Origin of the sequence: Micromonospora sp. NPDC048843, assembly GCF_040649965.1 — a bacterium.
Classification (GTDB): Bacteria; Actinomycetota; Actinomycetes; order Mycobacteriales; family Micromonosporaceae; genus Micromonospora; species Micromonospora hortensis.
Map to the genome: position 1 here is coordinate 1 of NZ_JBEZGJ010000005.1, position 105,638 is coordinate 105,638.

The 105,638-nt window shown below is 71.9% G+C and carries 96 protein-coding genes, 1 pseudogene and 1 riboswitch; of the genes and pseudogenes, 48 read left to right on the plus strand and 49 right to left on the minus strand.

The window, feature by feature from the left end; all coding sequences use genetic code 11:
• Window positions 1–291: 291 nt before the first annotated feature.
• Window positions 292–954, minus strand: a complete 663-nt coding sequence (locus tag AB0C20_RS02200; RefSeq protein ID WP_357186329.1) for a DUF305 domain-containing protein — start codon at window positions 952–954, stop codon at window positions 292–294.
• A 14-nt stretch (window positions 955–968) separates the two neighbouring features.
• Window positions 969–2,852: a sigma-70 family RNA polymerase sigma factor gene (locus tag AB0C20_RS02205; protein WP_357186332.1), complete on the minus strand. Its 1,884-nt coding sequence runs from the start codon at window positions 2,850–2,852 to the stop codon at window positions 969–971.
• Between the two features lie 322 nt (window positions 2,853–3,174).
• Between AB0C20_RS02205 and AB0C20_RS02210 the strand changes: the two genes are divergently transcribed.
• Window positions 3,175–3,360: a hypothetical protein gene (locus AB0C20_RS02210; protein ID WP_357186335.1), complete on the plus strand. Its 186-nt coding sequence runs from the start codon at window positions 3,175–3,177 to the stop codon at window positions 3,358–3,360.
• A 229-nt stretch (window positions 3,361–3,589) separates the two neighbouring features.
• The gene (locus AB0C20_RS02215) at window positions 3,590–4,390 is read left to right on the plus strand and encodes a SigB/SigF/SigG family RNA polymerase sigma factor (RefSeq protein WP_357186338.1); all 801 of its coding nucleotides are present in this window, start codon (window positions 3,590–3,592) and stop codon (window positions 4,388–4,390) included.
• Window positions 4,391–4,396: 6 nt separating this feature from the next.
• On the opposite strand, the gene AB0C20_RS02220 is transcribed toward AB0C20_RS02215, so the two are convergent.
• The 9 genes from AB0C20_RS02220 to AB0C20_RS02260 form a co-directional block, all read right to left on the minus strand.
• Window positions 4,397–5,464, minus strand: a complete 1,068-nt coding sequence (locus tag AB0C20_RS02220) for a DUF2855 family protein (protein WP_357186341.1) — start codon at window positions 5,462–5,464, stop codon at window positions 4,397–4,399.
• Window positions 5,465–5,533: 69 nt separating this feature from the next.
• Window positions 5,534–6,748, minus strand: coding sequence for a PP2C family protein-serine/threonine phosphatase (locus AB0C20_RS02225; RefSeq protein WP_357186344.1), 1,215 nt, complete (start codon window positions 6,746–6,748; stop codon window positions 5,534–5,536).
• A gap of 55 nt (window positions 6,749–6,803) precedes the next feature.
• Complete coding sequence (locus AB0C20_RS02230; protein ID WP_357186347.1) at window positions 6,804–8,294, minus strand: glycoside hydrolase family 130 protein; 1,491 nt, start codon at window positions 8,292–8,294, stop codon at window positions 6,804–6,806.
• On the minus strand, window positions 8,291–9,343 hold the full coding sequence (locus tag AB0C20_RS02235; protein ID WP_357567041.1) for a glycosyltransferase: 1,053 nt from the start codon (window positions 9,341–9,343) through the stop codon (window positions 8,291–8,293). The genes AB0C20_RS02230 and AB0C20_RS02235 overlap by 4 nt, the downstream gene beginning before the upstream one ends.
• Window positions 9,340–10,476 carry a glycosyltransferase gene (locus tag AB0C20_RS02240; RefSeq protein WP_357186353.1) on the minus strand — a complete coding sequence of 379 codons (1,137 nt, stop codon included), beginning with the start codon at window positions 10,474–10,476 and terminating at the stop codon, window positions 9,340–9,342. The genes AB0C20_RS02235 and AB0C20_RS02240 overlap by 4 nt, the downstream gene beginning before the upstream one ends.
• Before the next feature lie 115 nt (window positions 10,477–10,591).
• Complete coding sequence (locus AB0C20_RS02245; protein ID WP_357186356.1) at window positions 10,592–11,596, minus strand: glycosyltransferase family 4 protein; 1,005 nt, start codon at window positions 11,594–11,596, stop codon at window positions 10,592–10,594.
• Complete coding sequence (locus tag AB0C20_RS02250; protein WP_238661919.1) at window positions 11,593–11,766, minus strand: hypothetical protein; 174 nt, start codon at window positions 11,764–11,766, stop codon at window positions 11,593–11,595. Before AB0C20_RS02250 ends, AB0C20_RS02245 begins: the two co-directional genes overlap by 4 nt.
• A 291-nt stretch (window positions 11,767–12,057) precedes the next feature.
• Window positions 12,058–13,089, minus strand: a complete 1,032-nt coding sequence (locus AB0C20_RS02255; protein ID WP_357186360.1) for a medium chain dehydrogenase/reductase family protein — start codon at window positions 13,087–13,089, stop codon at window positions 12,058–12,060.
• Window positions 13,090–13,176: 87 nt separating this feature from the next.
• Window positions 13,177–13,719, minus strand: coding sequence for a TetR/AcrR family transcriptional regulator (locus tag AB0C20_RS02260; RefSeq protein ID WP_357567042.1), 543 nt, complete (start codon window positions 13,717–13,719; stop codon window positions 13,177–13,179).
• Between AB0C20_RS02260 and AB0C20_RS02265 the strand changes: the two genes are divergently transcribed.
• Entirely contained in the window at window positions 13,718–13,891 is a 174-nt protein-coding gene (locus tag AB0C20_RS02265; protein WP_357567043.1) for a hypothetical protein, read from the plus strand. The genes AB0C20_RS02260 and AB0C20_RS02265 overlap by 2 nt on opposite strands.
• Window positions 13,892–13,896: 5 nt before the next feature.
• On the opposite strand, the gene AB0C20_RS02270 is transcribed toward AB0C20_RS02265, so the two are convergent.
• Window positions 13,897–14,778, minus strand: coding sequence for a helix-turn-helix transcriptional regulator (locus AB0C20_RS02270; protein WP_357186369.1), 882 nt, complete (start codon window positions 14,776–14,778; stop codon window positions 13,897–13,899).
• A gap of 155 nt (window positions 14,779–14,933) precedes the next feature.
• On the opposite strand from AB0C20_RS02270, the gene AB0C20_RS02275 reads away from it, so the two are divergent.
• Entirely contained in the window at window positions 14,934–15,800 is an 867-nt protein-coding gene (locus AB0C20_RS02275) for an oxidoreductase (RefSeq protein ID WP_357567044.1), read from the plus strand.
• Here AB0C20_RS02275 and AB0C20_RS02280 read toward each other — a convergent pair whose 3' ends face one another.
• A complete protein-coding gene (locus AB0C20_RS02280; RefSeq protein ID WP_357567045.1) occupies window positions 15,801–17,378 on the minus strand; it encodes an MFS transporter in 1,578 nt (525 codons plus the stop codon).
• 103 nt (window positions 17,379–17,481) lie between these two features.
• Here AB0C20_RS02280 and AB0C20_RS02285 point away from each other — a divergent pair, with 103 nt between their 5' ends.
• A complete protein-coding gene (locus AB0C20_RS02285; RefSeq protein ID WP_357186378.1) occupies window positions 17,482–17,961 on the plus strand; it encodes a helix-turn-helix domain-containing protein in 480 nt (159 codons plus the stop codon).
• A gap of 250 nt (window positions 17,962–18,211) precedes the next feature.
• Window positions 18,212–19,462, plus strand: a pseudogene (locus tag AB0C20_RS02290) (DUF222 domain-containing protein).
• A gap of 214 nt (window positions 19,463–19,676) precedes the next feature.
• Here AB0C20_RS02290 and AB0C20_RS02295 read toward each other — a convergent pair.
• The gene (locus tag AB0C20_RS02295; RefSeq protein WP_357186381.1) at window positions 19,677–20,135 is read right to left on the minus strand and encodes a hypothetical protein; all 459 of its coding nucleotides are present in this window, start codon (window positions 20,133–20,135) and stop codon (window positions 19,677–19,679) included.
• Between the two features lie 293 nt (window positions 20,136–20,428).
• Here AB0C20_RS02295 and AB0C20_RS02300 point away from each other — a divergent pair, with 293 nt between their 5' ends.
• Together AB0C20_RS02300 and AB0C20_RS02305 are read left to right on the plus strand one after the other, a co-directional pair.
• Complete coding sequence (locus AB0C20_RS02300; protein ID WP_357567046.1) at window positions 20,429–23,455, plus strand: S8 family serine peptidase; 3,027 nt, start codon at window positions 20,429–20,431, stop codon at window positions 23,453–23,455.
• A gap of 97 nt (window positions 23,456–23,552) precedes the next feature.
• Window positions 23,553–25,991 (plus strand): AAA family ATPase, encoded by a 2,439-nt coding sequence (locus tag AB0C20_RS02305; protein ID WP_357567047.1) that lies wholly within the window; start codon window positions 23,553–23,555, stop codon window positions 25,989–25,991.
• Between the two features lie 51 nt (window positions 25,992–26,042).
• Here the strand turns inward: AB0C20_RS02305 and AB0C20_RS02310 are convergent, their stop codons facing one another.
• From AB0C20_RS02310 to AB0C20_RS02330, 5 genes are read right to left on the minus strand one after another with little or no spacing between them, the layout of a single operon-like run.
• Window positions 26,043–28,256 (minus strand): glycoside hydrolase family 27 protein, encoded by a 2,214-nt coding sequence (locus AB0C20_RS02310; protein ID WP_357567048.1) that lies wholly within the window; start codon window positions 28,254–28,256, stop codon window positions 26,043–26,045.
• A gap of 46 nt (window positions 28,257–28,302) precedes the next feature.
• Entirely contained in the window at window positions 28,303–30,390 is a 2,088-nt protein-coding gene (locus AB0C20_RS02315) for an alpha-galactosidase (RefSeq protein ID WP_357567049.1), read from the minus strand.
• Window positions 30,387–31,208 (minus strand): carbohydrate ABC transporter permease, encoded by an 822-nt coding sequence (locus AB0C20_RS02320; protein ID WP_196920834.1) that lies wholly within the window; start codon window positions 31,206–31,208, stop codon window positions 30,387–30,389. The genes AB0C20_RS02315 and AB0C20_RS02320 overlap by 4 nt, the downstream gene beginning before the upstream one ends.
• Window positions 31,205–32,125 (minus strand): sugar ABC transporter permease, encoded by a 921-nt coding sequence (locus AB0C20_RS02325; RefSeq protein ID WP_357186397.1) that lies wholly within the window; start codon window positions 32,123–32,125, stop codon window positions 31,205–31,207. Before AB0C20_RS02325 ends, AB0C20_RS02320 begins: the two co-directional genes overlap by 4 nt.
• Window position 32,126: 1 nt before the next feature.
• On the minus strand, window positions 32,127–33,422 hold the full coding sequence (locus AB0C20_RS02330; RefSeq protein ID WP_357567050.1) for an extracellular solute-binding protein: 1,296 nt from the start codon (window positions 33,420–33,422) through the stop codon (window positions 32,127–32,129).
• Window positions 33,423–33,581: 159 nt separating this feature from the next.
• On the opposite strand from AB0C20_RS02330, the gene AB0C20_RS02335 reads away from it, so the two are divergent.
• The 8 genes from AB0C20_RS02335 (at window position 33,582) to AB0C20_RS02370 (ending at window position 40,724) form a co-directional block, all read left to right on the plus strand.
• Window positions 33,582–34,328, plus strand: a complete 747-nt coding sequence (locus AB0C20_RS02335; protein ID WP_357186403.1) for an SDR family oxidoreductase — start codon at window positions 33,582–33,584, stop codon at window positions 34,326–34,328.
• A 35-nt stretch (window positions 34,329–34,363) separates the two neighbouring features.
• Complete coding sequence (locus tag AB0C20_RS02340; RefSeq protein ID WP_357567052.1) at window positions 34,364–35,074, plus strand: FCD domain-containing protein; 711 nt, start codon at window positions 34,364–34,366, stop codon at window positions 35,072–35,074.
• On the plus strand, window positions 35,071–36,216 hold the full coding sequence (gene dgoD / locus AB0C20_RS02345) for a galactonate dehydratase (protein WP_357186409.1): 1,146 nt from the start codon (window positions 35,071–35,073) through the stop codon (window positions 36,214–36,216). The genes AB0C20_RS02340 and dgoD overlap by 4 nt, the downstream gene beginning before the upstream one ends.
• 5 nt (window positions 36,217–36,221) lie before the next feature.
• A complete protein-coding gene (locus tag AB0C20_RS02350; protein WP_357567053.1) occupies window positions 36,222–37,049 on the plus strand; it encodes a hypothetical protein in 828 nt (275 codons plus the stop codon).
• Between the two features lie 10 nt (window positions 37,050–37,059).
• A complete protein-coding gene (locus tag AB0C20_RS02355; protein ID WP_357186416.1) occupies window positions 37,060–37,680 on the plus strand; it encodes a bifunctional 4-hydroxy-2-oxoglutarate aldolase/2-dehydro-3-deoxy-phosphogluconate aldolase in 621 nt (206 codons plus the stop codon).
• Window positions 37,677–38,618 (plus strand): sugar kinase, encoded by a 942-nt coding sequence (locus tag AB0C20_RS02360; RefSeq protein ID WP_357567054.1) that lies wholly within the window; start codon window positions 37,677–37,679, stop codon window positions 38,616–38,618. The genes AB0C20_RS02355 and AB0C20_RS02360 overlap by 4 nt, the downstream gene beginning before the upstream one ends.
• Window positions 38,619–38,638: 20 nt before the next feature.
• The gene (locus AB0C20_RS02365; RefSeq protein ID WP_357186422.1) at window positions 38,639–39,520 is read left to right on the plus strand and encodes an SMP-30/gluconolactonase/LRE family protein; all 882 of its coding nucleotides are present in this window, start codon (window positions 38,639–38,641) and stop codon (window positions 39,518–39,520) included.
• A 100-nt stretch (window positions 39,521–39,620) separates the two neighbouring features.
• Window positions 39,621–40,724, plus strand: a complete 1,104-nt coding sequence (locus tag AB0C20_RS02370; RefSeq protein ID WP_357567055.1) for an L-dopachrome tautomerase-related protein — start codon at window positions 39,621–39,623, stop codon at window positions 40,722–40,724.
• A 123-nt stretch (window positions 40,725–40,847) separates the two neighbouring features.
• Here the strand turns inward: AB0C20_RS02370 and AB0C20_RS02375 are convergent, their stop codons facing one another.
• Window positions 40,848–41,603: a dienelactone hydrolase family protein gene (locus tag AB0C20_RS02375; protein WP_357567057.1), complete on the minus strand. Its 756-nt coding sequence runs from the start codon at window positions 41,601–41,603 to the stop codon at window positions 40,848–40,850.
• 152 nt (window positions 41,604–41,755) lie between these two features.
• On the opposite strand from AB0C20_RS02375, the gene AB0C20_RS02380 reads away from it, so the two are divergent.
• The 4 genes from AB0C20_RS02380 (at window position 41,756) to AB0C20_RS02395 (ending at window position 44,182) form a co-directional block, all read left to right on the plus strand.
• Entirely contained in the window at window positions 41,756–42,718 is a 963-nt protein-coding gene (locus AB0C20_RS02380) for an SDR family oxidoreductase (protein ID WP_238683742.1), read from the plus strand.
• A gap of 101 nt (window positions 42,719–42,819) precedes the next feature.
• On the plus strand, window positions 42,820–43,230 hold the full coding sequence (locus AB0C20_RS02385) for a hypothetical protein (protein WP_357567058.1): 411 nt from the start codon (window positions 42,820–42,822) through the stop codon (window positions 43,228–43,230).
• Window positions 43,227–43,730: a universal stress protein gene (locus AB0C20_RS02390; protein WP_357567060.1), complete on the plus strand. Its 504-nt coding sequence runs from the start codon at window positions 43,227–43,229 to the stop codon at window positions 43,728–43,730. Before AB0C20_RS02385 ends, AB0C20_RS02390 begins: the two co-directional genes overlap by 4 nt.
• Window positions 43,727–44,182 (plus strand): SAV_915 family protein, encoded by a 456-nt coding sequence (locus tag AB0C20_RS02395; RefSeq protein WP_357567061.1) that lies wholly within the window; start codon window positions 43,727–43,729, stop codon window positions 44,180–44,182. The genes AB0C20_RS02390 and AB0C20_RS02395 overlap by 4 nt, the downstream gene beginning before the upstream one ends.
• Here the strand turns inward: AB0C20_RS02395 and AB0C20_RS02400 are convergent.
• The 8 genes from AB0C20_RS02400 to AB0C20_RS02435 form a co-directional block, all read right to left on the minus strand.
• A complete protein-coding gene (locus AB0C20_RS02400; RefSeq protein WP_357567062.1) occupies window positions 44,083–46,104 on the minus strand; it encodes an FAD-dependent oxidoreductase in 2,022 nt (673 codons plus the stop codon). The genes AB0C20_RS02395 and AB0C20_RS02400 overlap by 100 nt on opposite strands.
• A 102-nt stretch (window positions 46,105–46,206) precedes the next feature.
• Window positions 46,207–46,887 carry a response regulator gene (locus AB0C20_RS02405; protein ID WP_238683747.1) on the minus strand — a complete coding sequence of 227 codons (681 nt, stop codon included), beginning with the start codon at window positions 46,885–46,887 and terminating at the stop codon, window positions 46,207–46,209.
• Complete coding sequence (locus AB0C20_RS02410; protein ID WP_357186442.1) at window positions 46,884–49,433, minus strand: DUF4118 domain-containing protein; 2,550 nt, start codon at window positions 49,431–49,433, stop codon at window positions 46,884–46,886. The genes AB0C20_RS02405 and AB0C20_RS02410 overlap by 4 nt, the downstream gene beginning before the upstream one ends.
• Before the next feature lie 72 nt (window positions 49,434–49,505).
• A complete protein-coding gene (locus tag AB0C20_RS02415; protein ID WP_357567064.1) occupies window positions 49,506–50,387 on the minus strand; it encodes a potassium-transporting ATPase subunit C in 882 nt (293 codons plus the stop codon).
• Entirely contained in the window at window positions 50,387–52,582 is a 2,196-nt protein-coding gene (gene kdpB, locus AB0C20_RS02420; RefSeq protein WP_357567065.1) for a potassium-transporting ATPase subunit KdpB, read from the minus strand. The genes AB0C20_RS02415 and kdpB overlap by 1 nt, the downstream gene beginning before the upstream one ends.
• A gap of 20 nt (window positions 52,583–52,602) precedes the next feature.
• Window positions 52,603–54,258: a potassium-transporting ATPase subunit KdpA gene (kdpA, locus tag AB0C20_RS02425; protein ID WP_357567066.1), complete on the minus strand. Its 1,656-nt coding sequence runs from the start codon at window positions 54,256–54,258 to the stop codon at window positions 52,603–52,605.
• A complete protein-coding gene (gene kdpF / locus AB0C20_RS02430) occupies window positions 54,258–54,347 on the minus strand; it encodes a K(+)-transporting ATPase subunit F (protein WP_036410889.1) in 90 nt (29 codons plus the stop codon). Before kdpF ends, kdpA begins: the two co-directional genes overlap by 1 nt.
• A gap of 443 nt (window positions 54,348–54,790) precedes the next feature.
• Window positions 54,791–55,831, minus strand: a complete 1,041-nt coding sequence (locus AB0C20_RS02435) for an SAM-dependent methyltransferase (protein WP_357186455.1) — start codon at window positions 55,829–55,831, stop codon at window positions 54,791–54,793.
• Window positions 55,832–55,903: 72 nt separating this feature from the next.
• Between AB0C20_RS02435 and AB0C20_RS02440 the strand changes: the two genes are divergently transcribed.
• Complete coding sequence (locus AB0C20_RS02440; RefSeq protein ID WP_357186458.1) at window positions 55,904–56,782, plus strand: zf-HC2 domain-containing protein; 879 nt, start codon at window positions 55,904–55,906, stop codon at window positions 56,780–56,782.
• 9 nt (window positions 56,783–56,791) lie between these two features.
• On the opposite strand, the gene AB0C20_RS02445 is transcribed toward AB0C20_RS02440, so the two are convergent.
• The 3 genes from AB0C20_RS02445 to AB0C20_RS02455 form a co-directional block, all read right to left on the minus strand.
• Window positions 56,792–57,451, minus strand: a complete 660-nt coding sequence (locus AB0C20_RS02445; RefSeq protein WP_357567067.1) for a CGNR zinc finger domain-containing protein — start codon at window positions 57,449–57,451, stop codon at window positions 56,792–56,794.
• A gap of 4 nt (window positions 57,452–57,455) precedes the next feature.
• Window positions 57,456–58,304 (minus strand): MBL fold metallo-hydrolase, encoded by an 849-nt coding sequence (locus tag AB0C20_RS02450; protein ID WP_357567068.1) that lies wholly within the window; start codon window positions 58,302–58,304, stop codon window positions 57,456–57,458.
• Window positions 58,305–58,561: 257 nt separating this feature from the next.
• Window positions 58,562–59,215: a TetR/AcrR family transcriptional regulator gene (locus AB0C20_RS02455; protein ID WP_357186467.1), complete on the minus strand. Its 654-nt coding sequence runs from the start codon at window positions 59,213–59,215 to the stop codon at window positions 58,562–58,564.
• A gap of 147 nt (window positions 59,216–59,362) precedes the next feature.
• On the opposite strand from AB0C20_RS02455, the gene AB0C20_RS02460 reads away from it, so the two are divergent.
• The 6 genes from AB0C20_RS02460 (at window position 59,363) to AB0C20_RS02485 (ending at window position 66,844) form a co-directional block, all read left to right on the plus strand.
• Complete coding sequence (locus tag AB0C20_RS02460; RefSeq protein WP_357186470.1) at window positions 59,363–59,578, plus strand: hypothetical protein; 216 nt, start codon at window positions 59,363–59,365, stop codon at window positions 59,576–59,578.
• Window positions 59,579–60,084: 506 nt separating this feature from the next.
• Window positions 60,085–61,251 (plus strand): acyl-CoA dehydrogenase family protein, encoded by a 1,167-nt coding sequence (locus AB0C20_RS02465; protein ID WP_357186473.1) that lies wholly within the window; start codon window positions 60,085–60,087, stop codon window positions 61,249–61,251.
• Window positions 61,241–62,455 carry an acetyl-CoA C-acetyltransferase gene (locus tag AB0C20_RS02470; RefSeq protein ID WP_357567070.1) on the plus strand — a complete coding sequence of 405 codons (1,215 nt, stop codon included), beginning with the start codon at window positions 61,241–61,243 and terminating at the stop codon, window positions 62,453–62,455. Before AB0C20_RS02465 ends, AB0C20_RS02470 begins: the two co-directional genes overlap by 11 nt.
• Before the next feature lie 14 nt (window positions 62,456–62,469).
• Window positions 62,470–64,617, plus strand: coding sequence for a 3-hydroxyacyl-CoA dehydrogenase NAD-binding domain-containing protein (locus AB0C20_RS02475; protein ID WP_357567071.1), 2,148 nt, complete (start codon window positions 62,470–62,472; stop codon window positions 64,615–64,617).
• A gap of 9 nt (window positions 64,618–64,626) precedes the next feature.
• Window positions 64,627–65,754 (plus strand): CaiB/BaiF CoA-transferase family protein, encoded by a 1,128-nt coding sequence (locus tag AB0C20_RS02480; protein WP_357186482.1) that lies wholly within the window; start codon window positions 64,627–64,629, stop codon window positions 65,752–65,754.
• A gap of 133 nt (window positions 65,755–65,887) precedes the next feature.
• Window positions 65,888–66,844, plus strand: a complete 957-nt coding sequence (locus tag AB0C20_RS02485; RefSeq protein WP_357567073.1) for an NAD(P)H-binding protein — start codon at window positions 65,888–65,890, stop codon at window positions 66,842–66,844.
• On the opposite strand, the gene AB0C20_RS02490 is transcribed toward AB0C20_RS02485, so the two are convergent.
• Entirely contained in the window at window positions 66,794–67,741 is a 948-nt protein-coding gene (locus AB0C20_RS02490; RefSeq protein ID WP_357567074.1) for a cytochrome c oxidase assembly protein, read from the minus strand. The two genes, AB0C20_RS02485 and AB0C20_RS02490, sit on opposite strands and share 51 nt — an antisense overlap.
• Window positions 67,738–68,214, minus strand: coding sequence for a DUF2243 domain-containing protein (locus AB0C20_RS02495; protein ID WP_357189175.1), 477 nt, complete (start codon window positions 68,212–68,214; stop codon window positions 67,738–67,740). Before AB0C20_RS02495 ends, AB0C20_RS02490 begins: the two co-directional genes overlap by 4 nt.
• A gap of 212 nt (window positions 68,215–68,426) precedes the next feature.
• Here AB0C20_RS02495 and AB0C20_RS02500 point away from each other — a divergent pair, with 212 nt between their 5' ends.
• From AB0C20_RS02500 to AB0C20_RS02515, 4 genes are all read left to right on the plus strand, one after another.
• Window positions 68,427–69,689: a DUF2786 domain-containing protein gene (locus AB0C20_RS02500; protein WP_357567075.1), complete on the plus strand. Its 1,263-nt coding sequence runs from the start codon at window positions 68,427–68,429 to the stop codon at window positions 69,687–69,689.
• Window positions 69,690–69,836: 147 nt separating this feature from the next.
• Window positions 69,837–70,193, plus strand: coding sequence for a YciI family protein (locus AB0C20_RS02505; RefSeq protein ID WP_357189185.1), 357 nt, complete (start codon window positions 69,837–69,839; stop codon window positions 70,191–70,193).
• On the plus strand, window positions 70,190–71,443 hold the full coding sequence (locus AB0C20_RS02510; RefSeq protein ID WP_357189171.1) for a DUF6596 domain-containing protein: 1,254 nt from the start codon (window positions 70,190–70,192) through the stop codon (window positions 71,441–71,443). Before AB0C20_RS02505 ends, AB0C20_RS02510 begins: the two co-directional genes overlap by 4 nt.
• A gap of 91 nt (window positions 71,444–71,534) precedes the next feature.
• On the plus strand, window positions 71,535–72,212 hold the full coding sequence (locus tag AB0C20_RS02515; protein WP_357567077.1) for a class I SAM-dependent methyltransferase: 678 nt from the start codon (window positions 71,535–71,537) through the stop codon (window positions 72,210–72,212).
• Between the two features lie 47 nt (window positions 72,213–72,259).
• Here AB0C20_RS02515 and AB0C20_RS02520 read toward each other — a convergent pair whose 3' ends face one another.
• The 7 genes from AB0C20_RS02520 to AB0C20_RS02550 form a co-directional block, all read right to left on the minus strand.
• Window positions 72,260–73,720: an alpha/beta hydrolase gene (locus AB0C20_RS02520; RefSeq protein WP_357567079.1), complete on the minus strand. Its 1,461-nt coding sequence runs from the start codon at window positions 73,718–73,720 to the stop codon at window positions 72,260–72,262.
• A 123-nt stretch (window positions 73,721–73,843) separates the two neighbouring features.
• Window positions 73,844–74,113: a hypothetical protein gene (locus AB0C20_RS02525; protein ID WP_357189165.1), complete on the minus strand. Its 270-nt coding sequence runs from the start codon at window positions 74,111–74,113 to the stop codon at window positions 73,844–73,846.
• Window positions 74,110–74,457: a helix-turn-helix domain-containing protein gene (locus AB0C20_RS02530; RefSeq protein ID WP_357189163.1), complete on the minus strand. Its 348-nt coding sequence runs from the start codon at window positions 74,455–74,457 to the stop codon at window positions 74,110–74,112. Before AB0C20_RS02530 ends, AB0C20_RS02525 begins: the two co-directional genes overlap by 4 nt.
• 163 nt (window positions 74,458–74,620) lie before the next feature.
• Window positions 74,621–74,794 (minus strand): CsbD family protein, encoded by a 174-nt coding sequence (locus AB0C20_RS02535; protein ID WP_357567080.1) that lies wholly within the window; start codon window positions 74,792–74,794, stop codon window positions 74,621–74,623.
• 74 nt (window positions 74,795–74,868) lie between these two features.
• Window positions 74,869–77,115: a heavy metal translocating P-type ATPase gene (locus AB0C20_RS02540; RefSeq protein ID WP_357567081.1), complete on the minus strand. Its 2,247-nt coding sequence runs from the start codon at window positions 77,113–77,115 to the stop codon at window positions 74,869–74,871.
• A gap of 12 nt (window positions 77,116–77,127) precedes the next feature.
• Window positions 77,128–78,078, minus strand: coding sequence for a hypothetical protein (locus AB0C20_RS02545; RefSeq protein ID WP_357567082.1), 951 nt, complete (start codon window positions 78,076–78,078; stop codon window positions 77,128–77,130).
• 13 nt (window positions 78,079–78,091) lie between these two features.
• Entirely contained in the window at window positions 78,092–78,301 is a 210-nt protein-coding gene (locus AB0C20_RS02550; protein ID WP_357189157.1) for a copper ion binding protein, read from the minus strand.
• A 93-nt stretch (window positions 78,302–78,394) separates the two neighbouring features.
• On the opposite strand from AB0C20_RS02550, the gene AB0C20_RS02555 reads away from it, so the two are divergent.
• Window positions 78,395–78,691: a metal-sensitive transcriptional regulator gene (locus AB0C20_RS02555; RefSeq protein WP_030329541.1), complete on the plus strand. Its 297-nt coding sequence runs from the start codon at window positions 78,395–78,397 to the stop codon at window positions 78,689–78,691.
• A gap of 6 nt (window positions 78,692–78,697) precedes the next feature.
• Here the strand turns inward: AB0C20_RS02555 and AB0C20_RS02560 are convergent, their stop codons facing one another.
• A complete protein-coding gene (locus tag AB0C20_RS02560; protein ID WP_357567083.1) occupies window positions 78,698–80,725 on the minus strand; it encodes a heavy metal translocating P-type ATPase in 2,028 nt (675 codons plus the stop codon).
• Between the two features lie 362 nt (window positions 80,726–81,087).
• On the opposite strand from AB0C20_RS02560, the gene AB0C20_RS02565 reads away from it, so the two are divergent.
• Window positions 81,088–82,458, plus strand: a complete 1,371-nt coding sequence (locus AB0C20_RS02565) for a YibE/F family protein (protein ID WP_357567084.1) — start codon at window positions 81,088–81,090, stop codon at window positions 82,456–82,458.
• Between the two features lie 166 nt (window positions 82,459–82,624).
• Window positions 82,625–82,755: riboswitch (cyclic di-AMP (ydaO/yuaA leader) on the plus strand.
• 4 nt (window positions 82,756–82,759) lie between these two features.
• Entirely contained in the window at window positions 82,760–83,779 is a 1,020-nt protein-coding gene (locus AB0C20_RS02570; protein WP_357189151.1) for a hypothetical protein, read from the plus strand.
• Window positions 83,780–83,835: 56 nt separating this feature from the next.
• On the opposite strand, the gene AB0C20_RS02575 is transcribed toward AB0C20_RS02570, so the two are convergent.
• The gene (locus AB0C20_RS02575; protein ID WP_357567085.1) at window positions 83,836–84,573 is read right to left on the minus strand and encodes a carbonic anhydrase; all 738 of its coding nucleotides are present in this window, start codon (window positions 84,571–84,573) and stop codon (window positions 83,836–83,838) included.
• Window positions 84,574–84,800: 227 nt separating this feature from the next.
• Between AB0C20_RS02575 and AB0C20_RS02580 the strand changes: the two genes are divergently transcribed.
• A complete protein-coding gene (locus AB0C20_RS02580) occupies window positions 84,801–85,136 on the plus strand; it encodes a MarR family winged helix-turn-helix transcriptional regulator (protein WP_266303812.1) in 336 nt (111 codons plus the stop codon).
• A 50-nt stretch (window positions 85,137–85,186) separates the two neighbouring features.
• The gene (gene mycP / locus AB0C20_RS02585) at window positions 85,187–86,416 is read left to right on the plus strand and encodes a type VII secretion-associated serine protease mycosin (protein ID WP_357189147.1); all 1,230 of its coding nucleotides are present in this window, start codon (window positions 85,187–85,189) and stop codon (window positions 86,414–86,416) included.
• 86 nt (window positions 86,417–86,502) lie between these two features.
• On the opposite strand, the gene AB0C20_RS02590 is transcribed toward mycP, so the two are convergent.
• The 3 genes from AB0C20_RS02590 to eccCa all read right to left on the minus strand — a co-directional run bounded on the left by AB0C20_RS02590 (window position 86,503) and on the right by eccCa (window position 91,286).
• On the minus strand, window positions 86,503–86,781 hold the full coding sequence (locus AB0C20_RS02590; RefSeq protein WP_030329555.1) for a WXG100 family type VII secretion target: 279 nt from the start codon (window positions 86,779–86,781) through the stop codon (window positions 86,503–86,505).
• A gap of 25 nt (window positions 86,782–86,806) precedes the next feature.
• Window positions 86,807–87,115, minus strand: a complete 309-nt coding sequence (locus AB0C20_RS02595; protein ID WP_030329557.1) for a WXG100 family type VII secretion target — start codon at window positions 87,113–87,115, stop codon at window positions 86,807–86,809.
• A gap of 205 nt (window positions 87,116–87,320) precedes the next feature.
• Window positions 87,321–91,286, minus strand: coding sequence for a type VII secretion protein EccCa (gene eccCa / locus AB0C20_RS02600; protein WP_357189144.1), 3,966 nt, complete (start codon window positions 91,284–91,286; stop codon window positions 87,321–87,323).
• 166 nt (window positions 91,287–91,452) lie between these two features.
• Here eccCa and eccD point away from each other — a divergent pair, with 166 nt between their 5' ends.
• The gene (gene eccD / locus AB0C20_RS02605; RefSeq protein WP_357189142.1) at window positions 91,453–92,850 is read left to right on the plus strand and encodes a type VII secretion integral membrane protein EccD; all 1,398 of its coding nucleotides are present in this window, start codon (window positions 91,453–91,455) and stop codon (window positions 92,848–92,850) included.
• Between the two features lie 22 nt (window positions 92,851–92,872).
• Here eccD and AB0C20_RS02610 read toward each other — a convergent pair whose 3' ends face one another.
• Window positions 92,873–94,060, minus strand: a complete 1,188-nt coding sequence (locus AB0C20_RS02610) for a type VII secretion protein EccE (RefSeq protein ID WP_357189140.1) — start codon at window positions 94,058–94,060, stop codon at window positions 92,873–92,875.
• A 163-nt stretch (window positions 94,061–94,223) separates the two neighbouring features.
• Here AB0C20_RS02610 and eccB point away from each other — a divergent pair, with 163 nt between their 5' ends.
• From eccB to AB0C20_RS02650, 8 genes are all read left to right on the plus strand, one after another.
• Window positions 94,224–95,816, plus strand: coding sequence for a type VII secretion protein EccB (gene eccB, locus AB0C20_RS02615; protein WP_357567087.1), 1,593 nt, complete (start codon window positions 94,224–94,226; stop codon window positions 95,814–95,816).
• 46 nt (window positions 95,817–95,862) lie between these two features.
• Window positions 95,863–96,273 (plus strand): hypothetical protein, encoded by a 411-nt coding sequence (locus AB0C20_RS02620; RefSeq protein WP_357189136.1) that lies wholly within the window; start codon window positions 95,863–95,865, stop codon window positions 96,271–96,273.
• Window positions 96,266–97,561 (plus strand): hypothetical protein, encoded by a 1,296-nt coding sequence (locus AB0C20_RS02625; RefSeq protein ID WP_357189133.1) that lies wholly within the window; start codon window positions 96,266–96,268, stop codon window positions 97,559–97,561. The genes AB0C20_RS02620 and AB0C20_RS02625 overlap by 8 nt, the downstream gene beginning before the upstream one ends.
• 244 nt (window positions 97,562–97,805) lie before the next feature.
• Window positions 97,806–98,126, plus strand: coding sequence for a hypothetical protein (locus AB0C20_RS02630; RefSeq protein ID WP_357189130.1), 321 nt, complete (start codon window positions 97,806–97,808; stop codon window positions 98,124–98,126).
• Between the two features lie 156 nt (window positions 98,127–98,282).
• On the plus strand, window positions 98,283–99,101 hold the full coding sequence (locus AB0C20_RS02635) for a hypothetical protein (protein ID WP_357189127.1): 819 nt from the start codon (window positions 98,283–98,285) through the stop codon (window positions 99,099–99,101).
• Between the two features lie 33 nt (window positions 99,102–99,134).
• On the plus strand, window positions 99,135–99,476 hold the full coding sequence (locus AB0C20_RS02640) for a YkvA family protein (RefSeq protein WP_357189124.1): 342 nt from the start codon (window positions 99,135–99,137) through the stop codon (window positions 99,474–99,476).
• A 31-nt stretch (window positions 99,477–99,507) separates the two neighbouring features.
• Complete coding sequence (locus AB0C20_RS02645) at window positions 99,508–99,915, plus strand: TIGR03618 family F420-dependent PPOX class oxidoreductase (RefSeq protein WP_112639689.1); 408 nt, start codon at window positions 99,508–99,510, stop codon at window positions 99,913–99,915.
• Between the two features lie 223 nt (window positions 99,916–100,138).
• Window positions 100,139–100,783: a C39 family peptidase gene (locus AB0C20_RS02650; protein WP_091395184.1), complete on the plus strand. Its 645-nt coding sequence runs from the start codon at window positions 100,139–100,141 to the stop codon at window positions 100,781–100,783.
• A gap of 10 nt (window positions 100,784–100,793) precedes the next feature.
• Here AB0C20_RS02650 and AB0C20_RS02655 read toward each other — a convergent pair whose 3' ends face one another.
• The gene (locus AB0C20_RS02655) at window positions 100,794–102,197 is read right to left on the minus strand and encodes an FUSC family protein (RefSeq protein ID WP_357189120.1); all 1,404 of its coding nucleotides are present in this window, start codon (window positions 102,195–102,197) and stop codon (window positions 100,794–100,796) included.
• A gap of 84 nt (window positions 102,198–102,281) precedes the next feature.
• Between AB0C20_RS02655 and AB0C20_RS02660 the strand changes: the two genes are divergently transcribed.
• Entirely contained in the window at window positions 102,282–102,887 is a 606-nt protein-coding gene (locus AB0C20_RS02660) for a hemerythrin domain-containing protein (RefSeq protein WP_357567088.1), read from the plus strand.
• Window positions 102,888–102,957: 70 nt separating this feature from the next.
• Here the strand turns inward: AB0C20_RS02660 and AB0C20_RS02665 are convergent, their stop codons facing one another.
• Complete coding sequence (locus AB0C20_RS02665; RefSeq protein WP_091395189.1) at window positions 102,958–103,140, minus strand: antitoxin; 183 nt, start codon at window positions 103,138–103,140, stop codon at window positions 102,958–102,960.
• 201 nt (window positions 103,141–103,341) lie between these two features.
• On the opposite strand from AB0C20_RS02665, the gene AB0C20_RS02670 reads away from it, so the two are divergent.
• A complete protein-coding gene (locus AB0C20_RS02670) occupies window positions 103,342–104,442 on the plus strand; it encodes an AI-2E family transporter (RefSeq protein ID WP_357189114.1) in 1,101 nt (366 codons plus the stop codon).
• A 3-nt stretch (window positions 104,443–104,445) separates the two neighbouring features.
• Here the strand turns inward: AB0C20_RS02670 and AB0C20_RS02675 are convergent, their stop codons facing one another.
• Window positions 104,446–105,096, minus strand: a complete 651-nt coding sequence (locus AB0C20_RS02675) for a dienelactone hydrolase family protein (protein ID WP_357189110.1) — start codon at window positions 105,094–105,096, stop codon at window positions 104,446–104,448.
• Between the two features lie 193 nt (window positions 105,097–105,289).
• Here AB0C20_RS02675 and AB0C20_RS02680 point away from each other — a divergent pair, with 193 nt between their 5' ends.
• On the plus strand, window positions 105,290–105,484 hold the full coding sequence (locus tag AB0C20_RS02680) for a hypothetical protein (RefSeq protein WP_091395197.1): 195 nt from the start codon (window positions 105,290–105,292) through the stop codon (window positions 105,482–105,484).
• Window positions 105,485–105,638: the final 154 nt, after the last annotated feature.

Consider the following 105,638-nt stretch of genomic DNA (forward strand, 5'->3'; position numbering starts at 1 on the left):
TACGCGACCCTGCTGCTCTCCTCGGCGGCGGCGCTCGCCCTCGGTCTGCTCTGTTCGGCGGCCGTGTCCGACGCGGCCCAGGCGACGCTCATCGCCGCGCCAGCCGGCCGCCGGCACCGGGGCGACCGCCTCGGGCGGTGACGCGCTGCGGGTCCGGTGCGTCGCGCGTCGCACCGGGCGGACGGCGGCCGACGTGACGGCACGATGGGCGGGACGGGACGCCCGGGACGGGGGATGGACGTCGGCGTGCAGATCAGACGTCCGCATCGACCGGTCCTCTGGGCCGCACGCTCAGCCGCCTGGAGCCGCGGGAGGCGCGCCGGGCCGGTTGTCCAGCGTGTTCAGCTCGGCGGCCCGCGCCTGCTGGATCCGGCCGGCGAGCGCCTTCAGCTCCGGGCTTCCCCCGGCGGTCTGCTCGCCCCGGCACAGCACCACCGTCTGCGCGAGGTGCGCCCGGATCAGGTCGGCCGCCCGGGACGACACCTCCGCGTCGGACGCGGCACGGAGCTCGGCGAGGCTGGCCTGGGTGACCATGCCAGGCATCTGATGCCCCTCGTGGATGTTCAGCTCCGGCACGTTGCCAGCGGCCAGGAGCCCACGCAGGTCCCGCAACTCCGCCTGATGGGCCTTCCGGACCTCGCCGAGGAGGGTCCGCAGCGACGGATCCGCCGGACGGGTGTCGAGCTGGTCGATCAGCGCGAGCGCGCCCTCGTTCATCGGGATCAGCAGTTGGATGAAGGCGTCGTCGGTGCCGTTGAGCACCACCGAGGCGGTCGGCGCCGCAGCGGCCGACGACGCTGCCACCGACGACGCTGCTGGTGCCTGGTCGGTGCGGCCCCAGCCCTGGGTGAGCCCGACGGCCACCGCCGTGGCGACCACTGTCGCGACGACGCCGACCAGCCGCCCGGCCCGTACGCGAAGCCCTCGGCGCTCCACCATGATCTGCTCGTCCATCCGTTCGCCGGTGCTCAACGGGCGGCTTGGAACGCGCGGCCGACCACTGTCGCCTCGGTCCCGTCGCTGAACAACCCGGACCGGTCCTTGTCCGTGGCGGGTAGCCCGAACCAGGCGTAGCGCTGGAGGTAGGGGAGTTGGCCGAGCATTGCGGTGGCCGCCGTGAGGAAGGCTGCCTGCTGCTGCTGACTGGGAAACTGCGGACCGCCACCGGCGAAGCGGATCAGCGCGAACTCGGTCAGCCAGATCGGCTTCCGGTACCGCTGGTAGACGGCCTGGAGGTACTGCCGGAGTTGGGCCACCGCGGTAGCGGTCGTGAAGTCGGCGCCGAACCAGTGCAGCGTGATGAAGTCCACCCGGTGGCCGCGGGCCTGGGCGCCGGTCATGAACCTGTCCAGCCAACCCTGCGGGTCCGGCCCACCCCAGGCGACCGCCGGGCTGCCCAGTTTGCTGCCCGTCGCCATCAGTTGCGGCCACAGGTCCAACGCCTGCTCGACTGTCATGTTCGCCTGCTCGGGCATGTCCGGCTCGTTGAAGGTGAGCAGGTACGGCCCGGCGGCCTTGGCCCGAGCCAGCTCCGCGGCGGTGACGTTCTCCGCGCTGCGGATCATCGGCACGAACGTCGCACCGCGCGGCGTGCTGATCCCCGGGTGCTGGGTGCCCCAGGTGTAGTACCAGCCGGCCTTGGAGTTCGCCAACGCCTGACTCGCCCCGGTGAAGTTCCACACCCCGACGCCCTTGCGGGCGGAGCTGACCGCCGGCGCGACCGGAGCTTTCGACGAGGGGCGTGCGCTCGGCGAGGGCGCGACGCTCGGGGTGGCGACGGCGGTGGGCGCGGCAGACGGCGGCGCCGCCCACGAGGGCGCGGATGGATCGTCCGGCAGGATCACCACCGCCATGGTGATGGCCAGGACGGCGGCGGCCACACCGGCGGCGAGGGACGGCACGAGGCCACGGGGCCGGTTCACCGCGAGGTCGACGACGCTCGGGCCGCCGCCCGCATCGGTGGGCACCGCGCCCTGTGGGGTCGGCCCGGCGGCGGGTCCGGCCGTCGGGCCGGGCGGCGCGAGGGCCTGCGCGGCGGCTGCCGGGGCGGCAGCGCTCGGCAGGTGCGCGCCGAGACCCGCCGGCAGCGGCAGCAACGGCATACCGGCGAGCAGCCGATCGATCGGCAGGAGGGTGGTACCCAGCCGCCCGCAGTACGCGCAGTCGCGGACGTGGCGAGCCAGTCGCTTGCGCCACAGCGAGCTGGGCGTGCCGTCCCACTCGGCGGTCACGGCGCCCAGGTCCGGGCAGCCAGGGCGGGCGCGGAGCGCGCGTACGACGCCACGGGCGCTCTGGATCTGATCCTTCATCCGGTGGATCCGCACCGCGACGTGCCCGGGTGACAACCCGAGCGCGTCGGCGACCTCGTTGCGGGTGATCTCGCCGGTCTCCTCCAGCCACCACAGCGAGAGCAGTTCCTGGTCGTCCGGGTCGAGCCAGCGGGTCGCCTCGGCGACCTCCCGTCGTTGGTCGGTGAGGCCGAGCCGGAGGATGGTCATCCCCGCGAAGTCGGAGGCCGGGTCGGGCACGTTGTGGATCGCGTCCAGCCCGGCATCGCGGTTGAGCGCGACGCGCCGACGCGTCTCCCAGTCACGCACCTGGCGGATGGTGATCGCCACCAGCCAGGACCGGTATGCCGCCGGGTCGTTGAGCGCGGGCAGGTACCGGATCACCCGTACCAACGTCTCCTGGACCACGTCGTCGACGTCGGCGTGCCCGCGCAGCGCACGCCCGACGATGTTGTAGACCAGCGGGAGCGAGGCCGCCACGACGTCGTCGAGAGCGCGCTGGTCGCCCTGCCGGGCCGCGACGACCAACCCGACATCGGGCAGTGCTCGACCGGCTGACGACATGGGTCTCACTCCTTGGGTGCTCATCTCCGCGCGGCGCCCACGCTGGGTGTGCTGACCGCCCTCAAGATCGGAGACTCGCGGCAGCGGGTGGGATTACAGAATTCCCGGGCGGCCGGTTCGCCACAAGCGAGACGGGTCCGTCGGCGGCGCATATGTGGTGGCGGCGCCGGGTATGGTGCGGGGTGTCGGTGTCGCCGGGCGCTCGCCCGTGCACAGGACACCAGCATTCGGGCGCCAGCGTGTGCGCCGAAGCGTCACCAGGTCGCACGGCCGACGTTGCCGAGGCCCAGACGCACCCCTCTCGTAGAGACAGGATCCCTGCATGACATCGAACGACAACGGTCGACCCGCCCTGTTCCTCGCCACGTCGCACGGTGACGTGCTGGACGGACCGGCGGTGACCTTCGACAGCAGTGAGGAGGCCATGCGGCGACTGCGCCACCCGTTCGCTGTGAAGCCGGCCCAGCCGGCCGCGGCCGCTGTCGACGCCTCGGATCAGCGCGGCTGATCCCCGCCTGCTCCCCCTTTAAACGCCTAGCCTCATACTTTCGGCTAGAAAATAGTCGGTCTTTCGGGTAGTGTCCGGGTCATCAAGTGAACGACATGACGCGGTGGCGAGGCCCGTGCTCGTGGCCTTGCGACAGCGCACCTTCGCCCGTACGTGCGCCCCGGCGGTAGCCGGTTCGGAGACTCTTCCGGTCGACTCGATCGACGGGCCTGCGGGAAGGACCACCCACATGGCCACCATTGTCGACAACACCACCACCGCCGATCAGCGGAGCAGCGAGCGAAGCCCGGACGACCTCCTCGCCGCCCTGGCGGCGACCCCGGCGGACGATCCCCGCCGCCCGGCAGTGCGGGACCGCGCCATCGAGGCGTGGCTGCCGCTGGCCCGGCACCTGGCGCGCCGCTACGGCGGGCGCGGCGCACCCGACGACGACCTGGCCCAGACCGCCTTCGTCGGGCTCATCAAGGCCGTTGACAACTTCGACCACGACCGAGGTGTCGACTTCAGCGGGTACGCCATTCCCACCATCATCGGCGAGATCAAGCGGTACTTCCGGGACCGCACCTGGGCGGTGCGCGTACCCCGCCGCCTCCAGGAACTGCGCCTGTCGATCAGCGCGGCGAACAGCGCCCTGACCCAGACCCTCGGCCGCTCGCCGACCGTCGCCGACATCGCGACCCACCTCGACGTGACCGAGGAGACCGTCCTGGAGGGGCTGGAGGGTGCGCGCGCCTACCGGGCCACGTCGCTGTCCACCCCGACCGGGGCTGACGGCAGCCGCGAGCTCGGGGACACCCTCGGCGGTGACGACGTCGCGTTCGACCTCGTGGAGATCCGCGTCGCCCTCGGCCCGGCCCTCGCCACGCTGCCTGCACGCGAGCGCGAGATCCTGAGCCTGCGCTTCCACGGCAACCTGACCCAGGCGCAGATCGCCGACCGGATCGGCGTCTCACAGATGCACGTGTCCCGGCTGATCACCCGCTCGCTGGCCGCGCTGCGTCACCAGCTCAACCCGGACATCGCAGCCTGAGCCCGATCAGAGTTGGATGACGTGGCCCACCCGTGGCGGCGTACGACCGGCGAGAACATCCAGCCACGCGTGTTGCAGCGCCTCCGGCCCGGCACCCACCCGAACGTCCAGCCACCCGCTCACCACTGCGGCGAAGCGTTGCCAGGCCTCGGTGAATCGCTCGTCGAGGCCGTCTCGGCCCCAGTCGTGGCCGCGCTTGCGCATCTGCACCGGCGCGAAGAACACCTCCTCGGCGGCGTCGGCGTTCGGCGTCTGGTTGGTGAGCCCGACCGCTATGTCTCGGACGAGCCGATCGCCGAGGCGTCGACGCACTGCGGCACGGGTCGAGGGCGCCCCGGACAGGTCGAGGTAGACGGTCGGGACCACGTCGAGGGCGTCGATGTCGTCGTACGACACGACCTCGTCGTAGCAGCCGAGCGACCGGGTGAACTCCACGTTGCCCGGTGAGGTGAGACCGACCAGGCGCGGCCCGCGCCGGTACAGCTCGAACGCGGCGGCGTACGCGGTCTTGCTCGACGCCGATGACACCAGCAGCGTCTCGGCACCGTAGAAGTCGTTGTCGACGACCTGATCGGCCAGCATGAACGAGGTGAAGAACAGCGGACGGAACAGGATCAGCAGATCCTCCTGGTCGCGCTGGTACGCCGGGTCGCCGGTGGTCGACCGGTAGGCGTTGTACGGCGACGGCAGCTCGGCCCGGTGCGGGCTCGCCTCGCGGAACCCGGACGCGTCCACCCGGTCCGGCCGCACCAGGAGGTGACCGGCGGGCGGGAGGTAGCCGTAGACCCGTTGCCCCACCTCGACACCGGCCACCGCCGAACCGACCACCTCGGCGAAGCCCCAGAGCGGCGGTAGGCCCCACTGCGGCCCGAGGCCCTGGGCCGCCGGCGGAAAGAACTGCCAGTACCGCATCGAGTCGCCGAGCACCGCGTAGGTCACGTTGTTGGCGGTGAGGCCGACGCGGTCCACGCGCAGCAGGGCCTCGCCGTCGGCCAGGGCGGGGGTGGAGCCATCGACGAGCGTGGTCTGCCCGAGGTCGTCACGCGCCACGGCGAAGGTCCATGAGTCAGCCATGAGGTGACGCTAGACAGCCTCGCAACCGGAGACAAGTGCACTGGGAGTGCAAAATCCCACTGCACGCACTCAGTGTCGGAGCGCGGCGAGGTCGCGGAGGTGCGCGAGCGGCAGGTGCGGTGGCTGCCACTCCACGAAGAGGGCAGTAGCGTCGTCCTCGAGCTGGTCGTCCTGGTAGCCGACGACCGCGCGGACCAGGCGACGCATCGTCTCCGGGCTGGGCAACCCGTCGTTCAGGGCGCGGTTGACGAAGTCGACGAGCCGGTCCAGCCCGAACTGCTCCCCCTCCGCGCTACGGGCGTCGGTGATGCCGTCGGTGTAGGCGAGGATGCGGTCGCCCGGGTGCAGATTCTCCACGTGCACCTGCGGTCGACGAGGTGACATGTGGCCCAGCCCGAGCGGCAACATGGTCGGCCCGGGCAGCTCCCGGACGGCCTTGCCGTCACGCAGCAACATCGCACCGGGATGCCCCGCGTTGATCATGCTGAGCTGGCCGGTCTGGCGGTCCAACTCGATGAGCAACCCGGTGGCGAAGAAGTTCGGGTGCTCGGAGCGCACCCACCGGTCGATGCTGATCGCCGTGTCGACCAGGTCGAGGCCACACCGACGGGCATTGCGGTACGCGCTGACCACCAGCGAGGCCAGGGTGCTCGCCTTGATGCCGTGCCCGCAGGTGTCGAAGAGCCCGACGCTGAGCACGTCGTCGTTCAACGCGTAGTCGAAGATGTCTCCGCCGACGTCGTAACACGGTTCGAGGATTGCGGTGACCACCAGGTCGTCGGTGGCGAAGGTCAGCGGCGGGAGCAGGCCCCACACGATCTCGGCCGCGACCTGCATCGGCATCCGCCGCCGCATCCGCTCGACCACGTCACCGTAGAGCCGGCGGTTGACCAGGATCTGGGCGACGTTGACCGCCACCTCCCAGGCCGGGGCGTCCATCGTCTCGTCGGCGGCGGCCGGGGAGACGATCTCCAGTACGCCCATCCGCTCACACCCGAGCAGCAGTGGCACCCACAGCCGGTCCGGGTTGTCGGGCGCGCGCTGGATGTCGAGGGTGGTGAAGGCTCGGCCGGCGAGCGTCGTCTCGATCGGCAACTGGTCCCGGTCGAGTCCCGCGCCGAGCAGCGGCACGAGAAGGGTCTGCGTGTAGTCGGCCAGATAGATCACGATCTCGCTGGCATCGATACCGGGCGCCGCACGGGCAACCAGTTGCGACACCTCGTCCGGGCCGCCCCGAGGCGCGTTGAGCTGCAACCAACGCACCACCTCGCCGATATCGGCCATGCTCCACCTCCCCCTGTCCTCCCCGATCGCAGGAGCACGTAGTGCGAGCGTGAGGCTACCTCGCCCCAGCGCATTCTCCGCCCGCCTCGACCATCGCGCTGAGGAGCGCGGACAACGGCACGGTGGCGAATCCCACTCGCGCGTCACTCGCCCCGTACGGCACCCACAGCGCACCGTCGTGCACGAGCGCACCGCAGGAGTAGACGACGTTCGGCACGTACCCGTCCCGATCGTCCTCGTCGGGTGCGAGAAGCGCACCAGGCAGGTGGGCGACCACCCGCTCCGGTGTGTGCAGGTCGAGCAGGAGCGCACCGATCGCGTACCGGCGCATCGGCCCGACGCCGTGGGTGAGCACGAGCCAGCCGGCGTCGGTCTCGATCGGTGATCCGCAGTTGCCGACCTGGATCAGTTCCCAGCTCTCGCCCGGCGCGTGCAGCGGGGTCGGGGCCTGCCAGCGACTCTCGCCGTCCAGGGCGGTCAGGCCGATGGTCTCGCCGTCGGCGCGGCACAGTGCCAGGTGCCGGCCGCCGACGGTACGCGGGAACAGCGCGAGCCCCTTGTTGCGGGCACCCGGTCCGCGCATCGGGGTCATCTCGAACCGGCGCAGGTCGTCGCTGGCCAGCGCGCGGGTGGCGATGTTCCGGCCGTCGTAGGCGGTGTAGGTGGCCCGGTACACCGGCCCGGAATCGTCGACGAAGCGGACGAACCGGGCGTCCTCCATGCCGTTGCTCTCCGCCGGGGTCGCCGGCCACAGCACCCGTTGGTGCAGGACCGTGTCGGCGGGGAAGGCAGTGGCGTAGCTACCGGCGTTGGTACGACGCAGTTGTTCGACTGTCGCCAACCCGGTGCTGCGCGAGAGCAGATCGTGTGGAAGGTTCCCGAGCACCCGCTCGAAGGCGGCCCCGTCGTACCACTCGGGCAACGCGTCCAGCACCGTGGCCGCTACCTCGTTGTCGCAGCCCTCCTCGGCCAGGCCGGCAACGAGCAGGTCCCGACGATGCCGGACACCCATCCGCTGCCCGACGGCCAACGGTCCGGCCCGGTCGGCGATCGTGAGCTGTTCCCCTGGTCCGACGATTCCGGTGGCGAAACCGATCGAGGACACGTGGCCCTCCCCGACCTGGCGCAGGCTGAGGGCGACGCGCAGCTGCCCCGGGCCGAGACCGCTCTGGTCCGGGTGGACCACCATCGACGGGTTGCACAGGGCGGCGGCCTCGACGGCGTACTCGTGGCTGAAGTAGGCACCGACAAGTAGCCGGCTGTTCGGTGAGAGGTCCCGGGCCCGCGCGGCGCGGTGCCGGACCAGCTCGTAGTGGTGGTGGAAGGTGCCGATCAGGTCGCGGTGCCGGGCGCCGAACCGGTCGAGGGTTTCCCGCAGCAGCCGTGCGGTCTCCTCGTCGTCGAGGTGCCCGACCCGGTCGATCAGCGCCTGCGCGCGGGTCCGTACCACGGCGGCGTCCTCACCCGGTACGAAGAGCTTGACGATGACGCGGCGCGGATCCGGGGTGAGAGTGACGTCCTGCCGGACGGCCAGACTCAATGTCACGACCACCGCCTGGCGTGCTGCAGCGTGGAGATGAGCGCAAGGGTGGACTCGGCGCCCTGGTTGAGGTTGGGCCCGTGCGCGGTCAGCCCGTCGTAGCCACCGCCGGTCGCCGGATCCCACATCGGCGTGCCGAGGTCGTTGTCGCCGAGGAACCACCCGACCGCCTGCCGTACCCCGTTGTCCCACTCCGGGTCACCGGTGACGGTGGCCGCCGTGGCGCAGGCATCGGCGAGGGCGGCGACCTCGATCGGTTGCTGGTCGTGGTGCAGCCGTACGGCGCCGCGCCGCCAACCCCCGGTCGGTACGACCGACAAGTGCCCGTCACGGAGCTGGACATCGCGCAGCCAGGTCAACATGCGTAGGCCATCGTCGAGAGGTGGGCCACCCTCGCGAAGCTGACTCGCGGCGATGACCACTTCGGCGAGGGCGGCACTGGCGTACGTCAGCTCCTGCCGTGGCCACTGCCAGCCCGCGTCGGAGGCCGGCGGGCCGATCGTGCTGGCCGCGTCCGCCAGCAGGGACGCGGCGGCGACGTGGCCCGGGTGACGGCGAAGCACCTCGGCCGCGCCCAAACCGGCGAAGGCCATCGTGTGCGGGGCCTTGGCCCGGCGGGTGGCGCCTCGGCTGAAGGCGACCAGCGCCTCCTCGCGTACCCATGGGGCGGGGCTGCGGGCGACGGCAGTGCCCAGGCCCCACAGAGCTCGACCCCACCAGTCGCCGAGCCCCGGCTCGTCGCCCCAGCGCCGGTCGTGCCCGAGCCGGTTGTGGAACGCTCCGCCGGCGTCCTGCGCGTGGGTCAGGAACGCCAGGTACCCCTCCGCCAGCCGGAGCAGTTCCTCGCTCGGCTCCGGCTCGCGGCTAACGACCAGCAGGCCACGGGCCACGTCGTCGGTGCAGTAACCGTGCTCACGCCGGACGATGGCGTGCCGTGCGTGCTCGAACAGACCGGTGTCATCGCTGAGCCGAGCCAGGTGCGCGAAGCTCGGCGCGGGTGCCGTCACCCAGCGCCCACCCGTCGACGTCCGGGGGCGTCCGGTGGTCGCCGTCACGCCGGCACGGCGCTGACGGCGGGTTTACGGGCGTCGACGAGCTCTTCGGCGAGAGCGCCGTAGCGGGCCGCCACCGCAGGCCAACGCAGGTGCGCGGCCAGCGGACGAACCCGTCCGGCCAACCGGGCGGTCAGGCCCGGTTCGATCAGGACCCGCCGGATCGCCTTGGCCAGTGCCGCCGGGTTCTGGTGGGGTACGACCAGGCCGGGCCCACCGGTCAGCAGCTCGACGGCGTGCGGAAACGCCGTCGCCACGACGGGCACTCCGGCGGCCACCGCTTCGATGAGCACCCCTGAGGTGACCTGTTCGCGGGAGTCGTAGGGCAGGACGACCACGTCGGCGGAGCGGATCAACCGGCCCAGCGCCTCCTGGTCGTGGTAGACGTCCTGGTAGTCGACGGCGTGCGCGACGCCCAACTGGGCACCGAGCTGGTGCAGCCCCGCCCGGTACGCCTCACCGTGGTGCTCGATCACCTTCGGGTGGGTCCGCCCCGCCACGGTGTAGGTCGGAGTCGGTTCCAGATCCTGCAAACGCGCGAGGGCCCGCAACGACCACTCGATGCCCTTGCCCGGCCCGAGCAGCCCCCAGGTCAACAGGTGCGGGCGGGTACGCCGGTCGACTGGTACACCGGCAAGCTCGGCCACGCCGTGCGGGATCACTGTCACCTTGCCCGCTGGCACGGCGTACCCGACGAGCAGCCGGTCGCGGGCCGTGTCGGTCATCGTGACGACCGCCCCGGCAGTCGCCACGATCTGCTCCAACAGGGACTTCTGCCGGGCCGAGGGCTGGCTGAGCACTGTGTGCAGCACCACGATGCTCGGCACGCTGAGCCGCCGCAGCAACGGCAGGACCTCCTCGCCGTCGGTGCCGGGGTAGATGCCGTACTCGTGCTGGACGATCGCCACGTCGTACGCGTTCAGAGCGGCCGCCGCCTCCCGCCAGCCGGCCGGGTCACGCGCCGACCAGGTGTGCACCACCCCGGGTACGGGCCGCTGGTCGTCGCCGTGGTCGGTGACCCGGACGATGCCGCCGCGGGTGCCGTCGGCGGTCAACTGGGCGGCGAGGGCCGCGTTGAAGGTGGCCAGTCCGCACCGGGTCGGTGGGTGGGTGCTGAGGAATCCGTAGCTGAGCATGAACGTCGGGCCTTCCGGTTGTCGGCCACCGCAGGAGTACGGGTGAGCCTCACGCGGGGACGGCGCACGCCGGTCAGCGTGTGTGACCGGCGGAACGGAGAGCTGTGCAGTTCAGTCAGTTGCGGACGAGGTTGTCGTAGACGGCGAGATAGTCGGTGACCATCCGGTCCGCGCTGAAGCGCTTCAACGCCTGCGCCCGACACTGCACCCGATCGAGGCCGGCGACCCGGGTGATCGCCTCGACGGCCTGGTCGACGGTGGAGACGAGGAGACCCGTCATCCCCTCGTCGACGACCTCGGGCATGGACCCTCGCTTGTAGGCGACGACCGGGGTGCCACAGACCATCGATTCCACTACCGACAGCCCGAACGGCTCGTCGAAGGCGATCGGGTGCAGCAGTGCGGTGCTGTCACCCAGTACCTCGGCACGCCGCCGCGGACCCACCGACCCGAGGAAGACGACCTGGTCGCCGTCGATGTGAGGGGCAACCTGTTCGGCGAAGTACCGCTCGTCCTGCACGATCCCGCAGATGGTGAGGGGCCGGCCGGCGCGGCGGGCGATCTCGATAGCGGTATGGGTGCCCTTGTCCGGGTGGATCCGGCCGAAGGCGGCCAGCCCAGGACCGGCTTCGTTGGTGAACGGCAGTCCGGCGACATCGACGCCGTGGTAGACCGTGGCCACGTAGTCCAGCTCCGGCGCCCGGTCGGCGTCGGAGATCGACACGTACGACGAGCGGGCTCGGCCATAGGCGGGCAGGATCCCCGCGCCGGAGAAACCGTGCACTGTGGTCAGCAGCGGCGCGCGGCAGTGTTCCGCGAACGCCAACGGCAGCCAGTCCAGGTGACTGTGCACCAGGTCGAACTGCGCCGAGCGGGCCATCGCGTGGGAGACGTGCATCGCCTCCCACACCCGCCCGTCCAGGTCCGGGTCGTCCGCGTACCCCCGTGGGCAGACTCCGTCGAGCTGGGCGGACGTGACGGAGTCCAGTGTCGCGAAGAGCGTCACGTCGATCCCGCGGCTGACCAGCCCCTCGGCGAGCAAGCCGGTCACCTGCTCCCACGGGCCGTAGTGGTGTGGGGGCGTACGCCAGGCGACCGGTCCGAGCAGCGCAACCCTCAAGGGGAGGACGCGTCGACGAGATCAGCTGGGTTGAGGTTCAGGGTGGCGAGCAGCCCCGAGTGCTTGGCCGGGTCCACGCGCTCCGGCAGCTCGCGCTCGACCCAGTCGGCCCGGGCCTGCTGGCCCCGGTCGCGAAGTGCGGTGACGATCCGATCCCTGGCGATCCTCATCTGGTACTCCCTAGTTAAGGCGTTCGGAACAATTCGCACGGAGGGTGTACCCAAGTGCGCGCGTCGGGCAACCGACCGCCGGACACCGGCGACGCGGCGCCGGTCGGTCGGGACGCGGTCTGCGATCAGCCGACACGACCGTTACGTCGCGGCGATGGAGAAGATGAGCGGTAACGCCCCTGGCGGGCTGGTGGCGACGGCGTCTGGCGACCACCGGGGTCCCCCGGGCGACATGTTCACCGTACGCCCTCGCGGCGTCCCGCCGCACCAGCGCCCTGGACGGGCCGGAGGTCAGGGCTCCAGCACTACCTTGCCGGCCCGGCTGCGGTTCTCGGCGAACACCAGCGCCGCGGAGACCTCGCTGAGCGGGTAGCGGGCGGCGATCTGCGGCACTATCACTCCCTGCCGCAGCAGGTCGAGCACGATGCCGAGGTCGGTACGCAGGCGACGGCGGAACGCGGCACGCCTGGTGAGCTGACCGGCCCAGAAGTTGTAGAAGCCGGCCCGGTGGCCGTTTGGCAGCGCGTTCCAGGTGTAGAGGCGGGTCAGCAGCTTCACGAAGACCCACGCGACCGACTGCCCGGTGCCCACGGCGGCGGCGTTGCCGTAGACGACCAGCTTGCCGCCGGGGGCGAGCAGGGCGTACGAGGTGCGTACGCCCGGGCCGGCGACCGGATCGAAGACGGCGTCGACGCCGCCCGGCGACAGCTCGCGGACCCGCGCGGCCATGTCCGGGTCGCGGTAGTCGAGCGGTTCGACGCCGAGTTCGCGCAGGCCGACGTGGTGTCGTTCGGCGGCGGTGCCGATGACCCGCAGGCCGAGGTGTCGGCCGAGTTGGACGAGCACACTCCCGACCCCGCCGTTCGCGCCGTGCACGAGGATCGTCTGTCCGGTCGTCAGGTCGGCGTCCCGCAGCATCTGCCAGGCGGTCACGCCGTTGACGACGACGGTCTCGGCCGCGGCGGGGTCCAGACCCACGGGCACCGCGGCCAGGGCGTCGATGTCGACGAGCGCGTGTGTGGCCCAGGCGCCGGTCTTGGTGACCGCCGCCACCCGGGTGCCGACCAGCGCGTCGTCGCCGCCGGGACCGACCGCCCGGACGGTGCCGACGAGGTCGTAGCCGGGCACGAACGGGAACTTCGGCTGGCCGGGGTAGAGCGCGTGGCGCATCTGCTGCTCGGCGAACGAGATGCCGGTGGCCTCGACCTGGACGAGCGCCTGCCCTCGGGCGGGGGCGGGCATCGCGCGTCGGTGCAGCAGGAGGCCGTCGGGCTCCACCACGCCGGGCAGTACCACTTCGGTGATCGTCGTTTCGGTGGTCATCGGAGTTCTCCTTTGTTTGTAAGTGTGCACTCACACACTTATCGGCCTAAAAGAGTGGGCCGCCGAAGCGGCCCAGCATCGGGTCGGTCAGGGGTGGCGAATGCCGGCGGTCAGGGCGCGAGCCCAGGGCTCCGGGACCTGCTCCAGGCCGGCGGTCACGATCAGGTGGCACAACTGGCCGTACGCGAAGAACTGCTGCACCTGCGCGTCGCTGGCCTGTGCCCGACTCTGCACGAAGGTCGCGACCCGCCGGTAGCCGGCCCGCACCGCCTCGGCGACCTCCGGGATGTCCGTGACGGCCTGCGCCTGCACCTGGAAGAGCAGCAGATCGCGATCGGCGATCAGCTCCGCGTAGGCGCCGCCCATGGCGTCGAGGATCTCCTCGGGGCTGTCACCCGCGGCGCGCTCCGCGCCCGCCTCGATCGCGTCGGCGATCCGGTCGAAACACGCCCCGGCTGCCGCCACGAACAAGCCGAGCTTCCCGGAGAAGAGCCGGAAGACGTACGCCTCGGAGATGCCGGCGGCGGCGGCCACGGCGGTGACCGGTGTGGCGTGGAAGCCCGCGCGGGCGAACACCGACACCGCGGTGTTCAGAACGGTGACCCGGCGGGCCTCGGCGGTGGATCGCATGTTTGTAAGTGTGCACTCACAAACAAGTGTCGTCAAGTCCGCCACCCTGTCATCCCTCGCCGCCTGGGGTAACGACGCCGCCTTCGTGTTCGCCACCGGCCCGGCCGCCAGCGAGACCATGCGCAAACGCTACGAGCACATCCCCACCCAGGTGGCCCCGCAGCGACAGTGACCGGCTCACTCCAGCGGATAGAGGCGGGCCGGGTCGCCGGGTCGGAGGCTGTCCGGCACGTCGTCGGCGCTGCTGGCGGCGATCGAGCCGAGCAGCGCCAACGAGCGGGCGGACTCCGTACCGGGCTCGGCGTGGTAGATCACCAGCAACTGCCCGTCGGCGCCAGCCACGGCGAGCTTGTCGCAGTACAGGTCGAGGTCGCCCACCTCGGGGTGGTGCAGCCGACTGACGATGCCCTCCCGTCGACGGACCTCGTGGCGCGCCCACAGCTGCCGAAAGCAGTCGCTCTTGAGTGACAGCTCCCCCACCAGCGCTGTCAACCGTGGGTCGTCGGTGGCCCCGCCCGAGTCGGCACGCATCTGCCCCACCACGCTCTGCATCGCCTGCCGCCAGTCGCGGAACAGCTCCCGCTCGGCCTGGTCCAGGAACACCGCGAGGAGTCGGTTGGCGCCCGGGGCGAGATTCGGCGACAGCGCCCTCGCCATCGGGTTCGAGGCCAGGATGTCGAGGTAGCGATTCTGCACGAAGGCCGGCATGGAGAGCTGCCGCAGCAGGTGCAAGATGCTGGCCGGCACTCGCTCGGCGGCCGGTCGGGCCGCCCGCCGCGACCGCGCACGGCTCAACCCGATCATGTACGCGGTCGCCTCCGGATCCAGTCGCAGCACTCCGGCGAGGGCGTCGAGGACCTGCACCGAAGGGTGCCGCTCGCGACCCTGCTCCAGCCGGAGGTAGTAATCGGCGCTGATGCCGGCCAGCATCGCCACCTCTTCGCGCCGCAGCCCCGGCACCCGGCGCAGGCCAACGCCCGGGCCGAGCCCGACGTCCTCGGGCCGGGTCTGCTCCCGGCGGGCGCGCAGGAAGTCGCCGAGCGGGTTCGTTGCGTCCATGCCACCGACGGTAGATCGCCGGGCGGCCCGGTGACTGGCTGTGTCACTACCAGGAACAGCTCGCCCTGCCGCCCGGCCCGCTCCCGGCGGACAGTCGTCGCAGGGCCGGTTCCAAGCGGCCCAGATGTCACAACGACGACTGACAAGAGGATGAGATGAGCGAGAACCTTCCCGGCGGTGCCCTCACCCCCGCTGACGGCCTTACCCTGAGCCGGATGGGCTACGGGGCGATGCAGTTGGCCGGCCCGGGTGTCTTCGGCCCGCCCCGCGACCGCGAGCAGGCGCTCGCCGTGCTCCGGGAGGCCGTCGAGCTGGGCGTCCGGCACATCGACACCGGCGACTTCTACGGGCCCGTCGTGGTCAACGAGCTGATCCGCGAGGCGCTCCACCCGTACCCCCAGGGTTTGCACCTGGTCACCAAGGTCGGCGCGCGCCGCGGCGCCGACCGCTCCTGGATCCCGGCTCTGGAGCCGGACGACCTCAAGGCCCAGGTACGGGAGAACCTGGAACACCTCGGCCTGGACGTGCTCGACGTGGTCAACCTGCGGGTAGGCGTGGCGGAGGGCACGGGCGACGCGCCGCTCGGTGCGCAGTTCACCGCCCTGGCGGAGCTGCGGCAGGAGGGCCTGATCCGGCACCTCGGGCTCAGCAACGTCACGCTCGACCAGCTCACCGAGGCCCAGGCCATCGCGCCGGTGGTCACCGTACAGAACCTCTACAACCTCGCCAACCGGCAGGACGACGCCCTGGTCGACAGGTGCGCGGCCGAGAACATCGCGTTCGCGTCGTTCTTCCCGCTCGGCGGGTTCACGCCATTGCAGTCCGACACGCTCGACGACGTGGCCCTCCGACTGGGCGCCTCGCCGCAGCAGGTAGCCCTCGCCTGGCTGCTCCAGCGCTCCCCCACCACGGTGCTGATCCCCGGCACCTCCAGCCTGGCGCACCTGCGGGAGAACATGGCGGCGGCCGACCTGAAACTGCCTACCGACGCCATCGAGAAGCTGGACGCCTTGGCTTCGTAGCTACTGCTGGTGCGGCCGGTTGCGGATCAGGGTGAGCGCCAGCACGGCGGTGACCAGGAAGACGACGCCGTTGACCCGCAAACCGGCCTGGACACCGGAGGTCAGTGCCTCGGCGATCGCCGCCCGGACCGGGTCGGGCAGCGGTTGGCCGCCGCTGGCGCCGGAGGCCACCGCCGCCTGCACTGCGGTACCGGTGGGTTCGCCGATCTGGTGCGCGGCGAGCCGGCCCGGCAGGTCGGCCACCATCGTGGTGGTGAGGAGCGTGCCGAGCAGTGACGAACCGAGCACCGAGCCGACCTGGCGGGCGGCGTTGACAGCACCGGAGGCCATGCCGGCCTGAGCGGGCGCGACGCTGGCCAATGCCGCCGCCGTCGCCGGGGCCACCACCAGACCGCTGGCCGCGCCGAACAACGCGAACAGCGCCCAGCGGTCACCGAACGACGTGGTCGGCCCCTGGTGCGCCAGCGCGAAGCTGGCCACCGCACCGAGGACCAGGCCGAGGGTCAACGGCGCCTTGAATCCGGTACGACGAATCGCGCGCCCGGCACCGAAGGCGACCAGCACGTACGCGCCGAAGAGCACCAGCATCCGCCAGCCGGTGTCCAGCGGGCTGAGCGCCTGGGCACGTTCGTGGAAGAGGACCAGCAGGATCGCCACGCCGGTGAAACCGAACAGCGATACCGCGCCGACGACCATGACGGCGCTGAACGACGCGGACCGGAACAGCCGCACGTCGAGCATTGGCGCGCTGGTCCGCAGCTCGATCAGGACGAACGCGACAAGTGCGACGACCGCGACGACCCAGGCCGTCGACACCACCGGGTTGGTGTAGCCGACCTTGCCGCCCTGGATCAGCGCGTAGACGGCTGCCGCGATGGCGACGGTGCCCAGCAGCAGGCCGGGCACGTCGAGTCGGGCGGCGCTCGGCCGGGACTCGGCCACCCCGACGATGGCGACCACGAGGGTGACCAGACCCAGCGCGATCGTCGACAGGTAGACGCTGTGCCACTGGTAGTGCCGCAGCAGGAAGCCTGCGATGAGCGGGCCGATCGCGAGGCCGATGCCGGAGGCCGCCGACCACGCGGTGATGACCTCGGTCCGTCGGTGCGGGTCGGTGAAGGTCGCGCTGAGGATCGCCAGGCTGTTCGGCAGGATCAGGGCCCCACCGAGTCCGGCGACCAACTGCCCGACGATCACCCACGCGACGGTCGGAGCGCCGGCCACGACGGCTGCGCCGACGATCATCGCGACGACCCCGGCACCGAACATGCGCTTACGCCCGTAGCGGCTGCCCAGGGTGGCCGCGGACAGCACGACGCTCGCCACCATCAGGGTGTAGGCGCTGGGGATCCAGACCAGAGTGGTGGGGTCGACCCGCAGGTCCCGCTGGATCGTGGTCAGCGCGGAGACCGTCGCGGTGATCTGCAGGAACGTGATCATCGCGCCCAGGCACATGGCGATCAGGGTCACCGGGCGGGAGCCGCGCCAGGACGAACGGCCGGTGACGGCCGGTCCTGGTGGGTTCTTTCCGGGCGGGGTCGCTCCGGGCGGGGTCGGTGCCGTGGCGCTGGTGGTCACTGAAGATCCTTCAGGCTGGTGGTCTGACTTGCGTATGCTGAAGTCAGCGCGACCCAGTGAAGCACCTGGCTAGCCTTCATGCAAGTCAGGTAGGCTGGACGGCATGGAGGACCTACGAGGCGATCGTGATTCCTGGACGAGCGAGAACTGCTCGGTGGCCCGGGCGATGGACATCGTGGGCAGCAGGTCAACGGTCCTGATCATGCGCGAGGCCCTGCTCGGCACGCGCCGCTTCGACGACTTCGTCCGCCGGGTCGGCGTCGGCGAACCCGCCATGGCCGCCCGCCTCAAGGAGATGGTCGCCGCCGAACTGCTCGAACGAATCCCCTACCGGGAGCCCGGGCAGCGCACCCGCCACGAGTACCAACTCACCCGCAAGGGCCGCGAACTTCTGCCCGTCATCACCGCACTACGGAACTGGGGCGACACCTGGGCCGCCACCGACACCGGCCCGTCCATCGTCGCCACCCACCACGACTGCGGGGAGCCGATCCGCGCGGTGCTCCGCTGCGCCGCCGGCCACGGGATCGCCGACGGCGACATCGACATCGTCGCCGGCCCGGGCCTCGTCCGGCGCGACTGACGCTCCGGGCCACGACCTCACCCCGCGCCCCTGCCGCCAACCAAGTCGCGCGGCAGCCCCGGTCCGGCGATTCCTTCTGGCCGCGCACCTTTGCCGCACCCGCCGCCGCGCTTCACCACGCGCTCTGCGGCGTTGTCTCGCACGCCGGCACGCTTTGGCAAGAGCGCGGCCCTAGCAGCTCGGCGTCGACAACCCGAAGCATTCGATCATGGTCACTGAGGATGTCGTACACCTGTTCTAGTGTCGGGTCATGGTCGAGGAGTTGGCGCAGGCAGACGACGCGGTCGCCGCCTGCGTCGACGCCCCCGCCTGGGCCCTGCCGGAGCCCGAGCTGATCGCCGCACTCGACGCCGCGCACCGCTTGGAGCGACGCCTCGCCGCCGTCAAACTCACTCTCGTCCGCGAGCTCGACGGCCGCGGCACGCCCCGCGCGCAGGGGGCCTCCTCCACTGCGGTCTGGCTGCGCGAACGACTGCGACTCACCATCCCCGCCGCCCGCCGCCTGATCGACCTCGCCACCGCTTTGGACACCGGCAACCCCCGCATCCGACAAGCGCTGACTGATGGCGCCATCAACCTGGACCAGGCCGAGGGCATCGCCGACACCGTCGACACCGTGAACACGTCGACCGACGCCGAGACCGCCGACAAAGCCGTCGGTGTGCTCGTCGGCTGGGCCAGCCAGTTCGACCCCACCCACCGGCGCAAACTCGGCACCCGCATCCTCGACCACGTCGCCCCCGACATCGCCGACGCCGCCGCCCAAGCCGCCCTCGACGCCGAAGCACGCCGCGCCACCCGCGACCGACACCTCACGTTGTCCGAGCAGACCGACGGCCGACTGCGGCTCACCGGCACCCTCGATGCCGAAACCGCCGGCCTGTTCCGCGCCGCCATCGACCCACTGAGCGCACCCTGCGGCCCCGACGACACCCGCTCCCCCGGGCAACGCCGCCACGACGCCCTCGCCGACATCTGCCGACTCGCCCTCCGGACCGACGAACTGCCCGACAGCGGTGGCGACCCGGCACAGATCGTCGTCACCACCAGCTACGACGGGCTGACCCTGCAACTCGGTGCCGGCGCACTCGACATCGGCCTACAGCTCACCCCGGACACGGCGCGCCGGCTCGCCTGCGACGCCACCATCCTGCCCACCGTCCTCGGCGGCACCGGCCAAGTCCTCGACGTCGGGCGACAACGCCGACTCATCACCGGGCCGCTACGCCGCGCCCTTGCCCTCCGCGACCGCGGCTGCGCCTTCCCCGGCTGCGACCGACCACCCCGCTGGTGCCACGCCCACCACATCCACCACTGAGCCGACGGCGGCACCACCAACCTCGACAACGCCGTCCTCCTCTGCGGCCACCACCACCGACACCTGCACCACAGCGACTGGACCGTGCAACTCGGCCTCGACGGCCACCCCGAATTCATTCCACCCACCTGGCTCGACCCCGAACAACTCCCCCGCCGCAACCACCACCACCGACGAACGTAAGAGCAGCCAGCCGACGCCAACCAGCTCCTCAAGCCGGACAACCACGTCCGCGCGTGGTCCCGGGCGTCCCACGCCTGCCGGGGGCGCACCACCGCCCGCCTCAGGATGTCGCCAGCCGCCAGGCGTGGACCAGTGCTGGCACGTCGGGGTACCGGGCGGCCGGCGCCTGCCTCGCTGCTCGTTCCACGACCCGGCGCTGCTCGCTAATGCCCCGCTAGGGCTTCGGTGCATTTGGCCGGCAATCCTGAGGACCGCGCCAGCCCTCTGGCGAATCGAGCAGGTGGTGCAGGGTACGGCCGAGGGCGTGCACTGTGGTCCGTTCGTCGATGAGCGAGCCGCTGGCGAACTCCTCCGCTGCCATGTAGCGGCGTGAACCTGGCAGCCGATCCGCCGCGAGCACGAACGGACCGGGCCGGTACTCATCGAGGTCGATCAGCCGTATCCGGCTGGCGGCGAAGTCGTACAGGAAGCAGCCGTCGTAGAGGTCGACCGCGACCAGGCCGGCGGCGCTGACGGCGAGGTGGGCGTCGAGGATCGCGTCGAGCGCCACCTCGATCTGCGGGACCGGCAGGTGTTGGAATCGGGTCAGCCCGCTGCGGTCCACGCCGTGCGCTGTGGCGTGGTTCAGGACGCTGCCGTCGTACCAGGGGTAGACGAGCGTCGGACCCGCCACGCCGTGGACCGTCCGGATGGGACGGACGATGGCCGGGTGGCGGACGGCACGGGTAACCGACCAAATGGCATGAATCCCCCAGGTCGGCGCTCCCAAATGACGCGCAAAGTACCCGTTGTGTTACGAGCTTGTTTCCAAGATGACAGCGAGGTTACGGGTGCTTCTCGATGATCGGTACCGATCCTAGGTTTCGGCCACCGTCATCAGTCGTGGCGGCCGGCACCGAACGTGGAGGCAACGACGTGCCACAACCGAACGCACATCGGACCGGACGGGCCAGGTACGGGGTCAGCATGCTGGCCGCCGTGGCGCTGACCGCGGCCGGCCTGACCAGCCTGCCCGCCAGCGCTACCGCCGCGCCGGCCGGCAGTGGGCCGACCGCCCGCTACCTCGTCCAGCTCGCCGAGGAGCCGCTGGCCACCTACACCGGCGGGGTTCCCGGGATCGCGGCCACCAAGCCGGCCGACGGGGCCAAGCTGAACCGCACGTCCGGGAACGCCAACGCGTACCGGGATCACCTGCGCCGGCAGCGTACGTCGGTGCTGGACCACGTCGGTGTGCCGGCCGAGCGCACCCGCGTCACCATGGAGACCGCGTTCAACGGCTTCGCAGCCGACCTGACCGGGCCGCAGGCCGCCCGGCTGCGGGCCACCAGCGGTGTTCGCGCAGTGTACGAGAGCCAGAAGGTGCACGCCGCCACCTCACACACCCCCGACTACCTGGGCCTGACCGGCAAGGGCGGGGTGTGGAAGAAGGAGTTCGGTGGAGACTCCCACGCCGGCGAGGGCGTCATCATCGGGGTCATCGACAGCGGTTACTGGCCGGAGAGCGCGAGCTTCGCGCCGCTGCCCAGCCCGCGCCCCGATCAGGCCGTCATCGACGCCAAGTGGAAGGGCACCTGCGACGTCGGCGTCGAGGCGCCGGTCACCTGCAACAACAAGGTGATCGGGGCGCGCTGGTACAACGACAGCGGCATCGCCGACTCGTTCCCGGACGACTACTCCTCGCCGCGCGACCGCAACGGCCATGGCACCCACACCGCCAGCACCGCGGCCGGTATCCACGGCGTGCGGGCCACGTCGGGCACCCAGGACCTGGGCATGATCTCCGGCATGGCGCCGGCCGCGCGGTTGGCGATCTACAAGGCGCTGTACGACAACGGTGCGGGCGGTGCGACCGGCACCGACATCGACATCGTGCACGCCATCGACGACGCGGTCGCGGACGGTGTCGACGTGATCAACTACTCGATCGGTGACGACACCGAGCGGTTCGGGGCTGTCGACGCGACGTTCTTCAACGCCGCCGCCGCCGGAGTGTTCGTCGCTGCCGCCGCCGGCAACTCCGGCCCGTTCGCCAACACCGTCGACAACTCGACGCCCTGGCTGACCACTGTGGCCGCGAGCACTACCGATCGGCTGAACACTCGGAAGCTCACCCTCGGCAACGGCACCACCATCGCCGGTGTGGGCATGGGCGAGACCGGCGTCGGGCCGGCCCGACTGGTCTTCGCCAAGGACAGCGCAATCGACCCGGACGGCGCCTACGGTGCCGGCCTCTGTGCCGACGACACGTTGGATCCGGCCAAGGTCAAGGGCGCTATCGTGCTCTGCCTGCGCGGCGAGATCCCGCGTACCGACAAGAGCATCGAGGTGGCGCGGGCCGGCGGCGTCGGCATGGTGCTCTACAACGACGAGCTGAACTCCCTGAACGCCGACGTGCAGGCAGTGCCGACCGTGCACATCAACGAGGTCGATCTGGCCACTGTCACCGCGTACGTCGCCAAGGGCAACGCCACGGCGACCATCTCGCCGAGCGAGCTGGAGACGGTCGAGGCGCCCGCGGTCGCCGCGTTCTCCTCGGCGGGCCCGTCGAACCTGAACGCTGGTGAGCTGCTCAAGCCGGACATCAGCGCGCCCGGTCAGGACATCGTCGCCGCGTTCTCCCCGTCCATCGGCGGCAACGACTTCGCACTGGAGTCGGGCACCTCGATGGCGGCGCCGCACATCGCCGGCATCGCCGCCCTGCTGCTGGCCAAGCACCCCGGCTGGTCGCCGGCGGCGGTCCGCTCGGCGCTGATGACCAGCGCGGTGGACAAGACCGACAAGGGCAACCCGATCAAGATCGGCACGTACGACGCGACTCCGATGAACTACGGCGCCGGCCAGGTCGAGCCGGGCAGCGCCTTCGACCCCGGCCTGGTCTACGACTCCAACCAGCAGGACTGGATCCAGTACCTGTGCGGGGTCTCCGCCGACCGTGGCGGTGACTACGGGCTCGGCGACCTGGACGGCTGCGACACGGTCGGCGCGACCGACACGGCACAGCTCAACTACCCGTCCATCTCGCTGGGCCGGATGGTGGGCAAGCAGAGCGTGACCCGTACGGTCACCAACGTCAGCGACAAGACCAGCACCTACTCCTCGTCCGTGCAGGCCCCGCCGGGCTACCAGGTCAAGGTAACCCCGAAGAAGCTGCAGATCCGTCCGGGCAAGAGCGCCCGCTTCACAGTTGAGGTCACCAACACCGGTGGTGCGTTCGACACCTGGGCCGACGGCTCGCTGACCTGGCGCGACCAGTTCAAGCACTCGGTACGCAGCCCGCTGGTAGTGCGCAACTCCGGGTTGGTCGCGCCCGACGCCATCACCGGCAAGGGCACCTTCGGCAGCGTCCCGATCGCCGCCGAGGTCGGCTACCAGGGTCAGCTGATCTCCCAGCTCTCCGGCCTCACCTCGGGCACCAGCAACGTGGTCACCCTCACTGGCGACGGGCCGAGCTGGGACTGGAGCACGTCGAACAACCTGCCGGTGCCGCTGCCCGCGTCGATCAGCAGGACCACTCTGCACGTGCCGGCCGGGACCCGCAGCCCACTCGTCCAGGTGACGTCGGAGCGGCCCACCTGCTCCCACATCGACTGGGACGACGAGGAGGGGGTGATGGAGTGCACCGAGTTCAGCCTCAACGTCTATGACAAGTTCGGGAAGTTCGTCACCGCCACGGCCAGCGGCCGGGACGGCGCCAAGGTGACACTGCCGGACGGCGCCGGGGACTACATAGTGGTCGTCGAGCAGGAGTTCACCGAGAACATCACTGACGGCGCGAACGCGTACACGGTGACCAGCTACCTGCCGGGCGCGCCGGGCACCTCCACCGGCAGGTTCACCATCGACCCGAAGCAGCGCAGCGTGCGGCCGGGCGCGACGGCGAACCTGACTCTGCGCTGGTTCGGTCTCGCCCCGGGCCAGCGTTACCTAGGGGTGCTGGAGTTCCGCAACGGTGACGGCTCGCTGAAGACGGTGCCGGTCACCGTCCAGTCCTGACCGTTCCGACGGGTCGGCGGGCCGGCGTGTGACTCAGGTCACCGCCGGTCCGCCGGCCCACCGTCGGGCCGGGCAGAGGTGATCTGCTCGGCCCACGGTGATCGACGGCGGCGAGGACAAGACACGGGGCGGTGGGAGCCCGACTCCCGTCCGCTCCGAACGTCTGCGCGGGCCCGTCGAGTTCGTCGGCCGGGCGGCGGAGCTGGCCCGGTTACGCCGGCTCGTCGCAACCCCGCCCTGCCTGATCCTGCTGGAGGGTGAGCCCGGGATCGGCAAGAGTCGACTCGTCGCCGAACTGCTCGCCGAACTGCCCGGGCGGCACCTCATCGGCGAGTGCGACGACGTGCCCGAACCCTTCCCGCTCGGCGTGCTGCTGGACGCGATCCGGGGCGGCGCCGACCGACTCGGTCCGCTCAACCCGGTGGCTGGCGCCCTCGCGCCGCTGCTGCCCGAACTGGCCGACGTACTGCCGGACGCGCCGCCCCCGTTGACCGACCCGGCGGCCGAGCGACATCGCCTGCTCCGCGCCGTCGCGGCGGTGCTCGCCGCGCTGAGCCCGGCCACGCTGTTGCTTGAGGATCTGCACTGGGCGGACCCGGCGACCTGCGAACTCCTCGCCTACCTGAGCACCCACCCGGTGGAGGGGCTGGCCGTGGTGCTCACGGCGCGTACGGCGACGCCGGGGAGCAGCACATCGATCCACGACGCCCTGGCACGGACTCCCCCGTGGAGCGTCACGCGCGTCGCGCTCAGCCCGCTGGACGCCGACGACGTACGCCGGTTGGCGGCCCGCACCCTGCGCCTCGATGACCCGCCGCAGCAGCTGACCGCCATCCTGCTCGACCGCACCGCTGGCATTCCGTTCGTGGTCGAGGAGGTGCTGCGGACGCTCGCCGAGCGGGGCGGCGACCCGTTGGCCGACGACAGCGTCCCGTTCGTCCTGCGGGACGTGCTGCTCTGGCGGCTGCGCCCGCTCGACGAGGCCACCCGGGAGGTGCTCGGCGCTGCGGCCGTACTGGGGATGACGCCCGACCAGCGCGTCCTCGCCTCGGTGCTCAGCCTGGACCGGGTGGCGATCGGCGCGGCGTTGACGACCGCGCACCGGGCGGGCCTGCTGCACGACGCCGGGGACGGCCTGCGGTTCCGGCACGACCTGGCCCGACAGGTGGTGTACGACCTGGTGCCCCGGGAGAGCCGGGAGTGGCTGCACCTGCGGGTGGCGCGGGTGTTGGAGCAGGAGCTGCCGAGGCCGGTGGCCCAACTGGCGCACCACTACCGTCGGGCCGGCAGCGGGGCCGACTTCGTCCGCAACGCGGAGGCGGCCGCCGACCTGGCCACCGAACGCGGCGACGACGCGACAGCCGCCAGTTTCCTGCTCCAGACGATGGACATCGCCGAACTGCCCCGGCCGGTACGGGTGCGGCTCGCCGCCAAGTTGGGCCGGTCGGCCATCGACGGGCTCAGCCAGGCCGAGGCGATCCCGGTGCTGGAACGGCTGCTCGCCGACCGACGGCTGCCGCCCGGCGCCCGAGGTGAGCTGGGTCTGGTGCTCGGGCGGATGCTGCGTCAGCAGGGCGAGGCGCTGCGCGGGTACACCGAGATCGAGCGTGCCGTGCCGTACCTGCGCGCGCCGCGCCGCAAGGCCCCGGCGCTCGCGGTGCTGGCGGCCCCCGACACCGTCGTCGGCCGGCACGTCGACGACCACCTGGCCCGCTGCGCGGAGGCGGAGACCGCCGCCGCGGCCAGCGGGGATCCGGCGGCGCACCTCGCGGTCCGCATCGCCCGAGCCTCGCTGCTGCTGGAGCTGGGCGACCCGGCGGTCTGGGCGATCATCTCCGAGTTGCGCGCGTCCGCCGACCTGGCCGACCGGCCCCGCGAACACGCGCGAGCCTGCCTGAACTGGGCACAGGGCGCGCTGCACGCCGGTCACCCGGAGCAGGCCGAGGCGTTGCTGGCGGCCGGTCGGGCGCTGGTCGACGAGACCGGGTACGAGCGGCTGGCGTCACTGGTGGAGGCGACCGAACTGTCACTGGACCGGGCCGCCGGCCGGCTGGACGGGCTCGCCGAGCGGCTCAGCCGGTTGGTCGCCAGCGCCGAGCGGATGCCGGTCACCCTGCTGGACGCGCGGGCCGAACTGGCGACAGTGCTGGCCCGTACCGCCGGCACCGAAAGCGGGAGGCACGACCAGGTGGAATCGGCCGAACGGGCGCTGCGCGAGGTGATGGTCGACGCCCGGCGGGTGGGTGCGATCTGGCCGCTGGTGCAGGCGCTCTCGGCGCTGGCCCGGCTCACTGTGACCGGGCGTCCGGACGAGGCCGTCCGGCACGCGGCGGAGGCGTTGGTGCTGGTACGCGGAAAGGGCATCCTGGCGTGGGCCGCCGAGGCCGTGTTGGTGCTGGCCGAGGCGGCGACCGCTGCCGGTGATCCGGGGCGGGCCGCTGGAGCGGTGGCCGAACTGGAGGCTGGGATAGCGGGCCGGGACGCGCCGCTGGCCCAGGCCGCCCTACGCCGATGCCGGGCACTCGTCCCGGCCTGAGCCACGCTGGCGGAGTGGCGGGCCGTCCGGTCGACGGCCCGCCACAGTGGATCACAGGGTGACCTGGTGCACCCTGTCGTCCACGCCGCGTACTGCCAGCCAGGCGCTGCCGTTGGCACCGGCGGCGGCCCCGGGAGCACCCCGGAACGCGTCGGTGGCGAACTCACCGCGTCGGAACCAGCCGCCCCAGGCCCCGTCGGCCAGGTTGCGCTGCCAGAGCCGATTGTCGGCGGCCAGCGCGAACAGGTAGACCCGGCCGGAGGTGGCAAGCAGTGTCGGGCTGCCGCTGGTGGTACCGCCCAGGTTGGTCCAGGCCGACCAGGTGGTGCCGGTCCGGCTGCTCCACCACACCTCGTCGGTGCGGCTGCGGACCGCCACGTGCAGCACGCCGGCATCGTCGACGACAGCGCTCGGCCGACCGTAGAACGGCCGGTTCTCCGGAGCCCCGACACCGGTCCAGCCGGCGTTCGGCGTACGCGACCAGAGCTTGCCGTCGGCACCGCGGGCGACCAGCGTCCACTGCGTCGGGCTGGTCCACGCCACAGTGGGCGCGTCGGTCAGCGTGCCACCGAGGCTGCGCCACGGCCCCCACCTGCCGGCCACGTAACTGCGCTGCCAGGCGGCGTTGTCGGTGCCGCGGACGAAGACGTCGAGCCGCCCGTCGGCGGAGCCGTACGCCGACGGCTGACCGAGGATCCGGCCGGCGACCGGGCCGCCGAGCGACGTCCAGCGCGTGCCCCACGTCGTACCGGTGCGGGTGTTGACGGCCAGCGCACCGGAAGCGTCGCGGACGAAGGCGGTGGCGTGGGTGTCGTCCACCCGGACCAGCGCCGGGCTGGCGCTGGCGGTGCCACCGAGGTCGGCGCCGGCGACCTGGTCGGCGCCGGTGAGGCCGAGCATGGCCACCCCGTGCGCCGGCACCTCGACGGTGTACGAGCCGGTGAACGGCTGTACGCCCGGGCTGCCCGGCTGGGCGTCGACGTTGGAGCGGGACCACAGGTCGCGGACCTTGACCGGACCGCCGAGGGCGACGTCGGCGAAGTTCACTGTGATCTGCTGGGCGGTGTCGTGTCGATTGAGCAGCGCGACCGCCCGCTTTCCGGATCCGCTGAGAACCTTGCTCCACACCTGCGCGTCGGTGCCGGTGTCGGCGACCTTGACGCCCTGCCGGACCAGCGGGTCCTGGTCCACCGCGATGATCTCCGGGTTGGTCAGCGCCGAGATCATCTCCTTCGGCAGGCCACGCGGGTCGGATCCGATCACCAGCGGCGCGGCCATGATGGCCCACATGCCGAGTTGCGTCTTGGACTCGTCCAGGCTCAACTCGTACCCGCCGTCGGGTAGCGGGCGCATCGGCAGCAGGTAGTCCGGGTCGTTGTAGTGCCCCGGCCCGGTGGCCGCCGGGTGGTACGCGTTGACGTCCATGTTGCGCAGCACCCACGGGTACGCCCACTGCGGGGACGGGTCGGTGAGCCCCACGTCCGTGTAGGTCCGCCAGGAGTCGGCGATGGTGGGCGCGTACGTGTAGCTCCAGGTGGAGAGCTGCTCCGGGGTGTACGGGCCGCCGCCCCAGTCCGAGCTGACCGGGTTGCAGATGTTGAGCAGCATCGGTCGGGGCGACTGGCGTACCGCCTCGGCCAGTTCCCGGAAGGTGGTCTCCGGGTCGAGGCCGGCGGCCCGGCCGCAGAGCCAGTCGGCCTTCAGCGCGTCGAAGCCCCAGCCGGCGAACTGGGCGATGTCCGCCCGGTAGTGGCCGTTGCTGCCGAGCCCACACTGCCCCGGCAGGTACGGCCCGGCGTCGGTGTAGATGCCGGCCTTCATGCCCTTGCTGTGGATGTACGCGGCAAGCGCGGCCATTCCACCGGGGAAGCGGGCCGGGTCGGCGACGAGCTGACCGGCCTCGTTGCGAGGGGTGGGCGCGGCCCAGTTGCCGTCGATCCACACGTAGGTGTAGCCGGCGTCCCGCAGGCCACTGTTGACCATGTGGTCGGTGACCGACCGCACTTCGGCCTCGGTGGGGTCGCCACCGAGACCGAAGTAGGTGTTCCAGCCCTGGTAGGGCGTCGGGGCGAGCCCGCTGTTGAAGAAGGTCGGCGCGCCCTGGTCCTCGGCGCCGGTGGCCGCCGGGGCGTTACCGGGGCGGCCGGGCCCGTGGCCGGCCTGTGGTGGGTCGGCGTGGGGTGGGCCGGCCATCGCCGGCATCGGGCTGGCCAGGCCCAGGCCGAGCACGGCCAGGGCGGCGGTCAGCTGTCGGTTCAGGCGCATGGAGGTACTCCTGTCCCTCGGGGGTGGGGGTGGTGGTGCTCCGATCTCAGTCGCGGGTCAGCACGATGAGGTCGGCGTCGTGGGTCGCGCTCCACTGCACGGGCAGGCCGACAGCGGCGAGGTGGCTGCCGGAGTAGTGCCGGTCGCCGTGCGAGTAGCGGGCCGCCGGGTCGAGGCCACGCAGTGGCAACCGGACCGGGCGGGACGGAAGCAGCCCGGCGCCGTCGAGCCGGCCGGTGTGCCAGGCCAGCACGACGATCTGGTTCTCGTCGGGCGCGGTGTACTGCACCGCACAGCGGGCCTGGTCGGGGCCACCGATCAGGTGCACCTCACCGCGCGTGACGACGTCCCGGATCTCCTTGTAGCGGGCGATCCAGCTGGCCGCCTCGGCCCGCTCGGCGGGGGTCCATGCCCGGATGTCCGCGCCGATGCCGAGCACACCGGCCATCGCCAGGACGAATCGGAACGCCAGCGACCGGGGTCGGGTGTCGAACAGGCCGGGCGCGTCGGTGACCCATGAGCTGAGCAGGTGTGGGGCGTTGGCGTGCAGGAAGCCGTACTGGATGGCCAGCCGGTCCAGCGGGCCGGTGTTGTCGCTGGGCCAGAAGACGTCGGCCCGTGCGGCCATCGCCAGGTCGGTCCGCGCGCCCCCGCCGGCGCACGCCTCGATCAGCACACCGGGATGGTCCCGGCGCAACCGCTCGTAGATCCGGTGCAGGTTGGCGACGTGCGCGCCGTCCAGGTCGAGCGGACCCAACCCGCCGGACCGACCCGGCTCGGTACGCGGCCTGTTGAAGTCCCACTTCAGATAGTCGATGTCGTACCGGCGCAGCAGACCGTCGACTGTGGAGTGGACGAACTCGGCGACCTCCGGCCGGCCCAGGTCGAGCAGGTACTGGTTGCGGACCGGCGTGAGGGGCCTCCCGTCGACGGAGTAGACCCAGTCCGGGTGCTCGGCGTACAGGGACGACTTCGGGTTGACGCACTCCGGCTCGACCCAGAGCCCGAAGTTCAGCCCGAGCGCGCGGACGTCGGCGATGAACGTGTCGAACCCGGCCGGAAACTTCGCCGGGTCGGGCGTCCAGTCGCCCAGGCCGGCGGTGTCGTCGTCGCGGCCCACGAACCAGCCGTCGTCCACGACGAACGTCTCCACGCCCAGCTCGGCGGCGATCCGGGCGAGCGCGAGCTGACTCTGCGCCTCGACGGCGAAGTAGGTCGCCTCCCAGGAGTTGTAGAGCACCGGGCGAGGGCCGAGCCGGTCGGCGGCCAGCAACCGCTGGTGGGTGTGCCAGACCCGGGCCAGCCCGTCCAGGCCGTCCGGGCTGTACGCCCCGGTGGCCACCGGCAGTGTCAACCGCTCGCCGGCGGCCAACTCCAGCGGGCCGTCGACCAGCTGACGGCCGACCCGGACCCGGGTCAGGCCGCCGGTGTCCCGCTCGGCGCTGATCTCCCACGAGCCGGTCCAGGCCAGCGCCATCCCCCAGGCCGGACCGGCCGGCTCGGCGGTGTCGCGCACGGCCAGCCAGGGCACGTGCAGATGCCCGGGTACGCCCTGGGAGCTGCCGATGCTGAACGCGCCGTGGCCCAGCTCGACGTGGGAGAGCTGGAACTCCTGCTCCCACTGACCCCACTGGTGGCTGAGCAGCGCGCCGTGCGGCGTCGGTACGCAGAACCCACCCGATCCGGCCCGGACGACCCGCAGCGCGCCGGTTCCGTCGTTGGCCAGTTCGACCCACCGCTGCACCACGTCGGTGCCGACGGGCACCCGGTAGTGCACTGTGGCGCGCAGCCCGGTGACCTGGTCGGCGAACTCGACGGCCAGCTCCCGCTGGTCGGCGTCGATCCGCGCGTCGGTGTGCACGAAGCCCACCCGGCGCTGCCCGTTCGAGGTCTCGATCACCAGGTCGGCGCCGGTGAACGGGCGGTCGGCGTCGGTGGCGTACTCGATGGGGGCCGCGTCCCCGGCGGTGAGGAACGGGACCGGGCCGTCGTAGGCGACCGGCGAGGGCCCGTCGGAGACGCCGTGCGACCCCCACGCGTCGAGTTCCAGCCACCGGCCGTGCGCCGGCACCGTCACCGTGTACTCGGTGTGCGTGCCCCGCAGCGTCCAGCGCTGCCCGGCCTCGGCGGTCACTTGACCGCTCCGAGCGCCAGACCGGAGACGAAGTGCCGTTGGAAGCGGAGGAACACCGCGACGGTGGGCACGGCCGCGATGACGGTACCGGCGGCGATGACGTTCCAGGACGAGACGAACTGGCCCTGGAGGGCGAGCAGCGCCGGGGTGACCGGCATGTTGTCATCGGTACGCAGCACGGTGATCGCCCAGAGCAGGTCGTTGAAGATCCAGGTGAACGAGAGCGCCCCGAGGGCGGCCAGCGCGGGTCGGGTCAGCGGCAGCATCACCTTGGTGAAGATCTGCGCCGTGCCCGCGCCGTCGATGGTGGCCGCCTCCTGGATCTCGCCCGGCAGGTCCCGCATGAAGCCGTGCAGGACGAACGTGTAGAAGCCGAGCCCGAAGCCGACCTGCACCGCGATCAACGCCCAGAGCGTGTCGTACAGGCCGGTCAGCTCGCTGAACTTGGCCACCGGAATGAGCAGGATCTGCGGTGGAAGCAGGTTGCCGGCGAGCATCAGCAGCAGGATCGTGCGCCGCCCGGGGATCCGGAAGCGACTCAGCGCGAACGCGGCCATCGCGGCCAACCCCAGGCTCAGCGCCACCGACGGGACGGTGACCAGCATGCTGTTGATCAGCGCGCGCAGCTCGCCGCCGTCGGTCCACGCCTGCCGGTAGGTGTCCAGCGTGAACGATCGGGGCAGGCTGCCCACGCCGTGCGCGGCGATGTCGTCGAACGACCGGGTGGACATCACCACCACCCAGAGCACCGGGCCCAGCCAGAGCAGCGAGAGCAGGATCATGCCGGTGTGGAAGGCCCCGGTACGGAGCTTGTTCATGACGCTTCCTCCCGGAACGCGCGGACCAGGTAGCCGAGGATGACGGCCAGCGCGAGCACGAAGATCACGACAGCGATCGCCGAGGCGTAGCCCAGCCGCAGGCTCTGGAACGCTGTCGAGTACATGTAGGTGCTGAGCAGTTCCGACGAGTGGTACGGCCCGCCCTTGGTCAGCGACCAGACGATGTCGAACGACCGCAGCGAGTCGATCACGATGACCGACAGCACCACCGCGTTGACCCCCTTGAGCTGGGGGATCGTGACGTGGCGTAGCCGCTGCCAGGCGTTTGCGCCGTCCATCCGGGCCGCCTCGTGCAGCGCCGGGTCGATCGCCTTCAACCCGGCCAGGAACAGCACCATCACGTACCCGATCTGCCGCCACAGCGCGGGCAGGATCACCGCGTACAGGGCGGTCTGCGGGTCGGCGAGCCAGGGCCGGATCAGCTGCTCCAGGCCGACCGCCCGCAGCAGTGTGTCGGCGACGCCGTCGGGCTGGTAGAAGACCCGCCAGACCAGCGCGGTCACCACCAGCGAGAACACCACAGGGGTGAACAGCGCCGCCCGGTAGAAGCCGACAAAGCGCCGCTCCTTCTGCAGGACGAGCGCCATGCCGAACCCGCCCAGCACGGAGAGGCCGCCGAAGAGCACCAGCCAGATCACCGTGTTGACCAGCGCACCCCGGAAGGTGGCGTCGCCGGCCAGCTCGACGTAGTTGTCGGCGCCGACGAAGGTCGGCGGTGTCATCCCGTCCCAGCGGGTGAGGGAGAACCAGAAGCCCTGGATCGCCGGCCAGAAGACCCAGACGCTCTCGACCGCGAACGGCACGAGGACGAACGCCACCAGCAGCGGCGACAGTCGAGCCGACCGTCGCCGCCGCCGGGTGGGGGTGACCGAAGTCGTGGAGATCGTTGCTGTCACGTCAGCCCTTGAAGACCTTCTCGGCGCCGGCCTGCCACTCCCGCAGGATCGCGTCGATCTGGTCCGGCTTGTCGATGAACTTGGTCAGCGCGGTGTCAGCGGTCGGCTGGAGCGCGTCGCTGGAGTCGCGGTTGAAGAACTGGGTCAGCTCCTTGGCCTCGTCCAGCATCGCCTTTCCCTTGACCACCAGCGGCGAGTCCGACGCCTTGGCCTTGGGGTTGGCCGGCAGCACGATGCCGGAGCTGGCCTTGACGTACGCCTCCTGGGCCTCGACCCCGGAGAGGTAGCTGAGCAGGGCCTTGGTGCCGGTCGGGTTGGCGGTCTTCGCGCTGGCGAAGAAGCCGTCGGTCGGCGCCTCCTCGGCCAGCGGCACCGCCGGGTCGATGATCGGGAACCGGAAGAAGTCCAGGTCGCCGAGCGCGTCCTTGGGTGCGGCGTCGGCGAAGAACGTGCCGATCAGGAACATGCCGGTCTTGCCGGCCAGCAGCGCGGTGGTCGCCTCCTGGAACGGGTACGCCTTGCCCTTGGGGTCGAAGTAGGGCAGTGCCTCGCGCCAGCGGGTGAAGACCGCCTTGACCTTCGGGTCGTCGAAGCGCTGCTTGCCGGCGAGCAGCTCGCGGTGGAACGGCGCGCCGTTGATCCGGATGTTCAGGTAGTCGAACCAGGCCGAGGCCACCCACGGGGTGTCGCCGAGGCCGATGCCGATCGGCGGGACGCCCTTGCTCTTCAGCGTCTCGCACAGCGCCAGGAACTCGGTCCAGGTCTTCGGCTCCTGCACCCCCCACTTGGCGAAGTTGGACTTGCGGTAGAAGAAGCCCCACCAGTAGTTGTTCATCGGCACGAAGATCTGCTTGCCGCTGGCGTCGGTGGAGAGGGTGCGCAGCGACTGGGGGTAGCTGTCCAGTGACTTCCACACGTCGGAGACGTCCAGCAGCAGGTTCTTGCTGGCGTAGTCGTTGGCGACCGAGCCCGCGTACCAGGTGTAGAGGTCCGGCGGGTTGGCCGAGGTCAGGTAGGTCGGCAGCTGGGTCCGGAAGGTCTCCGAGGCGATCGTGTTGAGACTCGCCGTGCCCTTGCCCTGCGCGTTGAAGGTCTCGATCAGCTTCTCCATCGCCGCCTTGGCCTGCGGCGAGGAGAGATTGGACTGGATGGTGACAGCGCCCGAGCCGTTGCTCGTGGTCGGCCCGCTGGCGGAGCTGGCGCACGCGCTGAGGAACGAGCTGGCGCCGAGCGCGCCCAGTCCGGCGAGCCCAAGGTGGCCAAGGAATCGCCGGCGACCGGGGTCGAAGTCGCTCACGGAGGTATCCCTTCCTTTACGACACTCAGCGTCACCACGCGATGTGTCGTCCATGTGAATGCTGTGACCAGAAGGTTGCATCGGCCGTCGCCGGCTGTCAAGATATCTTCGTAATTAATGATTAGACGAGACCAAGGCGAGGGTCAGGTGGATCAGCTTATGCGTCGGCTTGAGGGAAAGAACGCGCTGGTCACCGGTGCGATGGGTGGGATCGGCACGGCCATCGCCCGGCGACTCGCCGCCGAGGGGGCAGCGGTCGCGCTGCTCGACGTGACCGATTCGGCCCCACTGGCCGAGGAACTGACAGCGCGAGGCGACCGCGCACTGTCCGTAGTGGGCGATGTCAGCGACGAGGCCGACTGGACGGCCGCCGTGAGCGCCGTACGGGACCGCCTCGGCCCAGTCGACATCCTGGTCAGCACCGCGTACGCCGTGCGGGTCGCCCCGGCGCACGAAACCAGCCGGCAGTCCTGGGACCACCAACTCGGCGTCAGCCTCACCGGCTCGTTCCTCGGCGTCCGCGCCTGCCTGGACGACCTGCGGGCGCGCTCCGGTGCGGTGGTGCTGATCTCCTCGGTGCACGCGCTGGTCGGGTTGCCCGGCCGGCCCGCGTACGCCGCGGCCAAGGGCGGCCTGGTCGCGCTCGGCCGCCAACTCGCCGTCGAGTACGGCCCGCAGGTCCGGGTCAACACGGTGCTGCCCGGGCCGATCCTCACCGCCGCCTGGGCCGACGTGTCCGAAGAGGACCGTCAACGCAGCATCGCGGAGACCGTCACGAAGCGCTTCGGCACACCGGACGAGGTGGCCGCCACCGTCGCCTTCCTCGCCTCGCCGGACGCCGCGTACGTCACCGGCGCGAGCCTCGTGGTGGACGGTGGTTGGACAGCGGTGAAAGCCTCGGCCTGAGAGATCGATACCGACCAGCGAAAAGGCCAGGAGCATTGGCACAGTACGCACGCCGCGGCGTCCACGGGCAGACAGTCGAAGCGATCGCCCGTCGCATCCTCACCGGCGAGATCGCCGCCGGCGCGACGTTGAACATCGTCGCCTTGCAGGACGAGTTCGACGTCAGCCTCACCGCGCTCCGCGAGGCGCTGAAGGTCCTCTCGGCCAAGGGCATCGTCGACGCCCGACAGAAGCGCGGCACCTTTGTCCGGCCCCGTGCGGACTGGAACCTGCTCGACGGTGACGTGATCCGCTGGCAGTTCGCCGAGGGCACCGACCAGCGGTTGCTGGACCAACTGCACGAGGTGCGCGCCATCATCGAGCCGGCCGCCGCACGGCTGGCCGCCACCCGCGCCACCGAGGACGACCTGACCGCCCTCGACCGGGCGCTGGCCGAGATGGCCCAGGCCAACGGTGATCCCGCCGCCGCCATCGCCGCCGACCTCGCCTTCCACCGTGCGCTGCTCACCGCCACCCACAACGAGCTGCTGGAGCGGATGGAGGTCGTGATGGAGACCGGGCTCGCCGAACGGGACCGGCTGGTGCACGGTGGCAGCCCGCACGACGACCCGGTGCCCAGCCACCGCGCTGTGGTCGACGCGTTGCGCGACCGGGACGAGACGACGGCCGAGACCGCGATGCGTCAGTTGCTGGACAAGGCCGTCCGCGACGTCGAGAAGGCACGGGGACGAAGGGGCAGTCAGTGAAGATCGAGCGGATCGAGACCTTCCTGGTCGCGCCACGGTGGTTGTTCTGCCGGGTGGAGACCGACGACGGGTTGGTCGGGTGGGGTGAGCCGGTGGTCGAGGGCCGCGCCGAGGTGGTGCGCAGCGCGGTCGAGGTGCTCTCCGAACATCTGATCGGTGCGGACCCCCTGCGTATCGAGCAGCACTGGCAGGTGCTCACCAAGGGCGGCTTCTACCGGGGCGGCCCGATCCTCTCCAGCGCGGTCGCCGGCCTCGACCAGGCACTCTGGGACATCGCCGGTCAGGCGTACGGCGCGCCGGTGCACGCGCTGCTCGGCGGGCACGTGCGCGACCGGGTACGGATCTACTCGTGGATCGGCGGGGACGAACCCGGTGAGGTGGCCGACGCCGCCGCCGCGCAGGTCGCCGCCGGCCTCACCGGAGTCAAGATGAACGCCTGCGGGCGGCTTTCGCCGATCCCCACCTCGGCCGAGGTGGACGCGGTCATCGGCCGGGTGGCCGCCGCCCGCGAGGTGCTCGGCCCCGACCGGGACATCGCCGTGGACTTCCACGGTCGCGCCGGAATGGCCGCCGTCCGCCGGATCCTGCCCGAGCTGGCCGCCCTGCGCCCGTTCTTCGTGGAGGAGCCGGTCCTGCCCGATCAGGCTCACCACCTGCGCGACATCGTCGCCAGCACGCCCATCCCGGTGGCCACCGGCGAACGGCTCTACGGCCGGTCCGAGTTCCTCGGCCCGTTGCAGGCCGGGGTCGCAGTGGTTCAACCGGACCTGTCGCACGCCGGTGGGATCTCCGAGGTCCGCCGGATCGCCGCGCTGGCCGAGACGTACGGCGCCCTGCTCGCCCCGCACTGCCCCCTCGGCCCGATCTCCCTGGCGGCCAGCCTCCAGGTGGCCTTCGCGACGCCGAACTTCCTGATCCAGGAGCAGAGCATCGGCATCCACTACAACGCCGGCTCGGAGTTGCTGGACTACCTCATCGACCCGGAGCCGTTCCGTTTCGTGGACGGGCACATCGCCCGCCTCGACCGGCCCGGTCTGGGCATCACCGTCGACGAGACCGCGGTCCGCAAGGCCGCCCAGACCCCCCACGCCTGGCGCAACCCGGTCTGGCAGCACGCCGACGGGTCCTTCGCCGAGTGGTGACCGGCGTGCGGCCGGTGGCTCTGCGGGCGTCGTACGACGCGGCGCACGGCGGTCGGTGGACGAGTCTGCGCGGCGGCGGCCGGGAGTGGCTGTGGCGTGGCCCGGAACCAGGCCGGCACGAGGTACGCCCCGACGGCGCGTTCGTCGACGCCGGCGGTCTGGAGGAGTGCCTGCCCACAGTGCGCGGTGAGCCCGACCACGGCGAGGTGTGGTCGCGGCAGTGGCGCGACGGCGGCCCCGGCACCGCGGTCATCGAGCGGCCGACGTTCACCCTCACCCGCCGGATCACCGACTTCGCCGGCGTGGTGGCGGCCGACTACCTGTTGGCCGCCGACCCCGGGTACCGGTTCGTCTGGGCCGCGCACGCCCTGCTCGACCTCTCCCCCGCCGCCCGCCTCGACGCGCCCGCCGGCACCCCGACCCGGCTGCACCCGGAGGCCGCCGCGCTCCTGCCACCGGGCGGCTGGCCCGCCGGCGAGCCATGGTTGACCGGCCCGTGGCCGGCCCCGGCCGGGCTGACGCTGGACACGTTCGGCAGGGACGACGGGACGGCGCTCGGCGCGGTGCTGCTCGACTGCGCCCGGGTCCAGGTCATCGACGGAGCCGACCGGCTGACTCTGGAGCTGGAGTGCGCCGACCAGCCCCGCGGCACCGCCCTCTGGCGCAACCTGGGCGGCTGGCCGGCGAACGGCCCCTACCGCAGCGTCGGCATCGAACCGATGCTCGGCGCGGCCTTCGACCTGGCCGACGCCGGCCCCTCGGACGCGGCGGTCGTCCCGCCCACCGGCGAGGTCACCTGGCGACTCACCATCTCCGCCCACCGCGACCACTGAGGACACCGGAATGAACCTGCTCGACGAGCTGCGTACCCATCGACTGTTGGCCATCGTGCGCGGCCCGGACCCGGCCGCCGCCCTGACCGCAGTGCTCACACTGGCCGAGAGCGGCGTCGCAGTGGTCGAGGTCTCGATGACCAGCACCGACGCGCTCGGCGTCATCCGCCGCGCCCGGGCCGCCCTCGGGCCCGACTTCGCCCTGGGTGCCGGCACCGTACTCAGCGTCGAGGACGCCCGCGCGGCGGCCGACGCGGGCGCCGGCTTCCTGGTCACCCCGGCCATCGCGGCGAGCCTCGCCGAGGGCGGCCGGCTCGGGCTGCCGGTGCTCGCCGGTGCTCTCACCCCCACCGAGGTGGTGCGGGCCACCGACGGCGGGGCCACCGCGATCAAGCTCTTCCCGGCCTCACTTGGCGGGCCCGACTACCTCGGCGCCCTGCGCGACCCGTTCCCCGGTACCGCGTTCGTGCCGGTCGGCGGTGTCGACGCCGACGGCGCTCGGCGCTACCTCGAGCGGGGCGCGACAGCCGTCGGCGTCGGTTCGCCGCTGCTCGGCGACGCCGTCCGAGGCGGCGACACGACGGCGCTGCGCGAGCGCGCCGCCGCCTTCCTCGCGGCGGTCCGGCCATGACCGACCTGCTCACCCTCGGCGAGACGATGGCGGCGTTCCGCACCACCGGCCCACTGCGACTGGGCGGCACCGCCGGTATCTCCGTCGCCGGATCCGAGTCGAACGTGGCGATCGGCCTGGCCCGGCTCGGCCACCGGCCGGCCTGGGTCGGCGTCACCGGCGCCGACGAGCCCGGCGAGCTGGTCCGCCGCACGCTGCGTGCCGAGGGTGTCGACCTGACCTGGTCCCGCGTCGACGCGACCGCCCCCACCGGCCTGATCCTCTTCGAGAATCGGGTCGCCGACATCAACCGCGTCACCTACCACCGCGCCGGGTCGGCCGGCTCCCGCCTGGGCCCGGCCGACGTGACCCGGGCCTTCGACGCGCCCGGGCCACCACCCCGGCTGCTGCACGTCACCGGCATCACCTGCGCTCTCGGCGTCGAGCCGTACCAGGCGGTGGTGGAGGCCGTGCGCCGCGCCCGCGTCGCCGGCAGCACGATCTGCCTGGACGTCAACCACCGCAACCGGCTCTGGTCGGTCGCCGAGGCCGCCGCCGCGCTGCGCCCGTTGCTGCCCTCGATCGACCTGGTGATCGCCTCCGACGACGAGTTGGCGGTGCTGACCGACGCGACCGATCCGGCATCGGCGCTACTCTCGGCCGGCGTCGCCGAGGTGGTGGTCAAGCACGGCGCCGATGGAGCGACCAGCCACAGCGCCACCGGCACCATCCACCGTCCAGCCCGGACGGTGCCGGTGGTGGACACCGTCGGCGCGGGCGACGCCTTCGTCGCCGGGCTGCTCTCCGGCTGGCTCGACGGCGCCGACGCGTCGGCCCGACTGGACCGGGCCGTCACCACCGGCGCGTTCGCTGTCGCCACCCGGGGCGACTGGGAGGGCCTGCCCGACCGGGCCGAGCTGGCGCTGCTCGACCACGGCCCCGGCGGTACGGTCCGCTGACGATCCTTTGGAGGAGCACCATGGAGCTGACCGAGCCGACCGTCTGGAGCACCGACCGGCTGGAGTTGGGTGAGGGCCTGCGCTGGGTCGACGACCGACTGGTCCTCGTCGACCTGCTGGCCGGGCGACTGTTGGAGACCGACGGCGACGCCCCGAACCCGCTGCGGGAGCTACGCCGCCTCGACGTACCGCTCGGCGCTGTCGCCCCGGTGGCCGACCGACCCGGTGAATGGCTGGCCGCCGCCGGGACCGGCGTCGCGGTGCTGCCCGCCACCGGCGACCCCCGACCGGTCGCCGAGCTGGTCGCCGACGCGCCCGAGCCGACCCGGATGAACGACGCGGTCGCCGACCCGCACGGCCGCTTCTGGGCCGGCAGCATGACGTACGCGATGGTGCCCGGCGGAGGCGCGCTGTTCCGCCTCACCCCGGGCGCCGAGCCGGTCCCCGCGGTGACCGGGCTGACCATCCCGAACGGGCCGGCGTTCGACGCGACCGGCACCACCATGTACCTGGCCGACACCCCGCGCGGCGAGATCGACCGGTTCACCGTCGACCCCGCCACCGGTGACCTGAGCGGGCGGGAGCCGTTCCTGCGGTTGTCCCCCGCCGACGGCGGCCCGGACGGCATGACGCTCGACGCGGCCGGGCACCTCTGGATCGCGTTGTGGGGCGGCTCCGCGGTACGCCGCTACCGGCCCGACGGGACCCTCGACCGGGAGATCCGGCTGCCCGCCACGCAGCCGGCCGGCATCTGCCTGGGCGGCCCCGACCTGCGGCGACTCTTCATCGGCACCGCCCGGGTGGGGCTGGACTCGGCGGGCCCCCAGGACGGCGCGCTGCTCGCGGTGGACGTCCCGGTGCCCGGCCTGCCCGCTGCGCGGGCCGGCGCGCCAGCGAGCTGACCGGAGGCATATCGGACGGCAGGGCGGGAACAACCGCACCGAAGCGCGGTAGCAGCCGACCGGTAGGGAGCGAGCCGATGAGCACAGTGGGGCGGACGTCGTGAACGGGCCGGTCGGCGACGAGCCGATGGGCGAGCTGGAGCTGGTGCACACCTTCACCGGCCCGATGCCGACCGGGGTGAGCGTCTCGCACCAGGGCCGGATCTTCGTCAACTTCCCCAAGTGGGGCGACGAGGTGCCGGCCACAGTCGTCGAGCTGCGCGACGGTCAGGAGATGCCCTACCCCGACCAGGCCTGGAACGACCCGTCCGGCAACGACGACGCGGGCGCGTTCGTCTCGGTGCAGAGCATCGTGGTGGACCCGGCCGACCGGCTCTGGGTGCTCGACACCGGCAGCCCGATGTTCCAGCCCACCAAGCCGGGCGGCCCCAAACTGGTCCGGATCGACCTGGACACCGACACGGTCGCCCAGGTGATCACCTTCCCGACGGACGTGGCGCTGCCGACGACGTACCTCAATGACGTCCGCTTCGACCTGCGGCGGGGCGAGGCGGGGGTCGCGTACATCACCGACTCCGCCGACTCCGGGCCCAACGGGATCATCGTGGTGGACCTGGCCAGCGGGGCCTCCTGGCGGCGGCTGCACGACCACCCGTCCACCAAGGCGGAGCCGCTGACGTCGTTCCGGCCGGTGGTGGAGGGCCGACCGTTCCTCGAACGGCCGGCCGACGGCCCGCCGAAGCCGGTGAGCATGGGCTCCGATGGCATCGCTATCTCCGCCGACGGCGATCGGCTCTACTACTGCCCGCTGGCGTCCCGACGACTGCACAGCGTGTCCACCGAGGCTCTGGCCGACCCGGGCGTCACCCAGGAGGCGGTCGCCGCCACTGTCGTCGACGAGGGCGACCGGGGCACCGCCTCGGACGGGTTGGAGAGCGACGACGCGGGGCGGCTCTACCTCACCTCGTACGAGCACAACGCGGTGCTGCGTCGACTGCCCGACGGCGAGTACGAGACGCTGGTGCACGACCCGCGACTGCTCTGGCCGGACACTATGTCGGTGGCCACCGACGGGTACCTCTACGTGACCGCCAACCAACTGCACCGGCAGCCGCAGTACCAGCGGGGCAAGGATCTTCGGCGCAAGCCGTACGCGCTGTTCCGCACCCGCATCGACGCCGGCCCGGTGCTGCTGCGCCGCTGAGCGGGCAGCGCGCCCGTCAGCGCAGTTTCGCGCCGATCTTGCAGATTCTGTCGCGACAAAGCAGGTCTAAGCCGGCAATTCGACGACACAAAGTGCAAGATCGCGGAGCGGGGGCACAGCGGGTCAGCTGACGGGCAGGGTGCGGTTCAGGAGGTCGAACAGGGCGGCCCAGTGACGTTCGGTGGCCTGCTCGTCGTACGCCGGGGTGTCGGCCATGGTGTAGCCGTGGTGCGCCCCGGTGTACACCTCGGAGCGGTAGCGCACTCCGGCGGCGTCGAGCGCCTCCTCCAGCGCGGCGATCTGCTCGGGCGTCATCGACTGGTCGGCGTCGGCGTGCCCGAAGTACAGCTCGCCGGTGATCGAGGCGACGCCCCGGTGTGGGCTGTCCGGCGCCTCGGTGACGATCCGCCCGCCGTGGAAGCTGGCGATCGCGGCGATGCGGTCCGGGTGCGCCTCGATGGCCCGCAGCGCGTTCGTGCCGCCCATGCAGTAACCGGTGATCGCGACCGGGCCGGGCCGGACGTCGTCGCGGGCGGCCAGGAAGTCGAGGAACGCGGCGGTGTCCCGGCTGATCACCTCGGGGGTCAACGCGCCGACCAACGGCATGATCTTCTCGAAGAGCGCGCCGCGCTGGTCGGCCTCGCCGAGGCGGGACAGGTCGAACAGGGGTGCCCTACCGGCCCGGTAGAACAGGTGAGGCGTCAACACCAGGTAGCCCTGGGCGGCGATTCGCTCGGCCATCTCGACCAGGCGCGGGCGCGGCCCGAAGGCGTCCATGAAGAGCAGCACCGCCGGGAACGGGCCGTCGCCGTCCGGTCGGGTCAGACTCGCGTCCGCCACTCCGTCACCGGTCGGGATGTCCACCGTCGTCGTCAGCACCGTGCCTCCTCGTACGCCGATCTTGGTCCGTTCGGAACGTTACTCGCCGGGCCGGCGAGTCCGGCACCGGTCCGTCAGGCAGGGACTACCGATCCCTGGACAAGACCACCCTGGGCGGTGGCCGAAGTCTGACCCAGTGTTGGTGGCGACCAATGAAGGACACCGTTGACCTGGGGGTTGTCGTGCTCGACCTGACCGTTCCGGAACTGACCGGAAAGCTCGCCGTGGTGACCGGCGGCAGCGACGGGCTGGGCCTCGGCCTGGCCACCCGGCTGGCGCGCGCCGGTGCCGAGGTGGTGCTGCCAGTCCGCAACCCGGCCAAGGGCGCCACCGCGCTGGAGGCCGTCCGAGCCGCCGCGCCGGGTGCCGTCGTGTCGACCCGGCCGCTGGACCTCGCCTCGCTGGGGTCGGTGGCCGCGCTGGCCGACACGCTGCTCGGCGAGGGCCGACCGATCCACCTTCTCATCAACAACGCGGGCGTGATGACCCCTCCCACCCGACATGCCACCGCAGAGGGCTTCGAGCTCCAGTTCGGCACCAACCACCTCGGCCACTTCGCGTTGACCGGACGGCTGCTGCCGCTGCTCCGGGCGGGGCAGGCCCGCGTCACCACGATGTCGAGCAGCGCCGCCCGCTCCGGCCGGCTGGACTGGGGCGACCTCCAGAGCAACCGCAGGTACGCGCCGATCCGCGCCTACAACGCCTCGAAGCTGGCCACCCTGCACTTCGGGCTGGAACTCGACCGGCGCAGTCAGGCCGGTGACTGGGGCATCGTGAGCAATGTCGCCCACCCGGGCACCACCATGACCAACCTGTACGCGTCCGGCCCCAATCTGGGCCGCAGCCGCCCCTCGCTGCACCACTCGATCATGGGTCGACTGGCCCACTGGGGGATCCTGGTGCATTCGGTGGATGCTGGGCTGCTTCCTGCCCTGTACGCGGCCACCAGCCCGCAGGCGCAGGGCGGCCGGTTCTACGGCCCGGACGGTCTGGGCCAGTTCACCGGCGCACCAACCGAGTTGACCGTCTACCGCTCGGCGCGCAATACCGACGACGCCGCCCGGCTCTGGGCCGCCTCGGAGCGGCTGGTGGGCGTCGAGTACCCCGGCAACTGACTGGGCGTCCGCCGTGAACGCGGCGTCAAGAAATGGCGGTGGCCCGTCGAAACCGCGTATCGACCGGTGCTCCGCAGTCGCGCGGTGGTGACGATGGGTCCATGAGTCCTTGGCGGATGACACGCTGGGAACGCGGCGAGCCGCCACCCGGTATCGACACGGCCAGCGATCCCGGCGAGCCCGTGACAGGAGCGGACGAGCCGGAGCGGCGGCACGAGGCGCTGGTCAGCGTCCGGCTCGGTCCGTCCGCGCCCGGTAGTCACCTGGTGGAGTACCTGCGGCGCGAGCCGTGCGCGGTCGCGGCGTGGTGGATCGCCGCCGACGTCGACGCGGTGGTCCGCCTCTCCGCCGACAGCATCACCGTGCTGCACCGCGCCGTGGCCGACCTGCGCCTGCGCGCCGGGGTGGAGGTGGCGGAGGCCAACCACATCCTGCGCGCGCTCGACCTGACCAGGCCGACCGACCCGCGTACCGCAAAGGAAAGTCCGGCCTGGGTGGGGTCCGCCGCATGAACCGCCGCACTGGTGTTCACCGGATCGTGGTGGGAGTCGACCGCTCGTTCGCCGGGATGCAGGCGCTGCGCCGGTCGATGGGACTGGCCCGCCGCGACGGCGCGCAGGTGGACGCCGTCCGCGCCTGGGTCTTCGCGCCGACGTGGCGGCCTGGCACCCTGACCTGGCGGTGGCAGGACGAGTGCGACCGGGCGGCCCTGGTCTACCTGCGTGGCGTCTTCGACGCGGCGCTCGGTGGCCTGCCCCGGGACGTGACAGTGCGGCTGGTGGCCACTCAGGGGTACGCCGGGCAGGTGCTTGTCGACCACGCGCACCGCGATTCCGATCTGCTGGTCGTCGGCAGCCCGGATCGCGGCCGGTTCGGCCGGTCCCGTGGCCACGTCACCCGGTACTGCGTGACCCGTGCGGCCGTGCCGGTCGTCGCGGTGCCCGCGCCGACCTGGGCACGGGCCGCGACGATCCGCCGCTTCGCCCGCGACCTCGAACGATTCAGCCGATGACCAGTGCCCTGGCGCCGCCGCCGGTGACTGCCGCTCTCGCGACACGTGTGGAAAGGACCAACCCGACAATGGACGAGGCCCCGATGATCTTCGCCGTTCCGGTGCGCGACCTGCCGGGACGGCTGGTGCGGACGGTGCGGACCGGCCGTTCGCCGCAGGGGCAACGGGTGGGCATCGCCTTCACCCGACCGGAGTTACTGGTCGCCGCGATGGGCGCGGAGCAGCAGTGGGAAGAGCTGTGCGAGCCCGCGCTGCGGACCATGCTGCGCCCGCTCGGCATCGAGGTGATCCAGGTCGACCCGCTGCTGGTGGCCCCGCCACTTGACCGGGTCGACCCGGCACCCGCCTTCGGTCAGGCGCGTACGAAGCGCACCGCGTCCGCGACCACGTGGCCGTCGGTGTCCTCGGTGCGGATCAGCACGCTTCCGTCGCTGCCCGCAGTGAACTGGTAGGTGCCCAACGGCACCCACTGGCCGCCGGACTGTCGCTGGTTGACCGTCCGGGTGACCAACCCCCCGGAGTACGCGATGTCGACCGGCACGTTCGTCGCGCGGTTCGGGTCCGCGGTCCAGCGCAACTGCACCGTCCATGACCCGGAGGCCGGTAGCGTCGGTCGAAACCGCAGCCGGTTGACGCCCTTGGCGGTGTTGCCGTCGTGCTCGTAGTCGGGGCCGTAGTAGCCGCCGATGCTGGTGCTGCGCAGCCAGGTCCCGGCCCGGGTGATGCCGTTGGACGCGGCGTTGTCCAGGATCACTTCGCTGGTGGAGCCCCACTCCAGCACCGCGCCGTCCTGGCGCAGCCGGGTCTGGAGGGCGGGCACGGAGACGGCCTGCACGGCGAGGTTCCCGGCGAGCGCCAGGGACGCCGCTGTGGCAGCGGCCTGCCCGAGGATCATGAACACGGGTTCCATCCGGATCGAGCCGTACGCGATGTGACTCGCCGAGAGGCAGACCGGCACCAGCAGGTTGGCGCACTGCGCCTGGTGCGGCACTATCGCGCGGTAGCTCACCGGATACGGTGCCGGCACACCGATCTGCACGTCTCCCTCGTTGCGCACCTTGCCGTCGACGACCACCCGCTGACAGTTGTGCGAGTCCATCGTGTAGCTGGCCAGTCCCACCGAGTCGGTGGCGCGTACCCGGCCCCGACAGTCGGCCTCGGTCATCACGTACGCGGAGATCATCCGGCGTGCCTCGCGGATGTAGAGCATCGGTGGCCAGCCGCCAGTGCCGGTGAACTCGTCCACCGGCAGCCCCCACCGGGCCGTCGAGTCGCGGACCGACACCGGCAGTCGGGGGTCGTTGGCCAGGAACCACATCAGCCCCTGCTGGTAGGTGCGGTGCTCGGCGATGATGCTCTCGCGCGTGGCCCAGCTCGCCGTGGGGTACGCGTAGTTGAAGCCGATGTTGTCGGTCGACACGGCACCGTTGTTGTTGGAGTCGGTCTTCCCGCCGCCGACCGAGTGGGTGGTGAAGTACGGTCCCGCGTAGCCGGCCTGGATGTGCCGCAGCAGCAGCTCGTACCGGATCGGGTCGTACCCGGACGGCTTGCCGAACGGGATCCGGTTGGCCGCCTGGGTCAGGCACATCCGGAAGCAGTACGCCTGGATCTTGTCGTCGCCGCTGCCCTGCGGGGCGAGCGGTGTGGCGGAGATGCCCGGCAGCAGCCCGCTGGCGGGCGAGCCGGCCGTCACGTACGGGTCGACGGGGTAGGCGAACTGGTGGGTGTTGCGCGACTGCACCCCATTGATCGTCTCGCCGTAGGTGTCGTTGGACTCCCGCCCGACGGTGAACCCCACCCCGGCCATGGCCAGCAGATCCCCCTCGTAGGTGGCGTCGACGAACACCCCGCCCCGGTAGATCGACCCGTCCTCGGTGCGCAGCTCGGTGATCCGGTTCCCGGTTCGGCCCAGGCCGGCCAGCCGGGCGTCGACGACCACCGGCACGCCCGCCTCAGCCAGCATCTCGGCGAAGACGGCGGTGGCGACGCGCGGTTCGAAGGTCATCCGCAGCGGCGACGTCGGCGTGAGGGTTCCGCCGTGGTACTTCACGTACACCCGGCGGTAGAACTCGGCGGCCAGCCCGCCGATGGACGCCTGGACGCCGGTGTCGGTGGCGCCCAGTCCGGCGGTGCTCAACCCGCCGACGTGGCCGGTGGGCTCCACCACCACTGCGGTGCGGCCGAGCCGGCGCATGGTGATCGCGGCGGCCAGCCCGCCGGAGGTGGCGCCGTAGACGACAAGGTCGGCGGTGGTGACAGCGGCTCGGGCGGGGACGGCCCGGAACGGGTCGGTGAGACCGGCCAGGACGAGGCCGGCACCGCCGGCGACGAGCAGCCGACGACGGGACAGGGGCAGGGGCAGGGGCACGGACACGGCGGGCTCCCGAGGGGTAACCGGTGAAGGGGACGGTTACAGAAGCACGCCGCTGCCGCTGCGAGAGAAATTCTTCAATCTCTGCCGGCGGGTGTCAACGGTTCACGGCCGGTAGCGGTAACCCATTCCCGGCTCGGTGATGAGGTGGCGGGGGCGGGCCGGGTCGTCCTCCAGCTTGCGCCGAAGCTGGGCCAGGTACTGCCGCAGGTAGTTGGTCTCGTTCTGGTATTCCGGCCCCCACACGTCCTGGAGGAGCTGACGTTGGCTGACCAACTTGCCGGGGTGACGCAGCAGCTTCTCCAGCACGCTCCACTGGATGGGGGTCAGCTTGACCTCGGTGCCGTCGTCACGCAGCACGCTGTGGTCGGCCAGGTCGACTGTGTGCTGGCCGATCCGCAGAGCCGGCACCGCTTCGCTGGGCGCGCCCAGGCGGCGGGTCACCGCGCGGATGCGGGCCAGCAACTCCTCGACCCCGAACGGCTTGGTGACGTAGTCGTCGGCGCCCGCGTCCAGCGCCGCGACCTTGTCCTCGCTGCCGGCCCGGCCGGAGAGCACGATGATCGGCACTGTGGTCCACCCGCGCAGGCCCCGGATCACCTCCACGCCGTCGATGTCGGGCAGGCCGAGGTCCAGCACCACCAGGTCGGGCGGGTGGCTGGCGGCGGCCTTCAACGCGGCGGCCCCGGTGCCGGCGACATCCACGTCGTACCTGCGGGCGCGCAGATTGATGCGCAGGGCGCGCAGGATCTGCGGTTCGTCGTCGACGACCAGGATGCGCGTCATTCCTGCGGCCCCTCCGAGCTGGTCGGCGCGGCGGGCAGCCGCAGCACCATGGTGAGCCCACCGCCGGGCGTGGTCTCCGGGGTGATGCTGCCACCCATCGCCTCGGCCAACCCCCGGGACAGGGCAAGCCCGAGACCGACGCCGGTCTGGTTGTCCCGGTCGCCGAGACGTTGGAACGGCAGGAAGACGTGCTCCCACTGGTCCTCCGGGATGCCCGGCCCCCTGTCGATCACCCGCAGCTCCACCTGGCCGGCGTGCGCGCTGGCGGTGATCGTGGGCGGTTGATCCGGCGGGCTGTAGCGCAGCGCGTTGGCGACGATGTTGACAAGCACCCGTTCCAGCAGGCCCGGGTCGGCGGTGGCGGCCGGCAGGTCGGCCGGGATGTCCGTCCCGACGGTCGCGGCCGCCGGACCAAGTTCGTCCAACGCCAGGGGTACGGCGTCCTCCAGGCCGATAGCTGTCGCCGAGATGCCCAGCACGCCCGCCTGGAGCCGGCTCATGTCCAGGAGGTTGCCGACCAGCCGGGCGAGCCGGTCCAGCGACTCCTCGGCGGTCTCCAGCAGCTCCTCGCGGTCGGACTCGTCGAACTCGATGTCGTGGCTGCGCAGGCTGGTCACTGCCGCCTTCGCGGACGCCAGTGGCGTACGCAGGTCGTGGCTGACCGCCGCGAGCAGCGCGGTGCGCATCCGGTCGGCGGCGGCGAGGGGCCGGGCGGTGGCGGCCTCCTGGGCGAGCCGTTCCTGGCGCAGCGCGACGGCGGCCTGGGCGGCGAACGCCTCGACGATCCGCCGGTCGGCGGCCTCCAACCGCCGGCCGCTGAGCACGACGGTGATCCGGTCGTCGACAGGTACCGCCGTCTCGCCAGCGTCAGGCGTGCAGGCCGGCTGCTCGCCGACGCTGGCCACCACACACCAGGCGTGCTCCTCGCGGGCCCGTTCTGGTCGCCCGCTGGCCTCCTCGGCCAACTCCAGCACGCTCACCGCGCGCAGCCCGAAGGTCTCCCGGAGCTGATCGAGCAGTGCGGGCAGCGGACGTTCGCCGCGCAGCACGCCACCGGCGACGGCGGCGAGGGTCTGCGCGTCGGCGGCGGCCCGCGCGGCCTCCCGGGTACGACGGGCAGCAACGTCGACGATCCAGCTCACCGCGAGGGCCACCCCGACGAAGACGGCCAGGGCGAGCAGGTTGTCCGCCTCGGCGATGGTCAGCGTGCGGAACGGCGGCGTGAAGAACCAGTTGAGCAGCAGCGAGCCGCCGAGCGCGGCCACCAGGGCCGGCCACACCCCGCCGACCAGCGCGACCCCGACGACCCCGGCGAGGAACAGCAGGATGTCGTTCGTCAGCGTCAGGTCGGGCAGTGTCTTCAGCAGCACTGTGAGCAGCGGCATGCCCAGCACCGCCAGGCCGAAGCCGAGCAGCCTGCGGCGTCGGGACAGCGCCGCCGGTACGGCCGCCGCCCGGCGACCCTTGCCGGCCTGCTTGTGGGTGACCAGGTGAACGTCGATCGAGCCGGAGAGCGCTGTGGTGGTCACCCCGACACCCCTGGCGAAGATCTGCGCGAGGCGACCCCGCCGGCTGGCCCCCAGCACCAACTGGGTGGCGTTCACGCCCTGGGCGAAGTCCAGCAGCGCGGCCGGCACGTCGGTGCCGAGCACCTGGTGGTACGTGCCGCCCAGGCTCTCCACCAGCACTCGTTGCCGGGCCAACTGGGCCGGGTCGGCGCCGGCCAGGCCGTCGCTGCGGGCCACGTGCACGGCGAGCAGGTCGGCGCCCTTGCTGCGGGCCGCGACCCGGGCCGCACGACGGATCAGCGTCTCACCCTCCGGGCCACCGGTCAGCGCGACCACCACCCGTTCCCGAGCCTCCCAGGTGGCCGCGATCCCCTGCTGGCTGCGGTAGCGGTCGAGCTGCTCGTCGACCTTGTCGGCCAGCCAGAGCAGCGCCAGCTCGCGCAGGGCGGTGAGGTTGCCGACCCGGAAGTAGTTGCCCAACGCGGCGTCGATCTTGTCGGGTCGGTAGATGTTGCCGTGCGCCATCCGCCGACGCAACGCTTCCGGGGTCATGTCGACCAGCTCCACCTGCTCGGCGGCGCGGACGATCTCGTCCGGCACGGTCTCCCGCTGGGTGGTGCCGGTGATCTGCGCGACGACGTCGTTCACCGACTCCAGGTGCTGCACGTTGACAGTGGACAGCACGTCGATCCCGGCGTCGAGCAGCTCCTGGACGTCCTGCCAGCGCTTGTCGTGCCGACAACCGGGCACGTTGCTGTGCGCCAGCTCGTCGACCACAGCGATCTGTGGCCGGCGGGCCAGCACCGCGTCCAGGTCCATCTCGGTGAACGCCGCACCGCGGTAGTCAATGGTGCGGCGGGGCACCTGCTCCAGGTCGCCGAGCATCGCGGCGGTGTGTTGACGGCCGTGGGTCTCCACGAAACCGATCACCACGTCGGTGCCGCGCGCGGCCCGCCGCTGGGCCTCCTCCAACATGGCGTACGTCTTGCCGACGCCGGGGGCGGCCCCCAGATAGATGCGCAGTTCTCCGCGTGGCACGGGGACCATCCTCCCTGGTCAGATGGGCGGGCGGGGCCGCGCCGGTCGGCACGGCCCCGCCCGCGAGAGTGCTCAGCGTGCGGCGAACTGCTTGTCGAGCGCGAGGTTGAGCTCCAGCACGTTGACGCCGGGCGCGCCCATGAAGCCCAGCCCACGCCCGCCGGTGTGCTCCTCGACCAGCTTGCGGACCGCCGCCGGGTCCGCGCCGCGCTCCCGCGCGACCCGGTTCACCTGCAGTTCGGCGTACGCCGGGCTGATCTGCGGGTCGAGACCGCTGGCGCTGGCGGTGACCGCGTCGGCGGGCACCGCCGGGTCGGCGGGCGCGTCGCCCCGGATCGGGGTGACCACCCCGCCGGCGGCCACGTAGTCCTCGCCCGGCTGGGCCGGCTCCACAGTCACCCCCTGGTACTCGGTGACGAAGGGCGTCGCCGGGGCGGCCTGGTTGACGCTGACCACCCGGGTGACCGGGCCGGTCAGGCCGTCGGCGCGGAAGACCGCGAGCACGGCGCCCACTCCGTCGTCGGTGCAGTACGGGCGCCCGCCGTCGACGCCGTTGAGCTCGCCGACCGACTTGCTGCGCCCGCACACCTGGGTGAGCAGGCTCTCGCTGGATTCCTCCGGGTCGGTGGCGATGGTGTCGACAACGCTCTCCGGGCCCAGGTTGCTGGCCGAGGTGGAGGTCGGGTCGTAGCCGTCGCCGGCGGCGGAGGGGCGGGACTGGAAGTACCTGGCGACGGGGTTGCCGTCCGCGTCGGTGAAGGACTGACCGATCAGCGCGCTGCCGACGGTCGTCCCTCCCGAGGAGATCAGCGAGCCGTCGGCCTTGTGGTTGAGGCCGGGTAGCTGACCGAGCGCTACCAGGGCCAGCGGGTAGACCAGGCCGAGCAGCACGGTGAAGACGAGTACGGCGCGCAGCGCGGCGAGGTGTTGGGCGATCCAGGTGGGTAGGCGCATCACGAAATCCCCGGGATGAACTGGATGAGCAGGTCGATGAGTTTGATCCCGATGAACGGCACGATGATGCCGCCCAGCCCGTAGACCAGCAGGTTGCGGCTGAGCAGCTTCGACGCGGCGGCCGGCCGGTACCGCACGCCACGCAGGGCGAGCGGGATCAGCGCGATGATCACCAGGGCGTTGAAGATGACAGCGGACAGGATCGCCGACTCCGGGCTGGACAGCCGCATGATGTTCAGCGCGTCCAGGCTCGGGTAGAGGCCGGCGAACATGGCCGGGATGATCGCGAAGTACTTCGCGATGTCGTTGGCGATGCTGAAGGTGGTCAGCGCGCCGCGCGTGATCAGCAACTGCTTGCCGATCTCCACGATCTCGATCAGCTTGGTCGGGTCGGAGTCGAGGTCGACCATGTTGCCGGCCTCCTTGGCAGCCGACGTGCCGGTGTTCATGGCCACCCCGACGTCGGCCTGCGCGAGCGCCGGCGCGTCGTTGGTGCCGTCACCGGTCATCGCGACCAGGCGGCCACCCTCCTGCTCCCGCTTGATCAGCGCGAGTTTGTCCTCCGGTGTCGCCTCGGCCAGGAAGTCGTCCACCCCGGCCTCGTCGGCGATCGCCTTCGCGGTGCGCGGGTTGTCGCCGGTGATCATCACGGTTCGGATGCCCATCCGGCGCATCTCGTCGAACCGCTCCCGCATGCCGGACTTGACCACGTCCTTGAGGTGGATGACGCCAAGCGCTCGGGCGGGCGCACCGTCGACGTGCTCGGCGACCACCAGCGGGGTGCCGCCGGTGCCGCTGATCGCGTCCACGATCTCGCCGACCTGCTCGGTCGGGTGGCCGCCGTTCTCCCGTACCCACTTCATCACCGCGGCGGCGGCGCCCTTGCGGACCCGGCGGGCCGTGCCCACCGCGCCGGCGTCCACGCTGGCGTCCGGGGTGAGGTCTACGCCGCTCATCCGGGTCTGCGCGGTGAACGGTACGAAGGTGGCGTGCGGCATCACGCCCGGCTCGCGCTCGCGCAGCCCGAACTCGTTCTTCGCCAGGACGACCACCGAGCGCCCCTCCGGGGTCTCGTCGGCCAGGCTGGACAGCTGCGCGGCGTCGGCCAGCGCCGCGGGGTCGACCCCCTCCACCGGTACGAACTCGGCGGCCTGCCGGTTGCCCAGCGTGATGGTGCCGGTCTTGTCCAGCAGCAGGGTGTTGACGTCGCCGGCCGCCTCGACGGCCCGGCCGCTCATGGCCAGGACGTTGCGCTGCACCAGCCGGTCCATGCCGGCGATGCCGATGGCGGAGAGCAGCGCGCCGATGGTGGTGGGGATCAGGCAGACCAGCAGCGAGATCAGCACCACGCCGGTCACACCGGAGTCGGTGATCGCCCCGCTGTCCGGCGCCGCCGCCTGGTACGCCTTGGAGAAGATGGCCAGCGGCTGGAGGGTGACGACGGCCAGCAGGAAGATGACAGTGAGCGCGGCGAGCAGGATGTTCAGCGCGATCTCGTTAGGCGTCTTCTGCCGGTTGGCCCCCTCGACCAGGGCGATCATCCGGTCGATGAAGCTCTCCCCCGGCTTCTGGGTGATCTTCACGATGATCCGGTCGGAGAGCACCTTGGTGCCGCCGGTGACCGCGCTGCGGTCGCCGCCGGACTCCCGGATGACCGGGGCGGACTCGCCGGTGATGGCCGACTCGTCGACGCTGGCGATGCCCTCGACGATGTCGCCGTCGCCGGGGATGATGCCGCCCGCCTCGACGAGCACGACGTCGCCCTGACGCAGGTCCGGCGCGGGCACCGCCTCATCGCGGTAGGTGTTGGCCCGCGCGCCCGGCTTCCAGTCGATCAGCCGGGTGGCGATGGTGTCCTTCTTCGCCTGCCGCAGGGTGGCGGCCTGGGCCTTGCCCCGACCCTCGGCGACCGCCTCGGCCAGGTTGGCGAAGACCACTGTCAGCCAGAGCCAGATGGTGATCGCCCAGGCGAACACCGACGGGTCGATCACCGCCAGGACCGTGGTGAAGGCCGCGCCGACCTCCACGATCAGCATCACCGGGTTGCGCCACAGCGTGCGGGGGTTGAGCTTGCGGACCGCGTCCGGCAGGGACCGGATCAACTGCTTGGGGTCGAGCAGGCCCCCGCCGATCCGGTTGCCCTGGGTGGCGGGCGTGCCGGGGAGTTGCTCTGTCGGGGCGGACGTGACGGACATGTCCTCGTTCCTCATGATGGTCAGAGCCCCTCTGCCAGCGGACCGAGCGCGAGCGCGGGCAGGAAGGTCAGCGCGACGAGGACCACAGTGACGCCGACGACCATGCCGATGAACAGCGGTCGGTGGGTCGGCAGGGTGCCCTCGGACGCGGGGGTGGGTGCCTGGCGGGCCAGCGAGCCGGCCAACGCGAGCACGAAGATCAGCGGCAGGAACCGGCCCAGCAGCATGCACAACCCGAGCGCTGTGTCCCACCAGGTCGTGTTGACTGTGATGCCGCCGAACGCCGAGCCGTTGTTGTTGCTGGCCGAGGTGAACGCGTACAGCACCTCGGAGAGGCCGTGCGGGCCGACGTTGAGCGCCGTGGAGTTGTTGCCGGTGCCGAACGCGGCCGCCGTGCCGACGAGCACCAGGATCGGCGTGATCAGGAAGTAGAGCGAGGCGAACTTGATCTCGCGCGACCCGATCTTCTTGCCCAGGTACTCGGGAGTGCGACCCACCATCAGGCCGGCCACGAAGACCGTGATCACCGCGAGGATGAGTAGGCCGTACAGCCCCGAACCGGTGCCGCCCGGCGCGACCTCGCCGAGCATCATGTTGACCATCGTCATCATGCCGCCGAGCGAGGTGAACGAATCGTGGAACGAGTTCACCGCACCGGTCGAGGTGAGCGTGGTGGCGGCGGCGAAGGTGGCCGAGTTCGACACGTCGAACCGCACCTCCTTGCCCTCCATCGCCGCGCCGACCGCCTGCGGCACCGTGCCGTGGCCGGCCAGCTCGAAGATGTTGGTGATGGCGACGCTGAGGAACGCGAGGATGCCCATCACCGCGGCGATGGCATAGCCCTGCCGGTTCTGCCCGACCATCCGGCCGAAGACCCGGGGCAGGCTGAACGGGATCAGGAAGATCAGGAAAATCTCCAGCCAGTTCGTCCAGGTGGTGGGGTTCTCGAACGGGTGCGCACTGTTGACGTTGTAGAAGCCGCCACCGTTGGTGCCCAGCTCCTTGATCACCTCTTGGCTGGCCACCGGACCACCGGTGATGGTCTGGGTGCCACCGGTCAGCGTGCTCACGTCGGTGCCGGCGGACAGGTTCTGCACCGCCCCGCCGATCATCAGCGCGATCGCGCCGAGCACCGCGATCGGCAGCAGGATCCGCAGCGTGATCCGGGTCAGGTCGACCCAGAAGTTGCCGAGCTGCCCGGTGCGGCTGCGGGCGAAGCCGCGTACCAACGCGACAGCCACAGCGATGCCGACCGCCGCCGAGACGAAGTTCTGCACTGCCAGGCCGGCCATCTGCACCAGGTGGCCCATCGTCGACTCACCCGAGTACGACTGCCAGTTCGTGTTGGTCACGAACGACACGGCAGTGTTCCACGCGCCGTGCGGCACCACCGGGTCGAACCCCAGCGACAGCCACAGGTGGTTCTGCACCCGTTGGAACAGGTACAGGAACAGGATCGAGACCGCGGAGAACGCCAGCACGCTGCGGGCGTACACACCCCAGGTCTGCTCGGCGGCCGGGTTGACCCCCACCAGACGGAAGACTCCCCGCTCGACCCGCGACTGCTTCGTGCCGGAGACCGCCCGGAACATGTAGTCGCCGAACGGCTTGTAAACGGCGACCAGGGCCGCCACCAGCGTCAACACGAAGATGACGCCCGCTGTTGTCATGGTCATCAGAAGCGCTCCGGAAACAGCAGGGCGAACACCAGGAACGCGCCCAGGACGACCGCGAGCACCAGACCGACGGCGTTGACAGCGTTCACAGCTTCTCCACCGCCCGGACCACCAGGGCGAGCACTGCGAACAGCACCACCGTCAGGACCACGAACACCACGTCAGACACGCTGACTCCTCAGCCGGAAAGGTTCGTCGCGACCGCCTTCCGGTCGCGCCGGGCAATCAAAGCCCCACCACCCGCCGGACGGCAGGGGTCATAACGCGACCATGACGGGGGCGAACCTTTTCTTGACGTGGTTTTCACACCTGCCCACTGAACAGGTGAAATGCGGCACAGACCCTCGGTGGTCCGCGGGGCGGCCAGGGCCAGTTGCGCGTCCTTTGCTCTGCTTCAACGGGCGCAACAGAGAGGCGCCCAAACCATTGCGTGGGTTGAAGCAGAGCAAAGGATGGAGAGAGGCCGGGCGCGGCTCCGGCGTCGTCGCTGGGCGGCGGCGCGGCGCTGGGCGGTGAGAGGTGCGGGGCCGGATCAGGCCGGACGGCGGGCCACCAGCACGTCGCGCATGATCGACTGGTCCACCCGGTGCCGCAGCGCGCGGTAGGGCTCAGAGTCGACCACTGTCAGGCCGGCGTCGGCCAACGCCGTCGCCGCGTCGTCCCGACTGGCGACGTGGGTGTTCCAGGAGATCCCGAGCGCACCGCCGGGGCGCAACAACCGGGCCCAGACCGGCGCGGCGTCCGCGAGCAACGACAGCGGGTCGCGGGTCAACCCCTGCCCAGCGGTACGACTGCCGTGCTGCACGCCGTACGGCGCGTCGGCGACGACCAGGTCCACGGTCTCCGGGCGGAAGAACTCCGCCGACCGGGCCGTATCGGCGTTGACCACGTCCAGCAACTGCGTCTGGCCGGCCTTGTGCTCCTCACGGGTCGGCGCCAGCTCGATCCGCACCCGCCGGCCGACCACCTTGCGCTCCCGCCGCACCGGCCCCGACTCCAGCACCCGGTGCTTGACCCGCTTCTGCTTCAGCCAGGTGGTGATGAACGCCCGGTACGCCTCGACGTCCTTCTGGTCGCGCTCGATCCCGGCGGCGTCGAAGCCGTACATGAGCGCCTGGTTGAGGGTGGTGCCCCGACCACAGAGCGGGTCGAGCACCCGAAACCGGCGGCTGGTCATCTCGACGGCCCAGTCCGAGGCGAGCAGTGTGACGTTGAGCAGCAGCTTGGTGAACTGCTCGTTGGTCTTGCCCGGGTACTTCTGGATGGTGAGCAGATCGTCGTCGTAGCGGTCCAGACGGCTCCACTCGATCGGCCGCAACAGCTCACCGACGATCTCGAACAACGCGTACCCGGCGGAGAGGTTACCCAGGACGGCCAGGTCACGCTCGGTCAGCCCGTCGCCGGTGAAGGTGATGTAGGACGCCCCTCCGACGACCTCGGTGTCCAGTTCGCCGATCCGGCCGTCCAGCGCCGAGCGGCCGAAGATCTCCAGCTCGGCTCGGGTGAGGTCGACGGCGGCGCGGGCGTACACCCGGTTGGTGGCGGGCAGGATCAGCAGGCCGTAACGCGTCATGATCCGGCGAGTATTCCACAACCAGTCACTGTCGCCGGGAACCGGAGCGGCTGCCGGAGCGACTACCGGTACATGGGGTGTGAGCAGTGGCGGGAGGTCCTGTCCGCGCAGTTGGACGGGGAGGAGACCGCCGCCGAACTGACGGCGGTGCAGGGGCACCTCGACGGGTGTGCCGAGTGCCGGGCCTGGTTCACGGCGGCGGCCGCGGTGACCCGTCGGGTCCGTACCCGATTGGTGGTTGAGGTGCCCGACCGGACGGCGGCGATCCTCGCCGCCGCCAGCGCGGCCCCGGCCCGCCGGTCACTGTGGCGGCGTGGCCCGCTGGTCGCCGGCCTGCGGAAGGTGCCCGGACGGGGCCAGCTCGCCGCCGGGTTGCGCGCGGCCTTCGGACGTGGCCCGCTCGTCGCCGGCCTGCGGTCGGCGCTCGGGCTGCTCGGCGCTGTGCAACTGGTGCTCGGTCTGGCCCAGGTGGGCCGGGGCGCGACCGCCGATCACCTGCACCCCACCGGCCAGCACCTGTGGCACGAGTCGGCGGCGTGGAACGTGGCAGTGGGCGCGGGCTTCCTCTTCGTGGCGCTGCGCCGCAGCCCACCCGCCGGGCTGCTGCCGATGCTCAGCGCGTTCGTCGGCACGTTGCTGCTGCTGTCGGTAAACGACCTGGCCACCGGTTCGGTGGGCGGGGAACGGCTGATCAGCCACGGCTTCCTGGTGGTCGGCTACCTGATCACCGTGCTGCTGTCCCGGCCCGGGCTGCGCCCCGGTGGCCCGGCACCACAACGGCAGCCGACACCGTCGCGCTGGCGGTTTGGGGCCGACGAGGTGGACCGGCCGCTGCGCGTGGTAGGCCCCGAGTCCTATCCAGTGCAGGCCGCCGATCGGTACGCGGCACCGGCGGCGCATGCCGGTCGATCCACCCGCACCGGCGAGGCCGACGAGCGGCGGGCCGCCTGATCGGCTGAGTCAGCCCACCTGCCGCTGCCGCGCGCGATGGGCGCGCAGGTTGGTCGGGTGCCCACAGGCGCGTACGGAGTGCCAGACTCCGCTGTTGTTGCGGGAGCGGTCGTAGAACGCCACTCGGCAGCGGGGGTTGCGGCAGGTCTTGATCCGCCGTCCGACGTCGGCGAGCTGCGCCTCGAACAGCGTGGCGAGGACGAGCGAGACCAGCAGATCGGCACCGACCCCGGCCGGGTCGAGGTGGACGGATCCGCCTCGATCGAGTCGGAGGGTGGCGCCGCTGGTACGAGATCCGGTCGAAACCCGGTACGACGCCGTGACGGGTTGCCCGGGGTCGGGCGTGACGTGGAGCCTGGCATCGATCTCGTCCAGCAGCTCCTCGCGAAAGATCCGTAGTGCCCGGAGCCCCGCGGCGTCGAGCGTGACGTCGGGCGCCGGGCGCCCGGTGGCCGTCGACCACTGCCCGACGGCCACCCGTGCCCACTCGGTAGCGCTGCCCAGATCGTCCAGGAGGTCCGGATGCCGTGGCGCGCCGGCCGAGATCGTGTTGAGCAGATCCTGGACGAGCCCGAGGCCGCCCGGGGCGTGGTCGATGCCGTACCTCGCGGTGGCGATCCACGGCCCGGCCACCGCATCGACCGTGCGTTCGGGCATGGAGGGCGTCATCAGCTCACTTCCCGAGCAGGGCAAGTGCCCCGTACCACGCCGGTCCCGGATTCACCCAGTCTGGGTAGAGCCGCACCATCTCGTCGAAGAACTCGCGGGCTGTCGACTTCTCGGCCAGCAGTCGCTCCACGTTCAGCAGGTACTCCCGTGTCAGGTCGATGCTTGCCGGGTCGTCGGGGCGGTCCCGATTCTTGTGGCCGGCGACGACTGCGCGCGGCGCGAGCGCTTCGACGCGGTCGAGGGCGTCAAGCCAATGCCTTAGGCCGCCGTCGACCGTCTCCACGATGTACTGGTGAACCCCGTTGTAGACCACGTCACCGGCGACCACCAGGCCGATCGACGGAACGTGCAGGACAGTGGTCTGATCGGTGTCGGTGTGTCCGGTCTCGACGGGCTGGATGAGATTGCCCTCGAGCAGGAACCCTTCGGCCGGCACGGACACCGCATCGACCGGCGACTCCGGGATGAGGCCGGGGAAGACCCGGTCGAACAACTCGCTCCGTCCGACGGTGGCCTGCTGGTGCATGACCTCGATGGTGCCGGGCGTCGCGTAGGTGACCGCGCCGGGGAAGCGCTTGACCAGCTCACCCGCGCCGAACCAGTGGTCGCCATGCCCGTGGGTGGCGTAGATGTACGTCAGCCGCTTACCCGACTGTGCGATCCAGTCGCCCACCTTCGAGATCTGCTCGTGGGTGAACGGTGGATCCACGAGGAGCGCCTCCTCGGCTCCGAAGATCAACGTTGAAGAGACCGGATTCCAGTGGATCCGTGACCCGTCCGGCATGCGCTGGTCACCCGCTCGCACCGGACCGTCCGAGACAAAGACCTCGTAGGACAGGGCAGATGTGGTCATGTCTCCTCCTCGGTGACGCGATCGCCCGCATGTCGCGGATGGGTACCCGCCGACCATTGAAATAACCATAGCCACTATGCCTATTTCACTGCGATCATCACGCCCGTGGCCTGCGGCACACCACAGGTCGGGCACACCGAGGACCGCCGGCTGAAGGTGAGCCGGCACGCCACTTGGCCAGGGCAGGGCGGCCCGACCCGAGACCGGGTGCGGGTCCGGGCTGCTGCTTGCTACGCCCCAGGCCGAAGGTCCAGCCGCTAAGGCTGAGGCTCGGCCGGCCGGGTCGAACCGTCCACGGCGAGCACCTGCGGGATGACCTGTTCGACGATTGTCAGCAGGGTCGTGGTGAGCAGTAGGTGCACCTGGGCGCGGGTCAGCGCGCCACGTTGAAGCCATTCGCGGGCGGTCGAGGTGGCCAGACCCCCGTACGCCCGGACCATCCCGCGCAGCTCCTCGCGGTGCTCCGCCTCGCCGGCCAGCCCGACGGCGACCAGCATGCGGTCCGCGGCGACCTCCTCGGCCTCGGCGAGCACCCGCTCCACGTCGGCGTCGCCGCCCATTCCCCGGGCGGTGACCGCCGCCAGCCACGAGGTGCTGTGCCGGGAAACCACGTCGAGGAACCAGGTGACGCTGGCGTCGACCCGGGTCCGGAGATCACCCTTGGGCAGCCGCTCCAGGGCGACCTCGGGGATGGTCACCATGACCCGGACGACCTCCAGATAGAGGTCCTTCTTCGCACCGAAATAGTGGTTGACCAGGCCGCGAGCGACACCTGCCTCACGGGCGACGTCGGTGGTCGACACGTCCGCGTACGGGCGCTCACCGAACAGCCGGACCGCGCAGGCCAGGATCTGCCCACGCCGGGCGTCCGGCTCCAGACGGCGGCGGCGCGGAGCCGTCTCGACACTCATCTGCCCGACCCTATCGACAGCTCACCGACCAGCCGCCGTTCGTCACCATGATCACCACAGGCCCCGGCGACGCCGGACCAGGTGTCGGCCCAGGTGGCGCAGATTGGACGCCTCGGAGTAGAGCGCCGCGTTGACTACCGTCAAGTGATGGGTGAAGTCCCGGGTCCGCTGGTCGGTCCTCACGAGCTGCAAGACCTGCTCGGCGTGAGCCGGACCCGCATGCGCCAGCTCATCCGCTACCCGACCTTGCCCGCGCCGTTCCAACGGCTGCACGGCACGACGGTCTGGCTGCGTGCTGATGTCGAGGCGTGGATCGCCGAGCACCGCCCGCCGCGCCCCACCGACGGCGACGAGGCCGAGTAGTTCGCACGCTCCGCCTCGCGCCCCCACTCGCCGCCCGCCAGTGATGTCTGACAGCAGCGGGTTCGCGCGATCGATGCACCTCCACAACCCCGCGCCCCGCACCACGCACGCCTCGGGGCGGGGCATGCTCCCGCAATCTTGGACAGTTTCCGTTAGCTCGTAACGGAAACTGTCCAAGATCTCCGCGTACACGACAGTGGCAGCCTCCCCGTCGGCGCGCAGCCTTCCCGGCCCGCGTGCCGCCCGGACGACCGTCGATCATGGAGTTGTGGTGGGCGACATGGCCGCGCGTTCCCTCTTTGTGAAGCACCACAACTCCATGATCGACGATGTCTGGGGCCTGGGCCGGCGATCTCGTACTGCCGTAGCCCCAGTCAACCCTGGCGGATCCCGCCCAGCGGCGCCGGGTTGCGGACCGGACGTCCCGACGTGTGCCTGGCCACCGGGGCCCGGCGGCTGATCACGACTTATTGACATGCCGCCAACAGCGCGCGAGGGTGGTGCACATGCCGACCCCCCCGCCCGACGGCTCCCCCTCCCAGTGGCGCGAGCCGGAGCATGACGACCTGGCCGAACTGGCCCGCACCTTCTTCACCAAGGAGGTGTTGCCGCACGCCGAGCGCCTTCAGGAGCAGGGCCATCCGGACCGCGAGCACTACCGGCGCGCCGGTGAGCTGGGGCTGCTCGGCCTGTCGGTCCCGGAGGAGTACGGCGGTGGGGGCGGCGGGTTCACCCACGAGGCGGTGCTGCTGCACGAGCAGGCGTACGCCGGGGAGAGCAGCCTCGGCCTGGCCGTCCACAGTGGCATCGTCACCGGTTACCTGGTGGCGTACGGCAGCGAGGAGCAGAAGCGACGCTGGCTACCCGGCCTGTGCAGCGGTGAGCTGGTCGGCGCCATCGCGATGACCGAGCCGGACGGGGGCTCGGATCTTCAGGCGATGCGTACCCGGGCGGTCCGCGAGGGCGACGACTACCTGGTGACCGGCGCGAAGACGTTCATCACCAACGGTGGTGTGGCCGACCTGGTCATCGTGGCTGTGAAGACGGACCCCGAGCAGCGGGCGGCCGGCGTCTCGCTGCTGGTCTGCGAGGTGGGCGGCGACCCGGAGGGCTTCCGGCGGGGTCGACTGCTGTCCAAGATCGGCCTGCACGCCAACGACACTGCGGAGTTGTTCTTCGACGAGTTCCGGGTGCCGGCGGCCAACCTGCTCGGCGGCGCCGAAGGGCTGGGCTTCGTCCAGCTCATGCAGCTACTGCCGCAGGAACGGCTGGTCATCGGCGTCGGCGCGGTCGCCGCCATGGAACGGGCGGTCGCGCTGACCGTCGCGTACGCCAAGGAGCGCACCGCCTTCGGTAAGACCCTGATGGGTCACCAGAACACCCGAATGGTGCTCGCCGAGTGCGCCACCCGCGCCCGGGTCAGCCGCGTCTTCCTGGACGACTGCATCGTCCGCCACACGCGTGGTGACCTGGACGTTTCCACAGCGGCGATGGCGAAGTCGTGGCTCACCGAGGGGCAGTGTGAGGTCGTCGACCGGTGCCTCCAACTCTTCGGCGGCTACGGCTACACGACGGAGTACCCGATCGCCCGGATGTACGCCGACGCCCGCGTCCAGAAGATCTACGGCGGCACCAACGAGATCATGAAGGAGTTGATCGCCCGTGCTCTCTGAGGCGTACGTCTATGACGCGGTCCGCACCCCGCGCGGACGCGGCCGGGACACCGGTGCCCTGCACGGGGTCAAGCCCATCTCCCTGGTGGTCGGCCTGATCGACGCGTTGCGGGAGCGCAACCCCGGCCTGGACGTTGGCCGGCTGGAGGATCTGCTGCTCGGCATCGTGACCCCGGTCGGTGAGCAGGGCGGCGACCTGGCGCGGGCGGCCGCGTTGCTGGCCGGGCTGCCCGACCAGGTGGGTGGGGTGCAGCTCAACCGGTTCTGCGCCTCCGGGTTGGAGGCGGTCAACTCCGCCGCCGCGCGGATCCGCTCCGGCTGGGAGCATCTGCTGCTCGCCGGCGGGGTCGAGTCGATGTCCCGGGTGCCGATGGGCTCCGACGGCGCGGCCTGGGCCACCGATCCGCAGACCGCGCTGGCCACGTCGTTCGTGCCGCAGGGCGTCAGCGCGGACCTGATCGCCACCCTGGAGGGCTTCACCCGCGACGACGTGGACGGCTACGCGCTGCGGTCGCAGGAGCGGGCCGCCAAGGCGTGGGCCGGCGGGTACTTCGCCCGCTCGGTGGTGCCGGTCCGCGACGGCAACGGGCTGGACATCCTCACCGTCGACGAGCACCCGCGCCCGGAGACGACCCGGGAGGCGCTGGCCAAGCTCACCCCGTCCTTCGCCACGATGGGTGAGGCGGCCGGCTTCGACGCTGTCGCGTTGCAGAAGTTCCACTGGCTGGAGGCCATCGAGCACGTCCACCACGCGGGCAACTCGTCAGGCATCGTGGACGGGGCGGCGCTGGCGCTGATCGGTTCGGAGCAGGTCGGTCAGGATCTCGGCCTCACTCCGCGCGCCCGGATCGTCGGGGCGGCGGTCACCGGCGCGGACCCGACGCTCATGTTGACCGGGCCGATCCCGGCCACCCACAAGGCGCTCGCCGTCGCCGGGCTAACAGTCGACGACATCGACCTGTTCGAGATCAACGAGGCGTTCGCCGCCGTGGTGCTCAAGTACGTCCGCGACCTGGGCCTCGACCCGGACCGGGTGAACGTCAACGGCGGCGCTATCGCGCTCGGCCATCCGCTCGGTGCGACCGGAGCGATGCTGCTCGGTACGGCGTTGGACGAGTTGGAGCGCCGCGACCTGCGCCGTGCCGTGGTGACCCTCTGCATCGGCGGCGGCATGGGCGTCGCCACAGTTCTCGAGCGCTGCTGACCCGGAGGACGACAATGACAAACACCATCCGGTACGACCGCGGCGCCGACGACATCGTCACGCTCACACTGGACGACCCCACCCAGTCCGCCAACACCATGAACCGGGCGTACGCCGCCTCGATGAGCGCCGCGCTGGACCGGCTGGAGGCCGAGAGCGATCTCGTCGGCGTCATCGTGACCAGCGCGAAGTCGACCTTCTTCGCCGGCGGCGACCTGCCCGAGATGATCCGGGCCACCCGCGCCGACGCGCCCGACCTAGCCGCCCTGCTCGGTGCCATCAAACGGGACCTTCGCCGGCTGGAGACGCTGGGCCGACCGGTGGTCGCCGCTGTCAACGGCTCCGCGCTCGGAGGCGGCCTGGAGATCGCCCTCGCCTGCCACCACCGGATCGCGCTGGACGCGCCCGGCAGCCGGCTCGGGTTGCCCGAGGTGACACTGGGCCTCCTGCCCGGGGCGGGCGGTGTCACCCGGACCGTGCGGATGCTCGGCCTGGCCGGCGCGCTGACCACGGTGCTGCTCACCGGCCGACGGATGCGCCCGGCCGACGCCATGTCCGCCGGGCTGGTCGACGAGGTGGTCGCCACGCCCGCCGAGCTGCTGGACCGGGCGCGGGCCTGGATCGCGGCGAACCCGCACCCGGCGCAGCCGTGGGACCGGCCGGACTATCGGATGCCCGGCGGCACCCCGGCAAGCCGCTCGCTGGCCGCACAACTACCCGCCTTCCCGGCGACGCTGCGCAAGCAGCTCAAGGGCGCCCGGCTGCCCGCGCCCGAGGCGATCCTGGCCGCCGCCGTCGAGGGCGCACAGGTCGACCTGGAGACCGCCCTGACCGTGGAGACCCGGCACCTGATCGGCCTACTCACCGGCCAGGTAGCCAAGAACATGATCGGTGCGTTCTTCTTCGACCTGAAGGCCGTCAATGGTGGCGCGGCCCGACCGGCCGATGTGGACGCCGCACCGGTACGCCGGGTGGCGGTGCTCGGGGCCGGCATGATGGGCGCGGGCATCGCGTACGCCTGCGCCAAAGCCGGGCTGGACGTCGTGGTCAAGGACGTCACGCCGGAGGCCGCCGGCCGGGCCCGGGAGCACGCCGAGCGGTTGCTGGCCCGCGCGGTACGCAAGGGTCGCACTACCGAGGCGGACGCCCGCGCCGTACTGGACCGGATCACCACCACCGACAAGGTGGACGCGGTGGCCGGCTGCGACGCGGTCATCGAGGCGGTCTTCGAGGACCCGGCGCTGAAACAGCAGGTCTTCGCCGAGGTGCTGCCCGTGCTGGCGCCCGACGCGCTGCTCGCCTCCAACACCTCCACCCTGCCGATCACCGAGCTCGCCGCCGGCGTGGACCGACCGACGGACTTCATCGGCATGCACTTCTTCTCCCCGGTGGACCGGATGCCGCTGTTGGAGATCGTGGTGGGCGAGCGGACCGGGGACGTGGCGCTGGCCCGGGCGTTCGACCTGGGCCGGCGGATCGGCAAGACCCCGATCGTGGTCAACGACGGCCGGGGTTTCTTCACCAGCCGGGTGATCGGCAAGTTCATCGACGAGGCTGTCGGCATGGTCGCCGAGGGTGTCCCCGCCGCATCGGTGGAGCAGGCCGCCCTTCAGGCCGGCTACCCGACCGGGCCGCTGGCGCTGGCCGACGAGGTCAGTCTCACGCTGATCCAGCGGATCCGCCGCCAGTTCGAGGCGGCCAGCGAGGAGTTCCGCCCGCTGCCGGCGCACCGACTGGTGGACGAGCTGGTCGACGCGTACGACCGGCCGGGGCGCGCCGCCGGACGGGGCTTCTACTCCTACGACGACGGCACCAGGGGCCGACTGTGGCCCGGTCTCGCCGACCTGATCACCGACGCGGGTCGGGCGGTGCCGTTCACCGACCTTCAGGAGCGGATGCTCTTCGCCGAGGCGCTTGACGCGCTGCGCTGCCTCGACGAGGGGGTGCTGCGCACCGAGACCGACGCCAACATCGGCTCGATCTTCGGCATCGGCTTCCCGGCGTGGACGGGCGGGGTGATCCGCTACGTCCGGCAGTACGCGGGCGGCCCCGCCGGCTTCGCGGCCCGTGCCACCGAGCTGGCCGGCATCTACGGCGACCGGTTCACGCCCCCCCGCCGACCTGGCCGACCGGCTCGCCGCCTTGCGGGCCGAACCGGCTGACGTCGCGTGATGGCGGCACGCGGCGGACCGTTGGCCGGGGTACGCGTGGTCGAGCTGGCCAGCCTCGCCCCGGCGCCGTTCGGCTGCATGGTGCTCGCCGACCTCGGCGCGGACGTGGTGCGGGTGGACCGGCCGGGCGCTCCGGGAGCGGGCCGGCTGGCCGCGCCGACCAGCGGGCCGTTGCAACGCGGGCGGCGGGTCACCGCGCTGGACCTGAAGTCCCCGGCCGGGGTGACGGACCTGCTGCGCCTCGCCGAACGCGCGGACGTGCTGGTCGAGGCGTACCGGCCGGGGGTGGCCGAGCGGCTCGGCATCGGGCCGGAGGTGTGCCAGGCCCGCAACCCCCGACTGGTGTACGCGCGGATGACCGGCTGGGGCCAGGACGGCCCGCTGGCAGCCCGAGCCGGGCACGACATCGACTACATCGCGGTGGCCGGGGCGTTGGAGCCGCTGGGACGGGCCGGCGAGCGCCCGTACGCGCCGATGAACCTGCTCGGCGACTTCGGCGGCGGCGGGATGCTGCTCGCCGTCGGGGTGCTGGCCGCGCTGCTGGAGCGGGAGCGCTCCGGTTTCGGCCAGGTGGTCGACGCGGCGATGGTGGACGGCTCGGCGCTGCTCACCTCGTTCCTGCACGGGCTGCTCGGCACCGGCCTGTGGGCCGCCCCGCGTGGGCGCAACATGTTCGACGGCGGGGCACCGTTCTACGACACGTACGCCACCGCCGACGGGGGATTCATGGCGGTCGGCGCTATGGAACCGGCCTTCTACGCCGTACTGCTCACCGGCCTCGGCCTCGCCGACGACCCGGACCTGCCCGCCCAGTACGACCCGAGCGGCTGGGACGAGCTGCGCCGCCGTTTCACCGAGCGGTTCGCCGAGCGCACCCGGGACGAGTGGACGGCGGTCTTCGCCGACCTGGACGCCTGCGTCGCGCCGGTGCTCGCCCCCGGCGAGGCGCACGAGCACCCGCACAACGCCGCCCGGGGCACGTTCGTCGAGGTGGGCGGCGAGATCCAGCCGGCGCCCGCACCCCGCTTCGACCGAACGCCGACCGCGCGGCCAACCCCGGCACCAGATCCGGAGCGGGACGTCCTACCGGTAGAGGACATCCTCACCAACTGGCCGCAACACCCCTGACCAGGCGCGTGCAGGCGCGCCGACGGCCCGGCCTGCCGTTGCGGTGGCTGGTAGCGTTGACGACCTCACGATCCGCAACCTCCCGTCCGGCGGGAGGCGCAAGATCTCCGCTTTGCTGCTGGAGGGTCTTGCCATGGCTGAAACCGATCGGGTTGCGGCTGCCTCGCGCACTCGTCTGCACCTGCTGACCGCGGTCAACGCCCGGAAGGACGCGGGCAGCAGCCCCACGGGGATTGTCGGGCGGAGCCTCGCGCGGCAACTGCTGGACGCTGGGGACCGCGTGCGTGTTCTCGCCGAATCCGACCAGGTGGCTGGCTGGCCCGACGGGGTCGAGGTCGTCGAGGGGTCCATCACCCGGCCGCTCGATCACGTCCAGGTCTACGACGACGTCGACGGCGTCTTCCTCGCCGGAGCCTCGCCGACGACGGTGCGGGATGCCCTGGATGTCGCCGGTGGTGCCGGTGTGCGGCGAATCGTCGTGCTGTCCTCGCACGGGCCGGAGTACGAGGAGAGCTACCCGCCCGAGACCTGGTTCTGGCTGGCGATCGAGCGGGCTGTCGAAGGCTCCGGGATGGAGTGGGTGCACATCCGGCCGTCGGCGGTGATGGGCTCGGTGATCGAGGGCACCTATCCGGCCACCGGCTCGGACTGGCCAGAGATGGTCAGGGGCGAGGGCACCGTACGGGAGGCGTACCTGGACGGCGGGCACTACCCCTTCATCCACGAGGACGACCTCGCCGCTGTCGCGTTGGCGGCGCTGCGTACCGACGACCATGTCGGCACTGTCCTCGAAGCGGTCGGGCTGCCGATCAGCAGCCGTTCGCGGGTGGCGAGCATCGCCAGAGCGGTCGGCCGCGACATCGTCGCCATCGAGGTGACGCCCGACTACAGCCGCGCGCGTTGGCGGCGTCGCGGCTGGCCCGACAGCGGTATCGACGTGACCCTGTACGCCCTTGAGGAGTACGGCACGCGCCTCGCTGACCTCACCCAGTGGACGCTCGACCAGCGGCCGGCCGTGCGCGAGATCATCGGCCGTCCGCTACTCGGCTTCGACGGCTGGGCGGTCGAGAATGCTCGACTGTTCCGCTGAACGTTCCGTCGAGTTGATCAAGAGGTTCGCGTCAGGGATTCGCCCTCTGGTGACGCAAACTTCTTGATCAACCGGGTTGGACGGGGGTGGGGACGGGTGGGGATGGGGGTGGGGGTGGGGGTGGGGGTGGCGGGAGTGGTACCAGGTGGCGAAGAGGGCCGCCGCCAGGAGCAGCTCGGCAAGGTCACCGCCGTAGTACATGAGTTGGGCGGCCGAGCGGAACGCTTCCGGATCCCGGTCGCTGAGGCCGGGCGGGAGGGTTTCGGCCTGGGCGTACAGGTATTTGGCCAGCACTGCGTGGCCGGCCGCCGCGCCGAGGAGGGCACCGATACGCACCGCTAGTCCGGGGCGACGCGGCGCCGGGTCCGGCCCGGCCAATGACCAGGCGAAGAGGTACCCGGCGGCCAGGTAGTGCAGGTGCACGGCGTGGTGCAGGACGGGCTGCCGTTCGGCCGCCGCGTACAGCGGGGTGAGCAGCACCAACGCCAACCCGCCGGTGGTCAGCAGCGCGGCGGTGACCGGATGGGCGAGCAGGTGCAGGGGGCGGGCGCGCAGCAGCCGGCCGACCGCTCGGCGTACCGGCGGCGGCGAGACCCGCAGCAGCAGCGTCACCGGGGCGGCGAGCACCAGCCCCAGCGGGGCCAGCATGCCGAGCAGCAGGTGCTGCGCCATGTGCCCGCTCGGGTTGTCGGGGAGCTGGGCCAGTGGCCCGACGGCGACCGCCAGCAGGGCGCAACCGACCAGCCAGGAGGCGGTACGTCGGTGGTCCCAACCCCGCGGGTCCCGAGCGGCGGCCAGCACGTAACCGACCGCCAACACCGCGACCGGGAACAGCGGTAACCAGGTGGGCCCGGCCGCGCTGTGCTCGGCGTGCGCCAGCGGCCCGGCCAGCATCATCGGGGGCCGGCGCGGCGGGAGCGGGCCCGCCACAGGACTGCGACGCCGGCCAGCAGCAGCACCGCTCCGGAGATGTTCCAGACCACGTCGTACGGCACCAGGTGTACGCCGTAGCGGATCTGGTGCAGCCGGAGCACCTTGTGGTCGACGAGCCCGTCGAAGAGCTGGAACCCTCCGGCGCCGACCAGGAAGCCACCCCAGGCCAGCCGGCTCGCCAGGGCATGCCGTCGACGCAGGTCGGCGAACCAGAAGAACCCACCGACCAGGGCGATCACCTCGGCGGCGTGCAGCAGCCCGTCCGAGAGCAGCGCCACCGAAGGGGTGGAGCGGTCGTAGAAGTGGTGCCAGGCGAGGAGTTGGTGAAAGACGATCTCGTCCACCGCGGCCATGATCGCGATGCCGATCAGGACGCCGACGAGGGTGGAGGAACGAACGTCGGCGGAACGCGGCCTCGGCAGGCTCGAATCGACCACCACACACCTCGCAGTCAGCTCGGATCAGGCCGCAAATACCCCGAAGCGGATGAAACATGCCGGGCCAGGGCGACGGGAAGGCCCAACGGGCCGGTGGCACATCCCCGTTTCGTGACTCCCGGGCCACTGACGGCATGATCATGGAGCCTGGAGGGGCAGCGATAGCCAGAGCCGGAGAAGAACGAGAACCAGATCCCGAGAAGGAGGTGCCCGTGCCGGACGCTGACGAACTCGTCGCCAACGCGCTCGCGGCGGTGCGCGGCACTGACGTACGGAAGGCCGAACGGCAGCTGGACCAATTGATGGTCGGCACCGGCGCCGCGGACGGCACCACCGCTGTGGACGCGGCTCTGCTGCGTCGCCTGGTCCGCGGCCTGGGCCGACTCTGGCCGCGCGGTTGGCAACCGCTCGACGTGGACCGGATCACCGGTCGACGGCTCGACGCCCGCGCGGCCCGGCTGGTGCGCGACGCGATGGCCGTCCAGCGGCGCGACCAGGCCGAGCCGGTCCCGGCCTGGTGGGACGACCAGCTACGCGAGCTGGTGGCCACCGAGGGCGGTGCCGACGGCAGCGTGCTGGCCGGTTGGGCCAGCCGGGAGGGTCTGGACCGGGCCGACGCGCTCCGCGCGGCAGTGGACACTCTCGCGCTGGTGGAGAGCCTGCCGCCGATCGCTGTGCTGCGCCCACCGCCGGGCACGGCCGGCGCGGCGACCGCCCGGACGGCCGGTCGGTCGCGCAGCGGGTCACCGATGCTGGACCGGGTACGGGCGCTGCTGGCGAAGGCCGAGTCGACCACCTTCCCGGCGGAGGCGGAGGCGCTGACCGGGAAGGCCCAGGAGCTGATCGCCAGGCACAGCATCGACGAGGCGCTGCTGGCGGCCGGGTCGGAGCGCGGAGACCTGCCCGGCGGCGTACGTCTGAGCACCGACACCCCGTACGCGGGCGCGAAGGCGCTGCTGGTGCAGGAGGTCGCGGCGGCGAACCGGTGCGAGGCGGTCTGGTCCGACGATCTCGGCTTCGCCACAGTGCTGGGCTGGCCGGCCGACCTGGTGGCGGTGGAGTTGCTCTACACGTCGCTGCTGGTCCAGGCCACTGCGGCGATGCTGCGGGGGCGTGCCGAGCGACGGCCCGGGTCGGGGCGACGGACGAAGGTCTGGGACGAGTCCTTCCTCAACGCGTTCGCGCTGCGGATCGGCGAGCGGCTGCGCACGGCCACCGAGGCGGCGACCGAAGCGGCGGACCAGGCGGCGGCCGAGACCGTCGGGGCGGAACGGCTGTTGCCGGTGCTCGCGGCGCGGGGCGAGGCGGTCCGGGAGCGGTTGGACACGCTCTTCCCCGGCGTCACCCGGCACCGGCTCAGCGTGCGCGACGCCGAAGGCTGGTCGTCCGGCACCTCGGCCGCGGACCGGGCTTCGCTGGACGTCGGCGGCGCCCGGAAGCCCCGACAGGTGCCCGGCCGACCCGATCCGCGCTGAACCATCCGGCGTGGGAGCGCCACCGGCGGACGTTTCTGCGATGTTCTTCGGTACGCGGTAGGGATCGGGGGAACGGCTCCGACCCTTCGGTGAGTCGCCCCCCGATCGGGGTGCGACCAGAGCCTGAGGAGCATCGCCGTGAAGTACATGCTGCTGATCTGGAACCGGCCCGGCTTCACCGAGGGGCTGAGCGAGCAGGAGCGCACCGCCCTCTTCGGTGAGGTCGACGAGATCATGAAGGAGCTGACCGAGACCGGCGAGCTGATCGGCGGCCAGGCGTTGGCCAATCCGTCGCAGACGTTGACGGTGCGGCTCGTGGACGGCAGCCCCGAGGTCCTCGACGGCCCGTTCATGGAGAGCAAGGAGCAGTTCGCCGGTTACCTGGCCGTCGACTGCGACACCCCGCAGCGGGCTGCCGAGATCGCCGCCCGCTGGCCGGACGTTCGGTACGGCGGCGCGATGGAGGTCCGCCCGATCATGGACGAGGCCGGGACGGAGATGTGACCGAGGACCGGACGGTCGAGGATCTGCTGCGCACGTTCGCGCCTCAGGTCCTCGGCCTGCTGGTCCGTCGGCACGGACAGTTCGACAGGTGCGAGGACGCGGTCCAGGAGGCGCTGCTCGCCGCCGCGACGCAGTGGCCCGGGCAGGGCGTACCGGACAATCCCCGCGCCTGGTTGCTCACAGTGGCCACCCGTCGGCTCACCGACGAGTGGCGCAGCGAGAGCGCGCGCCGGGACCGCGAGGTGGCGGTGGCGCGGCGCGAGCCGGCGTACGCCGGGGTGGCGCCCGCGGCGGACGCGGAGCCCGCCGTTGCGGCCGACGACGACACCCTCACGCTGCTGTTCCTCTGCTGCCACCCGGCGCTGCCCGGATCGGCGCAGGTAGCGCTCACACTGCGGGCGGTCGGCGGCCTCAGCACCGCCCAGATCGCCAGGGCACACCTGGTGCCCGAGGCGACGATGAGTCAACGGATCCGGCGGGCCAAGCAGCGGATCGAGGCTGCCGGGGCCCGGTTCACAATGCCCGGGCCGGCCGAGCGGGGCGAGCGGCTCGGAACGGTGCTGCGCGTGCTGTACCTGATCTTCAACGAGGGCTACACCGCGTCCAGTGGCCCGGACCTTCGCCGGGCCGAGTTGACCGGCGAGGCGATCCGGCTGGCTCGCATCCTGCGCGGGCTGCTGCCCGACGACGGCGAGGTGACCGGGCTGCTGGCGCTGATGCTGCTGACCGACGCGCACCGGGCGTCCCGGGTAGGGCCGGACGGAGAGTTGGTGCCCCTCGCCGAGCAGGACCGTTCCCGGTGGGACGCCGCCGCCATCGTCGAGGGGGTCGCCCTGATCACCGAGGCGCTGACCTGGTCGCCGCCCGGCCCGTACCAGCTCCAGGCGGCGATCGCCGCCGTGCACGCCGAGGCGTCGACGGCGGCGGAGACGGACTGGCGGCAGATCGTCGCGCTCTACCGACTGCTCGCCCGGATCGCGCCGAACCCGATGGTCACCCTCAACCAGGCGGTGGCGGTGGCCATGGTCGACGGGCCCCGAGCCGGGCTCGCCCTGCTCACGCCGTTGGACGCCGACGAACGCACGGCCGGGCACCACCGGCTGGCCGCCGTCCGGGCTCACCTGTTGGAGCTGGCCGGGGAGGTCGGTGCGGCGCGGGAGGCGTACCTGGTGGCGGCGCGGGGCACCACGAGCCGGCCCGAGCAGCGCTACCTGGAGGTACGGGCGGCCCGGCTGACCGGGCAGGAGTGAGTCACCTCGTCTTGCCGTTTTGGCAACAATCTTTGCGCGTCGCCCGGTCGCCGGTCACAGTCGGGGGCGACGCGCGAAGGAGCAGGCACAGATGAGCGAGCAGCACGAGTTCGACAAGAACTACTGGGAGCGGCACTGGCACCAGGACCACGACCGTTCCGGCGCGATGAGCACGAGTCCCGCGCACCCGTACCTGGCCCGGGAGGTCGGCGCTCTTGCACCGGGCTCGGCGCTGGACGCCGGGTGCGGCGCGGGCGCCGAGGCGATCTCACTCGCCGCCCACGGCTGGCAGGTCACCGCCGTCGACATCGCACCCGTCGCGCTCGCCCGAGCCGCCGAACGCGCAGCGGAGAGCGGCGTCTCCGAGCGCGTGCGGTGGGTGGAGGCGGACCTGACGGCCTGGGCCCCTCAGACGCGGTTCGACCTGGTCACGACGCACTACGCGCACCCCGCGATGCCGCAGTTGGCCTTCTACGACCGCGTCGCCGGTTGGGTGGCCCCCGGCGGCACCCTCCTGATCGTCGGGCATCTGCACACCTCGGACGCCAGCGAGCCAGGGCACGGGCACGCGCACGGACACGGGCACGGACACGGGCACGGACACGGGCACCGCCCGCCGGACGAGGCATCGGTCACCCTCGCGGACATCACCGCCGGCCTGGACAGCACCACCTGGGAGATCATCACCGCCGAGGAGCACCGCCGCACGGTGCCGGGCCGGGAGGCGCCGCTGCACGACGTGGTCGTCCGCGCCACCCGACGCCTCTGAGCACACCGCTGCCGACCGTCGGACGTCCCGGCGGCCGGCAGCGGCGGTCACACCTCGGGTTCGACGGCCGGGCAACTGGCACCCCGGGCGGGCACCACCTGATCGATCAGGTACGAGTCGACGGCTCGTTGCACGCACTGACTGCTGCTGTAGCTGCCGTGCCCCCACCCCTGGTAGGTGAGCAGCGCGCCGTGCCGACCCAACTGCCGCGCCACGTTGCGCGCCCAGCCGTAGCCGCTGGCCGGGTCGTGCACTGTGGCCGCGAGCAGCAGCGGCACATCGGTGTGGATCCGTAGCCGATGCTGCGGGTTGGCCACCGGCGTCGGGGTGCCCAGGCAGGTGACCAGGGCGAACAGCGCCGGCGGGTAGCGCAGGTCGGGCGCGAGCCGGGCCGTCCTGCGCAGATGTCCGGCGTACTCGCTGTAGTCGCGGACCGGCAGGCTCCAGTCCTGACAGAAGACCGCGAAGGGGTACGGAGCCACGGCCTCGTCCGTCAGCGGACGAACGCTCGGCGTGGTGGCGGTGCCCTCCAGTCGGACGATCCACTCGGCCAGCTCCGGCCACCGCCAGGTGTCGTAGAGCTTCTTGTGGGCGAGGCGGCTCAACTCGAACGGGGCGAGCGCGGCCCCGGCCCGGTCCGGGTCGGTCAGCGAGCCACGCTCGGCCCGGGCGTGCAGCCCGGCCCAGCCGGCCCGAACGTCCCGACCGCGCAGGACGCAGCCGTCCGAGCGGGCGCACCAGGCCAGGAACTCGTCGAACGCGCCCTCAGCGGTGACGGCCTGGGTGTCCAGGAAGGCGCGGGTGCCGAGGCTGTGGTCCATCGCGGCCTCCAGCACCATGGCCCGGACCCGGTCGGGGTACAGCTCGGCGTACCGCTGCCCGAGCAGGGTGCCGTACGAGCTGCCGTGGAAGGTCAACTGCCGTTCGCCGAGCGCGGCGCGGACCGCGTCCAGGTCGCGGGCGGCGCTGGTGGTGTCGACGTGGTCGTAGAGCGCCCCGGTGCGGGCCCGGCAGTCGGCGCGCAGCAGCGCGTTGTTGGCCAGCACGGCATCGAACTGGGCCTGGTCGGCGATCAGTTGCGGTTGCCGGGCGAGCAGGTCCCGGGCACACACCACCGGGTGGCTGCCGCCGGTGCCGCGTGGGTCGAAGCTGACGATGTCGAACCGGGCACGCAGGTCGGCACTGAACCGGGAGCTGCCGTTCACCACCCTGTCGACCCCGCTGTCGCCCGGCCCGCCGGGGCCGAAGATCAGCGCGCCTTCCCGGGTGGCCGGGTCGGCGACCCGGCGGGCCAGCGACAGGTCGAAGCGCTCGCCCAAGGGTCGGTGCCAGTCCACCGGCAGCGACAGGGTGCCGCACTCGGCGCTGGTGTCAGTGGCGCAGGGCCGCCAGTCGATCGTCGGGGCGGGCTGTGGTCGGGCGGCGGCCGGGCTCGCCGGAGTCAGGCCGGCGGCTGTCAGGGCCAGGGCGACCGCCCAGCCGACTGCGGATTTGCGTACGCGCAGCATGAGGTGCTGTCCTCTCCTCGAAGGAGCGTTGCCGGTGAAACTCGCCCACTGGGCGAGGTGATGCTGCTTCCACCCGGGCCGTCGAGTAGCCGCTCGACGGCCCGGGGCCTCTCGTCCGCCGGGTCAGTCGACCTCGCGCAGGACGCGTTCGAGCGTTGTCATCCGGGTCTCCATCCCGCCCAGCCGGCCGTCCATGGTCGCGAGCAGTCGGGCGTTCTCCGCCTGGGCCTGAGCGGCCGTCTCGGCGAGCCGGCGGTAGTCGTCCGCCCGGTCCGCCTCGTACCGGGCCCGGCGGGTCTTGGCGAGCTGCACGACGGTCACAGTGACCACGCTGATCAGGAAGGCGAAGATGCCGATCGCGCCGACCACCTCGGTCCAGTCGTGCTCGCTCATCGCTGTGCTCCCGGCTGCTCGCCCGAGTCGGGCACTGTCAGCGTCTCGACGGCGGCCGCGATGATCGCGGGGGTGAGTGTGAGCACGAACGGCTCCACCTCGTAGTAGTTCATGGCCTTCCCGTCCTCCGACAACTCCAGGCGGGCGGTGACCAGCCCGGCCGCCGCCAGCTTCCGTAGGTGGACCTGCAACAGCGCCCGGCTGATGCCCAGTTGCCGGGCCAGCCCGCTGACGTACGCACGCTCACGGGCCAGTGCGGCGACGACCCGCAGCCGGTGCGGGTTGGCCAGGGTGGCCAGCACACGGACCAGGTCGTCGCCGGTCGGCGGTGAGGCGGTGCTCATAACGAGCCCTTGCACATGCCAAGGAAAGCTAGCAGGTGCCGGCGAGCTGCGGTGCGGGACGAAAGCGGAATCAGGGGGATCTCAGGGTCGGCGAAAGAGGCCGGACACACAGCACGCCGGGCCGGTGATGATCACCGGCCCGGCGTGCGGGTTACGTCGTACGTCAGCTCTTGAAGGCGTCCTTGATCTTCTCGCCCGCCTGCTTGAGCTTGGCGGTGGACTGGTCAGCGCGACCCTCCGCCTCCAGCTGCTCATTGTCGGTGGCCCGACCGGCGCCTTCCTTCAGCTTGCCGGTCGCGTCCTCGGCGGCGTTGTTGATCTTGTCGTCGAATCCCATTGCCAACCTCCATTGCAAGCGTCGCTACAACGACAGAGGTACCCCCGCCGTCGCCGGTCCAACCATTACCCCCGTCACAGATCGGCGGCGGCCGGGCGAAAGCGACGCAGGCGCAGGCTGTTGGCCACCACGAAGACCGAGGACAGCGCCATCGTGGCGCCGGCGATCATCGGGTTGAGCAGCCCGGCGGCGGCCAACGGCAGGGCCGCCACGTTGTAGCCGAACGCCCAGAACAGGTTGCCCCGGATGATGCCGAGCGTGCGCCGGGACAACCGGATGGCGTCCACCGCGGCGTCCAGGTCGCCCCGGACGAGGGTGAGGTCGGCCGCCTCCATCGCCACGTCGGTGCCGGTGCCCATGGCCAGGCCCAGGTCGGCCTGGGCCAGCGCCGGGGCGTCGTTGACCCCGTCACCCACCATCGCCACCGACCGTCCCTCGGCCTGGAGCCGCTTGATCACGTCGACCTTCCCGGCAGGCAGCACCTCGGCGATCACCTCGTCGACGCCCACCTCGGCGGCGACCGCGTGCGCCACTGTGGTGTTGTCCCCGGTCAGCAGGACCGGGGTCAGCCCCAGCCCGCGCAGCCGAGCCACCGCCGCCCGGCTGGTCGGCCGGACCACGTCGGAGACAGCGAGCACGCCCCGGGCCCGCCCGTCCCAACCGGCGACGATCGCCGTACGACCGGCCGCCTCGGCGTCGCGCACTGCCCACTCGACCTCCGGCGGTACGTCGAACTCGTGCTCGCGCAGCAGCCGGACCCGGCCTACCAGCACGGCCCGCCCGTCGACAGTGCCGGTCACCCCGAGCCCTTCGAGGTTGCCGAAGGCGGTCACCGGGAGCAGCGCGCCCGCGTCGCTGGCAGCGGCGGCTACGGCACGGGCGATCGGGTGCTCGGAGGCGGCCTCCACCGCCCCGGCGAGCCGAAGCAGCTCGGCCCGGTCCACACCGCTCGCCGGCACCACGTCCACCACCGTCATCCGGCCGGTCGTCACGGTGCCGGTCTTGTCGAGCACCACGGTGTCCACCCGGCGGGTCGACTCCAGCACCTCCGGGCCCTTGATCAGCACGCCGAGCTGGGCGCCCCGACCGGTGCCGACCAGCAGCGCGGTCGGGGTGGCCAGGCCGAGCGCGCACGGACAGGCGATGATCAGCACGGCCACGGCGGCGGTGAACGCGGCGGTCGGGCCGGCCCCGGTGCCGAGCCACCAGCCGAGCGTGCCGACGGCGAGGGTGATGACGATCGGCACGAAGACCCCGGAGATCCGGTCCGCCAACCGCTGCACTGCCGCCTTGCCGCTCTGCGCCTGCTCCACCAGGTCGGCCATCCGGGCGAGCTGGGTGTCAGTGCCGACCCGGGTGGCAGTGACGATCAGCCGCCCACCCGCGTTGATCGTGGCGCCGACCACGCCGTCACCCGGAGCGACCTCGACCGGCACCGACTCACCGGTGAGCATGCTGGCGTCGACAGCGGAGGTGCCCTCGTCCACCACCCCGTCGGTGGCGATCTTCTCCCCGGGGCGGACCACGAACCGGTCACCGACGGCGAGCCGGTCCACGGGGATCAGGGTCTCCACGCCGTCACGCAGCACCGTCACGTCCTTGGCGCCGAGGTCGAGCAGGGCGCGTAGGGCGGCGCCGGCGGTCCGCTTGGACCGGGCCTCGAAGTAGCGGCCGGCCAGGATGAACACTGTGACCCCGGCGGCCGCCTCCAGGTAGATGTTGCCGGCGCCGTCGGTCCGGGTGATGTCGAAGCGGAACGGGTGCGTCATGCCGGGCATCCCCGCGTCACCGAGGAAGAGCGCCCAGAGCGACCAGCCGAACGCGGCCAGGGTGCCGAGCGACACCAGGGTGTCCATGGTGGCCGCGCCGTGCCGCAGGTTGGTCCAGGCGGCCCGGTGGAACGGCAGCCCACCCCAGACCACCACCGGGGCGGCCAGGGTCAGCGACAACCACTGCCAGTAGTCGAACTGCCAGGCCGGGACCATGGCCAGCAGGACCACCGGCACGCTCAGGGCCACCGACACCCAGAGCCGGGTACGCGGCCCCCGCAGCGGGTCCACCGGGGGTTCGGCGCTGGGCGGGGCCGGCAGCGCCGCCGTGTAACCGGTCTTCTGCACCGTCCCGATCAGGTCGTCAGGCGTGACGCCGTCGGCGTACCGGACGGTCGCCTTCTCGGTGGCGTAGTTGACGGTGGCGCTCACACCGTCCATCCGGTTGAGCTTCTTCTCGATCCGGGCGGCGCACGCGGCGCAGGTCATCCCGCCGATAGCCAGTTCGATCCGGTTCGGCGCCTCGGGCAGCGGTCTGCTGGTGGTGGTCATCGTCTGGTCCCGTCAGTTGTGTCCGTGCCCGGGGGTGCCGTGGTCGGCCCCGCCGGTCGGTGCGGGCCCGCTCGGGGTGGGGGCTGCTGCTCCGGTCGGGGCACCGCCGGTCACCACTGTGAACTCGGCGGTGTGCACCCGCCCGCCGTGTTGGAAGTCGAGGTAGAGCCGGTAGCTGCCGGCCGAGGGCACCTCCGCGAGGAAGGTGACGGCCGGACCGGGCCGGGTGCGCCCATCGCCTGGCGTCCCGTCCGGGTGCACGTGCAGGTACGCCAGATCACCCCGACGTAGTGCCACGAGGTGCCCGTACGCGCCCAGGTAGGGCTCCAGGTCGGTGACCGGCTGCCCGTCCCGGCTGACGGTCAGTGTCAGCGGCGACGTGCGGCCGGGCTGCGGCGTGCCGGTCAGTGTGACCGTGTAGCCGTCGACTGTGGTGCTGGTCGCCGGGGCGGGCAGCGGCCGTTCGGTCAACTCGCCGGGGACTGTCACGTCCACGCCGAGGGTCAGCGGCTCACCCCCGGTCGGGGCGAAGTCCGCGAACGCCCGCCACTGCCCGGGGCCGGCCAGCGGGGTGTCGACCCGCCAGGTGCCGTCCGGGGCCAGCTCGGGGTGGACGTGACGGAAGCCGGAGAGGTCCCGACGGGCGACGATCAGGTGCATCTGCTTGTCGTGCGCCACGTCGTACCGGGTGACCGGGCGGCCGTCCGGGCCGGCGATCCGGAAGGCGAACTCGTCGGCCGGGGCGTCGACCGGTTCGAGGGTGTAGCCGCGTTCGGAGACGAGCAGCCCGCCGGGGAGCCGGTCGGCCGTCCCGCCCCGCTCGCCCGTCGCAGGAGCGGCATCGCCGTCGTGCCGGCCCTCGACCACCGGGGCGCGGTCGACCACCCGGCCGATCCCGTACGTCGTGCCGAAGATCGCCGCCAGGCCGACGGCGAACCCGGCCAGTCTCGTCACGGTGCGCACGCCGGCCCGCCGATCACGCGTCGACGAGGTCGTAGCCGGCCTCGTCGACTGCGGCTCGAACAGTCGCGGTGTCCAGCGGCTGATCGCTGCTGACGGTGACGCGGCCGGCCTCGAGGTCGACCTTGACGTCACGCACGCCCGCGATGGCACCGACCTCGGCGCTGACCGCGCTGACACAGTGCCCGCAGGTCATGCCCTGCACCTGGTACGTCGTGTCGACCATCGTTCGTCTCCTTCGGGGTACCGGTACCCGGTGGGGGTATCTCAACAGAACCGACCGTACCATACCCCCTGGGGGTACGCTATCGTTGTCGACATGACGGCACCCACCCCGATCCGCGGATACACCGCCAGCAAGGATCAGCTGCTCGCGCGGCTCCGCCGCGTCGAGGGGCAGGTCCGGGGCATCGAGAAGATGGTCGACGACGACCGCTACTGCATCGACGTGCTCACCCAGATCTCCGCCATCCAGGCCGCCCTCGACAAGGTGGCCCTCGGGCTGCTCGACGGGCACGCCCGGCACTGCATGCACGAGGGCGCCGCCGAGGGCCGGGCCGACGAGATGGCCACCGAGATGATGGCGGCGGTCGGCCGGCTGATGAAGCGCGGCTGACAGCGCTCAGTCCGGCGCGGGGTCGAGACGGACCCGGCGCAGCAACTGCGCGTTGAGCGCCACCACGATGGTGGACGCCGACATCAGCACCGCGGCCAGCGCCGGGCTCAACGCCACGCCGGCCCAGGCCAGCACCCCGGCGGCCAGCGGCAGCGCCACCACGTTGTAGCCGGCCGCCCAGGCCAGGTTCTGTCGCATCTTCCGGTACGACGCCCGGGACAGCCGGACCACGGCCGCCACCCCACGCGGGTCCGAGGATGCCAACACCACACCGGCGGACTCGATTGCCACATCCGTGCCCGCGCCGATCGCGATGCCCACGTCCGCCCGGGCCAGCGCCGGAGCGTCGTTCACCCCGTCACCGACCATCGCCACCACCAACCCCCGCCGCTGCAGCTCGGCCACCCGATCGTCCTTCTCCGCCGGCAGCACCTCGGCGAAGACCTCGTCGACGCCAGGTCGGAAGCCGAGGTCGGCCGCGACCGCCTCGGCCACCGACCGAGCGTCACCAGTGATCATGGCGATGGTGCGGACACCCTCGGCTCGCAGCTCGTCGACGGCACGCCGGGCCTCCGGACGCACCTCGTCGGTCAACGCGAACGCACCGAGCACGGCGTCCGGTAGCCGCACCAGGTGCAACACCGCGGCACCCCGCGCCGACCACCGCCCGGTCGCCGCCTCCAGCTCCGCCGGGACCGAAAGGCCCAGCTCGCGCAGCAGCGCCGGCCCGCCCACCGCATACTCCGTACCGTCGATCGTCGCCTGCACACCGCGGCCCGGCAACGACCGGAACCCGGCCGCCCGGGCCGGGCCGGCCCGGCCTGCCGCCGCCACTATCGCCCGGGCCAACGGATGTTCGCTCTCCGACTCGACACCGGCCGTGATCCGCAGCAGCTCGTCCCGCTCGACGCCGGACGCCGTCACCAGATCGGTCACCCCGTGCTCGCCCCGGGTCAGCGTGCCGGTCTTGTCGAAGAGCACCGCGCCGACAGTCCGCATCCGCTCCAGGGCCAACCGGTCCTTGACCAGAATCCCGGACCGAGCGGCGAGCGCCGTGGAGAGCGCGACGACCAACGGGATGGCGAGACCCAGCGCGTGCGGGCAGGCGATCACCAGGACGGTGACCGCACGGACCACCGCCTCGTCCGGCTGACCGAGCGCGGTCCAGACCAGCACCGTCAGCACGGCGGTGCCGGTGGCCAGGTAGAACAGCGCGGCCGCGAACCGATCGGCCAACAGTTGGGCTCGCCCACCGGAAGCCTGGGCCTGCGCGACCATGCGCTGGATGCCAGCGAGGGCGGTCTGCTCACCCAACGCCTCGACGCGCACCCGGATCGCCGAGTCGGTGGCGACGGTGCCGGCCACCACCCGGTCGCCCGTCGACCGGGCGACCGGCCGTGACTCCCCGGTGATCATCGACTCGTCCAGCTCGGCGCGGCCCTCGACGACCCTGCCGTCCGCCGGCACCCGACCCCCCGGCCGGACCAGCACCACGTCGCCGATCCGCAGACCGGTCACCGGCACCTCCTCGACCCGCCCGTCCGCCGCCACCCGTTCGGCGTCGTCCGGCAACAGCGCGGCCAGCGCCGCCAGCGCTCCCCGGGCCTGCCCGATGGCCTTCATCTCCTGCCAGTGCCCGAGCAGCATGATGGTGACCAGCGCGGCCAACTCCCACCAGAAGTCCAGGTCGAAGGCGCCGACGCTGGTCGCCAGCGACGCGGCGTACGCGACGGTGATCGCCATCGCGACCAGCAGCATCATCCCGGGCGCCCGGTCCCGCACCTCCCGAACCGCACCAACCAGGAACGGCCAACCGCCCCACCAGAACACCACCGAGCCGAGCACCGGCCCCACCCAGGCCCGACCGGGGACGTCGTTCCCGGACAGGCCCAGCTGATCCGACACGAGACGACTCGTCAGCACCACCGGGATGGTCAACACCAGGCAGACCCAGAACCGGCGGCGGAACATCGCCGGATCGTGCCCGGCGTGCTTGTCGTGCGCGGCGTGCCCGGCGTGTTTCTCGTGCGGCATGGGTCCGGCGCGTCGCTGGCGATCGGGGTCGGGCGGTGACGGAGCGGGCATGGCTCCAACATGCCGCCCCGGAGACCGCCACGCGAGCGGTTCGGCCGCCCGACACTCCGCCACGACCTGCAACCCCCAGGAGGGCTGGCTAGCATCTCCCACGATGGCTCTCCGTATGCCGCCGCACAGTCGGGCACCGGCGCCGCCACGTCGTGGCGTCGCCCCCGGCCGACCGGGCCGAGCACTGACCGTCTGTGATCAAGCGGTCGCCAGGCAGCGATCCGCCCCGCCGTCCGCCGCGTTTCCACCGCAACGGTGAACCGCCCGGCCCGCTGACCCGTATCCCGCACCGGATCGTTGGGAGTCTCGCCTTGGCCGCCGACCACACTCACCCCGCTCCGTCCGCCCCACCACGGGTGCGACGGATACTCGTCGTGACTGTGGTACCTCTCTTCGTCGCCACAGTGCTGGCCGCGGTGCTGCTCTGGCCTCGCGGCGGGTCACCACAGACCGATGGTGGTGCGGACGTGCCGCGCTACCCCGGGACTGTCACCCGGGTGGTGAGCGAGCCGTGCCCGCCGGCGCCGTCGGTTCCGGAGGGCACACCAAGGGTCGGCGACGGGCGGTGCGGCACTGTCGACGTCCGGGTGGACGACGGGCCGACCGCCGGCCAGCAGGTACGGACACCGGTGCCGGACGGGCCGGGCGCGCCCCGGGTCGAGGTCGGCGACGAGGTCGTCCTGGTCGAGCTGGCCGATCCGATCGATCCCGCCGTCAGCAACTGGAACATCGCCGAGCACCAACGCGGCACCCCGATGGTGTGGCTGGCGGTGGTCTTCGCGGCCGCGATCGTCGCGTTCGGCCGGTGGCGAGGTCTGGCCGCGCTCGCCGGGCTGGCCGCCAGCTTCGCCATCCTGCTCACCTTCGTGCTGCCGGGCATCAGCGCGGGCAGGTCACCGCTGCTGGTGGCGGTGGTCGGCGCGGCCCTGATCATGTTCGTGGTGCTCTATCTGACCCACGGGGTCACCGCACAGACCTCGGTAGCGGTGCTCGGCACACTGGGCAGCCTGGTGCTGACCGGCGTGCTCGCCACCATCGCCACGGCCGCGACCCACCTCACCGGCTTCGGCAGCGAGGACGCCACCACCCTGTCGATGTTCCAGGGCGACGTGGACCTGCACGGTCTGCTGCTCGCCGGGATCATCATCGGATCACTCGGCGTGCTCGACGACGTGACTGTCACTCAGGCAGCCACCGTCACCGAACTGGCGAACGCCAACCCCGGGCTGTCCCGGTTGCAGCTGTACCGTGCCGCCACCCGGGTCGGCCGCGCGCACATCGCCTCCACTGTCAACACCATCGTGCTGGCGTACGCGGGCGCGTCACTGCCGCTGCTGCTCCTGCTGACCGCCGACTCGCGGCCGATCGGGCAGATCCTCACCAGTGAGTTCCTCGCGCAGGAGATCGTCCGCAGCGCGGTCGCCACCCTCGGTCTGATCGCCGCCGTGCCGTTGACCACCGGGCTGGCAGCGGTGGTGACCGCCGCCGGGCGCGGCGGTGCCACGCCGTCCACCGGCGCTCCCGCGCCCCGGCCCCAGCCGGACCGCAGCGAGGCTCTGGCCGCACTCAGCTCACCGCGAACGGCCGGCTCCGACGAGCCGGACCGGACGCGGACCGCACCCCCATCCGAGGCCACCGACCGGTGGCCGGAGTCGAACAGGAGCACTGATACGGCATGGTGACACTCCTCAGCGTGACCAGATCGGGCATCCACCCTGAGAACCGCGTCACTGGTCACTCAACGCAATGGCGAAATGACGCTTTTGGTCGGCATCCAGGCGTAGCTCAGCCGGTCGACTCTCGGGTAACCTCGCTGCCGGTCACCGATGAAGGCGCGAAGCGGCGCCTGCGGTGCCACCGCCCAATCGCCAACCGGCGAGCCGGGGACCCAGGTACCTGGGGTGAATCCGCGTCAGCGGTAGGGGCCACTTCCGCCCCGAACCCGTCAGCTAACCCGGTCGGCGGTCGACGGAAGGGAACATTGTGACGGCACCCCTACGCCGCTGGTTGACACCCGTGGTGGCCGTGATCGCCGCACTGACAGTGCTCGCCGGGCCGCTGCCGGCGCACGCCGCCCCGACGAACCCCACACCGTCCGGGCACGAGGAGGACGGCGAGCCCAAGCTGCTCAACGACGTCATCGAGCAGGCCAACCGCGACTACTCCGCCGCAAAGTCCAAGCTGGACAAATCCAAGAAGCGGCAGGGCGAGTTGGCCGCGGAGGTCAACCGGGCCAAGGCCGACCTGGACGCGTTGGCCCCGCAGGTCGGGCAGATCGCCGCCCAGGCGTACCGGACCGGCCGGATCGGCGCGGTCGCGATGCTGCTGGAGAGCGACGCTCCCGACTCGTTCGTCCAGCGCGCCGGGCTGCTCGACGAGATGAACATGGTCAACGAGAAGAAGCTCTCCGAGGTCAACGAGGTGAAGGCCCGCGCCGAGCAGGCCAAGCTGGCCCTCGACACCGAGGTTCGGGAGCAGCAGAAGCAGACGGCCCTGATGGCGAAGCGCAAGAGCGAGGCCGACAAGGCGCTCTCCCTCGTGGGCGGGAAGGGCTTCACCGGCGGCCTGGTGGACGCCACCTCCAAGGTCGCGAAGATCGGCCCGGGTCGCACGGCCGACGGTGACTGGAAGCCGCAGTCGTGCAGCGAGAAGGACCCCACCACGTCCGGCTGCGTCACGCCGCGCACGCTGCACGCGTACAAGGAGGTCAAGGCGGCCGGCTTCAACCGGTTCGTCGGCTGCTACCGCCCCGGTGGGCCGTGGGAGCACCCGAAGGGCCGCGCCTGCGACTGGTCGCTGCAGAAGAGCGGGTTCTCCCCGTGGCACAACAACGACACCCGGACGTACGGCAACAACGTCGCCGCGTTCCTCATCCGTAACGCCGACCGGCTCGGCATCTACTACGTGATCTGGAACCGGCAGATCTGGTTCCCGGCCACCGGCTGGAGTTCGTACAGCGGGCCGTCGAACCACACCGACCACGTCCACATGTCGCTGCTCTGACCCGCACGATTCCCGTCGAGGGCCGTTCCGCGTGACGCGGGGCGGCCCTCGTCGCGTCAGACTGTGGCAGGCGCGGCCGGGTCGGTCGACTCGGGCGATCCGGCCGCTGTCGCCAACGTCGCGAAGCCGGCTGGCACGGCGGCCACCGGGCGCACCGCTCCGGCGGCCAGCCGGTAGGACACCCCCACCACCGCGCACCGCCCCCGCGCCACCTCGTCGGCCAGCACGGGAGACTGCCCGAGCAACGTCTCGACGGTCTGGGCGATGTGGATGTCGACGATGCCGTCGATGTCGTCCACGCCCTCGGCCTCGGCGCGGCGCAGGCTGGGCAGCACGGCGTCGACCACAGCGCGCAGATGACCGCTCGGCGCGGTTCCGGTCGCGGCGGACTCCCGGGCGGCCTGCACCGCACCGCACGAGTCGTGGCCAAGCACCACCACCAGCGGGGTGCCGAGCACTGTCACCGCGTACTCGACGCTGCCGAGCACCTCGGGGCCGGCGGTGTGCCCGGCGGTGCGAACCACGAACAGGTCGCCCAGACCCCGGTCGAAGATGATCTCGGCAGCGAGCCGCGAGTCGGAACAGCCGACGATCACCGCGAACGGGTGTTGCCCGTCGGCCACGGCGGCCCGGTGCCCGGCATCCTGGTTGGGGTGGCGTGGGGCGCCATCGACGAAGCGCCGGTTGCCGGCGACCAGCTCGGCGTACGCCCGGGTCGGCTCGCTGAGCGCGGTGGCTCGGTCGGTGGTCCGCTGCGGACTCGGCTGACCTCCGGAGCTCCCGGTATGACTCATCCCGCACCTCGTCTCGACGCATCTGGCCTGGTCAAGCCGGCTTTCCGCCGGCCGGGCGGGCGGGCGCTGGCTCGTGTTCCACCGTCACACGCACCGTAAGATGCGTCAAGGTATGCGTGATTTAGATTTCATACGTTGACTCCGGCCACCCCCTGGGCAACCTTCCCAGGGCAGCGCGGACCAGACTCTCGCGAGGGCAGGCGGACATCCGGAAAGGCGGTCACACGATGGCGAGCACGGTGACGGACGACACCGGCGGCGGGCGGAACTGGACGTTCCTCACCAACCACGGGCACGTGCTGCTGGCCATCGCCCGCGACCCGACCGCCCGGCTACGCGACGTCGCGGCCGAGGTCGGGGTGACCGAACGGGCCGCGCAGGCGATCGTCGCCGACCTGGAGGCAGGCGGTTACCTGCACCGCACCAGGGTCGGGCGCCGCAACGAATACACCCTCAACCCGGCCGGCCGGTTCCGGCACCCCGCCGAGGCCGACCGGCAGGTCGGCGACCTGCTCGCGCTGTTCGCCGACGTTCCCACAGCGAAGGCGGAGCCCCGGGCCTGACCCCGGTCACCGGGGCCGCTGACCGACGGTCACGGCGGTAACCTTTGCGGGTGCGCGAATGCCCGCCGTTGAGCGCGACCCCGTCCCGCCGTGCCCTTCGCGGCGTCCTCAGTGGAACGCTGGCGGTCCTGCTCGGCGCCGGCCTGGTGGCACCCTCCCCCGCGACCGCCGCGCCGCCCCTCTGCGGTCCCACCGGCACCGACAGCCTGACCCAGATGCCGTGGGCGCTGCGCCGGCTGGAGCCGTCCTCGGCCTGGCCGCTGTCCCGGGGCGCCGGGATCACGGTTGCCGTGATCGACTCCGGAGTCTCCGCCGCCCACCCGCTCCTCAAGGGGCAGGTGCTCGAGGGTCGCGACTTCAACGGCCTGCCGGCCCGGCAGGGCCAGTGCGACGAGGCCGGGCACGGCACGCTGATCGCCGGCATCATCGCGGGCCGGGAGGGCACTGTCGTCCCCTTCAGCGGCATCGCCCCGGCCGCCCGCATCCTGCCGATCCGGGTTCTGCCGCAGCTCGGCGCGGTCAACAACCCGCAACTCCCCGCGCAGATCGCCGCGGCCATCGACTGGGCGGTCGCGCAGGGCGCCGACGTGATCAACCTGTCCCTGACCACGATCCCCCGCCCCGAACTGACGGAGGCCGTCGAGCGCGCGCTGGCCAAGGGGGTGGTGCTGGTCGCCGCCGCGGGCAACCGGTCGGAAGATTCGCAGAACCTGCCGGGTTACCCGGCCGCGTACCCCGGCGTGATCGCGGTGGGCGGTGTGGACGAGCAGGGCGGCCACGTCGGCACCTCGATCAGCGGCGACTACGTCGACATCGCCGCACCCGGGATGAACATCGTCGGGCCGGCGCCCGGAAACAGCGGCTACCGCACCGTGCCGGAGGGCGGCACCAGCTACGCCGCCGCGTACGTGTCGGGAGTGGCCGCGCTGGTCCGGGCCGCCTACCCGAGTCTCGACCCGCAGCAGGTCGCGGATCGGGTGAAACGTACCGCGGACAACCCACCCGAGGGTCAGAACGCCGACATCGGGTACGGGATGGTCAACCCGTACCGGGCAGTGTCGAGCCTGCTCGGCACCAGGGCGAACCCGCCGGCCGGCGCGCTCCCGGCGCCCGCCGTGCGGGACGACCCGCTGAGCTGGCAGCGCCCCGCCGCGATCTGGGCGGCGGTCATCGGCGGGCTACTCGCCGTGTTGCTGCTGGTAGCGCGACCGATCATGGCCCTCGGCCGCCGACGCGACTGGCGCCCCGGCCGACGCACCGACGCGCCAACCGCCGACTGAGCGGCACACCGCAGCCCAGCGCCGACGCCCAACACAAAGCGGCTCCGGGCCGGGCGAACCGGACCGGAGCCGCTCGTGCGAATGCCTCAGCTCCACACCTTGGAGTTGCTCATCTCCGTGGTGAGGTAGTTTTCGCGGGCGATGCCCACGGCACCGCCGATCTCGTTCAGGATCCGGTTGATGTCCCGGACCGCCGCGTCCCACTTCGCCTGGTGCTGCTCGTAGGCAACCCGGTCCTCGCCGTCCCAGTGCAGCTTGGTCAGCATCGACCGCAGCGTGTCAAGCTTTTCCTCGAGGGTCTTCGAGATGGCCTGCATCTGCTGGTTGCTGCTCTCGAGGACCGCATAGTCAACTTTGATCGTCACGATTTCCTCCTCTGCCGGCTACGGATCACGGGTTGAGAGCAGAGTGGAACTTGTCCAGCATCTGCTGCTGCTCTTCGTCGTTGACCTGGTGCGTCGTACCCGACTTGTCGAGCAGGTCAGCGATGCTGTCCATCGCCGTCAGCAGTTTGACGGTGTCCTCGTTCCAGCGCGTCATCAGCGACTGGAAGCCCGTGGACGCCTGACCCTTCCACGCGATGGCCAGGTCATCGACGACGTTCCACAGCTTCTTCAGCTCGCCGTCGACCTCGCTGCGCGTGGACCGCACGTCACTCGCGGCGGTATGCAGAGTCGCAGCTTCGACCTCGAACGCCATGCTTCACACCCTTCCGTCTGTTGTGGTGGCGGCTTCGCCGCACCCCTCCCCCGCGGCAAGGCAGCAACACCCCACCGACGGACACTCCTGTGAAGACCGTAGCGGAACGTGTCCAGCCCTCGCAGCCCTGACCGGTGACGTTCGATGGATGGTGGTGAATCGGACCGGAACGGCTCACCACCCCCTACCGAACGACCGACAGCGCTCAGGTCGGCTCGGACCAGGCGGTCTGAATCAGCTGCTGGCCATCACGACGGCGAACCAGGGTGCCCCGGCCGGGCGGCTGCGGGCTCGGCCGCAACGTGCCGAAGACCGCGCCCTCCTCCCGGTTTCCGGACATCAGCAGGCCCGGCGAGTCCAACTCGCGCAGCCGTTGCAGCACCGGCTCGTACAGCGCCCTGGAGACACCACCGACCCGGCGCGTGACGATCAGGTGCAGACCGATGTCGCGGGCCTGTGGCAACAGCTCGTGGAGGGCGCTCAGCGGGTTGCTACCGCCAGAGGCCACCAGGTCGTAGTCGTCCACCAGGATGTACAGGTCCGGACCCTTCCACCAGCTCCGATCACGGAGCTGGGCGGTCGTCACGTCCGGGCCGGGCAGTCGGTTGGACAGCGCACTGCGGATCGACCCGAGCCCCTGGGCGAACGCCTGGTTCGACGGGGCGTAGTCGAGCAGGTGGTCACCCTCCACCGCCCCCAGCAGGCCACGCCGGTAGTCGGCGATCACCAGCCGGGCCTGCGCCGGCGTGTACCGCTCGGTGATCCCCCTGGCGATCAGGCGCAGCAGATTGGTCTTGCCGCACTCCGCGTCACCGAAGACCGTCAGGTGCGGCTCGTTGGCCAGGTCCAGGTAGACCGGCGCGAGTGCCGACTCGTTGACACCGACCGGGAGGCCGGGTGCCGACCGGTCGATGATCCGGGCCAGCTCCGCCACCGGCAGCCGGCGCGGCAGCAACCGCACCTTCGGCGCCGGACGACCCGGCCAGTTCGCCGCCACGTGCCCGGCCAGGGACAGCGAGGCCTCGCTCAGATCGTCGATGTCGCGACGACCGTCGATCCGCGAGATGGCGGTGAGGAAGTGCAGCTTGTCCCGGGTCAGGCCGCGACCGGGCGACTTCTCCGGCACATTGTTCGCCGCCCGACGGTCGATCTCGGACTCGGACGCGTCGCCGAGGCGCAGCTCCAACTTGGTGCCGAGCAGATCCCGCATGTTGATCCGGATCTCCGCCCACCGTACGGCGGTCAGCACCACGTGCACACCGAAGCCGAGGCCCCGGTTGGCCAACGTGGTGATTGTCTGCTCCAGCTCCTCGTACTCCTGGCGCAGTGTGTTCCACCCGTCCACCACCAGGAACACGTCGCCGAACGGGTCGTCCGCGAACTCACCGGCGGCACGACGACGGCGGTAACTCGCCACCGAGTCGATGCCGTGCTGGGCGAAACGAGCCTCCCGCTCGTCCAGGACGGCGACCACCTCGGCCACCGTCCGGCGGACCGCCTCGACGTCGCGCCGACCCGCCACCCCGGCCAGGTGCGGCAACCGCTCCATGCTGCGCAGCGCACCCCCGCCGAAGTCCAGACAGAAGAACTGCACCTCCCGCGGCGTGTGCGTGAGCGCCAGCGAGGCGAGCAGCGTACGCAGCATCGTGCTCTTGCCACTCATCGACCGACCGACGATGACCACGTTGCCGCCGGCCCCGGCCAGCTCCACCATCATCGGGTCCCGGCGCTGCTCGTAGGGGCGGTCAACCACGCCGACCGGCACTGTCAGTCGCCCGCGCCCGGGCCAGGAGGCGGTGCACAGCCCGTAGGTCGGGTCGACCGCCAGCGGGCCGAGCAGCTCACCCAGGCCCGGCGGGTCGGCCAGCGGCGGCAGCCACACCTGGTGGGCCGGGCGGCCCCGGCCCTTGAGCTGGTCGATCAGCACGTCGAGCATCGCCACGGCCTTGCCGTCGGCCGGCTGCTCCGGCTCCGGAGCGGTGGCAACCGGCACCTGCGGGACCTGCACCGGAACGAAATCGAGACCGTACGGCACGATCCGGCGCTGCACCAGCGCCTGCGAGGCGGAGGCCTGCTGCCCCGGCGCCCGGTACGCCCCCGACACGTACGCGGCCCGGAACCGCAGCATGGTGCTGGTGTCCGTCTTCAGGTAGCCGTGGCCCGGCGCGTTCGGCAGCTCGTACGCGTCCGGTACGCCGAGCACGATCCGGCTCTCCACGGCGGAGAACGTCCGCAGACCGATCCGGTACGACAGGTGCGTGTCGAGGCCCCGCAGCTTGCCCTCCTCGAGGCGCTGGCTGGCCAGCAGCAGGTGCACGCCGAGGGACCGACCCAACCGGCCGATCATCACGAACAGGTCGATGAAGTCCGGTTTGGCGGCGAGCAGCTCGCTGAACTCGTCACAGATGATCAGCAGGCTGGGCATCGGCGCCAGCGGCTCACCGGCCGAGCGCGCCTTCTCGTACTCGAAGCGGGAGACGTAGTTGCCGGCCGCCCGCAGCAGCTCCTGCCGGCGCACCATCTCGCCGGCGAGCGCGTCGCGCATCCGGTCGACAAGTGGCAGCTCGTCCGCCAGGTTGGTGATCACCGCGCTGGTGTGCGGCAGCGCCTCCAGCGAGGCGAAGGTCGCGCCGCCCTTGAAGTCGACCAGGACGAAGTTCAGTTCCTCCGACGAGTGGGTCACCGCCAACGCGGCCACCACCGTACGCAGCAGCTCGCTCTTGCCGGAGCCGGTCGCACCGATCACCAGACCGTGCGGGCCCATGCCCTCGTGCGCCGACTCCTTGAAGTCGAGCTCGACCACGTTGCCGTCCGGGCCGACGCCGAGCGGGATGCGCAGCCGGTCGCGGTGCCCACGCGGGCGCCAGGTGTTCTGCACGTCCACCGCCGCGGCGTCACCGACGCCGAGCAGATCCGGCAGCTCCGTGCTGCGGGCCAGCGGCTCGTCGCCGCCGGTCTGCTGCTGGGAGAGCCGGAAGGGGGCGATCTGTCGGGCCAGCCCCTCGGCGGCCTCGGCGCTGAGCCGGTCGGGCCGGCCCAGCGTCGACGACGAACTGCCCCGGACCAGGTCGAGTGAGCCTCCGTCGTTCACGTCGAGGCAGAGCAGCCAGCGGCCGGCGTCGCGCGGCACAGTCCCGGAGAGGTCGATCACTGTGGCGCCGAGCAGCCCCGGGCCAACCAGCTGACAGGTCGGCGAGATCTCCCCGCCGTCGATCACCACGACCAGGTGCGGGGCGGTGGTCAGAGGCTTGGCCTCCGGCGCGAACCGAGGCCGCCCGGCCAGCTCGGCGACGAGCGAGGCCTCGGCCTCGGCCAGGCTGGCGAAGACCAGCCGGCGCGCGCCGGCCGCGTCCGTACGACCGCTGTGGTGGGCGTGTGGCAGCCACTTCACCCAGCCCCAGGACGACTGCCGGTCGGGTGCGGCGACCACCGCGATCACCAAATCGTCAGGTGCGTGGAAGGTGGCCAGCTGCCCCAGCGCCGCCCGGGTCAGGTCGAGCACCGGCTCACGGTCGCCGCGCAGCACCACCCGGCTGAACGCGCGCACCGACAGCGCCGTCGGCAGGTCCGGCACCGTGGAGTGTGCCCGGACGAACCGGCGAAGCGCGATGGCGCTCATCGGCTCCAGGTCCTCCACCGGCTTCGTCTCCGGTGGGACGATCTCCACGGCAAGGCGCTGCGGGCCGAGGGCGATCCGGGTCTCGCCGAAGTCGTCCTCGGTGATCCGCCGCTCCCAGAGTCGCCGGGACGCGGCGATCGACCAGAGCGCGTCGGGCTCCGGGTGCCGCCAGGCCATCGCGGCCCGCTGCTGCTCGGCGGCACGCCGGGTGCGCTTGCGCATCTGCGCCAGGTAGCGCATGTAGTCGCGGCGATCGGCGTTCAGCTCCGCCTTGTCCTTGCCACCGCTGTTGGCCAGCGAGCCGATCGCCATGCCGAGCATCGAGACACCGAACAGACCACCGGCGACGTAGGTCATCATGCCGCCGCCCTTGCCGGCGTAGAGGAACGCCATGGCGCCGACCCCACAGAACATCGGCAGGATCATGAGCAGCTGCCCCATCCCGCGGGGCGTCGGCTCGGGCAGCTCGGGAGGCGATTCCAGCAGCACCTCGCCGCGCGGTAAGGCCGGCCCCGGCTGACGCGTGAGCCGGCGGAACACCACAGTGCTCACGGCTGTCTCCTCCCCAGAAGCGGCCCTGATGACGTGCCGCCCGCGGAACACCGCCCGCGGGTGGGCATCGTACGTGCCGTCATCGTAGGTAATCTGCCGTGTGCGCGGTGGACCCGGACCGCAGCATTCCAGTCAGCCGATCACAGACGCACACCTGGAGGCCACTGTGGCGACGAAGACGGCGACCGGTGGTCTCAGCCGGATCACCATCGTGGCTCCGCGTACCCGGATGGATCTGGCGCTGCCGTCGGACGTGCCGTTGGCCGACCTGCTCCCCACCCTGCTGCGCTATGCCGGTGAGGACATGGCCGACGAGGGTGCGCGGCACGGCGGATGGGCACTGTCCCGATTGGGCGGCGCGCCCCTCGACGGTGGTCGTACCGCGGCGCAGCTCAGCGTCCGCGACGGTGAGGTGCTCTACTTCAACCCCCGGTCCGACGCGGCGCCGGAGATCGTCTTCGACGACGTGGTGGACGCGGTCGCCACCGCTACCAACCAGCGCCCCGGCGCGTGGCAGGTAGGCGCGACCCGCTCCTTCGCTGTGGTCTTCGCGGCGGCGGCGTTCGGCGCCGGCGCGCTGGCAGCCCTCTTCGCAGGTCCGCCGCACCTGCCCGGCGCGCTGGCCGCGCTGCTGGTCGCGGTGGCGCTGCTGGTGGGCGCGGCGGTGCTGTCCAGGGCCGCCGGTGACAGCGGCATCGGCGCGGTGCTGGCCCTGGTCGGTCTGGTGCACGCGGCCACCGGCGGCCTGCTACTGCTCGCCGGCGATCGATCGTTGACCGACCTGGCCAGTCCGCATGTCCTTCTCGCGGCGACCGCCGCGGTGGTGGCCGGCGCGGTGGCAGTGCTGGCTGTCGGCGACCGGTACCCCCTCTTCTTCGCGGCGATCGGTGTCGCGGCAGCGACCGGCCTGGGCGCTGTGCTCTGCCTGGCCCTCGGCCTGGACGCGGCGGCCTCCGCCGCGGTGGTCGCGGCTGTCGCGTTCGGCGTGGTGCCGGCGCTGCCGATGATGGCCTACCGGCTGGCCCGACTGCCGGTGCCGTCGATTCCGACCGGCCCGGAGGACCTGAAGACCGACAGCGAGTCGGTGGACGGCCGGCAGGTGCTCCAGCAGAGTGAGCGCGCCGACCAGTTCCTCACCGGTCTGCTGTGGACGGTCTCGCTGCTGGTGCTGGGCGCACAACTCGTACTGGCCCTGGACGGCCGCCTGCCCGCGGTGCTGCTGTGCCTGGTGCTGGCCCTGCTGGCGCTGCTGCGGGCCCGCCCCCTCCTGGGCCGGGCCCAGCGCACCCCGGTGCTGCTGGCCGGCACCGTGGGTCTGGGCCTGGCCGCCGCGACCACCTTCGCCGGTGGGTCGCTGCCGGTCCGGCTCGGCCTGATCCTGGGCGGTCTGGTGCTCGCTGCGGTGATCAGCCTGATCTACGGTCTGACCGTCGCCGGCAAGCGCATCTCGCCGGTCTGGGGCCGCCTGCTCGACATCGCCGAGATCCTGCTCATCATCTCGCTGGTGCCGCTCGCCTTCTGGGTCTGCGGCCTCTACGGCTGGATCGTCAACCTCCGACCCTGACCGTGCGCCGCCGCCGGCCCGGTCAGCGCGACCGCGGACCGGTGGCGACGCCCATCGCCGATGCGACCGGAGCGGTCGCGTAGACGCCCGGAGCATGCTGACCGTCCATCGGCCGGGTGGACGCGCCCACCCGGTCGGCGACCTCACGAACCACCTTGACCAGGGCCTCGACGTGGTTGTCCATCGCCGCGACCCGCAGCAGCGGTGCCGCCACCCGACCGTCCGACGAGACGGTCACGGCCACCGTGTGCGACGGCGCCGAGGTCGCGGTGATCGCGTCCACCAGCGGACCGAGCGGCGCGTCGAAGCGGCCCCGCAGCGCCATGCAGCGGTGCGTCCAGCCGCCGCCCCGCAACCCACGCCAACTCTCCGCCGGCGCCTCGGGCACCAGGTCCAGACCGGCGGCCGAGACGATGGCCGCGCGTAGCTCCTCCCGGCCCAGCGGGCGATGGGCCAGCCCCGCCGAGGTCAGCGCCTTGCCGAGCCGGCCGATCCCGGCCGCCACCGTCCGATGGACGCCGGTCAACCCGCCGCCCCGGCTCACCGCCTCGACCCGGGCGTCCCGGACGGTGAGCCGCACCGCCACCCACACGGTCCGGTGGGCAGCCGGCGGCGCACCGGGTGCCGGGTACCAGACCAACGTGTGCGCGACGACCTGGGCCCGGGAGACCGGGGCGCTGAAATCCGCGAGCACCCGCAGCGCGCGGTCCACAGCGGCGGCGTCGACGGAGCCGACCGCCGCACCGGTCGCGGACTGCAGGGCGACCGCGGCGAACCAGCCCTGGTCGTCACGCCCGATGCCGAGCCGGGTGCCTCGGTCGGTCAGCTCGATGACGCTCAGCTCAGGAGCGAGCGCAGCCAACCTCGGGTCGGTCGCCGTACCGCTGGCCAGCGCAGCCGACGCCCGCTCGCCGCGTCGCCGCAACCGCCGGCGCAGCAGCAGGTCCTCGAACCACCAGCGACCACCCCGACGGGCGAAGGCCGCCAGGGCGACCAGCAGCGCCGCGGCGCCCGCCGCGGCGAGCACCCAGCTGGGCCCGGCCGTGGCGGCCCAGACGCCGACCACGCACAACTCCAGTACGACGAGCTGCCCGACCAGCACGGGGCCCACCCGCCCACGGCCGGGCCGCTCGGCCGGGGGCGCCGGCCGGGTCGGAACGTCGACAGGGTCCGTGACCGCTCGGACGGGTGGCGCCTGAACCTGCGTCATCGCTGACTGTCCCTCCTGGACGGTACGACTCTGCGCCGGGTCTCCTCCGGTGCCGGCCACGAGCGGCGGTCCCAAGGAACCACCGTCGGCCCCTTATCGTAGGGAAGTCCGCGACGGCACCCCGACCCTGATCGTCGCGGATCCACCCCGCCGGAGGTAAGTCATGCGGACCCGCCGCGATCAGGTGCAGGCGTACCGCTTCGTCACCCGCCGCATCGTCTCCGCCTTGCTGTCGGGCGATCCGGAGACCACCAACCTGCCGATGCGACGTCTCGGCATGGCCGTCTTCGGCAGTGTCCTCACCGCCGCCATCGTGCTCGGCGGGGTGGGTGCCTACGGCCAGTTGACAGGTGGCGCGGCGCCGCTGGACGACCAGACCCTGGTCATCGAACGGGAGACCGGCGCGACGTACGTGTTCATCGAGGGCAAGCTGCATCCGACGCTCAACTACACCTCGGCGCGCCTCATCGTGAACGACGCGAGTGCCCAGGTGCGGACGATGTCCCAGGCGTCGCTGCGGGACCGGCCCCGCGGCGTCACCGTCGGCATCGTCGGGGCACCGGACGCTCTGCCGGACCGCAAGTCGCTGACCGGGCTGCCGTGGTCGGTCTGCGACGTACCCGACCCGGTCGACAGGCAGCGGTCCAGCACCCGGCTGGTGATCGATCGCGCGCTGCCCGGCGGCACGCCGCTGGGTGACCGGGCGGTGCTGGTCTCGGTGAACGACCAGCGGTACCTGGTCACCAACAACACCCGACTCCAACTGCTCGATCCGTCCCGCACGATCACGGCGCTGCGGATGGCCGGCACCGAGCGACTCCAGGTCGGGCAGCAACTGCTCAACGCCGTGCCGGCCGGGCCACCGCTACGCCGGCCGTCGCTGCCCGGTGAGGGCGAGCCCAGCAGTCGCACGGTGGCCGGGCAGACGCACGACGTCGGTTCGGTGTTCAAGGCCGCCGGGCGGCACTACGTGCTGACCCGGGACGCTCTCGTCTCGATCAGTGAGATCACCGCTCTGCTGCTCGTCAGCAACGGCGGTCGGATCACCGACATCACACCGAACCAGGCCAGCGAGGCGTTCGAGGAGCGGCGGATCGAGGAGGAGGGTGTGCCCCCGACGATGCCCGCCCTCTACCCGGCCCAGCCCGGTCAGACCACGCTGTGCGCGACGTACCGCAAGGGCATCGCGGGCGGTCCGCCGACCACCACACTGGAGGTCTTCGACCGGGTGCCGACCGAGTTGACCGACAGCGATCCGGGCATGGTGCCCGTGCGCCAGACCAGGCGCGACGCCGTACGCACCGCCGAGGCGGTGCTGCTGCCCGGCGGCAAGGGTGTCATCGCGCAGGCCTCACCCGGTGCCGGGACCAGCGGGTCCGGCGCCGCCGGGTCGACGATCTACCTGATCAGCCCGCAGGGCATCCGGTATCCGCTCGGCTCGGCGGCGACGCTGGACGTGCTCGGCTACGGCGGGATCACCCCGCTGGCGGTGCCCGGCTCGCTGCTCGCACTGATCCCGACCGGGCCGACTCTGGACCGCGAGGACGCGTTCGCCGTCTTCACTGCCGACGGGCCGGCGCCGTCCGCACCACCGTCGGCCGCGCCGAGGTCGGGCTCACCATCCGCGGTGCCGCCCTCGGGCACGCCGTCCGCGGCGCCACCGTCGGGGTCGACACCGTCGGGGTCGGCCAGTGGCACCCCGTCGAGCGGCGGAACCGGCGGGGGGTCAACGGGATCGACCGGCGCCGACGGCTGAGCGGCTTCGACGGGTCGCCCGGAGTCGCACTGGTGGACTAACCTGGATGTCGCTGACGGTTGTCAACCAGAACGACGGGGATGTTGCCATGGCCGGGCGTACGGAAGTCGACCTGTTGTCCCTTGAGGACTTCCACGAGCACCTGGCGTCGCGGTTGAGCCAGGCCGAGTCGGTGCTGCGCAAGCTCAACACCGAGATGCAGTGCCGTCCTCCGGCGCTGGGCTCGTTCTTCGACGCCACCGACAAGGCGCGTCGCTACAGCGAGGTCCACCAGTCCTATGTCGAGCAGGCCGAACGAATCCGGCAGGCGGTGCTGGCGGCGCAGCAGGCGACCAGCACGATCCTGAGCAACTACCGCACCGCCGAGGCCCGTAACGCGGCCAACGCCGACGACGTCACCGCCGCGCTGACCCCTGTCGACCGCGTGTTGCAGCCGAAGGAGGACGGGCGTGTCTGAATACACCCAGCGCTACCAGGGCAACAGCCACCAGCAGCTGTACGACGGCCTGATGGCGGGCAAGCCGGAGCAGATCGAGGGCGTGGCCACCCAGTGGGCCGAGCTCAAGGGCATCCTCGACGGCCTCGGCCGGGAGCTGAGCGGCGACCTCGACAAGCTCAGCAACACGTGGACGGGTTCGGCGGGTCGGGAGTTCCACCGGCGACTCAGCTTCATCGTCGCCCACACCGACGCGTTGGGTGAAGGGATGGCCGGCATCAAGCAGGGGTTGACCATGATGGCCGACCATCTGCGCGTCGCCCACAAGCAGGCCGAGAGCCCTGAGGAGACCGACGACAACGACAAGGCGATCGGTGGTGCGATCAAGGGTGGCGCCGCCTTCGGTCTGACCGGTCTGATCGTCGGCGGCATCGCGGGTCACCAGCAGGACAAGGCCGAGCAGGAGAAGGCCCACCAGCGGATGGTGAACCTGGTGGCCGGCCTGGCCAACAGTTACGAACTCTCCGCCTACGACCGGGTGGTCGAGCCGCCCCCGCCGGACCCGGACACTCCGACCACCGCCCGCAAGGATCCGACGACGCCACAGAGTGTCTCGGCCATCGCCAGGGTCTCCGGCGGTCCCAACACCGGCGCGGACACCGCGCGCACCGGCGACGCGACCATCTCGTCGCCCGACCGCGTTACCCAACTGCCGGGCGACGGTTCGACCACGGGCGAGGTCGGCTCGGGCACCGGTGGCAGCCCGGCTGTCGGCGCCACGCCGATCGGCGCTGGCGGCGACCTTGCTGACCGCGGCACCTCCCTCGCCGGAGCCGACCCACTCGTCGGCGGCGCGCTGCTCGGTGGTGGTGCCGCCGGGCTGGTCGGGCTGTCCGGGCCGGCCGGCGCGCCCACTGCGGCGAGCACCGGTCCCGGCCTGCTCTACGGAGCACAGGGCGGTTCACCGGCCGGCGGGGTGTTGCGCAGCGGCGCGCTCGCGGGCTCGGGCAACGCGCCCCCCACCTCGACTCGACCGACCGGCGGTGGTGCGGCCGCGACGGAGACCCGCGCCGCCAACGGGGTCGGGCGCAGCATCGACGGCCAGCGCGGTGGGAGCGGCGGACGCCCGGCCATGGCCGGCGGCAACGCCCGACCGGGGTCCGGCAGCGGCCGACCCGGTGTTCTCGGCGGGCAGGGTCGAGCGCAGGACGACGACTCCGACGAGCGGCTGACCTGGTTGACCGAGGACGAGATGGTGTGGCAGGGCGACGACAAGGCCGCGCCTCCGGTGCTCGGCACCGGCGACTGATTACGGCCTGCCGCCGGCACGCACGCACCACCGGCGGTGCCGCCCCGACGATGCACGGTGCCCCCGATCGGACCCGATCCGGTCGGGGGCACTGCCGTTCCCGGTCCCGACCGACGGCGTCCACAGTGCGCATGGTGGTGGTGGTCACGCCTGCGCCGTCCATCGCCGTGCTGCGGTAGGCCAGGACGGGCGATAGGTTGGTCGGGTGTCGTCCGCAGCGTCTGTCCGCCCAGCCAGGTGGGCTGTGCTGCGGTCACTGCGGGAACTGACCCGCCTGGCGGTCACCGCGCTGGTGCTCGCGGTCGGCCTCGGTGCCGCTCTCGCCGCGACCCCACCGCCCGCCCCCACGCAGCTGCGGCCCAGTGCCGTGAGCAGCCAGGTGGCGAGTGTCCGCCCCGACGCCGGCCCGGCCAGTCAGCGGGCCGCCCAGCCCGCTGAGGCCCCGCCGGCTGGCACGCTCGATACCGCCACGGCGACCGGTCCGGTCGCGGCGGGCCCGGTGCACGTCCCGGCCATCGATCCCGGCCGTGGCTCTCCTGCACGACGCGGCCCGCCCGCCCGCTGAGCCAGGCCCGGCCATCCCCGGGGCCCGATCCCGACTGATCCTCCCGCACGGCGCCTGAGGTTGCCGTCGACGGGACCATCCCGCCACCGAGCCGACCGGTGCTACCGGGCTTTCTGCCGCCCGTCGATACCCGCCTTCGACCGCGAGGTGCTGATCATGCAAACCATCCTCTCCGCCGTCCTGCCAGACCTCTCCCGGGCCGCCGTCATCTGGCTGAGCCTGCTCGGGGTGGTGGCCGTCGCTGTCTCCGCTCTCCTGCTGCGGCCCGGCCGGCTCCGCTTCGACCCGGGCTCCCGGATCCGCCGCGCCGCCATGCCGAGCCAACTTGAGCAGGCCCAGGAGGAGCGGGAGCAGAGCCGCTACGCGCAGGAGGTCGCGGTGGCGGCGGAGCGGGCGACCACCACCGTGCGGCGCCGCCGGGCGGAGTGGGTGGCCGCGCAGGAGGCGGTCGAGGCGGCCTGGCTGACCTACGAGGCGGCCGAGGCCGGCGTACGGCGGCTCGACGCGGCGGCGGCGATGCCGCTGCCGCACACCGCACGGACCCCCGCCGAGTACGCCGACCGCGAGCGCTACCTGCACCGGGCGGCACTGGATGCGTACTGGCGGCGGGAGCTGTCGGTGGAGCAGCTCAGCGACGTCTTCGCGCACCGCGACGGCTGGGACCCGCGACTGCACCCGGTCGAGCAGGAGCTGGTGCTCCAGCGGGCGATCCGGGACAATCTGGCGGCCCGGCACGCCGCAGCCCGCGAGCGGGAACAGACCGCGTGGCGGGCGGCGGAGTTGGCGGTGGCCGCGGCGCGCAGTCTGCGCGAGGAGGCGCACGCCGCGACCGGCCGACGGGTCGCCGAGTCGGCGTCGGTGCTGCCGCTGAGCGAGGTTGCCCGACCGGTGGGCGCGCAGCCTCGGGAGAACGTCGAGCAGACCCGGGAGAACAAGGTGACAGCACGCGGTCGTGCGACGGTGCCCGCGTTCTGAGCCGCGCGGGCTCGGGTGGGCTAGCGTGACGGCATGTCCCGACAGGCGTGGGTCCTCGTGGTGATCGCCAGCATCCTGGCGCTCGCCACACTGGTCGGTGCCGTGGTGCTGGCGGTGCGGGTGGTGCGTACCCGGCGGATGCTGACCGGGCTCGGCGCGGGCGGCAAGGTCGCCTTCTACGGGGCGCTGATCTACACGATCTTCCCGGTCGACGTGCTGCCGGACCCGATCTACCTGGATGACATGGGTGTCCTGGCCGCCGCCCTGATCTACCTGACCCGGCTGGTGCACAAACGTCGGGCGGCGGGTCGCCAACTACCCGGTCAGCCGGACGCCCCGACTGATCAGGGCCAGGTGCGCCGCCGCGTGCCATGATCGGGGTCGGTTCGGCGGACAGGGGACGGGCATGACGGGCGATCATCGGTTGGACGTGCACGATGAGCGGGTTGTCGCCTTCTGCGCCGAACGACACCTGGCGACGCTGACCACCCTCCGGGCGGACGGCACCCCGCACGTCGTACCGGTCGGGGTGACTCTCGACCCGGCGGCCGGCCTGGCCCGGGTCATCACCTCCGGCGCCTCCCGAAAGGCCCGTCAGGTGGCGGCTGCCGGCGCGGCGGGCGCAGCGGTGGCGGTGTGTCACGTGGATGGCCGCCGCTGGTTGACAATCGAGGGTCGCGCGGTGCTGCGGTCGGATCCGGCCGCCGTGGCGGAGGCGGAGCGGCGGTACGCCGAGCGGTATCGGACACCACGTCCGAATCCGGAGCGGGTGGTCATCGAGATCACCGTGACAAGGCTGTTGGGCAGCCTCTGAGCTGACCGTGTGTCCCCGCTGACCGGTTCGGGTCGGGCAGGGATGCCGCACTACCCCGGTGCCCGCTGCCGGCGGAATTCTCCGTGGAGCAGAGTGGTTACGCCCTCGGTACGCCCAGGGCCGAGACCACCGATGGTCGGCCCACGTGTTGCGCCGAGCGCCATTCCCGGTGCTGCCGCCCTCCGCTGGCCGGAGGCGCCAACCCCCGAACGGAGACTCGACAATGAACCCGATCGTCCAGAAGAGCGGTCTGTCCGTCGTCGGCCTGCTGGTCGCCGGCGGCTGCGCCCTCGGCCCTGCGGTGGCCGCGCAGGCCGCCCCGGCTCAGGCCGCCCCGGCCTCGTCGAGCCAGAACGACAGGCACGCCGAGCGGATCCTCGGCGTCGACTACCAGGCCCAGCCGAACTTCTACTACTGCGGCCCGGCCGCGACCCGGATCGCGTTGTCCGCTCAGGGCAAGGCGCTGTCCCAGGACGAGGTGGCCCGGCTGCTCGGCACCACCGAGGCGGGTACCCCCTCGGCCCTGGACACCACTCGGGTGCTGAACGAGCTGACCGGCGGCAAGTACCGGACCACGGAGATCCGTGATTCGGTGGCCCGCCCCGACCAGGTCGAGCAGCTGCGCCGTGACGTGCTGGCGGCGGTGGACGCCGGCCGCCCGGTGGTGGCCAACATCAAGGGCACGACGGTGGACACCGACGGCAACCCGCACTCGTACGAGGGTGGCCACTACCTGACCCTCGTCGGCTACCGCGACGGTGGTGACACGATCCGGGTCGCCGACCCGGCCGACCCGGCGTTGGGCGAGTACTGGATGAGCCTGCCGAAGGTCGCCAACTGGATCGCCGAGCGCGGCTACTCCTCCTGAGCATGACGGTTCACCGGGCCGGCCTCTCCCGTGCGGGGAGGCCGACCCGTCCGTCGTTACGGGCCCGGGCGGCGAGGTGCGCGCGTCGACGGGCTCGGGCGGCTCGCGTCGGTCGGGCCCGGTGCAGTTGTCGGCGGACCGGCGGGTGGATCTCCGCCTCGCCGGCTCCGGCCGCGCGGCGCACGATCCGGTTGGCGTCCTCGGGTTCGTTACCGGCGGCACGGAGCAGGTCGCTGGCCGCGGTACGCAGTCCGGTGACAAGGGATTCCCCGAAGGATTTGACCCCGCTCGCGGAGGCCCGCCCGGCCAGTTCTGCGCACTCCTCGACCAACCGGCGGGTACGTCGGGGGTCGTCACCGACCTTGCACTCCACCCGCATCTCTGCCACCGCCTGACCCAACCGGCCCATCGAATCCGGCAGCTCCGGCGGAATCGGCTCGTCGTACTGCAGTGCGGTGGTCGACCAGCGGGCCATGGCGCGGGTGTCCAGCAGCAGCCGCTCCAGGTGACCCGCGCTGCGGGCGTAGCTGTGGTACTGCTGCCGACGATGCCAGCGCACCGGGGCGATCGTCACCACCTCCTCGGCGCCGCTGAGCGCGTCGTGCAACCGGCCAAGGTCGTCGTCGGTGCCGCGGAGCCGCTCCAGGACGCCCAAGGTCCCGGCGCCGTCGCGCTCGCGCAGCGCCCGCGCCAGCTCGGCGAGTTGCTCGCAGAGGATCGTGAAGATCGGTGCCGCGGCGCGGTCCAGCACCCGCATCGGGTTGATCGGCAACAGGAGCGCGACCACGACCAAGCCGACTGCCCCACCGACGAGAGCGTCGAAGATCCGGGGCACCTCCAGGCCACGCTCCATCGGTGCCAGCGTGGCGATCAGCACTGCGGTACCGCCGGCCTGACCGACCAGCGGACCACCCTTTCCCGCCACCAGCAGTGCGGCGGCGATGGCCAGCGCCACCACCACGCCGGTCTGCCACGGACCCGAGCCGAGCAGGAATCGCAGCGTGTCCCCGATGACGATGCCGAGGGCAACGCCGCCCAACAGCTCGAAGGTCCGGCGGGCCCGCTGCCCGATGGCGGTGGCGATCGTACCGACGGCGGCGGCGGGAGCGAACACGTGTGATCCGGGGCCGAGCAGATTCTTGGCGAGCAGGGCGGCGATGGCCGCGGCCAGCCCGGCCTGGATGGAGATCACCAGGGTGACCTCCCACTGCCGGGCCCGGATCCGGCCGGCCTGCCCACCACGGTGCCGTACCCGCCGGACCGTCCGCTCGGCGGTCTCATCGAACCGCGACTGATCGCGGTCGGCGGTTGGGCGGTCGTCGGCCATGGCGGCGGTTACCCCGGCGGCGGCAGGGCAATCGTGACGGCCGGGCACCACCGCCACCGCCAGCACCACCGACCTCGTCGGACGCATCGTCAACCGTAGGTTTGTGCAGCCCCGTGGGGGTACCAGAGCCACACACCTCCCACCGATCCGCAACCGGTAAGGGGCCGTGACATGACCAATCCACCGACCACCGACGACCACGACGTCGTCGACATCCTGGTGTCCGATCATCGTGAGATCGAGGCAGTCCTCGTCGAGTTGGCGACCCGGCAGGGCACCCCCGAGCACCGCCGACGCCTCGCCGACGTGGTGATCGCCGAACTCGTCCGCCACTCGGTGGCCGAGGAGGCGTACGTGTATCCGATCGCCCGAAAGGTGCTGCCCGACGGCAACGAGATCGCCGACCGGGAGATCGCAGAGCACGCCGACGCCGAGCGGACCATGAAGGAGTTGGAGTCAGCCGACCCGTCCGACCCCCGCTTCGACGAGCTGCTCGCCCACCTGACCAGCACCGTCCGACACCACGTGGCGGAAGAGGAGAAGGAGCTCTTTCCCCGGCTGCGCGCGGCGACGGCCCGGGAGGAACTGGTCGAGATCGCTGCCCGGGTGACGACGATCAAGGAGATCGGGCCGACCCGGCCACATCCGGGGAGCCCGGAGCACCCACCGGCGAACAAACTACTCGCCCCCGGCATCGGTCTGGTCGACCGGTTGCGCGACGCGTTGAGCGGCCGGCCGACCTCGATGGACGAGCTACGCGACAAGCAACAGCGCTGACCCGCGCATCATCCGGGCCCGGCACTCCCGGGTCGCCGACGGCTCGGCGGCCCGGGAGGAACGCGCCGGGTCAGCGGACCTGGTCGCCCTCACCGGTGCGCGCCTGGGCCTGGTCCACGCCCTTGTCGATCTGATCGCCGTACTTGCCGCCGGTGCGCTTGTCGGCCATGTCGCCGGCCTTCTCCGCACCCTGGTCGACCTGCTTGTCGTGCTTGTCCGCGAAGTCCTTGGCCTTGTCCATGAAGTCACCCACGGCGTTCCTCCTCAGTCCGGTCCGTCCCCTTCGCGTTCCCTCGGCCGGACCACGCAAACGCCGCCGCTTCGGACGTGATTCGCGAACACCCGCCCACGTCACTCCGACCGACGTACGATCCGCCCGGGCGACGGCCAGCGATACTGGTGTCGGGGAACCGCCGACCGGGTACCGACCTCGTCGACATCGAGGAGGACCGACATGGCCGCAGAGGAACCCGCACCGACAGGCGGCCCCGGGCCGCGCCAGACCTGGGCGGCGCTGCCGTGGCTGGTCCGGACGGCGGTGTTGTGGAGCGCCTGCCTTGTGGTGATCGCCGCGGGGCTCTACCTGCTCGGCCAGATCGCCGTCCTGTTGGCGCCGCTGGCCATCGCGCTGGCCGCCACCATCTTCCTCACCGCGCTGCTCGACCCGGTCCTGCTGCTACTGCGCCGGTTGCGCCTGCCGGCGGCGCTGGCCGCGCTCTGCACCGTACTGCTGCTGCTCGGCATCCTGGTCGGCGTCGGCGCCCTGGTGTGGAACCTGACCGCCAGCCAGTTCGATCAGCTCAGCCAGGAGTTGACGCAGGGGGTCGAACGCAGCCGCGACTTCGTGACGTCCACCCTGCCGGTCAGCGAGGCACAGCTGGACCGGCTGGTCGACCAGGCCCGGGAAGGGCTCAGTGGCAGCTCTCCGGACCCGGTGGCCGGTGCCCGGACCGCCACCGAGGTGTTCGGCTCCGCACTGCTGGCTCTGGTGCTGCTCTTCTTCCTGCTCAAGGACGGCCGGTCGATGTGGCACTGGGTGCTGTCCCGGGTGTCCGGCCCGAACCAACCCGTGCTGGCCGAGGCCGGCCGCAACGGCTGGCAGACGTTGGGCGCGTACAGCCGGGGCACCATGTTCATCGCGGCGATCGACGCGCTGGGCATCGGGCTGGCTCTCGTGGTGCTGCGGGTGCCACTCGCCCTGCCGCTGGCGTTGATCACGTTCCTCGGCGGGTTCGTGCCGATCATCGGGGCCACTGTGGCCGGTGCGGTGGCGGTGCTGGTGGCGCTGGCCGCGAACGGTCCCACCACAGCGCTGCTCACCCTCGCGGCGGTGATCGCCGTACAGCAGATCGAGGGCAACCTGCTGGAGCCGCTGGTCATGAAGCGGCAGGTCCGACTGCATCCGGCGGTGATCCTGGTGGCGGTCACCGCGGGCACGCTGATCGCGGGCATCGCTGGCGCCTTCGTCAGCGTCCCGATCACCGCCGTCCTCTGGCGCGTCATCGACACCGTGCAACAGCGCCGCTCGGCCTCGGCTCTCCTGCCCGCAGACTGAGCATTACCGACCGAGGTGCGTGGTGAACCAGGTGCCAGCCTGATCGGCGACCTGCTCAAGGGTGCCGGGCTCCTCGAAGAGATGGGTGGCGCCGGGGATCACCCGTAGCTCGCCGACCTGCCCCAACTCGGCCAGCGCCCGCTCGTTGAGCGTGATCACCTCTTCGTCCAGCCCGCCGACCAGGAGCAACGTGGGGGTACGCACCTGGGCCAGCGCGTTCCCGGCCAGGTCCGGCCGACCACCGCGGCTGACCACGGCGGCCACCCGATCGGCGCGGGACGACGCCGCGACAAGGGCAGCGGCAGCACCAGTGCTGGCCCCGAACAGACCGATCGGCACATCGCCGGCAGGACGCTCCACCGCCAGCCAGTCGACGATCCCGGCCAGCCGGCTGGCCAGCAGCCCGATGTCGAAGCGCAGTTCGGCCGTTCGGGCGTCCACCTCGTCCTCGGCGGGAGTGAGCAGGTCCGCCAGCACCGTGCCGAGCCCACGGCCATTCAGCGTCCGGGCCACCGCCACGTTGCGCGGGCTGTGCCGGGAACTGCCGCTGCCGTGCGCGAACAGCACCACGCCGACCGGCTGGGCGGGCAGCGTCAGGTCGGCGGGGACGTGGGCGTCCCCGATCGGAATGGTCACGCTGCGCTGCTCGTCCATGCCCCACCTCCGCGTGCTCGCCGGTGGTCCGCCGGGTACCCCGCCCGCCGCCGGGCACGCACGCCGCGACCGCGTCACCGCGGGCCGTGGGGACGCCGCCGGGCCGCGTTTGCCCGCTGGGGCGTCGGGTACGCGACGGGCGACCGCAGACCGTGTCGGCGCAGCCGCGCCCCGACGGATCGCGAGGATCGCCATGGCCAAGCAGCAGATTTCCCGGCAGCAGCAGCTGACCGAGCGAACCCAGCGTGAACAGGACGCCGAGCGCAATCAGGACGTCGGGGACCAGGATTTCGGAGACCAGGCCGCTTCGGCCCGGCTGCCCGACGACCCGAAGGCGGCGGCGCCCCGGGACGCGATCGGACGTCCGTCGACCGGCGAGCCGGTCTGAGCCACCTGGGCCGGCGAGCCGGTCATGACCCACAGCGCGGGCGGGGGGGGGGGGGGGGCCCCCCCCCCCCCCCCCCCAGGTCGCCGGCGGGGCACCCCCGCCGCCGGGCACCCGCCCCGGGGGGCGGGGGCGGCGGGGCGCGCGCGCGCGGCGG

Coding starts and splice junctions, on each gene's coding strand:
- AB0C20_RS02200 (WP_357186329.1), bottom strand. CDS start 954: ATGGACGAGCAGATCATGGTGGAGCGCCGAGGGCTTCGCGTACGGGCC.
- AB0C20_RS02205 (WP_357186332.1), bottom strand. CDS start 2,852: ATGTCGTCAGCCGGTCGAGCACTGCCCGATGTCGGGTTGGTCGTCGCG.
- AB0C20_RS02210 (WP_357186335.1), top strand. CDS start 3,175: ATGACATCGAACGACAACGGTCGACCCGCCCTGTTCCTCGCCACGTCG.
- AB0C20_RS02215 (WP_357186338.1), top strand. CDS start 3,590: ATGGCCACCATTGTCGACAACACCACCACCGCCGATCAGCGGAGCAGC.
- AB0C20_RS02220 (WP_357186341.1), bottom strand. CDS start 5,464: ATGGCTGACTCATGGACCTTCGCCGTGGCGCGTGACGACCTCGGGCAG.
- AB0C20_RS02225 (WP_357186344.1), bottom strand. CDS start 6,748: ATGGCCGATATCGGCGAGGTGGTGCGTTGGTTGCAGCTCAACGCGCCT.
- AB0C20_RS02240 (WP_357186353.1), bottom strand. CDS start 10,476: ATGCTCAGCTACGGATTCCTCAGCACCCACCCACCGACCCGGTGCGGA.
- AB0C20_RS02250 (WP_238661919.1), bottom strand. CDS start 11,766: ATGAGGATCGCCAGGGATCGGATCGTCACCGCACTTCGCGACCGGGGC.
- AB0C20_RS02255 (WP_357186360.1), bottom strand. CDS start 13,089: ATGACCACCGAAACGACGATCACCGAAGTGGTACTGCCCGGCGTGGTG.
- AB0C20_RS02265 (WP_357567043.1), top strand. CDS start 13,718: ATGTTTGTAAGTGTGCACTCACAAACAAGTGTCGTCAAGTCCGCCACC.
- AB0C20_RS02260 (WP_357567042.1), bottom strand. CDS start 13,719: ATGCGATCCACCGCCGAGGCCCGCCGGGTCACCGTTCTGAACACCGCG.
- AB0C20_RS02270 (WP_357186369.1), bottom strand. CDS start 14,778: ATGGACGCAACGAACCCGCTCGGCGACTTCCTGCGCGCCCGCCGGGAG.
- AB0C20_RS02275 (WP_357567044.1), top strand. CDS start 14,934: ATGAGCGAGAACCTTCCCGGCGGTGCCCTCACCCCCGCTGACGGCCTT.
- AB0C20_RS02285 (WP_357186378.1), top strand. CDS start 17,482: ATGGAGGACCTACGAGGCGATCGTGATTCCTGGACGAGCGAGAACTGC.
- AB0C20_RS02300 (WP_357567046.1), top strand. CDS start 20,429: ATGCTGGCCGCCGTGGCGCTGACCGCGGCCGGCCTGACCAGCCTGCCC.
- AB0C20_RS02310 (WP_357567048.1), bottom strand. CDS start 28,256: ATGCGCCTGAACCGACAGCTGACCGCCGCCCTGGCCGTGCTCGGCCTG.
- AB0C20_RS02320 (WP_196920834.1), bottom strand. CDS start 31,208: ATGAACAAGCTCCGTACCGGGGCCTTCCACACCGGCATGATCCTGCTC.
- AB0C20_RS02335 (WP_357186403.1), top strand. CDS start 33,582: ATGCGTCGGCTTGAGGGAAAGAACGCGCTGGTCACCGGTGCGATGGGT.
- AB0C20_RS02355 (WP_357186416.1), top strand. CDS start 37,060: ATGAACCTGCTCGACGAGCTGCGTACCCATCGACTGTTGGCCATCGTG.
- AB0C20_RS02360 (WP_357567054.1), top strand. CDS start 37,677: ATGACCGACCTGCTCACCCTCGGCGAGACGATGGCGGCGTTCCGCACC.
- AB0C20_RS02365 (WP_357186422.1), top strand. CDS start 38,639: ATGGAGCTGACCGAGCCGACCGTCTGGAGCACCGACCGGCTGGAGTTG.
- AB0C20_RS02380 (WP_238683742.1), top strand. CDS start 41,756: ATGAAGGACACCGTTGACCTGGGGGTTGTCGTGCTCGACCTGACCGTT.
- AB0C20_RS02385 (WP_357567058.1), top strand. CDS start 42,820: ATGAGTCCTTGGCGGATGACACGCTGGGAACGCGGCGAGCCGCCACCC.
- AB0C20_RS02390 (WP_357567060.1), top strand. CDS start 43,227: ATGAACCGCCGCACTGGTGTTCACCGGATCGTGGTGGGAGTCGACCGC.
- AB0C20_RS02395 (WP_357567061.1), top strand. CDS start 43,727: ATGACCAGTGCCCTGGCGCCGCCGCCGGTGACTGCCGCTCTCGCGACA.
- AB0C20_RS02405 (WP_238683747.1), bottom strand. CDS start 46,887: ATGACGCGCATCCTGGTCGTCGACGACGAACCGCAGATCCTGCGCGCC.
- AB0C20_RS02415 (WP_357567064.1), bottom strand. CDS start 50,387: ATGCGCCTACCCACCTGGATCGCCCAACACCTCGCCGCGCTGCGCGCC.
- kdpB (WP_357567065.1), bottom strand. CDS start 52,582: ATGTCCGTCACGTCCGCCCCGACAGAGCAACTCCCCGGCACGCCCGCC.
- kdpA (WP_357567066.1), bottom strand. CDS start 54,258: ATGACCATGACAACAGCGGGCGTCATCTTCGTGTTGACGCTGGTGGCG.
- AB0C20_RS02435 (WP_357186455.1), bottom strand. CDS start 55,831: ATGACGCGTTACGGCCTGCTGATCCTGCCCGCCACCAACCGGGTGTAC.
- AB0C20_RS02440 (WP_357186458.1), top strand. CDS start 55,904: ATGGGGTGTGAGCAGTGGCGGGAGGTCCTGTCCGCGCAGTTGGACGGG.
- AB0C20_RS02445 (WP_357567067.1), bottom strand. CDS start 57,451: ATGACGCCCTCCATGCCCGAACGCACGGTCGATGCGGTGGCCGGGCCG.
- AB0C20_RS02450 (WP_357567068.1), bottom strand. CDS start 58,304: ATGACCACATCTGCCCTGTCCTACGAGGTCTTTGTCTCGGACGGTCCG.
- AB0C20_RS02455 (WP_357186467.1), bottom strand. CDS start 59,215: ATGAGTGTCGAGACGGCTCCGCGCCGCCGCCGTCTGGAGCCGGACGCC.
- AB0C20_RS02460 (WP_357186470.1), top strand. CDS start 59,363: ATGGGTGAAGTCCCGGGTCCGCTGGTCGGTCCTCACGAGCTGCAAGAC.
- AB0C20_RS02465 (WP_357186473.1), top strand. CDS start 60,085: ATGCCGACCCCCCCGCCCGACGGCTCCCCCTCCCAGTGGCGCGAGCCG.
- AB0C20_RS02475 (WP_357567071.1), top strand. CDS start 62,470: ATGACAAACACCATCCGGTACGACCGCGGCGCCGACGACATCGTCACG.
- AB0C20_RS02480 (WP_357186482.1), top strand. CDS start 64,627: ATGGCGGCACGCGGCGGACCGTTGGCCGGGGTACGCGTGGTCGAGCTG.
- AB0C20_RS02485 (WP_357567073.1), top strand. CDS start 65,888: ATGGCTGAAACCGATCGGGTTGCGGCTGCCTCGCGCACTCGTCTGCAC.
- AB0C20_RS02490 (WP_357567074.1), bottom strand. CDS start 67,741: ATGATGCTGGCCGGGCCGCTGGCGCACGCCGAGCACAGCGCGGCCGGG.
- AB0C20_RS02505 (WP_357189185.1), top strand. CDS start 69,837: ATGCTGCTGATCTGGAACCGGCCCGGCTTCACCGAGGGGCTGAGCGAG.
- AB0C20_RS02515 (WP_357567077.1), top strand. CDS start 71,535: ATGAGCGAGCAGCACGAGTTCGACAAGAACTACTGGGAGCGGCACTGG.
- AB0C20_RS02520 (WP_357567079.1), bottom strand. CDS start 73,720: ATGCTGCGCGTACGCAAATCCGCAGTCGGCTGGGCGGTCGCCCTGGCC.
- AB0C20_RS02525 (WP_357189165.1), bottom strand. CDS start 74,113: ATGAGCGAGCACGACTGGACCGAGGTGGTCGGCGCGATCGGCATCTTC.
- AB0C20_RS02530 (WP_357189163.1), bottom strand. CDS start 74,457: ATGAGCACCGCCTCACCGCCGACCGGCGACGACCTGGTCCGTGTGCTG.
- AB0C20_RS02535 (WP_357567080.1), bottom strand. CDS start 74,794: ATGGGATTCGACGACAAGATCAACAACGCCGCCGAGGACGCGACCGGC.
- AB0C20_RS02540 (WP_357567081.1), bottom strand. CDS start 77,115: ATGACCACCACCAGCAGACCGCTGCCCGAGGCGCCGAACCGGATCGAA.
- AB0C20_RS02550 (WP_357189157.1), bottom strand. CDS start 78,301: ATGGTCGACACGACGTACCAGGTGCAGGGCATGACCTGCGGGCACTGT.
- AB0C20_RS02555 (WP_030329541.1), top strand. CDS start 78,395: ATGACGGCACCCACCCCGATCCGCGGATACACCGCCAGCAAGGATCAG.
- AB0C20_RS02560 (WP_357567083.1), bottom strand. CDS start 80,725: ATGCCGCACGAGAAACACGCCGGGCACGCCGCGCACGACAAGCACGCC.
- AB0C20_RS02575 (WP_357567085.1), bottom strand. CDS start 84,573: ATGAGTCATACCGGGAGCTCCGGAGGTCAGCCGAGTCCGCAGCGGACC.
- AB0C20_RS02580 (WP_266303812.1), top strand. CDS start 84,801: ATGGCGAGCACGGTGACGGACGACACCGGCGGCGGGCGGAACTGGACG.
- AB0C20_RS02595 (WP_030329557.1), bottom strand. CDS start 87,115: ATGGCGTTCGAGGTCGAAGCTGCGACTCTGCATACCGCCGCGAGTGAC.
- AB0C20_RS02610 (WP_357189140.1), bottom strand. CDS start 94,060: ATGACGCAGGTTCAGGCGCCACCCGTCCGAGCGGTCACGGACCCTGTC.
- eccB (WP_357567087.1), top strand. CDS start 94,224: ATGCGGACCCGCCGCGATCAGGTGCAGGCGTACCGCTTCGTCACCCGC.
- AB0C20_RS02620 (WP_357189136.1), top strand. CDS start 95,863: ATGTCGCTGACGGTTGTCAACCAGAACGACGGGGATGTTGCCATGGCC.
- AB0C20_RS02635 (WP_357189127.1), top strand. CDS start 98,283: ATGCAAACCATCCTCTCCGCCGTCCTGCCAGACCTCTCCCGGGCCGCC.
- AB0C20_RS02640 (WP_357189124.1), top strand. CDS start 99,135: ATGTCCCGACAGGCGTGGGTCCTCGTGGTGATCGCCAGCATCCTGGCG.
- AB0C20_RS02645 (WP_112639689.1), top strand. CDS start 99,508: ATGACGGGCGATCATCGGTTGGACGTGCACGATGAGCGGGTTGTCGCC.
- AB0C20_RS02650 (WP_091395184.1), top strand. CDS start 100,139: ATGAACCCGATCGTCCAGAAGAGCGGTCTGTCCGTCGTCGGCCTGCTG.
- AB0C20_RS02655 (WP_357189120.1), bottom strand. CDS start 102,197: ATGCGTCCGACGAGGTCGGTGGTGCTGGCGGTGGCGGTGGTGCCCGGC.
- AB0C20_RS02660 (WP_357567088.1), top strand. CDS start 102,282: ATGACCAATCCACCGACCACCGACGACCACGACGTCGTCGACATCCTG.
- AB0C20_RS02670 (WP_357189114.1), top strand. CDS start 103,342: ATGGCCGCAGAGGAACCCGCACCGACAGGCGGCCCCGGGCCGCGCCAG.
- AB0C20_RS02675 (WP_357189110.1), bottom strand. CDS start 105,096: ATGGACGAGCAGCGCAGCGTGACCATTCCGATCGGGGACGCCCACGTC.
- AB0C20_RS02680 (WP_091395197.1), top strand. CDS start 105,290: ATGGCCAAGCAGCAGATTTCCCGGCAGCAGCAGCTGACCGAGCGAACC.